At 66.7% G+C, this 113181-nt stretch carries 108 protein-coding genes and 1 pseudogene (1 of these 109 cut by a window edge); 55 read left to right on the top strand and 54 right to left on the bottom strand.

The window, feature by feature from the left end; genetic code table 11:
• The 4 genes from rfbA to CT3_RS18555 all read right to left on the bottom strand — a co-directional run.
• Positions 1–576: the 5' portion of a glucose-1-phosphate thymidylyltransferase RfbA gene (gene rfbA, locus CT3_RS18540; protein WP_066540969.1), read on the bottom strand. 312 nt of this gene lie to the left of the window's left edge; 576 of the gene's 888 nt are visible here — the first part of the coding sequence; its start codon is at positions 574–576; its stop codon lies off the left edge, out of view.
• Between the two features lie 18 nt (positions 577–594).
• Entirely contained in the window at positions 595–1488 is an 894-nt protein-coding gene (rfbD, locus tag CT3_RS18545; protein ID WP_066540970.1) for a dTDP-4-dehydrorhamnose reductase, read from the bottom strand.
• A gap of 2 nt (positions 1489–1490) precedes the next feature.
• Positions 1491–2558: a dTDP-glucose 4,6-dehydratase gene (gene rfbB / locus CT3_RS18550; protein WP_066540971.1), complete on the bottom strand. Its 1068-nt coding sequence runs from the start codon at positions 2556–2558 to the stop codon at positions 1491–1493.
• A 154-nt stretch (positions 2559–2712) separates the two neighbouring features.
• Entirely contained in the window at positions 2713–3486 is a 774-nt protein-coding gene (locus CT3_RS18555) for a type III pantothenate kinase (protein ID WP_066540972.1), read from the bottom strand.
• A gap of 176 nt (positions 3487–3662) precedes the next feature.
• Between CT3_RS18555 and lysM the strand changes: the two genes are divergently transcribed.
• Complete coding sequence (gene lysM / locus CT3_RS18560; protein WP_066540974.1) at positions 3663–4133, top strand: peptidoglycan-binding protein LysM; 471 nt, start codon at positions 3663–3665, stop codon at positions 4131–4133.
• Positions 4134–4194: 61 nt separating this feature from the next.
• Here the strand turns inward: lysM and CT3_RS18565 are convergent, their stop codons facing one another.
• The 8 genes from CT3_RS18565 to CT3_RS18600 all read right to left on the bottom strand — a co-directional run bounded on the left by CT3_RS18565 (position 4195) and on the right by CT3_RS18600 (position 12778).
• Positions 4195–4620: a rhodanese-like domain-containing protein gene (locus CT3_RS18565; protein WP_066540976.1), complete on the bottom strand. Its 426-nt coding sequence runs from the start codon at positions 4618–4620 to the stop codon at positions 4195–4197.
• 259 nt (positions 4621–4879) lie between these two features.
• On the bottom strand, positions 4880–5734 hold the full coding sequence (locus CT3_RS18570) for a M48 family metallopeptidase (RefSeq protein ID WP_066540978.1): 855 nt from the start codon (positions 5732–5734) through the stop codon (positions 4880–4882).
• 33 nt (positions 5735–5767) lie between these two features.
• Positions 5768–6541 (bottom strand): lysophospholipid acyltransferase family protein, encoded by a 774-nt coding sequence (locus CT3_RS18575; protein WP_066540982.1) that lies wholly within the window; start codon positions 6539–6541, stop codon positions 5768–5770.
• A 67-nt stretch (positions 6542–6608) separates the two neighbouring features.
• On the bottom strand, positions 6609–7178 hold the full coding sequence (locus CT3_RS18580) for a D-glycero-alpha-D-manno-heptose-1,7-bisphosphate 7-phosphatase (RefSeq protein ID WP_066541526.1): 570 nt from the start codon (positions 7176–7178) through the stop codon (positions 6609–6611).
• Between the two features lie 336 nt (positions 7179–7514).
• Positions 7515–8630 carry a TIGR03364 family FAD-dependent oxidoreductase gene (locus CT3_RS18585; protein WP_066540986.1) on the bottom strand — a complete coding sequence of 372 codons (1116 nt, stop codon included), beginning with the start codon at positions 8628–8630 and terminating at the stop codon, positions 7515–7517.
• Between the two features lie 116 nt (positions 8631–8746).
• Positions 8747–10522, bottom strand: coding sequence for a putative 2-aminoethylphosphonate ABC transporter permease subunit (locus tag CT3_RS18590; RefSeq protein WP_066540988.1), 1776 nt, complete (start codon positions 10520–10522; stop codon positions 8747–8749).
• On the bottom strand, positions 10522–11598 hold the full coding sequence (locus CT3_RS18595) for an ABC transporter ATP-binding protein (protein ID WP_066540990.1): 1077 nt from the start codon (positions 11596–11598) through the stop codon (positions 10522–10524). Before CT3_RS18595 ends, CT3_RS18590 begins: the two co-directional genes overlap by 1 nt.
• Positions 11599–11731: 133 nt before the next feature.
• Complete coding sequence (locus tag CT3_RS18600; RefSeq protein ID WP_066541529.1) at positions 11732–12778, bottom strand: putative 2-aminoethylphosphonate ABC transporter substrate-binding protein; 1047 nt, start codon at positions 12776–12778, stop codon at positions 11732–11734.
• A 232-nt stretch (positions 12779–13010) separates the two neighbouring features.
• On the opposite strand from CT3_RS18600, the gene CT3_RS18605 reads away from it, so the two are divergent.
• Positions 13011–13880: a LysR substrate-binding domain-containing protein gene (locus tag CT3_RS18605; protein ID WP_066540991.1), complete on the top strand. Its 870-nt coding sequence runs from the start codon at positions 13011–13013 to the stop codon at positions 13878–13880.
• Positions 13881–14029: 149 nt separating this feature from the next.
• Here the strand turns inward: CT3_RS18605 and fabB are convergent, their stop codons facing one another.
• The 6 genes from fabB to CT3_RS18635 all read right to left on the bottom strand — a co-directional run bounded on the left by fabB (position 14030) and on the right by CT3_RS18635 (position 20142).
• On the bottom strand, positions 14030–15253 hold the full coding sequence (gene fabB / locus CT3_RS18610) for a beta-ketoacyl-ACP synthase I (protein WP_066540994.1): 1224 nt from the start codon (positions 15251–15253) through the stop codon (positions 14030–14032).
• Entirely contained in the window at positions 15250–15774 is a 525-nt protein-coding gene (gene fabA, locus CT3_RS18615; RefSeq protein WP_066540995.1) for a bifunctional 3-hydroxydecanoyl-ACP dehydratase/trans-2-decenoyl-ACP isomerase, read from the bottom strand. The genes fabB and fabA overlap by 4 nt, the downstream gene beginning before the upstream one ends.
• 142 nt (positions 15775–15916) lie before the next feature.
• Positions 15917–17455, bottom strand: a complete 1539-nt coding sequence (gene lnt, locus CT3_RS18620; protein ID WP_225608874.1) for an apolipoprotein N-acyltransferase — start codon at positions 17453–17455, stop codon at positions 15917–15919.
• Positions 17456–17661: 206 nt separating this feature from the next.
• Positions 17662–18528 carry a CorC family transporter gene (locus CT3_RS18625; protein WP_066541001.1) on the bottom strand — a complete coding sequence of 289 codons (867 nt, stop codon included), beginning with the start codon at positions 18526–18528 and terminating at the stop codon, positions 17662–17664.
• A 213-nt stretch (positions 18529–18741) separates the two neighbouring features.
• The gene (locus CT3_RS18630; RefSeq protein WP_066541003.1) at positions 18742–19446 is read right to left on the bottom strand and encodes a GNAT family N-acetyltransferase; all 705 of its coding nucleotides are present in this window, start codon (positions 19444–19446) and stop codon (positions 18742–18744) included.
• A 213-nt stretch (positions 19447–19659) separates the two neighbouring features.
• Positions 19660–20142, bottom strand: a complete 483-nt coding sequence (locus CT3_RS18635) for an Lrp/AsnC family transcriptional regulator (protein WP_066541005.1) — start codon at positions 20140–20142, stop codon at positions 19660–19662.
• Positions 20143–20329: 187 nt separating this feature from the next.
• Here CT3_RS18635 and hppD point away from each other — a divergent pair, with 187 nt between their 5' ends.
• The 3 genes from hppD to CT3_RS18650 all read left to right on the top strand — a co-directional run bounded on the left by hppD (position 20330) and on the right by CT3_RS18650 (position 25225).
• Complete coding sequence (gene hppD, locus CT3_RS18640; protein ID WP_066541006.1) at positions 20330–21457, top strand: 4-hydroxyphenylpyruvate dioxygenase; 1128 nt, start codon at positions 20330–20332, stop codon at positions 21455–21457.
• Between the two features lie 58 nt (positions 21458–21515).
• The gene (phhA, locus tag CT3_RS18645; RefSeq protein ID WP_066541007.1) at positions 21516–22367 is read left to right on the top strand and encodes a phenylalanine 4-monooxygenase; all 852 of its coding nucleotides are present in this window, start codon (positions 21516–21518) and stop codon (positions 22365–22367) included.
• Between the two features lie 365 nt (positions 22368–22732).
• Positions 22733–25225 carry a DUF3772 domain-containing protein gene (locus tag CT3_RS18650; RefSeq protein ID WP_227657833.1) on the top strand — a complete coding sequence of 831 codons (2493 nt, stop codon included), beginning with the start codon at positions 22733–22735 and terminating at the stop codon, positions 25223–25225.
• A gap of 42 nt (positions 25226–25267) precedes the next feature.
• Here the strand turns inward: CT3_RS18650 and CT3_RS18655 are convergent, their stop codons facing one another.
• The gene (locus tag CT3_RS18655; protein WP_098065943.1) at positions 25268–26251 is read right to left on the bottom strand and encodes an esterase/lipase family protein; all 984 of its coding nucleotides are present in this window, start codon (positions 26249–26251) and stop codon (positions 25268–25270) included.
• A gap of 189 nt (positions 26252–26440) precedes the next feature.
• Between CT3_RS18655 and CT3_RS18660 the strand changes: the two genes are divergently transcribed.
• The gene (locus CT3_RS18660) at positions 26441–28138 is read left to right on the top strand and encodes an AMP-binding protein (protein WP_066541010.1); all 1698 of its coding nucleotides are present in this window, start codon (positions 26441–26443) and stop codon (positions 28136–28138) included.
• 72 nt (positions 28139–28210) lie between these two features.
• A complete protein-coding gene (locus CT3_RS18665; protein WP_066541012.1) occupies positions 28211–29143 on the top strand; it encodes an MBL fold metallo-hydrolase in 933 nt (310 codons plus the stop codon).
• Between the two features lie 159 nt (positions 29144–29302).
• Here the strand turns inward: CT3_RS18665 and CT3_RS18670 are convergent, their stop codons facing one another.
• The gene (locus tag CT3_RS18670; protein ID WP_066541013.1) at positions 29303–31291 is read right to left on the bottom strand and encodes a lytic transglycosylase domain-containing protein; all 1989 of its coding nucleotides are present in this window, start codon (positions 31289–31291) and stop codon (positions 29303–29305) included.
• A gap of 14 nt (positions 31292–31305) precedes the next feature.
• On the opposite strand from CT3_RS18670, the gene CT3_RS18675 reads away from it, so the two are divergent.
• Both CT3_RS18675 and CT3_RS18680 read left to right on the top strand, forming a co-directional pair.
• The gene (locus tag CT3_RS18675; RefSeq protein WP_066541015.1) at positions 31306–31896 is read left to right on the top strand and encodes a 5-formyltetrahydrofolate cyclo-ligase; all 591 of its coding nucleotides are present in this window, start codon (positions 31306–31308) and stop codon (positions 31894–31896) included.
• An 8-nt stretch (positions 31897–31904) separates the two neighbouring features.
• Positions 31905–32336, top strand: coding sequence for a hypothetical protein (locus CT3_RS18680; protein ID WP_098065945.1), 432 nt, complete (start codon positions 31905–31907; stop codon positions 32334–32336).
• A 109-nt stretch (positions 32337–32445) separates the two neighbouring features.
• Here CT3_RS18680 and queC read toward each other — a convergent pair whose 3' ends face one another.
• On the bottom strand, positions 32446–33150 hold the full coding sequence (queC, locus tag CT3_RS18685) for a 7-cyano-7-deazaguanine synthase QueC (protein ID WP_066541017.1): 705 nt from the start codon (positions 33148–33150) through the stop codon (positions 32446–32448).
• Positions 33151–33251: 101 nt separating this feature from the next.
• Here queC and CT3_RS18690 point away from each other — a divergent pair, with 101 nt between their 5' ends.
• The 8 genes from CT3_RS18690 to CT3_RS18720 all read left to right on the top strand — a co-directional run bounded on the left by CT3_RS18690 (position 33252) and on the right by CT3_RS18720 (position 40953).
• Positions 33252–33968, top strand: coding sequence for a glutathione S-transferase family protein (locus CT3_RS18690; RefSeq protein ID WP_066541018.1), 717 nt, complete (start codon positions 33252–33254; stop codon positions 33966–33968).
• Positions 33969–34050: 82 nt separating this feature from the next.
• Entirely contained in the window at positions 34051–35304 is a 1254-nt protein-coding gene (locus CT3_RS18695) for a multifunctional CCA addition/repair protein (protein ID WP_066541019.1), read from the top strand.
• A 169-nt stretch (positions 35305–35473) separates the two neighbouring features.
• Positions 35474–36994 (top strand): acetaldehyde dehydrogenase ExaC, encoded by a 1521-nt coding sequence (gene exaC / locus CT3_RS18700; RefSeq protein WP_066541020.1) that lies wholly within the window; start codon positions 35474–35476, stop codon positions 36992–36994.
• A gap of 280 nt (positions 36995–37274) precedes the next feature.
• Entirely contained in the window at positions 37275–38309 is a 1035-nt protein-coding gene (gene adhP, locus CT3_RS18705; RefSeq protein WP_066541022.1) for an alcohol dehydrogenase AdhP, read from the top strand.
• A gap of 76 nt (positions 38310–38385) precedes the next feature.
• On the top strand, positions 38386–38760 hold the full coding sequence (locus tag CT3_RS18710) for a DUF779 domain-containing protein (protein WP_066541024.1): 375 nt from the start codon (positions 38386–38388) through the stop codon (positions 38758–38760).
• A 63-nt stretch (positions 38761–38823) separates the two neighbouring features.
• A complete protein-coding gene (locus CT3_RS18715) occupies positions 38824–39189 on the top strand; it encodes a hypothetical protein (protein WP_127446162.1) in 366 nt (121 codons plus the stop codon).
• A gap of 268 nt (positions 39190–39457) precedes the next feature.
• A complete protein-coding gene (locus tag CT3_RS21495; RefSeq protein ID WP_172591764.1) occupies positions 39458–39658 on the top strand; it encodes a hypothetical protein in 201 nt (66 codons plus the stop codon).
• Between the two features lie 98 nt (positions 39659–39756).
• Positions 39757–40953, top strand: a complete 1197-nt coding sequence (locus tag CT3_RS18720; RefSeq protein WP_066541030.1) for an aminotransferase class V-fold PLP-dependent enzyme — start codon at positions 39757–39759, stop codon at positions 40951–40953.
• 60 nt (positions 40954–41013) lie between these two features.
• Here CT3_RS18720 and trxC read toward each other — a convergent pair whose 3' ends face one another.
• The 3 genes from trxC to CT3_RS18735 all read right to left on the bottom strand — a co-directional run bounded on the left by trxC (position 41014) and on the right by CT3_RS18735 (position 42828).
• The gene (gene trxC / locus CT3_RS18725; protein ID WP_066541032.1) at positions 41014–41454 is read right to left on the bottom strand and encodes a thioredoxin TrxC; all 441 of its coding nucleotides are present in this window, start codon (positions 41452–41454) and stop codon (positions 41014–41016) included.
• A gap of 95 nt (positions 41455–41549) precedes the next feature.
• Positions 41550–41756, bottom strand: a complete 207-nt coding sequence (locus CT3_RS18730; protein ID WP_066541035.1) for a DUF2905 domain-containing protein — start codon at positions 41754–41756, stop codon at positions 41550–41552.
• A 22-nt stretch (positions 41757–41778) separates the two neighbouring features.
• Positions 41779–42828, bottom strand: coding sequence for a class I SAM-dependent methyltransferase (locus CT3_RS18735; RefSeq protein WP_225608877.1), 1050 nt, complete (start codon positions 42826–42828; stop codon positions 41779–41781).
• A gap of 110 nt (positions 42829–42938) precedes the next feature.
• On the opposite strand from CT3_RS18735, the gene CT3_RS18740 reads away from it, so the two are divergent.
• The 9 genes from CT3_RS18740 to CT3_RS18780 all read left to right on the top strand — a co-directional run bounded on the left by CT3_RS18740 (position 42939) and on the right by CT3_RS18780 (position 49898).
• Positions 42939–43535 carry a hypothetical protein gene (locus tag CT3_RS18740; RefSeq protein WP_127446163.1) on the top strand — a complete coding sequence of 199 codons (597 nt, stop codon included), beginning with the start codon at positions 42939–42941 and terminating at the stop codon, positions 43533–43535.
• Entirely contained in the window at positions 43532–44320 is a 789-nt protein-coding gene (locus CT3_RS18745) for an SDR family oxidoreductase (protein WP_066541039.1), read from the top strand. Before CT3_RS18740 ends, CT3_RS18745 begins: the two co-directional genes overlap by 4 nt.
• A 43-nt stretch (positions 44321–44363) precedes the next feature.
• Entirely contained in the window at positions 44364–44804 is a 441-nt protein-coding gene (locus tag CT3_RS18750; RefSeq protein ID WP_066541040.1) for a dihydroneopterin aldolase, read from the top strand.
• Complete coding sequence (locus tag CT3_RS18755) at positions 44801–45175, top strand: dihydroneopterin aldolase (protein WP_066541042.1); 375 nt, start codon at positions 44801–44803, stop codon at positions 45173–45175. The genes CT3_RS18750 and CT3_RS18755 overlap by 4 nt, the downstream gene beginning before the upstream one ends.
• Positions 45169–46143, top strand: a complete 975-nt coding sequence (gene ttcA, locus CT3_RS18760; RefSeq protein WP_066541044.1) for a tRNA 2-thiocytidine(32) synthetase TtcA — start codon at positions 45169–45171, stop codon at positions 46141–46143. Before CT3_RS18755 ends, ttcA begins: the two co-directional genes overlap by 7 nt.
• A gap of 178 nt (positions 46144–46321) precedes the next feature.
• Positions 46322–47035 carry a DUF4136 domain-containing protein gene (locus CT3_RS18765; RefSeq protein ID WP_225608860.1) on the top strand — a complete coding sequence of 238 codons (714 nt, stop codon included), beginning with the start codon at positions 46322–46324 and terminating at the stop codon, positions 47033–47035.
• Positions 47032–47949: an alpha/beta hydrolase gene (locus CT3_RS18770; protein WP_066541046.1), complete on the top strand. Its 918-nt coding sequence runs from the start codon at positions 47032–47034 to the stop codon at positions 47947–47949. The genes CT3_RS18765 and CT3_RS18770 overlap by 4 nt, the downstream gene beginning before the upstream one ends.
• 84 nt (positions 47950–48033) lie before the next feature.
• Positions 48034–49173: a hypothetical protein gene (locus CT3_RS18775; protein ID WP_066541048.1), complete on the top strand. Its 1140-nt coding sequence runs from the start codon at positions 48034–48036 to the stop codon at positions 49171–49173.
• A 212-nt stretch (positions 49174–49385) separates the two neighbouring features.
• On the top strand, positions 49386–49898 hold the full coding sequence (locus CT3_RS18780; protein ID WP_066541050.1) for a YjjA family protein: 513 nt from the start codon (positions 49386–49388) through the stop codon (positions 49896–49898).
• A gap of 111 nt (positions 49899–50009) precedes the next feature.
• Here the strand turns inward: CT3_RS18780 and fabF are convergent, their stop codons facing one another.
• Together fabF and CT3_RS21500 are read right to left on the bottom strand one after the other, a co-directional pair.
• The gene (fabF, locus tag CT3_RS18785) at positions 50010–51293 is read right to left on the bottom strand and encodes a beta-ketoacyl-ACP synthase II (RefSeq protein ID WP_066541054.1); all 1284 of its coding nucleotides are present in this window, start codon (positions 51291–51293) and stop codon (positions 50010–50012) included.
• Positions 51290–51439 carry a hypothetical protein gene (locus CT3_RS21500; protein WP_172591763.1) on the bottom strand — a complete coding sequence of 50 codons (150 nt, stop codon included), beginning with the start codon at positions 51437–51439 and terminating at the stop codon, positions 51290–51292. Before CT3_RS21500 ends, fabF begins: the two co-directional genes overlap by 4 nt.
• On the opposite strand from CT3_RS21500, the gene CT3_RS18790 reads away from it, so the two are divergent.
• Positions 51438–52076, top strand: a complete 639-nt coding sequence (locus CT3_RS18790) for a TetR/AcrR family transcriptional regulator (RefSeq protein WP_066541061.1) — start codon at positions 51438–51440, stop codon at positions 52074–52076. The two genes, CT3_RS21500 and CT3_RS18790, sit on opposite strands and share 2 nt — an antisense overlap.
• A gap of 83 nt (positions 52077–52159) precedes the next feature.
• On the opposite strand, the gene CT3_RS18795 is transcribed toward CT3_RS18790, so the two are convergent.
• The 4 genes from CT3_RS18795 to CT3_RS18810 are packed head-to-tail and all read right to left on the bottom strand — an operon-like array spanning position 52160 to position 57417.
• Entirely contained in the window at positions 52160–53896 is a 1737-nt protein-coding gene (locus CT3_RS18795; protein ID WP_066541537.1) for an ABC transporter ATP-binding protein, read from the bottom strand.
• 2 nt (positions 53897–53898) lie between these two features.
• Entirely contained in the window at positions 53899–54846 is a 948-nt protein-coding gene (locus CT3_RS18800) for an ABC transporter permease (protein ID WP_066541067.1), read from the bottom strand.
• 9 nt (positions 54847–54855) lie between these two features.
• Positions 54856–55821: an ABC transporter permease gene (locus tag CT3_RS18805; RefSeq protein ID WP_066541069.1), complete on the bottom strand. Its 966-nt coding sequence runs from the start codon at positions 55819–55821 to the stop codon at positions 54856–54858.
• A 6-nt stretch (positions 55822–55827) separates the two neighbouring features.
• Complete coding sequence (locus CT3_RS18810) at positions 55828–57417, bottom strand: ABC transporter substrate-binding protein (RefSeq protein WP_066541070.1); 1590 nt, start codon at positions 57415–57417, stop codon at positions 55828–55830.
• A 490-nt stretch (positions 57418–57907) separates the two neighbouring features.
• Between CT3_RS18810 and CT3_RS18815 the strand changes: the two genes are divergently transcribed.
• Complete coding sequence (locus tag CT3_RS18815) at positions 57908–58549, top strand: histidine phosphatase family protein (protein WP_066541073.1); 642 nt, start codon at positions 57908–57910, stop codon at positions 58547–58549.
• Between the two features lie 113 nt (positions 58550–58662).
• Here CT3_RS18815 and CT3_RS18820 read toward each other — a convergent pair whose 3' ends face one another.
• Positions 58663–59163: a YbhB/YbcL family Raf kinase inhibitor-like protein gene (locus CT3_RS18820; RefSeq protein WP_066541074.1), complete on the bottom strand. Its 501-nt coding sequence runs from the start codon at positions 59161–59163 to the stop codon at positions 58663–58665.
• 271 nt (positions 59164–59434) lie between these two features.
• Here CT3_RS18820 and CT3_RS18825 point away from each other — a divergent pair, with 271 nt between their 5' ends.
• The 4 genes from CT3_RS18825 to cyoE all read left to right on the top strand — a co-directional run bounded on the left by CT3_RS18825 (position 59435) and on the right by cyoE (position 63473).
• Positions 59435–60484 carry an alpha/beta hydrolase gene (locus CT3_RS18825; RefSeq protein ID WP_066541075.1) on the top strand — a complete coding sequence of 350 codons (1050 nt, stop codon included), beginning with the start codon at positions 59435–59437 and terminating at the stop codon, positions 60482–60484.
• A 95-nt stretch (positions 60485–60579) separates the two neighbouring features.
• On the top strand, positions 60580–60771 hold the full coding sequence (locus CT3_RS18830; protein ID WP_066541081.1) for a YqaE/Pmp3 family membrane protein: 192 nt from the start codon (positions 60580–60582) through the stop codon (positions 60769–60771).
• Between the two features lie 633 nt (positions 60772–61404).
• Positions 61405–62571: a COX15/CtaA family protein gene (locus tag CT3_RS18835; protein ID WP_066541083.1), complete on the top strand. Its 1167-nt coding sequence runs from the start codon at positions 61405–61407 to the stop codon at positions 62569–62571.
• Complete coding sequence (gene cyoE, locus CT3_RS18840; protein WP_066541085.1) at positions 62568–63473, top strand: heme o synthase; 906 nt, start codon at positions 62568–62570, stop codon at positions 63471–63473. The genes CT3_RS18835 and cyoE overlap by 4 nt, the downstream gene beginning before the upstream one ends.
• Before the next feature lie 235 nt (positions 63474–63708).
• On the opposite strand, the gene CT3_RS18845 is transcribed toward cyoE, so the two are convergent.
• From CT3_RS18845 to cyoA, 7 genes and pseudogenes are all read right to left on the bottom strand, one after another.
• Positions 63709–64245, bottom strand: coding sequence for a response regulator transcription factor (locus CT3_RS18845; protein WP_066541087.1), 537 nt, complete (start codon positions 64243–64245; stop codon positions 63709–63711).
• Complete coding sequence (locus tag CT3_RS18850; protein ID WP_227657834.1) at positions 64214–65542, bottom strand: ATP-binding protein; 1329 nt, start codon at positions 65540–65542, stop codon at positions 64214–64216. The genes CT3_RS18845 and CT3_RS18850 overlap by 32 nt, the downstream gene beginning before the upstream one ends.
• 176 nt (positions 65543–65718) lie before the next feature.
• The gene (locus CT3_RS18855) at positions 65719–66516 is read right to left on the bottom strand and encodes an SURF1 family protein (RefSeq protein ID WP_066541089.1); all 798 of its coding nucleotides are present in this window, start codon (positions 66514–66516) and stop codon (positions 65719–65721) included.
• A 68-nt stretch (positions 66517–66584) separates the two neighbouring features.
• A pseudogene (cyoD, locus tag CT3_RS18860) lies at positions 66585–67007 on the bottom strand (cytochrome o ubiquinol oxidase subunit IV); the annotation flags it as partial.
• On the bottom strand, positions 67008–67640 hold the full coding sequence (gene cyoC, locus CT3_RS18865; protein WP_066541095.1) for a cytochrome o ubiquinol oxidase subunit III: 633 nt from the start codon (positions 67638–67640) through the stop codon (positions 67008–67010). It lies immediately after the preceding pseudogene.
• On the bottom strand, positions 67633–69570 hold the full coding sequence (gene cyoB / locus CT3_RS18870; protein WP_428042592.1) for a cytochrome o ubiquinol oxidase subunit I: 1938 nt from the start codon (positions 69568–69570) through the stop codon (positions 67633–67635). Before cyoB ends, cyoC begins: the two co-directional genes overlap by 8 nt.
• A gap of 127 nt (positions 69571–69697) precedes the next feature.
• Positions 69698–70744, bottom strand: coding sequence for a ubiquinol oxidase subunit II (cyoA, locus tag CT3_RS18875; RefSeq protein WP_066541099.1), 1047 nt, complete (start codon positions 70742–70744; stop codon positions 69698–69700).
• Between the two features lie 456 nt (positions 70745–71200).
• On the opposite strand from cyoA, the gene CT3_RS18880 reads away from it, so the two are divergent.
• Positions 71201–72550 (top strand): MFS transporter, encoded by a 1350-nt coding sequence (locus CT3_RS18880; protein WP_066541101.1) that lies wholly within the window; start codon positions 71201–71203, stop codon positions 72548–72550.
• 185 nt (positions 72551–72735) lie between these two features.
• A complete protein-coding gene (locus CT3_RS18885) occupies positions 72736–73425 on the top strand; it encodes a lysoplasmalogenase (protein ID WP_225608861.1) in 690 nt (229 codons plus the stop codon).
• A 62-nt stretch (positions 73426–73487) separates the two neighbouring features.
• On the opposite strand, the gene ruvB is transcribed toward CT3_RS18885, so the two are convergent.
• The gene (gene ruvB / locus CT3_RS18890) at positions 73488–74555 is read right to left on the bottom strand and encodes a Holliday junction branch migration DNA helicase RuvB (RefSeq protein WP_066541105.1); all 1068 of its coding nucleotides are present in this window, start codon (positions 74553–74555) and stop codon (positions 73488–73490) included.
• 159 nt (positions 74556–74714) lie between these two features.
• On the opposite strand from ruvB, the gene CT3_RS18895 reads away from it, so the two are divergent.
• Positions 74715–75263 carry a peroxiredoxin gene (locus CT3_RS18895; protein WP_066541107.1) on the top strand — a complete coding sequence of 183 codons (549 nt, stop codon included), beginning with the start codon at positions 74715–74717 and terminating at the stop codon, positions 75261–75263.
• A 54-nt stretch (positions 75264–75317) separates the two neighbouring features.
• Here CT3_RS18895 and ruvA read toward each other — a convergent pair whose 3' ends face one another.
• Complete coding sequence (ruvA, locus tag CT3_RS18900) at positions 75318–75899, bottom strand: Holliday junction branch migration protein RuvA (protein WP_066541109.1); 582 nt, start codon at positions 75897–75899, stop codon at positions 75318–75320.
• A gap of 74 nt (positions 75900–75973) precedes the next feature.
• Between ruvA and CT3_RS18905 the strand changes: the two genes are divergently transcribed.
• Positions 75974–76918: a PhoH family protein gene (locus tag CT3_RS18905; protein ID WP_066541111.1), complete on the top strand. Its 945-nt coding sequence runs from the start codon at positions 75974–75976 to the stop codon at positions 76916–76918.
• Positions 76919–77052: 134 nt separating this feature from the next.
• The gene (gene ybeY, locus CT3_RS18910; protein WP_066541113.1) at positions 77053–77511 is read left to right on the top strand and encodes an rRNA maturation RNase YbeY; all 459 of its coding nucleotides are present in this window, start codon (positions 77053–77055) and stop codon (positions 77509–77511) included.
• A 178-nt stretch (positions 77512–77689) separates the two neighbouring features.
• Here ybeY and CT3_RS18915 read toward each other — a convergent pair whose 3' ends face one another.
• Positions 77690–78673: a Bug family tripartite tricarboxylate transporter substrate binding protein gene (locus CT3_RS18915; RefSeq protein ID WP_066541115.1), complete on the bottom strand. Its 984-nt coding sequence runs from the start codon at positions 78671–78673 to the stop codon at positions 77690–77692.
• A 234-nt stretch (positions 78674–78907) separates the two neighbouring features.
• Between CT3_RS18915 and CT3_RS18920 the strand changes: the two genes are divergently transcribed.
• The 4 genes from CT3_RS18920 to CT3_RS18935 all read left to right on the top strand — a co-directional run bounded on the left by CT3_RS18920 (position 78908) and on the right by CT3_RS18935 (position 82578).
• Positions 78908–79687, top strand: coding sequence for a sulfite exporter TauE/SafE family protein (locus CT3_RS18920; protein ID WP_066541117.1), 780 nt, complete (start codon positions 78908–78910; stop codon positions 79685–79687).
• A 98-nt stretch (positions 79688–79785) separates the two neighbouring features.
• The gene (locus tag CT3_RS18925; protein ID WP_066541119.1) at positions 79786–81291 is read left to right on the top strand and encodes a sensor histidine kinase; all 1506 of its coding nucleotides are present in this window, start codon (positions 79786–79788) and stop codon (positions 81289–81291) included.
• 8 nt (positions 81292–81299) lie between these two features.
• Positions 81300–81929 (top strand): response regulator transcription factor, encoded by a 630-nt coding sequence (locus tag CT3_RS18930; protein WP_066541544.1) that lies wholly within the window; start codon positions 81300–81302, stop codon positions 81927–81929.
• 154 nt (positions 81930–82083) lie between these two features.
• Positions 82084–82578 carry a GlcG/HbpS family heme-binding protein gene (locus CT3_RS18935; RefSeq protein ID WP_066541121.1) on the top strand — a complete coding sequence of 165 codons (495 nt, stop codon included), beginning with the start codon at positions 82084–82086 and terminating at the stop codon, positions 82576–82578.
• A gap of 118 nt (positions 82579–82696) precedes the next feature.
• On the opposite strand, the gene dbpA is transcribed toward CT3_RS18935, so the two are convergent.
• Both dbpA and dtd read right to left on the bottom strand, forming a co-directional pair.
• Entirely contained in the window at positions 82697–84106 is a 1410-nt protein-coding gene (gene dbpA, locus CT3_RS18940; protein WP_066541123.1) for an ATP-dependent RNA helicase DbpA, read from the bottom strand.
• 96 nt (positions 84107–84202) lie between these two features.
• Positions 84203–84667 carry a D-aminoacyl-tRNA deacylase gene (gene dtd, locus CT3_RS18945; protein WP_066541546.1) on the bottom strand — a complete coding sequence of 155 codons (465 nt, stop codon included), beginning with the start codon at positions 84665–84667 and terminating at the stop codon, positions 84203–84205.
• Between the two features lie 243 nt (positions 84668–84910).
• Between dtd and CT3_RS18950 the strand changes: the two genes are divergently transcribed.
• Entirely contained in the window at positions 84911–86365 is a 1455-nt protein-coding gene (locus tag CT3_RS18950) for an AMP nucleosidase (RefSeq protein WP_098065948.1), read from the top strand.
• A gap of 74 nt (positions 86366–86439) precedes the next feature.
• On the opposite strand, the gene CT3_RS18955 is transcribed toward CT3_RS18950, so the two are convergent.
• The 6 genes from CT3_RS18955 to CT3_RS18980 all read right to left on the bottom strand — a co-directional run bounded on the left by CT3_RS18955 (position 86440) and on the right by CT3_RS18980 (position 94121).
• A complete protein-coding gene (locus CT3_RS18955) occupies positions 86440–87678 on the bottom strand; it encodes an acetate/propionate family kinase (protein ID WP_066541126.1) in 1239 nt (412 codons plus the stop codon).
• Between the two features lie 65 nt (positions 87679–87743).
• Positions 87744–89183: a bifunctional enoyl-CoA hydratase/phosphate acetyltransferase gene (locus tag CT3_RS18960; RefSeq protein WP_098065951.1), complete on the bottom strand. Its 1440-nt coding sequence runs from the start codon at positions 89181–89183 to the stop codon at positions 87744–87746.
• 69 nt (positions 89184–89252) lie between these two features.
• On the bottom strand, positions 89253–90032 hold the full coding sequence (gene fabI, locus CT3_RS18965) for an enoyl-ACP reductase FabI (protein WP_066541127.1): 780 nt from the start codon (positions 90030–90032) through the stop codon (positions 89253–89255).
• Between the two features lie 112 nt (positions 90033–90144).
• The gene (locus tag CT3_RS18970) at positions 90145–90525 is read right to left on the bottom strand and encodes a hypothetical protein (RefSeq protein ID WP_066541128.1); all 381 of its coding nucleotides are present in this window, start codon (positions 90523–90525) and stop codon (positions 90145–90147) included.
• Complete coding sequence (locus tag CT3_RS18975) at positions 90515–92305, bottom strand: PHA/PHB synthase family protein (RefSeq protein WP_066541129.1); 1791 nt, start codon at positions 92303–92305, stop codon at positions 90515–90517. Before CT3_RS18975 ends, CT3_RS18970 begins: the two co-directional genes overlap by 11 nt.
• 217 nt (positions 92306–92522) lie before the next feature.
• A complete protein-coding gene (locus tag CT3_RS18980; protein WP_066541137.1) occupies positions 92523–94121 on the bottom strand; it encodes a GMC family oxidoreductase in 1599 nt (532 codons plus the stop codon).
• A gap of 118 nt (positions 94122–94239) precedes the next feature.
• Here CT3_RS18980 and CT3_RS18985 point away from each other — a divergent pair, with 118 nt between their 5' ends.
• From CT3_RS18985 to CT3_RS19000, 4 genes are all read left to right on the top strand, one after another.
• Complete coding sequence (locus CT3_RS18985) at positions 94240–95088, top strand: 3-hydroxybutyryl-CoA dehydrogenase (protein ID WP_066541139.1); 849 nt, start codon at positions 94240–94242, stop codon at positions 95086–95088.
• A 152-nt stretch (positions 95089–95240) separates the two neighbouring features.
• Positions 95241–96062 carry a crotonase/enoyl-CoA hydratase family protein gene (locus CT3_RS18990; RefSeq protein ID WP_066541141.1) on the top strand — a complete coding sequence of 274 codons (822 nt, stop codon included), beginning with the start codon at positions 95241–95243 and terminating at the stop codon, positions 96060–96062.
• Positions 96063–96176: 114 nt separating this feature from the next.
• Positions 96177–96641, top strand: coding sequence for a MarR family winged helix-turn-helix transcriptional regulator (locus CT3_RS18995; RefSeq protein WP_066541143.1), 465 nt, complete (start codon positions 96177–96179; stop codon positions 96639–96641).
• A 62-nt stretch (positions 96642–96703) separates the two neighbouring features.
• Entirely contained in the window at positions 96704–97120 is a 417-nt protein-coding gene (locus CT3_RS19000; RefSeq protein WP_066541144.1) for an organic hydroperoxide resistance protein, read from the top strand.
• Between the two features lie 122 nt (positions 97121–97242).
• Here the strand turns inward: CT3_RS19000 and CT3_RS19005 are convergent, their stop codons facing one another.
• Positions 97243–97911, bottom strand: a complete 669-nt coding sequence (locus CT3_RS19005; protein WP_066541549.1) for a 2'-5' RNA ligase family protein — start codon at positions 97909–97911, stop codon at positions 97243–97245.
• 193 nt (positions 97912–98104) lie between these two features.
• Here CT3_RS19005 and CT3_RS19010 point away from each other — a divergent pair, with 193 nt between their 5' ends.
• The 5 genes from CT3_RS19010 (at position 98105) to CT3_RS19030 (ending at position 105000) form a co-directional block, all read left to right on the top strand.
• The gene (locus CT3_RS19010; protein WP_066541551.1) at positions 98105–98860 is read left to right on the top strand and encodes a metallophosphoesterase family protein; all 756 of its coding nucleotides are present in this window, start codon (positions 98105–98107) and stop codon (positions 98858–98860) included.
• On the top strand, positions 98857–100308 hold the full coding sequence (locus tag CT3_RS19015) for a serine/threonine protein kinase (RefSeq protein ID WP_066541146.1): 1452 nt from the start codon (positions 98857–98859) through the stop codon (positions 100306–100308). The genes CT3_RS19010 and CT3_RS19015 overlap by 4 nt, the downstream gene beginning before the upstream one ends.
• The gene (locus tag CT3_RS19020) at positions 100305–101309 is read left to right on the top strand and encodes a serine/threonine protein kinase (protein WP_066541149.1); all 1005 of its coding nucleotides are present in this window, start codon (positions 100305–100307) and stop codon (positions 101307–101309) included. Before CT3_RS19015 ends, CT3_RS19020 begins: the two co-directional genes overlap by 4 nt.
• 76 nt (positions 101310–101385) lie before the next feature.
• Entirely contained in the window at positions 101386–102084 is a 699-nt protein-coding gene (locus CT3_RS19025; protein ID WP_066541151.1) for a response regulator transcription factor, read from the top strand.
• Between the two features lie 90 nt (positions 102085–102174).
• Positions 102175–105000, top strand: a complete 2826-nt coding sequence (locus tag CT3_RS19030; RefSeq protein WP_083520610.1) for an ATP-binding protein — start codon at positions 102175–102177, stop codon at positions 104998–105000.
• 10 nt (positions 105001–105010) lie between these two features.
• Here the strand turns inward: CT3_RS19030 and CT3_RS19035 are convergent, their stop codons facing one another.
• Complete coding sequence (locus tag CT3_RS19035) at positions 105011–105517, bottom strand: hypothetical protein (RefSeq protein WP_225608862.1); 507 nt, start codon at positions 105515–105517, stop codon at positions 105011–105013.
• A complete protein-coding gene (locus CT3_RS19040) occupies positions 105514–106239 on the bottom strand; it encodes a TetR/AcrR family transcriptional regulator (RefSeq protein ID WP_227657835.1) in 726 nt (241 codons plus the stop codon). The genes CT3_RS19035 and CT3_RS19040 overlap by 4 nt, the downstream gene beginning before the upstream one ends.
• A 146-nt stretch (positions 106240–106385) precedes the next feature.
• Here CT3_RS19040 and CT3_RS19045 point away from each other — a divergent pair, with 146 nt between their 5' ends.
• Positions 106386–107591, top strand: coding sequence for an MFS transporter (locus CT3_RS19045; RefSeq protein WP_225608863.1), 1206 nt, complete (start codon positions 106386–106388; stop codon positions 107589–107591).
• A 15-nt stretch (positions 107592–107606) separates the two neighbouring features.
• On the opposite strand, the gene soxR is transcribed toward CT3_RS19045, so the two are convergent.
• A complete protein-coding gene (gene soxR, locus CT3_RS19050) occupies positions 107607–108113 on the bottom strand; it encodes a redox-sensitive transcriptional activator SoxR (RefSeq protein ID WP_083520611.1) in 507 nt (168 codons plus the stop codon).
• Between the two features lie 180 nt (positions 108114–108293).
• On the opposite strand from soxR, the gene CT3_RS19055 reads away from it, so the two are divergent.
• Positions 108294–108782: a RidA family protein gene (locus CT3_RS19055; RefSeq protein ID WP_066541156.1), complete on the top strand. Its 489-nt coding sequence runs from the start codon at positions 108294–108296 to the stop codon at positions 108780–108782.
• A 72-nt stretch (positions 108783–108854) separates the two neighbouring features.
• A complete protein-coding gene (locus tag CT3_RS19060; RefSeq protein ID WP_083520642.1) occupies positions 108855–110000 on the top strand; it encodes an MFS transporter in 1146 nt (381 codons plus the stop codon).
• A gap of 97 nt (positions 110001–110097) precedes the next feature.
• Here CT3_RS19060 and htpG read toward each other — a convergent pair whose 3' ends face one another.
• Positions 110098–112041, bottom strand: coding sequence for a molecular chaperone HtpG (gene htpG, locus CT3_RS19065; RefSeq protein WP_066541162.1), 1944 nt, complete (start codon positions 112039–112041; stop codon positions 110098–110100).
• A gap of 306 nt (positions 112042–112347) precedes the next feature.
• Between htpG and aqpZ the strand changes: the two genes are divergently transcribed.
• Positions 112348–113052: an aquaporin Z gene (aqpZ, locus tag CT3_RS19070; protein WP_066541559.1), complete on the top strand. Its 705-nt coding sequence runs from the start codon at positions 112348–112350 to the stop codon at positions 113050–113052.
• Positions 113053–113181: the final 129 nt, after the last annotated feature.

A 113181-nucleotide genomic window follows, 5' to 3' on the forward strand; every position in this document is an offset into this window, starting at 1 on the left:
CTGCAGCGACTTGGCCATGTCCACCACCTGGCTGTCGTAGAAATACAGGCCGGTGACCGCATAGTTGGATTTGGGCTGGGCCGGCTTTTCCTCCAGCGACAGCACCTGGCCCTGGGCATCGAATTCCGCCACGCCATAGCGCTCCGGATCCTGCACATGGTAGGCAAACACCGTCGCCCCGGCGGACTGGCTTTCTGCGTTCTTCAACAGCCCCTGAAAATCATGGCCGTAGAAAATGTTGTCGCCCAGCACCAAGGCACTGGGGGCGCCAGCCAGAAACTCCTCGCCAATCAGAAAGGCCTGTGCCAGGCCATCGGGGGAAGGCTGCACCGCATACTGCAGTTGCAGGCCCCATTGGCTGCCATCACCCAGCAGCTGTTCAAAACGCGGGGTGTCCTGCGGCGTGCTGATGATCAGAATTTCACGAATACCCGCCAGCATCAGCGTGCTGAGCGGGTAATAAATCATGGGCTTGTCGTAAATGGGCAGCAGCTGTTTGCTGATGGCCAGGGTGGCAGGGTGCAAACGGGTGCCGGAGCCACCCGCCAAAATAATGCCTTTGCGTGCAGATGTCATGGCGTTGAAGAAACGGAATTACAAAATTTCATGCAGCATGCGCGTCACGCCCTGCTGCCAGGAAGGGAGCTGCAAGCCGAATGTGGCTTGCAGCTTGCGGGTGTCCAGTCGTGAGTTGTGCGGCCGCTGGGCCGGTGTCGGAAAGGCGCTGCTGGGCACCGGGCGAACTTCCCTGGCCTGGATCGCCAGCGCAGGCTGCACCTGCTGGGCTTGCGCCAGCACATAGCGGGCATAAGCATTCCACGTGGTTTCACCCTGCGCTACCAGATGGTACAGGCCCGCGTCCTGCGGACAGCGGACCACCTGCCGGATGGTATGGGCCGTCACATCGGCAATCAGGTCCGCTCCGGTGGGGGCTCCCCACTGGTCATCGATCACCGTCAGCGACTCCCGCTCCTGCGCCAGGCGCAGCATGGTCTTGGCAAAATTGCCGCCACGCGCCGCATAGACCCAGCTGGTGCGAAAGATCAGGTGTCTGCAGCCCGAAGCCTGGATGTGCTGCTCCCCTTCCAGCTTGGTGCGACCGTATACCGACAGCGGAGCGACAGCGTCGGTCTCAAGCCGTGGCACGGAGCCGCTGCCATCGAACACATAGTCGGTGCTGTAGTGCACTAGCAAAGCATCCACGGCCTTGGCTTCCTGGGCCAGCACCCCTGGCGCCAAGGCATTGAGTGCGCGTGCCAGCTCCGGCTCGGACTCGGCCTTGTCCACCGCCGTGTGGGCGGCGGCATTGACGATCACATCGGGCCGCAGCTGGCGCACCGTCTGCGCCAGGCCCTCCAGATGGCCCAGATCGCCGCACAGCCCGTCCGCAGCGTGCCGCCCCAGCGCCACCAGCTCCCCCAGCGGTGCCAGGCTGCGTTGCAGTTCCCAACCCACCTGACCGTCCTTGCCCAGCAGCAAAATCTTCATGTTCACTCTGCGGTGGCGGTGTATTGCTTTTGCACCCAGTCGCGGTAAGCACCGGACTGCACGTTGGCGACCCATTGCGGGTGGTCCAGATACCACTGCACGGTCTTGCGGATGCCGGTGTCAAAGGTTTCTGCCGGCTTCCAGCCCAGTTCGCGCTCCAGCTTGCGGGCATCGATGGCGTAGCGGCGGTCATGCCCCGGGCGGTCGGCTACATAGGTGATCTGCTCGGCATAGCCCTTGCCGTCGGCGCGCGGACGCAATTCGTCCAGCAGGGCGCACACGGTTTTGACAATGTCGATATTGGCCTGTTCGTTCCAGCCCCCGACGTTGTAGGTATCGCCCAGCTTTCCCGCTTCCAGCACGCGGCGGATGGCGCTGCAGTGGTCACGCACATAGAGCCAGTCGCGCACCTGCATGCCGTCGCCGTACACCGGCAGCGGTTTGCCGGCCAACGCATTGACGATCACCAGCGGGATCAGCTTTTCAGGGAAATGCAGCGGGCCGTAATTGTTGCTGCAGTTGGTGGTCAGCACCGGCAGGCCATAGGTGTGGTGCCAGGCACGTACCAGATGGTCGCTGGCGGCCTTGCTGGCCGAATACGGGCTGTTGGGCTCGTAGTTGTTCTCTTCCGTGAAAGCGGGATCGGAAGGCGACAGCGTGCCGTAGACCTCGTCCGTCGACACATGCAGAAAGCGGAAATCCGATTTGGCATTGCCCTGCAGCCTACTCCAGTAGCCCCGCACGGCTTCCAGCAGGCGAAACGTGCCCACCACATTGGTCTGAATGAAGTCTTCCGGACCATGGATGGAACGGTCCACATGGCTTTCGGCCGCGAAGTTGATCACCGCACGCGGCTGATGACGGGCCAGCAACACATCCATGACGGCGCTGTCCCCGATATCCGCCTGCACGAACACATGCCGCGCATCGCCATGCACCGAGGCCAGGTTTTCCACATTGCCGGCATAGGTCAGCTTGTCCACATTGACCACCGGCTCCTGCTGTGTAGCCAGCCAATCCAAAACAAAATTTGCGCCAATAAAGCCGGCGCCACCGGTGACAAGAATCATGGAAGGATTTTTTCTGAGAATGTGAACCGATTATCCCACTGCACTCTTCAGCCAGGGTAAGCAGCTTTTTCTGCCTCGCACGGCCTCATGCGGGGATTGCATCGACCCCAGATATTCTCCTGCAGCGCACGTGCCCGCAGGCATTGCGCCGATGTCAGCCCCAGCGCCGTTGCGCCATCACCAGCAGGCCATCGAAAATCAGGTTGTCCAGCAACTGAAAGGGACGCGTCATGCTGGGGGCCATCTTCCAGCCAGCGCCCCCGGCCATGATGCAGGCAGGCTCCGCCCCGCAGTGCTGGGATAGATGCTGGTACATGCGCTCCACCGCTCCCGCAATGGCATAGGTCCCGCCGCTGGTCAGTGCATCGCTGGTGTTCTTGGGAAACAACCTGACTTCGCCGGTCGGCACATGCAGACCCGCCGTGCCGCCTTCCAGCGCGCGCAGCATGATGCCGTGGCCAGGGATGATCAAGCCCCCCAGAAAATTGCCTTCGGCGTCCAGCGCATCCACCGTCACCGCCGTGCCCACCATCACCACAATCAGCGGCCTGGCCGGCCCCTGCTGCAGCATCTGGTGGCGCGCACCGATCATGGCCACCCACCGGTCGGCCCCCAGGCGCGAAGGATGGTCGTAGCCATTGACCACGCCGGCTTCCTCCACCGACGGCACCACCCACTGCGGCTCCAGGGTCCAGCCCAGCATCAGCTCGATCTGGTCGTGCACCCGGCGTTTGGCGGTATCCCCCGCCACCACGCAGCCCAGCATGCGCGTGGGCGCTGGCAAGCCGGCCCAACAGCCTTCGGCCAGGCGCTCGATATGTTCCAGAAACTCCGCGCCATGGGCCAGCAGCGCAGCCCCGGGGCGGTGATCGTCGTACATGGCCCACTTCAAGCGGGTGTTGCCGATGTCAATGGCCAGAAAAGTCATGCGGCGGATTATCTGTATTTTTGTTTCCCAACCGGACAGCAACGTCTCATACAAGACACGCCACACGGGCAATTGTGAACAAATGGAACAGCCGCCGGCCCTGTCTTGCCAAGCGCGGATTTGCCGCTACAGTGGGGCGGTTTTCTTCCCTGTCCACCACTTCAAGGAGTCAATCCATGGGACTTTTCAGTTTCATCAAGGAAGCCGGCGAAAAGCTGTTCGGCGGCAAGGATGCCAACGCAGCCACCCCAGCGGACGACCTGAATGCCAAGGCCGCGCAGGCCATTGCCACGTACATCAATGCCCAGAACCTGGGCGTGAGCAATCTGCAGGTCACCTATGACGGCAGCCAGGGCAAGGTCACCGTGACCGGCGTGGCGCCCACCCAGGGAGCCAAGGAAAAAGTCACCCTGTGCTGCGGCAATGTTTCCAGCGTGACCAGTGTGGACAACCAGATGTCCGTCACCCACCCCGAACCCGAAGCCCAGTACCACGACGTGGTGCGCGGCGACACGCTGTCGGCCATCGCCAAGAAATACTATGGCGATGCCAACAAGTACCCTGCGATTTTCGAAGCCAACAAGCCCATGCTGTCGCACCCCGACAAGATCTACCCCGGCCAGAAACTGCGCATTCCGGCCCTGTAAGCCCTGTACCGCTGTCAAAAAGGCTCCCGTCGGGAGCCTTTTTTCATGGGTGCTTGGCGCTTCACTGGTGCCAGGGCAGGCCCTGCTTGCGCCAGCCGCTTTTCTGGCCACGCTGGTTGTGGGCGTCCAGATCGCCTTCAAAGCCTTCGAGGATGTTGTAGGCCTCAATGCCCAGCGCCGCCGCACGCTGGGCCGCTGCGACGGAGCGCACGCCGCTGCGGCACAGCAGCACGACCTTGCCACCGGGCGGTACCGCTGCGCGCAGCTGGGCATCAAAGTCGGGGTTGGCTTGCATGCCCGGCCATTGCTTGAGCGCCACGGGAATGGCTCCGGGCACCTGGCCCACCCAGGCGCGCTCGGCATCGGTGCGCACATCCACCAGCACAGCCTGTCCGGCCTGCACCCATTGCCAGGCCAGAGGCGCAGGAATATCGCCGGCATAGCCCGCTGCGGGAGTGACCTGAAGATCGGTGGCGGAGGCTGTCATATGTAGTCCTGAAGCAAAAAATCCGTCAAATCATGCCAAGGCCATGTGCGGCCTGGCAACGTTGGTGCGCATTGTGCGCGCTGCGGAGCTTGCTGCACAGCGGGCAGCACTGCCATCTTGCGGGTTTCAGCCAGTTGCCGGCCCCAACCCATGCAAACAATGCGCGGCTGCCGCCCCCCGCTATTTGCCGGGGACTCCACCGCTCATCGGCGCCACCCATTTGCAGGGGCGGCGCTTTCCAACCACCTGACACCGCCGCTCAGGCCCACAACGGTGAAGCGTGCTCGCGCAGCTCGGCCCGCAAGGCCGCATAGTCGGGGCTGGCCTCTGCCACCGTGGCCCAGAAGCGCGGACTGTGGTCCATCACCCGCAGGTGGGACAACTCATGCACCACCACATAGTCCAGCACCGCCATGCGACAGTGCAGCAAGCGCCAGTTCAGCATGATGCTGCCGTCGCTCTTGGCGCTGCCCCAGCGCGTGCGCGCGTTGGACAGGCGCAGGCTGCGCCACTGCACCCGCAGTTGCGGGGCATAGTGGCGCAGGCGTTCGGTGAACAGGTTGCGCGCATGGCGCAGCCACCAGGCGGCCACTGCAGCGCGCACCTGGGCGGCACCGGCGTCCGCGGCCAACGGCAGATGCAGCGCCCAGGCGCCTTCACCTACCGCCAGCAAACTTCCGCCGCGCGGTGCAGCCGGGTGCAGGTGCAAGGTGATCTGGCCGCCCAGAAAAGGCAGCACGGCGCCATCGGCCCAGGCGATGCGCTGGGCCTGTGCCTGGTCGGTGCGTTCGCGCTGTTCCTGCAGCTTTTGCACAATCCAGCGCGCTTTTTCATGGATTGCAGCGTCGAGCTGCTCCAGCGAGATCCAGCGCGGTGCGCGGATGACCAGGCCTTCTGCGCCCACCTGAAAACCGATGCTGCGACGCATGGCGCGCTCCAGCCGGTAGGCCACACGCGTGCCGTCCCGCAGCAGAATCTGGTGCGTGGCCGCGGGGTGCTGAAAGTCCTTCCCGCCCCACAGCAGCGCCTGGCCACCCGCCTGTGGCACCGGCTTCGCGACAGAAGCCAGTGCCGCTGGCGCACGCCGGGCTGGAGTGGAAAAGCGATGGGGCATGCAGCCTGCCGTGGACCGTACGCGCGCGGTGGCTCAGCCCTGCGCAGGTGCGGGCAGCGGCGCAGGGACGGCCGGGTAGGCCTCCGGGTCCAGGCGGCGCATCTCGGCTTCGATCCAGGCCTGCACCTCGGCCATCAGCTCTTCATGCTTGCGGCCGACCGTGGGAATGGGCTTGCCAATGGACACGTCCACCACGCCGGGGGTCTTGACAAATGCCTTGCGTGGCCAACATTTGGCCGACGTCACCGCCACCGGCACCACCGGCTTGCCGGCCATGATGGCCAGGCGGGTGGCGCCCGTCTTGTATTCCCCCACTTCGCCGCGCGCCACGCGGGTTCCCTCGGGGAACATGATGACCCATACCCCTTTTTCCAGCAGGCGCTTGCCTTGCTCCACCACCTTGTGGAACGCGCGCGAACCGTGCTTGCGGTCGATGTGGATCATGTCCAGGCTGCCGATGGACCAGCCGAAGAACGGAATCTGCAGCAGCTCCTTCTTGAACACATAGGCCAGCGGCCGCGGCATGATGGCCGGCAGCAGGAAGGTCTCGTAGGTCGACTGGTGCTTGGACAGCAGCACCACGCCGTCGGTATCGCTGTTCGGCAGATGCTCCATGCCCTGCACACGGTAGCGCACACCGCAGAACCAGCCCGACGCGTCCACGCACAGTGCCAACCAGGCCCGGGCCACTTTCCAGCGCACGTCGGGCGAGGCACCGCACACCCGCAGCAGCAGGATGACCAGGGTGTAGGGAATGACGGTGACGCACATGAACAGCATGTGCAACAGGGAACGGAGAAAAGGCATGGATGTCAGAAACAGTCGGTTGACACAGGCGTCAGACCCTAGAGGATAAGGCTTGCGCGGTTTTGCGTCAGACGGAAGGGGACGGTGCCGGCGCTTCGGTCGCCGCAGGGGCCAGAGCCTGGGCCAGTTCCGCCCAGTCGGCATAGTGCTGCACCGCCTGTGGCAGGGGCGGTGCCGGCATGGTGGCCACGCCACTGCCCTGCTCCACCCACACCAGGTGGGCACCGATGGCCGCTCCAGCCTGCAGATGGGCGTGGTCCTGGCCAATCACCCATATTTCATGCGGCTCGGCCCCGTAGCGGACGGCAATCTGCTGCAGCAGACCCGGCGCGGGCTTGCGGCAGGCACAACCTTCATCCGGAGCATGGGGACAGAAGAATGCGGCCTCCACCCGGGCGCCGGCAGTGGCCAGTTCGCGCTGCATGCGCTGGTGCACGGCGTTGAGCTCGTTCACATCGAAGTTGCCCCGCCCCAACCCCGGCTGGTTGGTGGCGACCACCACATGCCAGCCGGCACGGTTGAGCTGGGCAATCGCGTCCAGCACCCCGGCCTGGGGCTGCCAATCGCGCGCGCCCACCACGGCGTCCTCCCCCTCGGGGTGAAGGGTGCCAATTCGGTCCAGGATCGCGAGCTTCATGGTGGATTCGGGCAAAACCCGCAGCGGTGTCAGACAAAACCGCCAGACCCGGCTTTGCGTGCAAAAACCGGCCCAGCGCCTGCACGCATTCTAGGGCGCCATGCCCAGCGTGCAGGTGCAACCGCCCGTTAGCATCCACCAATGATGCAGCGCAGCAACTATTCGCTCGCCGCAGCAGTGCCTCCCGCAGGGAAGCCACTTCTTTTTGCGCAACATTCCAGCGCAGCCTGCGCTTTTCCGGATTGCCAACACCCGGGTTTTTGCGGTGGGTCCCGGTACCCGGTCGAATTTCAGTCCGCAGCCGCCACTGTCAGCTGCGCGGCAGCTTCCTCCGGTTTACCAGCCGCTCCACACTTCTTCGGCCAGGCCAAACGCCGTGCTGGCCCCCGAACCGCTGGTCACAGCCACCACCCGCGTCGCATCGTCAGGGGCCTTGACCAGGCAGGGCGCATCGGGCGACACCGGGTAGGTCCCCACCCAGCGCTCCACCACGTGGTCGCCTTCCAGATGCAATGCTTCGCGCAGATGGCGCAGCATCAGCCGGTCCACCGCCTCGCTGGCAAAAGGCGACGGCGCCGGGCCGTAGTGGTGGGAGTCACCCACCACCAGTGAACCATCGGCGCTTTGCACGGCGATCAGGTGGATGCCATGGGCCAGGCTTTCGGCCTCGTCCCGCTCCAGCTCGGCACGCAACGCCGCCGCCTCCGGCAGTGCGCTATAGCCTTCGTAGCGGACCAGGCTCAGATCGCCCATGACCGAACCCTGCAGCGCAAAACCGGCCTGTGGCTGCACCCGCAGCATCTGCAACTGGCACAGTTGCACCTGGTGCTCCGTCCAGGCGTCTGCAAACAGGCCTCCGGGATCGGCGTTGTTGCAGACCACCACACGCTCGGCGTGGTAGCTGCCGCGTGACGTGGTGACACGCGGCGTGGCCACTTGCGTCACGGTCTCGCTGAAGCGGAAATCCACCCCCAGCGCCTGCTGCAGCCACTGCGCCAGCATCGGAATGGCGGTGCGGGACTCCACACGCAGCTCGTGCGGGCTGTAGAGCACCGATTGCAGCCCCCCGGTGCGCAGTGCAGGGTGGCGCTCGGCGGCCTGGGCCGGCGTGAGCAGCGCACAGTCCACGGCCATGTCGGTGCGCATGAAGGCCTCCAGCACAGCCGCCGCCGCCGGGCGGCGTGCGGTCAGCCACAGGCCGGAGTGGAGCACATCGATCCCCGCCTGCGGCGCCACATCGGCCCAGATGGCGCGTGAACGCAGGGCCCGCTGCCAGTGGTCACCGGCACGCTGGCCGGTGATGGTGACAAAGCCGAAGTTGCGGATGGAGGCACCCAGACAGGCACTGTCGCGTTCAATCAGCAGCACGGACTTGCCGCGGACCGCCGCGGTATAGGCATGGGCCAGGCCGACGATACCGGCACCGACGACGATCAGATCGTAATTTTTCATAGCATGAACAGCCAAGAGAGGAAACAAAAGGCAAAGGAGCGCCCTGGCGCCCCACCAGAAGGCAGGGCACAGGGAAGTCCACGGGAGGAGAGTGGGGAACGGGCCGCGCGGCGCGGTCAGCGGTGGCGCCAGTGCTGGGTGCGTTTTTGCGTCCAGCCGTCCAGCGCGGCAATCAGCAGGCGGCCGACCGCCGCCGTGGCAAAGATCAGCGTCGCCATGGCGGCGGCGGGTGCAATGTCGCCGGCATCGTCCATGGCCAGTACCGCCGCCGAGGCCAGCGAGGTTTCGGGTGCATACAGAAAGACGACAGCCGATACCGTGGTCATGGCATTCACAAAGAAGTAGCCCGCCACCTGCATCACGGCCGGCAGGCACACCGGAAGGTGTACCCTCCACAGCACCGTCCAGAACGGCACGCCCATGGAATCGGCCACGCGCTCATATTCGGCATCCAGTTGCTGCAAGGCCGTGAGCTGGGTGATGTGCGCCACCGAAAAGAAATGCGCCACCGAGCACAGCACCAGAATGCCGAGCGAGCCATACAGAAAGTGCAGCGGATTGCTGGCGGCATTGAAGAACAGGATGTAGCCCAGCCCCAGCGCCAGCCCTGGCACCGCCATCGGCAGCGTGGCCACGGCATGCAGCCACTGGCGCGCACGCGCCCACCCCGTCGGTTTGGCCACCAGGTAGGCACTCAGGAAACTCAGGAGCGCGCCCACCACCGCAGTGGCCGCCGCCATCGCCAGCGAATTGCCATAACTGGCCCAACCGCCACCGTCCATCATGTCGAACTGGTAGTGCCTGAACCCCAGGCTCAGGTTGTAGGGCCAGAAGGTGACCAGCGAAGCCAGCACGGCCGTGCCCATCACCGCCAGCAGCCCCATGGCCACCAGGCTGCAGTACAGCAGCAACGCACGGTCCCGCAGCGCCGCAGGCTGCGGCACCAGCGGTGTGGCACGCACCGCCATGGTGGCGGCCTGGCGCGCGCGCAGATGGCGTTCGGCAGCGAACGCTAGGCCGGCAGGCACCAGCAGCAGCATGGCCACCACTGCGCCCATGGACAGGTTGTGCTGGCCAATCACCTGCTTGTAGATATCGGTGGCGAGCATGGGCGTGTTGCCCCCAATCACCTTGGGCACGCCAAAGTCCGTCACCACCAGCACAAACACCACGATCCAGGCAATCAGCAGCCCGTAGCGGCTGGACGGCAGCGTGACCTGGCAGAAGCTGCGCCAGCGGCCCGCACCCAGCGTGGCTGCGGCCTCATACAGCCGCGCATCGCCCGACGCCAGCGTGGTGCACAGAATCATCAGTGCATGCGGAAAAGTCCACAGCACCGAGCCCAGGATGATGCCGAAAGGCCCGTAAGCCGAACCACCCAACAACCAGCTTTTCAGCAGCCCCTGGGCGCCGAACAGGTAGATCAGACTGATGGCCATCAGCAGCGACGGCGCCAGCAGCGGCACCAGGGCGATGGCGCGGAACCATGCGGCCAGCGGCATGCAGCTGCGCACCACACCGTATGCATAGCCATAGGCCAGCGCCACACACAGCGTGCTGCTGGTGGCCGAGAGCCACAGGCTGTTGAACAGGGACTGCGCCACCCCCGGTGTTCGGGCATACGCCATGTACTGCGCCAGACCCGAGAACTGTCCGTCGGCCGACCAGAAACTGCGGCCCAGCAGCGCCCCCACCGGCAAGGCAATCGCGATCAGCAGCACACCCAGCAGGCCCAGCACCAGCACCCCCAGCCAGAGCCTTTCCCCATGGAAGGTGCGGGATGGCCGCGGCGCGGCAGGACCTGCATCCTGGTGGCGCCGGGCAGTGTGCGGCACTGCAGAGGGGACCACCGGATCGGCCCCCAGTGGCAGGGCCGGTGTCGCGGCCGTCATCATGCAGCCCTCCGCAAGGCCTCTGGCGCCGCCAGCACCTGCAGCGCTGCGGCGGGCAGTTCCACCAGCACCTCCCCCTGCAACCAGTCGGGCAGCCGGGCATCGTGGCGCAGCGGCCATTGCACATCGATCTGGCATTGCAGCGTGGGACTGCACACCCGCACCAGCACCATCGAACCGAGGAACGAGGACTCCATCACCCGGGCGCGGAACAGATTGGCCAGTGCAATCGGCTGGGCCGGGTGCAGCACCACGCTTTCGGGCCGGACACCCACCAGCACCGCATCACCGGGTACAAAACCCGCCGTGCTGCAATCCAGCCGTCCTTCCCCCACGCGCACCATGTGACCCACCTCCGCCGTCGCGGGCAGCAGGTTCATGCGCCCCACAAACCCGGCCGCAAAGTGACTGACCGGCTGGGCATAGAGCTGCTCGGGCGAGCCTTGCTGTTCGATACGCCCCTGGTGCATCAGCACCACCCGGTCCGCCATGGACAGCGCCTCTTCCTGGTCGTGCGTGACCATGATGCAGGTGATCTCCAGCTGACGCTGCAGCCGGCGGATCTCGCTGCGCAGCTCGGTGCGTACCTGGGCATCCAGTGCGGACAGGGGCTCATCCAGCAGCAGCAAGCGGGGGCGGGGGGCCAGCGCACGGGCCAGTGCAACACGCTGCTGCTGCCCGCCGGACAGCTGTGCCGGGTAGCGCTGCGCCTGCGCGCCCAGGCCCACCAGGGCCAGCATTTCCTGCACACGGGCCTGGACCTGGTGCGCAGGCTGCCCCCGCAGGCCGAACGCCACGTTCTGCGCCGCCGTCAGATTGGGGAACAGTGCATAGCTTTGGAACACCACCCCGAATCCCCGGCGTGCCGCCGGCCAGCGCGTGATGTCCTCGCCCTGAAACAGGACTCGGCCCTCGTCCGCCTGCTCAATGCCGCACAGAATGCGCAGCAGCGTGGTCTTGCCGCAACCAGAAGGCCCCAGCAGGCTGACGAACTCGCCGCCATCGACCGCCAGGTCGATGCCGCGCAGCACGGGCGTGTCCTTGTACTGCTTGGCAATATGGTCAATGCGCAGCATGTATCTCTTTCAACGTCAAAAACAACAGACAGCCCACCCGCCCGGCCACGGCGCCATGGCCAGGCCGTTCTGCAGAGCGTGCCCACCTCCCCTCCATGCACCATGGGCCACAGAGAGAAGGCACCAGCGGTGGTTACTTCTTTTCCGCCTTGGCTTCATAGCGGCGCGCCCATTCGGTCAGGATGCGCTCGCGGTTGGCGGCCGACCAGTTGAAGTCGTTCTTGGCCAGGCGCTTTTCCAGATCGGCCGGAATGAATTCATGCTTTTCCTGGGCCTCGGGCAAGGCCAGCACGGCAAAGTTGGCGGCATAGAGCTGGTTGGCCTCGGGCGTCACGGCCCAGTCGGCCAGGGCCTTGGCGGCCTCCTGCTTTTTGCTGGTCTTCATGATGGCCGTGGCTTCCACGTCCCAGCCCAGGCCTTCCCTGGGGAAGACGATGTCGATGGGCGCACCGTCCTTCTTGGTCTTGTTGGCCCGGTACTCGAAACTCAGGCCCACGGGGAACTCACCCGCACCGGCCTGGCGGCAGGGTTTGGAGCCGCTGTGGGTATAGACGCCTATGTTCTGGTGCAGCGCGTCCATATAGGCCCAGCCCTTGTCCTCACCCATCATCTGCAGCCATGCCGCCACCATCAGGTAGCCGGTACCGCTGGAAGCCGGGTGGGGCATGGTGATCGTGCCCTTGAATTCGGGTTTGGTCAGATCGGCCCAGCTGGTGATGGCAGGCAGCTTGCGCTTGGCTGCCTCCACGGTGTTGGCACACACGGCCGACGACCACAGATCCATGCCCACCCAGGTGGGCGTGGCTGCCGGGTCACGCATGGTGGCGCGCACCTTGCCCAGGTTCTTGGGGGCGTAGGGAGCCAGCATGCCCTGCTTGTCCAGCAGCATCAGCGACGTGGCCGCCACCCCCCAGATCACGTCGGCCTGGGGATTGGCCTTCTCGGCCAGCAGGCGGGCCGTGATGATGCCGGTGCTGTCGCGCACAAACTTCAGCTCGATCTCGGGGTGCACTTTTTCGAAACCGACCTTGTAGGCCTTGATCTGGTCGGCTTCCAGGGCCGAATAGACCAGCAGCTCGGTCTTGGCGGCCAGCGCCTGGCCGGCGACACCCAGCAGCGCACAGGCAGCAGCGGTCCACAGGGCAAGGCGGCGGGGGCGGGAAACAAGGGCATGGCGCATGGCAGATTCCTGAAAAATGGTGGGAATGGAAACCTTTGCGGAGCCGACCCACACGGCCAACTCCCTGCCCTGCACTCTAGAAATCGCATGTGAAATCTGCGTGTCACAGAGCCGAAATCTGCCGAAGCGCCTATTGGCAAATTTGGGTCCCCATCGCAGTGGGAGATGCGCCACGGTCCAGGCCGCCATGGTGAAATGCGGCAGCCGTCCCTGCCGGACGGCGCCACACACCATGTTCGTCACGCAACTGCAATCCTTTTTCTGGGTGGCCCGGCTGGGCAGCATCACGCTGGCGGCACGCCACCTCGGGCTGAGCCAGCCCACCGTCACCACGCAGATCCGCGCGCTGGAGGCGCATTACGGCGTGGAGCTGTTCCACCGCCAGGGCGGGCGGCTGACCGTGTCTGGGGAAGGCCTGCAGTTGCTGCCGCAGGTGGAGTTGCTGCTGCTGCGCGCCGTGGAGGTGGAGTCGGCGCTGCGCCACGCAGGCGATGGCAGCCAGGGCGGGCAATTGCGCATCGGGGCCACGGCACCGTATTACGTGCTGGACATCGTGCAGCGCTTTGCCCAGCAGTACCCGCGCGTGCAGGTGTCGATGGTCAGCGGCAATTCCCAGCAGATGGGCCAGGCACTGGCGGCCTACCAGGTGGATCTGGCCACCTCGTCCACCCCGGAAAGCGATCCACGCCTGCTGCGGCTGGAACTGGGCCAGGACCCGCTGGCCCTGCTGGTGCACCGCAGCCACCGTCTGGCACGCCGCCCGTCCGTGGACGTGGCGGATCTGGCCGGCGAAACCTTGATCCTGCGCGAGCCCGGCTCGGTGACCCGCCGGCTGACCGAGCAGCTGCTGGCCGACGCCGGCGTGCCTCCGGGCCGCGTGCTGGAGATTGCCAGCCGCGAGGCCATACGCGAGGCCGTGATTCGCCAGATGGGCATCAGCGTGTTTGCCCGGCATGAGGCCTCGGCACACCCCGACCTGGTGGTACTGGCCTTTGCCGGCAGCGTGCCCCACCTGCCCGAATACCTGTACTGCCTGCACAGCCGCAGCCAGGCGCCTCTGATTGCGGCCTTCCTTGCCGCCAGCCGGGAACGCCCACATTGACCACGCCCTGTGCGTCGGCAGCACCTGTCATGGGCTGATGGGCCAACCGGCCACAAGAAAAAAGCCCTGTGTGTGCACACAGGGCTTTGTCATGGAGGCCACTCCGGTCCGCAACCGGTTGGGCTGCAATCGGCGGGGCCGCAGTCGGCTTACTGGCCGTCCCAGCGCTGGAGCAGCAGGGATGCGTTGGTGCCACCGAAGCCAAAGCTGTTGGACAGCACGGTCTTCAGCTGGGCATCGCGCGTGGTCGTGACCAGAGGCATATCGCCCAGCAGCGGATCGGGCGTTTCCACATTGGCCGAACCGGCGATAAAGCCCTTGTTCAGCATGATCAGGCAGTAGATCGCTTCCTGCACGCCCGTCGCACCCAGCGAGTGGCCGGTCAGTGACTTGGTGGACGAAAACGGAGGCACCTTGTCGCCGAACAGCTCGCGCATGGCACGCACTTCCTGCATATCGCCCACCGGGGTCGATGTGCCATGCGTGTTGATGTAGTCCACGGGCGCGTCCACGTTTTCCATGGCCTGCTTCATGCAGGCAATGGCGCCGTCACCCGAAGGAGCCACCATGTCCTCACCGTCGCTGGTGGCACCGAAGCCCACCACTTCCGCCAGGATGTGGGCGCCGCGGGCCAGGGCGTGGTCCAGGCTTTCCAGCACCACCGCACCGCCGCCGCCGGCAATCACAAAACCGTCGCGGTTGGCGTCATAGGCGCGCGAGGCTTTCTCGGGCGTCTCGTTGTACTTGCTGGACATGGCACCCATGCCGTCAAACAGCAGCGACATGCCCCAGGACAACTCTTCACCGCCGCCGGCGAACATCACGTCCTGCATGCCCCAGGCGATCTGCTGGGCCGCCGCACCGATGCAGTGGGCCGAGGTCGAACAGGCCGAGGTGATGGAGTAGTTGATGCCCTTGACCTTGAAATTGGTCGCCAGGCAGGCCGACACCGTGGAGCTCATGCAGCGCGTGACCTGGTACGGTCCCACGCGGCGGATGCCCTTCTCGCGCAGCGTGTCTGCCGCCTCGATCTGGTTGGCCGGCGAGCCGCCGCCGGAGCCCATGATCAGGCCGGTGCGCGGATGGCTCACCTGCTCGGGCGTCAGCCCGGCCTGCTTGATGGCGTCTTCCAGCGCAATTTGCGAGTAGGCCGCAGCGTCGCCCATGAAGCGCAGCTGCTTGCGGTCAATGCGTGCTTCGATGTCGATTTCCGGCACACCGCCCACCTGGCTGCGCAAGCCCAGTTCGGTGAACTTGGCCACGGCCTTGATGCCCGAGCGGCTGGCACGCAGCGACGCTTCGACCGTCTCCAGGTCGTTGCCAATGCACGAGACGATGCCCGCGCCGGTGATGACTACCCGCTTCTTGCTCATGCTGCCGTTCCCTGGCCGTCCCCTTCGCGCAGAAACAGACCCACGCGCAGGTCATTGGCCACGTAGATTTCCTTGCCATCGGCCAGCAGGCGTGCATCGCCAATGGCCATGTTCAGCTTGCGCTTGATCACCCGCTTGATATCAATCTCGTATGTCACCAGTTTGACGTCGGGACCGACTTCGCCGGTGAACTTCACTTCGCCGGCACCCAGGGCGCGACCGCGGCCGGGCAAGCGCAGCCAGGTCAGGTAAAAACCGATCAGCTGCCACATGGCGTCCAGGCCCAGGCAGCCTGGCATGACAGGGTCGCCCTGGAAGTGGCACTTGAAGAACCACAGATCGGGGTTCACGTCGAGTTCGGCCACGATCTTGCCCAGGCCATGGGCACCGCCATCTTCCGAGATATGGGTGATGCGGTCGAACATCAGCATGGGAGGCAGGGGCAGGCGGCCACTGTCGGCGCCAAACAGCTTGCCTTCACCGGAAGCGATCAGTTGTTCGTAGGAAAAAGATTCGGCCATTGTCAAACTTACTCCAGCGCGGCGGATTGCCAGCGCGTTTTTATGTTGTGCTCGCCGCTGAGTGTACGGGCGCCGCAGGCGGGCATTATCGAAGCTCTTTGTTGTCCGTGCACCACAAACCCTGTGACCCAGGTCGAACTTTCTATTTGCTGCGGCGCAGCAGCCACCCCGCCAGCGCCAGCACAGCGGCGCACAGCAGGCCCAGCGGCCACAGACCGGCCGCAGCCACCCAGCGGGCATAGGGGGTCAAATGTTCCCTGCCCTGGGTGGTGGCCAGCAGCACGCCCCGCTCGAAAGCCGGCAGTTGGTGGGTGACCACCCCGCGGTGATCGATCGCCACTGTAGCGCCGGTGTTGGTGGCGCGCAGCATGGGGCGTTCGAATTCCAAGGAGCGCATGCGGCTAATGTGCAGATGCTGGTCAATGGCCGGGCTGTCACCAAACCAGCCAATATTGCTGATGTTCACGAACACCGTGGGCGCCTGGGCCGGGTCGGCAAAGCGTGCGCCCAGCTCCTCGCCGAACAAATCTTCGTAGCAGATATTCGGCGCCAGGCGCTCGCCCTGCCACAGCATGGGAGGCTGGGCGACGGCGCCCCGGGCAAAGTCGCCCAGCGGAATGTGCATCATGCGCACAAACCAGTGAAACAGCGGGGGAATGAACTCGCCAAACGGCACCAGATGGTGCTTGTCATAGCGGTAGCTGCTACCTGCACCGGGCTGCCAGCCCACCACCGCATTGGCGTAGCCCTGCTCCTCGTCGCCCAGCGGCATGCCCACCAGCGCCGCATGGGCGCCGGTTCCAGCTTCCTGGTAGCGGTAGGGCGCGGTGACGGCATCCAGATAGCCTTCGGGCAGCTGGCGCGGCAGCAGCGGAATGGCGGTTTCGGGCGCCACCACCAGCGGCGCGGCCGGCTGCAGCAACTGGCGGCCGTACCAGTTCAGCGACAGCGCGATGCCTTCGCCGGGCTCGAACTTCACATCCTGCGGAATATTGCCTTGCAGCAAGGCCACGTCCAGCACCGGGCGGCCTTCGGCCAGGGCCTGGGCATCGCCTTCGGCCAGCGCCCGTTGCTGCCAGACCCCTAAACCGGCGACGGCACCGGCCGTCAGGACCAGCGGGGCTGCCCAGCGCAGCGCACGGCGTGCCGGCGTAGCCAGCATCTGGGCCAGCAGCATGGCCAACCAGGCCGCGACAGCGCCCGTGCCGTAGACGCCCACCCAGCGTGGGAGGGCCGCCAACGGCCCGTCCACATGCGCGTAGCCGGCAGCGCCCCAGGGAAAACCGGTCCACAGCGTCCCGCGCGCCAGCTCCGCCAGCGTCCAGCAGGCGGCAAACACCAGGGCAGCCCAGGCAGGCTGCATGGGCCGCAGGCGCACAAAGCCCCAGGCGGCAATCGCGTAGTACGCGCCCAAAAAGGCCGCCAGCGCCAGCACCGCCAGCACCGCCAGCGGCGCCGGCAGGCCGCCATAGGTGTGCATGGAAATGAACAGCCACCAGAAGGTGCCTGCCAGCCAGGCCGTGGCAAAGACAAAACCGCGCCAGGCCGCGCTGCGCGCCGTGGGCGCATGCAGCAGGCCGGTCGCCAGTGCCGCCAGGCTCAGCAGCTGCAGCCACCAGAGGGCCTGACCCGAACCCGGCCAGGCCAGGGACATGGCCTGCAGCTCACCGGCCAGCAGCATGCCGGCGGACCAGCCCCAACCCAGAAAACGGTGGGTGGCAGCGGTGTGGGAAGAAGGGGCAAACACGGAAGGCATGGGCGGGTGAAGTCAGGGAACAGCTGGCACGGCGCGGGGGGGCCCCGGCGGCAGCTCCCTGGTTCCAGGATCAGGACGCTCTGCCACCGCAAAGGCTGCGCCAAAGCGGCGCGGGCCCCGCAGATTAGCAGTTAATCGCCCGAGCCCAGGCGCGTGACCTTGAACCAGTGCACCGCGCCGCCCTTGGCGTGCAGCACTTCAAAGCGCAGACCGGCACTCTCCCAGTGCTCGCCGCGGCGCGGCATATGGCCCAGCGCATGGGCCACCAGACCGCCGATGGTGTCAAACTCCTCTTCCGGGTCGCGGGCCACCAGCGCCACGCCGAAGAATTCGGCCACGCGCTCCACCGGCGTGCGGCCGGCGACACGGTAGGTGGCATCGGCCAGCGCAAAGATGTCGCCCTCTTCCTCCGGAATGTCGAATTCGTCCTCGATCTCGCCGACGATCTCTTCCAGCACATCCTCGATGGTCACCAGACCGGCCGTGGCACCGAACTCGTCGATGACCATGGCCAGGTGGTTGCGGTTGCTGCGGAAAACGCGCAACAGATCGTTGAGCGGCTTGCTCTCCGGCACAAAAATGGCCGGTCGCAGCAGCGCGCGCAGGTTCAGGCCCGGCGAGCGCTGCAGCTTGAGCAGGTCCTTGGCCAGCAGCACGCCAATGATGTTGTCCCGCTCGCCCTCGTACACCGGAAAGCGCGAGTGCGCCGTGGTGATCACCTGGTGCAGCAGGGCTTCGTAGGTTTCGTTGATGTCCAGAAAGTCGATGCGCGGCGCGGCCACCATCACATCACCGGCTGTCATGTCGGCCATGCGGATGACGCCTTCAAGCATCACGCGGGAGTCGGCGCCAATGACTTCGTTGTCTTCGGCATCCGCCAGGGTTTCGATGAGTTCACCGGGACTGTCGGGACCGGGATTGATGAACTCGACGACTTTCTGCAGAAAGCTGCGCTTGTCTTCGCGGTCGGAAGAGCGCTGCGGGTGGGGGTCTGACACAGACAGAGGTGCAGGACGTGCGGTAGTGAAACAGGCTCCTAGGATAGCGGATTCCCCCGCACAGGCCCCATGCACCCCGCAAGCCCATGCCCCAGGCACTGCTGCGGCATGGTGCACGCCGGCCCACCGCAGGCCCCCAGGGCAGGCATGGCCTGCCCATGAAAAAGGGCCGCCCAGCATGGGCAGCCCTTGGGGATGACAGAGAGTCAAACCTTACTCGCCGGCCTGGTGGCGGCCTTCCTGCACACCTTTGCGGATTTCCTGCACATCGGCCAGGATCTCCCAGAACTGCTTGGCCTGCTTCTTGAACTGGTAGTCCACGGCGGCCACATGGGTCTCCACCATCTCCGCCATGCGCGAGTCGAAATCGCCCGGCGGCAGCTGCAGATAGGCTTCCGACTCGGTGCCGTCACGCTGCACCTTGGCCCCGGCGCTGCGGGCAATCTTCAGCATGGGCGTGTTTTCGGACAGTGCATGGATGAACATCATGTCCACGCCATGGTTGCGCGCATGCAGCGCCGCACGCTCGAACAGACGGCCACCCAGGCCCTTGCCCCGGGCGCTCTTGAGCACGGACACGCCGAACTCGGCGCAGTTGCTGTGGTTGGCCAGGTCCACATACGCCAGATGGGCCATGGCCACCAGCTCCAGGCGGCGGTTAAAGATGCCGAAGATGTCGTCGCGCTCGAAATCGAGCTGTTCCACATAGCGCTTGACCTGCTCGTCATTGGCGGCGTAGCCGAAGCGCAGATAGCGGTCACCGGTGTCCAGCTTCAGCAGGTGGGCCAGGATGCGGTCGCGGTGGCGCGGTGCCAGCTCGCGGATGGGCACCAGACTGGGCAGGCGGTTCGAGGCGAACCGGGGCAAAAAGATGCTCGATCCTGCTCTCAACGAGGCAGACAGCCATTCACTGCTCATGACACTTCCCCACTCTTTCCGTTTAGGGCCCCTCGGGGCACGTTGACCAACCTGTGGCCGGAAAGTGCCGGCCCGCACGAATTGCTGCATTGCAACATAAATAAGGACGTTCCGCCGTCCGGTGGCAACATTGCCACAGGGTTTACCCGGGATCTACCCCTGCACCGCCCTTGTTTGCGCTGCCACAAGCAGCCCCTTCGGTCGGGGCCGCAGTTACAGCGGAATTGCCGTAGTGCCCTTGACACGGTCCAGCACAAAGCTGGTCTTGCAATCCGACACACTGGGGTGCTTAAGCAGCGTATCCATGATGAAGCGGCTGTAGTGCTGCATATCGGACACCACCACGCGCAGCAGATAGTCCATCTCTCCGGTCAGCGAAGCACATTCCACCACTTCAGGCCAAGTCTGCACACTGGCCTTGAACAGGTCCATGGGGTTGCGCTTGTGCGTCTCGGTGTTCTTCTCCAGGCGCACGTTCAGATAGGCCGTCAGGCCCAGGCCCACGCTTTCGGGCGGTACCAGGGCTACATAGCGGTCGATGACGCCGCACTCCTCCAGCCGCTTGACCCGGCGCAGCACGGCACTGGGCGACAGGCCCACCTGTTCGCCGATGACGTCATAGGTTTCGCGCCCGTTTTCCATCAACCGGCGCAGGATGGCGCGGTCAAGCTTGTCTATTGCGTGGAGTGAACTCATGACGCAGGATTTTATACCAAACAGCTAAGTATTAACCCTAGATGCTTGGGAAATATGCAGCAAAACCACATTCGACGCATTTTTCCTGCCACCCACCACCTGCCTTCCGCACAGGACGCAGCTTTCTTGACGCGCAGCAAATCTACATTGGTGACCATCACTGCCCCACAGCACACAGGAGACCGCCATGAACGCCCCCCTGCCCGCCGCCGCTTCCGACAGCACCTCCGCCTGGGACAACCCCATGGGCACGGACGGATTCGAGTTCATCGAATTTGCCGCCCCCGACCCCCAGGCCATGGGCAAGGTGTTCGAAAGCATGGGCTTTCGTGCCGTGGCCCGCCACCGCCACAAGAACGTGCTGCTGTACCGCCAGGGCGAGATCAACTTCATCGTCAACGCCGAGCCCGACAGCTTTGCCCAGCGCTTTGCCCGCCTGCACGGCCCCAGCGTCTGCGCGATTGCCTTCCGCGTGCACGATGCCAAGGCCGCCTATGAGCGCGCCATCGCCCTGGGCGCCTGGGGCTATGCCGGCACGGCCACCCCGGGCGAGCTGAACATCCCCGCCATCAAGGGCGTGGGGGACAGCCTGATCTACCTGGTGGACCGCTGGCGCGGCAAAGGCGACGCACAACCCGGCGACATCGGCAACATCGGCTTCTTTGACGTGGACTTTGTGCCCCTGCCGGGCATCAGCAGCCAGGACATGCTGCACGTACCCGGCCATGGCCTGACCTATATCGACCACCTGACGCACAACGTGCACCGCGGCCGCATGGTGGAATGGGCCAGCTTCTACGAGCGCCTGTTCAACTTCCGCGAGATCAAGTACTTCGACATCGAAGGCCAGGTCACCGGCGTCAAGAGCAAGGCCATGACCAGCCCCTGCGGCAAGATCCGCATCCCCATCAACGAGGAAGGCAAAGAAAAAGCCGGCCAGATCCAGGAGTACCTGGACATGTACCAGGGCGAAGGCATCCAGCACATCGCCATGGGCTCGGACGACCTGTACACCACCGTGGACCACCTGCGTGCCAGCGGCGTGCGCCTGCTCGACACCATCGACACCTACTATGAACTGATCGACAAGCGCCTGCCCGAGCATGGCGAGCCGCTGGCCGAGCTGAAGCGACGCAAGATCCTGATCGACGGCACGGGCCAGAAGCTGCTGCTGCAGATCTTCAGCGAGAACCAGCTCGGGCCGATCTTCTTCGAGTTCATCCAGCGCAAGGGCGACGACGGCTTTGGCAACGGCAACTTCAAGGCGCTGTTCGAGAGCATCGAACTCGACCAGATGCGCCGGGGTGTGCTCTGAGCGGGGACACCAGAACTTCCAGCCACGTTGCGATATCCAATCTGTCAGGAGAGCCACCATGGAAGTCCGCCCTGTCGTCTACGGCCAGTCCAGCCGCCCGCCGCGCGGAGACTACAGCCGTGCGGCCAGCGACTACACCTGCACGCAGAACTATGCGGCCTACACCGAGGTGGAGCACGCCACCTGGCGCCAGCTCTACGCCCGCCAGCGGGCGCTGCTGCCCGGGCGGGCCAGCAGCGACTTCATCGCCTGCCTGCCCCTGCTCGGGGCATCCGAGCGCATTCCACACTTCGAGGACATCAACACCCGCCTGCAGGCTGCCACCGGCTGGCAGCTCGTCGGCGTGCCCGGTCTGATTCCGGAAGTGGATTTCTTCCGCCTGCTCAGCCAGCGCCGGTTTCCGGTGACTGACTGGATCCGCACCCGGGACGAGCTGGACTACATCGTCGAGCCGGACATCTTTCACGACCTGTTCGGCCATGTGCCGCTGCTCTTTCATCCGGTGCTGGCCGACTACATGCAGGCCTACGGCGCGGGGGGGCTCAAGGCGGCCGACCTGGGCGCCACCGAGCTGCTGGCGCGCCTGTACTGGTACACCATCGAATTCGGCCTGGTGCGTGAAGCCGACGGCATCAAGGCCTATGGCGCGGGCATCCTCAGCTCCGCCGGCGAGCTGGCCTACAGCGTGACCAGCCCCATTCCCCAGCGCCTGCCACTGCAGCTGGAGCGCACCATGCGCACGCGCTACCGCATCGACGACTACCAGCACACCTATTTCGTCATCGACGACCTGCAGCAGCTGCTGGACTTTGCCAGCAGCGACTTTGCACCGCTGTATGACCGCCTGCGTCAGCTGCCGGAGATCGCGGCCGATGAACGGCTGCCAGGCGAAGCCAGCATTCCGGTCTGAACCGCGCTCAGCGGCACATGCCGCTGGGAGCAGTCTGTTTTTCATAGCAGCTGCTGTGCGATCGTGCTTCATTTGGTGTGCATTTGCATCACCAACCGCCCGCACAACCCCACCGGCAGCTCCCCTTTTGCAAGCAGCAGGCCTGCGCGCCGCTCCCGCCCGTACGCCGCACAAGGCCGGCATCTGCGACCCAGGAACCTGCCGCAGCGGCGCCGTCCCGTCCAGGCGTCACACGCCGAAACCGCTATGCACGTACAGTGCCTATAGTCACGACCATCGGATTTTCTGCGCAGGCCGGCACGGCTGTGCCGCGCGCAGCGCCTGTGTCCCATCCACCGCACCCCTTGTTTTTCACCGCTTTGACTGTGCCGACTTCCATCCTGTCCTTTTGCCCCACCCGCCTGCTGCGCTGGCTGCTGGCCCTGCATCTGGCCCTGCTGGGCTGCATGGGTGTGGCCCATGCAGCCGACGCGCTGCTCCCTCCCGAACCCCAGGTCACGCCACAGGCACAGATCCAGGCCGCCGCGGCCTCGCTCGACAAGGTGCGCAAATCGCTGGACGACGCCGAGACCTCGGACACGCTGCAGGTCCTGGCCGATCAGGCGCTGAAATCCAAGCGCGACGCCGATGCCGCCGTCACCGCCCTGGAGCCGCTGCTCAAGCAGCTGGACCAGCGGGTGGAGCAGCTCGGCACCAAGGTCGAAGGGGTGGAGGAAAGCACCGACCTCACCCGCCAGCGCAAGGAGCTGGCCCAGGAACACGGCGACCTGGACTCCGCCATCAAGCGCGGGAAACTGCTGTCGGTGGAAGCTGCGCAGACGGCCGAATCCATCGAGAAGCTGCGCACCCAGCAGTTCAACGCCCAGATCGCCAGCAAGGCCTTGTCGCCGCTGTCGCCCGCGCTGTGGAAACAGTTCTCCGAACAGCTGCCGCTGGACCTGCAGCGCATCAGCGGGCTCACCCGCCTGGGCCAGGCCAGCTTCCGCGCGGCGATTGCCGAACATGGCTGGGCCATGCCGCTGCGCGGCATCGTGCTGGCCTTGCTGCTGTTGTTCCCGCTGCGCATGGGCCTGCGCCACCTGGGCTACCGCTATGCCGCGTCGGAGCGCGCCCCGGACGGCCGCCTGCGGCGCACCGGCCTGGCCGTGTGGCTGCTGCTGGTGGGCACGGTGCTGCCCGGCCTGGCCAGCCTGGTGTTCATCGAACACCTGCGTGCCATCGATGCCATCACGCCGCGCCTGCAAAGTGTGGCCGACGCCTGGATCCAGGCGGCCTTTGTGGCGGCCTTCTTCCTGTCCATCAGTGCCAGCACGCTGGTGCCCAAGCGCCCCAGCTGGCGCCTGCTGGCGATCGACGACATTGCCGCCCCCACCCTCACCCGCTATGCCTGGGGTGCCGCCTTCCTGACCTGGTTCGCCATGATGCTCAATGCCGTGGACATTGCCGCACGCACCAGCGCGGTGAGCACAGTGGCGCTGGACGGGCTGATCGCGCTGACCTATGTGGGCCTGATCCTGTCGGTGCTGGTCACCATCACCCAGCAGCGCCAGCGCCTGGCCGCGCCCGCCATCAAGGGCGAACATGGGGACGCCGGCCGTCCCGTGCAGCGCAGCAGCTGGCTGATGTTCGCCTGGCTGGGCGGGCATCTGACGGTGCTGGCCGCCCTGGTGGCGGCCCTGCTGGGCTATCTGAACTTCTCGGTGTTCGTGGCCACGCAGATGGTGTGGATCACCGTGGTGGTGCTGGCCACGTCGCTGCTGATGAAGTTTGCCGACGACCTGTGCACCTGGTTCTTCTCACCGGACAGCCGCCCCGGCCGCGGTCTGGCCCAGGGCATGGGGCTGCGCCCCACCCGGGTGGAACAGGTGGGCGTGCTGCTGTCGGCCCTGCTGCGCGTCAGCCTGCTGCTGCTGGGCCTGGCCGCACTGACTGCGCCTTTTGGCAATGCCAGCAGCCTGCTGGGCTGGACGGCCAGCGCCGCCCAGGGTGGGCTGCCGGTGGGAGACACCGTGCTCAAGCCCATGGCCATCGGCCGCGCACTGGTGGTGCTGGTGATCGGCCTGACCGTCTTCCGCGTGCTGCAGCACTGGCTGGTGGAAACCTATCTGCCCAAGACCGATCTGGACATCGGCGCGCGCAACTCCATCAGCACGGTGGCCCGCTATGTGGGCATCATCCTTTCGGGCCTGTGGACGCTGGCCGCACTGGGCATCGGCTTTGAGAAAGTGGCGCTGCTGGCCAGTGCGCTGTCCGTGGGTATCGGTTTCGGTCTGCAAGCCATCACGCAGAACTTTGTCTCCGGCCTGATCCTGCTGGCCGAGCGCCCGGTAAAGCTGGGCGACCGCGTGCGCATCGGCGACCAGGTGGGCGATATCCGCCGCATCAGCGTGCGGGCCACCGAGATCCAGACCGACGACAAGTCCACCCTGATCGTTCCCAACTCCGAGCTGATCACCAAGTCCGTGCAGAACCTGACGATGGACGGCGCCTTGGGCCGCATTTCCATCGCTTTTGCGGTGCCGCTGAGCACCGATGTGGTCCGCCTCAAGGAACTGCTGCTGGGCATTTACCGCAGCCACGAAGCCGTGCTGGAGGCCCCGGCTCCGTCGATGTACGTGGATTCGCTCAGTGGCAGCGTGATCAACATCACCAGCTTCGGCCATGTCTCCAGCCCGCGCCAGGTCTACAGCACGCGCAGCGACCTGCTGTTCGAGCTGCTGCGCCAGACCGCCGAGCAAGGCATTGCGCTGTCCTCGGCCACGGACATCCACCTGGTGCGCAACCGGGCCGATGCGGCGCCGGTGCCCCCGACCACGCCCGCTGCGCCTGAGCCCGCCAGCCATACGCCAACCGCCTGACCCCGCACCGCCTTGCGCACAGGCAGCGCCGGGTACAGCCGTCTACATGATGGACCGGGCCTCGGCCTGCGCAGTCCCGGTCTCTATCCCACCCATCGGGCGCCCCGCTGGCCGGGCCTGTGGCTCCTGCGCCACCAGTTGGCGCACCAGCGTCCACAGCGCCGGGGCCTGCAGCATCTCCACATGGGCCATGCCGTTGAGCCACAGCGGCGTGGCGCCTTCCAGCAAGGCCGTGGTGCCGGGGAAGACCATATTGTCCGTATCGGACAGCGCACAATGCCATTGCACCCGGCTGGCCGTGCTGCCGGGCCGTGCCTCGTCCCGCTGCAGTTGCTGCAGCCAGGCGTTGCCGGGGCGCATCTGCGCCACATTCGGCCCCAGTGCCCAGTAAGCCATCCAGGTGCCGTGGTGGGGGCTGCCCGCCGTCACCACCTGCTGCGGGCGGTGGGGGGCATCGGCATCCGTCAGGCTGCGCAACCAGTCCCGTACCACCAGCCCGCCCATGCTGTGCGCCACCACCACCGGCGCCCGGCCCGTGGCCGCCTGCATGCGCCGGACCGCACCGTCCAGCACCGCCCGGCCCGTGCCCACACGGTGCAGCAGCAACGGCATGCTGACCGCAATGCAGGGCACCCCTGCGGCACGCAGCTGGTGCAGCGCATCGGCCCAGATAGCACGGTTGCAGAGCCAGCCATGCACCAGCACCACGCCAGCGCTGCCCACGGGCCGGCCCGGCGGACGATCGGGCACATAGTCCGCCTGGGCGTGCTCGGCCCAGGGCATGTCCCAGCCAAAGGCGCGCAGCGACACGCGGCATTCCGCATTCCAGGCCCGCAACAGCGTCGCCAGCGGCAGCGGCGGCTCGCCCCGGCTGCGCCGCACCAGGGCCAGGCAGACAAACTGCTGCCCCAGCCACCAGCGCCCCGCCAGCGCCCACAGCAACGCCCCGCCCAGCGCCCATGGCACCGATTGCGGCCAGGCCCAGGCCAGCCAGACCACCAGCACTGCCAGATTCAGCAACGTCATTCCCCGCAACCACCAGGCCACCATGGGTCAGTTCCTCCTGCCTGCATTGTGACCATGCAGGCCTGTGCCGCCCCGCGCGCACTTTGCGGACCTTCCCTAATCCCTAGGACAAGCCCGATGGCGCAGCCCAGGCAGCCACACAGAATGGACACACTTTTTGTCACCCATTTCCCCGCAACAGGAGAAAGCATGGACCGCATTTGGCTGCAGCACTACCCCGAAGGCGTGCCCGCTGACATAGACACCACCCAGTACCGCTCGGTGGCCGATTTGCTGGAGGAGTCCTTCAAGCGCCATGCCAGCCATCCGTTTTCGGTCTGCATGGATGTGTGGATGGACTATGCCGAACTGGACCGGCTCTCCGCCCGCCTGGGCGCCTGGCTGCAAACCCTGGGACTGGAGCCCGGTGCTCGCGTGGCCATCATGCTGCCCAATGTGCCGCAGTTCGCGGTGACCATGGCCGCCGTGCTGCGTGCCGGCTACACCTGTGTGAATGTGAACCCGCTCTACACCCCGCGCGAACTGGAACACCAGCTCAAGGATTCCGGCGCCACGGCCATCGTGATTCTGGAGAACTTTGCCCACACGCTGGCCCAGGTGCTGGAGCGCACCCAGGTCCGGCATGTCTGCCTGACCTCCATGGGAGATCTGCTGGGCCCGGTGTTCGGCCGCTGGATCACTTTTGCCGTGCGCCACCTGGCCAAGATGGTGCCGCCCTTCGATCTGCCGCTGCAAGGGCGCACGCTCACCCACTTCCGCGATGCGCTGTCCCAGGGCGCCAACCGCACGCTGCAGCCCAGCCAGGCCACGCACGACTCCATCGCCTTCCTGCAGTACACCGGCGGCACCACCGGCCTGTCCAAGGGCGCAGTGCTGACCCATCGCAACATCATCGCCGCCACGCTGCAGGCCGAAGCCTGGTTTGCCCCCGCGCTCAAGGGCCTGCCCGACCTGTCGAAAGTCCACAGCATCGCCGCACTGCCGCTGTACCACATCTTCGCGCTCACGCTGTGCCTGCTCGCCATTCGCCAGGGCTCCAGCCTGAGCCTGATTCCCAACCCGCGCGACATCCCCAAATTTGTCGATGTGCTGGCCAAGCGGCCATTCCACCTCCTGCCGGCGGTGAACACGCTGTTCAACGCCCTGCTGCAAAACCCCAAGTTCCGCACGCTGGACTTTTCACAGTTGCGCGCCTCGCAGGCCGGTGGCATGGCCGCCAGCGAAGGCACGGCCAAGCAGTGGCAGCAGGTGACGGGCTGCCCCATGATCGAAGGCTGGGGCATGAGCGAGACCTGCGCCATCGGCACCAACAACCCGGTGACATCCCAGCATTTCACCGGCAGCATCGGCCTGCCGCTGCCGGGCATCGACATCACCATCAAGGACGACGAAGGCAACGACCGCCCGCTGGGCGAATCCGGCGAAATCTGCATCCGCGGCCCCAACGTGATGGCCGGCTACTACAACCAGCCCGAGGAAACTGCCAAGACCTTCACCGCCGACGGCTTCATGCGCACCGGCGACATCGGCGTCATGGACGAGCAAGGCTATACCCGCATCATCGACCGCAAGAAGGACATGATCCTGGTCAGTGGCTTCAACGTCTTCCCCAACGAGATCGAGAACGTCATCTCCCTGTGCCCCGGCGTGGTGGAATGTGCGGCCATCGGAGTGCCGGACGAACATTCGGGCGAAGCCGTGAAGGTGTTCGTGGTGCGCAATGACCCATCGCTGACCGAAGAAGCGGTGATTCGCCACTGCCACGCCCACCTCACGGGCTACAAATGCCCGCGCTTCGTGGAGTTCCGCGACGAGCTGCCCAAGACCAATGTGGGCAAGATCCTGCGGCGCGAACTGCGCAGTCCGGCTGCGCCAGCGCCGCATTGATCCTGCCCGCTGTGCCTCCTCTATGCCCCCCACCCCGCTCCGGTGGCGCGGGGTTTGCTTTGCTGAGACTGCATGACTGCTGCCCCCCTGCTCTGGCCTGAAATCACTGTCCTCGAACGCGGCTGGCTGTCCGCCAACAACTACCTGTTCCAGGCGAGCGGGCCTGACAGCGCCGCCGCGCTGGTGGACACCGGCTACTGCCTCCATGCCGAGCAGACCGTGGCCCTGGTGCAGGACAGCCTGGGGGCCCTGCCGCTGGCGCGCATCCTCAACACCCACCTGCACAGCGACCACTGCGGCGGCAATGCGGCGCTGCAGGCCGCCTACCCGGACGTGCAGACCTGGATCCCCCCAGGCGAAGCCGCCGCGGTCCGCGTCTGGGACGAAGAGAGGCTGAGCTACCGCCCCACCGGCCAGGACTGTCCGCGCTTTCGTGTGGAGGGACTGCTGCAGGCCGGTACCGAGGTCATGCTGGGCAGCCGCCCCTGGCAGGTGCATGCGGCACCGGGCCACGACCCGCATTCCGTCATCCTGTTCGAGCCCGAGCGGCGCCTGCTGATCTCGGCCGATGCATTGTGGGAGCACGGCTTTGGCGTGGTCTTCCCCGAGATCGAAGGCATCCACGCCTTTGCCGAGGTCGGTGCCACGCTGGACATCATCGAGGCACTGCAGCCCGCCGTGGTGCTGCCCGGCCACGGCGCGCTGTTCACCGATGTGGCTGCAGCCCTGACCGAGGCACGACGCAAGCTGACCGGCTTTGTGGCCGATCCGCGCAAACACGCGCGCTACGCCGCCAAGGTGCTGCTGAAATACAAGCTGCTGGAATGGCAGCAGATTGCCGCGGCCGACGCCCTCCGGTGGATGCTGGCCACCCCCTACTTCCGCACGCTGCACACCCGCTACTTTGCCGCCGACACGCCCACCGCCTGGGCACAGAGCCTGGTGCACGAGCTGGAGCGCTCCGGCGCCGCCGCCGTGCAGGGCGGGGTGCTGCACAACCGCTGACGGCTTGGCACCCCATGAAAAAAGCCGCCTCCCCCGTCTCACGGCATGGAAAGCGGCTTGCGGTCCACCACAGGTGTGCTTAGCTCAGGGCTTTCTGGCGCGCCAGCCCAGCACCAGCGTTGCGGCCAGCGCCAGCAGCGTGCCGGTGGACACGAGGAGTCACGGCAGCTCGGCGTTGTCGGCCGGTGCCTCCACCGGCTTGGGACCGACGGTGCCCAGGCGTGCGCGCAGGCTCTGGGGCTGGCCGGTGATCAGTGCGGCGTAGTTGGTGGTGTTGGCCAGTACCTTCTTCACATAGTCACGCGTTTCGGTGAACGGTACGTTCTCGGCCCAGATGGCACCATCCAGCACCGGACCGTTGCGCCAGTTGCGCGGGCGGCCGGGGCCGGCGTTGTAGCCGGCAGCGGCCATGGCCATGGAGCCCTGGAAATCGTCCAGCGCCAGCTTCAGGTAGGCGGTGCCGATCTGGATGTTGACGTCCCGGTCATTGATCATGCCGGGCGTGAAGTCGTTCATGCCGATCTTGCGCGCCGTCCATTTGGCGGTGGCAGGCATCACCTGCATCAGGCCGGAGGCGCCCACACCGGAGCGCGCATCCATGATGAAACGGCTCTCCTGGCGGATCAGGCCATAGACATAGGCAGGATCCAGCCCGATGTTGCCCGAGCGCGCCAGCACCGTCTCCTGGAAAGGCATGGGGTAGCGCTGCTTCCAGTCCATGAAGCCGCGGGTGCGTTCGCTGGTGTTGATGCAGCGGTCCCACACCTGGGCGCGGCAGGCGCGGTCGGCGGCGGCGTACAGCGCACGGTCGCCCATGCCACCGCTGTCGTGCAGGTTGGTGGCGTAGTTCCATTCGCGCACGCCTTCGCTGCGCAGCCCCATGCGGATGGCGTACAGCGCGCGGCTCAGGCTGGGGTTTTTCTCGGCCGCCTCTTTTTCCGCCGGCGTCAGCGGCTGCGGGGCAGGCGGCACGGTCACGCGCTGGCCCAGCTCTTCCAGTGCCAGCTGTTCGTAAAAGCCGTCCACGCCGGCAATGCGCTCGAACAGGGCGCGCGATTCGTTCTTTTCGTGCTCGGTCACCACGCGGCCGGAGGCGATTGCCTTGGCCTTCCAGTAGACCCAGCTCGGGTCGGCCTGGGCAGTGCTGCTCATGCCGTCGATGGCCTTGCGGGCCAGGCTCCAGTTGCCGGCGCGCAGCGCGGCACGGGTCTTCCAGGCAAGGGCGTCATCGTCCAGATCGCTGCTGCGCGTGACCTTGTCAAAGTAGGTCACGGCCGTGGGGTCCAGCTTGCGTGCGGCCATCTTGCCGATCACGCCCCAGGCCCAGTTGCGTTCCTCGGTGCGCAGCTGGTTGGCCCAGCGCGCGTTCATCTGGTCGGCGGCCTGGGACGGGTCGTTGGCGGCCATGCGGATGATGGCCAGCAGGGCCAGTTCGCGCCGCACATTGCCGCGCGCGTTCTTGCTGGTACCGCTGAGGTATTTGATGGGCGAGGCAAACACATCGCCCACCTGGGATTGCATCTCCGGCGCGACGATGCCCACGGCACGGCTGGTCTGGCCCTGGCGGTTGAGTTCTGCGCCCAGGCGCGCACGCTGCCAGATGACCTCTTCCTTGAGCTGCTTGTTGGCGTACAGCGTGGCGGCCAGGTTGGCGCAGCCGTCGTCGTTCGCGCCCTGCGTGTGCCACAGCCGCACGGCCTCTTGCGCGATGTTCTGCGGTGCCTTGCCCTGCAGCAGATCCGCTGTCAGCGCGTAGCAGCGCACCTCGCGGTCGTCCTGCATGCGGAAATCCGCGTGCTGCTGCGCGAAGGTGGTCCAGTCGCGGTTCTTGCCCAGCTGCAGCAGCCAGTCGTTGCGCAAGCGGTCTTCCTGGTAGGTACCGCGCCAGCGCTGCAAAAAGGCCTGGACCTCCTGCGGTGTGGCGGAATCCAGACGCACGCGCAGCTCCCAGTACGCGGCCCAGGGCTCCAGCGCATGGCCTTGGGCGGCCGGCAACAGCCGCGCCAGCGCGGCTTTGTCGCCCTTGCGGAAGGCTTGCTGCATTTGCAGTAGCACATCATCCCCGGTCGTCTGGGTAAAACCCAAAGAGGGAACGACGGAAAGCAGGGAGGCCGCGCAAAGCGGTGTCAGAATCTTCAGCCAATGCATGGGGGAATTATGTGATGGACAAAACAGCCCTACGCCGCCGATTGGTGGAACAGCGCCGGAATATGGAAGATCGCCTACACCGCAGCGACCTGCTGCAGCAGGTGATGCGCATCTGGTTGGTGGATCGCCCGGACACCGTGATCGGCGCCTACTGGCCCATCAAGGGCGAATTCGATCCGCTGCCCATTCTGCACCGCTGGAAAGAGGATGGGGAATTGCTGGACAAACCCCTGCGCCGCCGCATCGGCCTACCGGTGATCAACAAGGAACACAAGACGCTGACCTTCCACGTCTGGTATCCGGGCTGCCCCATGGAGGAAGACGCCTACGGCATTCCCAAGCCCAAGGACACCGAGGTGATCCAGCCCACGCTGCTGTTCGTCCCCTGTGTGGGCTACGGCACCGGCGGCTACCGCCTGGGCTATGGCGGTGGCTTTTACGACCGCACCCTGGCCACGCTGCGGCCCAAGCCCTTCACCGTGGGACTGGGCTTTCGCGAAGCCTATGTGGACGACTTCGAGCCCGAGGCCCACGACCAGCCGCTGGACGCCTTGCTGAACGACAACGGTGTGGTCTGGCCCCTGCCGGATCTGCCCACCCGCTGAGGCCCACCATGGCCCGGCCCACCCGTCCCGCTGCCAACGACGCCCGCGCCGCCAGCGGGCCGGGCATGGACCCCACGCGCGACCTGTTTGCCGACCTGGATGCGGAGCCTGCGGCTCCGCCTGCTCCCGTCTGCGCTGCGGAACCCTTCCCCTCCGGCGCTGCCACCCCTCCCCTGGAGGAAGGCCGTCTTGTAGAGGATGCCCCTGCGCCCCCCGTCTCCGAGTCACGCATCTCCTACGCCGAAGCACAGCGGCTGATGGCCATTGGCCGCAGCCAGGGCCCGCAGGCGCTGACACCGGACCAGCACCATGCCCTCTGGGACTGCCTGCGGGACCTTCCCGAAAGCCAGGCCTGGCTGGCCGCCCAGCTCACCGCCTTGCAGGGCGAGCTGCAGGAACGTGGTCTGCGTCCCCGGCCAGGCACCCACACGGCGCGTTGAGCCGCATGCCCAAGCAGGCCTGCAGGCAGACCGCAAGGAAGTACCCACTCTGAGCTGAAGACAACTGGCGAGCGGGCCATGGGCTGCGGGCTTGCCGCGCGGCAGTCGCTCAGTCTGTTGCCGCCGCCCGCCAGCGCTGCCAGCCCTTGGCGCGCAGCTCGCAGGCCGGGCAGCTGCCACAGCCGTAGCCCCAGTCGTGCAACGCATCGCGCGTGCCCTGGTAGCAGGTGTGGGTGTCGCGCACGACCAGCTCCACCAGCGCGTCTCCTCCCAGGTCCTGTGCCATCTGCCAGGTCTGGGCCTTGTCGATCCACATCAGCGGCGTCTCGATGCGCAGCCGCCGCTCCAGGCCAAGGTTCAGCGCCAGCTGCATGGCCTTCATGGTGTCGTCGCGGCAATCGGGGTAGCCGGAGAAATCGGTCTCGCACACGCCGGTGACGATGACCTGCAGCCCGCGCCGGTAGGCCAGTGCACCGGCCAGGGTCAGAAACAGCAGATTGCGCCCGGGTACAAAGGTGTTGGGCAGGCCGTCGGCCTGCATCGCAAAGGCCACATCCTCGGTGAGCGACGAGCCGCCGATCTGCTGCAGCACATCCAGCGTCAGCACATGGTCTTCGCCCAGCCGGGGGGCCCACTGCGGAAACTGGGCGCGCAGCCGGTCGCGCACGGTGTGGCGCGCCTGCAACTCCACCCGGTGGCGCTGGCCGTAGTCGAACCCCAGGGTTTCGACGCGGTCGTACTTGGAAAGGGCGTGGGCCAGGCAGGTGGTGGAGTCCTGACCGCCCGAGAACATGACAAGGGCCGAGGTATGCATAGCGCCCGATTACACACCGCAAATGTAGCGCTGCGGCTACAGTAGGACATCATGCGCTCCCCCGCCCCCTGCACGCATTCTCGGCACAGAAAGGTCGGCCCATGCTTCAGCTGTACATAGGCAACAAGAACTACTCATCTTGGTCGTTGCGGCCCTGGCTGGTGCTGCGCCAGTTGGGCATTCCATTTGAAGAGATGAAGGTGCGCTTCGACAGCTTTGCCCCGGATTCGCACTTCAAGCAGACGATGCTGGGGCTGACCCCCACCGGCAAGGTGCCGCTGCTGGTGGACGACGGGCTGGCCATCTGGGATACCCTGGCCATCACCGAGTACCTGGCCGAACGCTTTCCGCAGGCGGGCGTCTGGCCCACCCCGGTGGCCGACCGGGCCCGCGCCCGCAGCCTGTGCGCCGAAATGCACAGCGGCTTCACCGCGCTGCGCAGCCACTGCCCCATGAATGTGGAAGCCCATCTGCCCGAAGTGGGCGCCCGGATCTGGGCCGAGCAGGCTGGCGTGCGCGACGATGTCTACCGCCTGATCGACATGTGGGGCCAGCAGCTGTCCACCCACGGCGGACCGCTGCTGTTTGGCAACTTCTGTGCAGCCGACGCCTTCTTCGCCCCGGTCTGCCTGCGGCTGGACCGCTACGCCTTGCCGCTGCCCCAGCACATCCAGCCCTATGTGCAGCGCGTGCTGGCCCTGCCGTCCGTGCGCGAATGGACCCGTGCCGCACTGGAGGAAAAAGACTTCCGCGAGTTCGAGGAGCCCTACCGCACCGCCAGCGGGATGCTGGCCGAGCGCAGCCTGCCCCAGCCCTGATACCCGGCACGCCATCCCGGGGTCCAGCAGCGGCGCCCGGGTACCGGCTGCAGGGCATGGCGCCCCCGCCTACACTTCGGCCATGAAGATCTATATGGTTGGCGGCGCAGTGCGCGACCGCCTGTTGGGGCGGCCTTTTCACGACACCGACTGGGTGGTGGTGGGCGCCACGCCCGAGGACATGGCGGCCCGGGGCTACACCCCGGTGGGGCGGGACTTCCCCGTATTCCTGCACCCCGATACGCACGAGGAGTATGCGCTGGCCCGCACCGAGCGCAAGAACGGCCACGGCTACCGCGGCTTTGTGGTCCACACCGCCCCGGATGTGACGCTGGAGGAAGACCTGGCGCGGCGCGATCTGACGATCAATGCCATCGCCGCACCCGCGGATTGGGACAGCGCAGACGCCCTGTGCGACCCCTATGGCGGCCAGGCCGATCTGGCGGCCCGGGTGCTGCGCCATGTGACCGATGCCTTCCGCGAAGACCCCGTGCGCATCCTGCGCGTGGCACGCTTTGCGGCGCGTTTCACCGATTTCACACTGGCCCCCGAAACCCTGCAGCTGATGCGCGAGATGGTGGACGCCGGCGAGGCCGACCACCTGGTGCCCGAGCGCGTCTGGCAGGAGATCAGCCGCGGGCTGATGGAAGCACAGCCCTCGCGCATGTTCGGCCTGCTGCGCGACTGCGGCGCGCTGCAGCGCCTGCTGCCCGAGCTGGACCGCCTGTGGGGCGTGCCCCAGCGCGCCGAATACCACCCGGAGGTCGACACCGGCGTGCACGCCATGCTGGTGCTGGACATGGCAGCCCGGCTGGACGCCCCGCTGACGGTGCGCTTTGCCTGCCTGTGCCACGATTTCGGCAAGGGCACCACGCCGGCCGATGTGCTGCCGCGCCACATCGGCCACGAGCAGCGCAGCGCCCGGCTGCTGCAGGCCGTGTGCGAGCGCTGGCGCGTGCCCAATGACTGCCGGGAACTGGCCGATGTGGTGGCGCGCGAGCACGGCAACATCCATCGCAGCAGCGAGCTGAATGCCGCCGCCGTGCTGCGCCTGCTGGAACGCTGCGATGCCATCCGCAAGCCGGCGCGCTTTGCCGAAGCCCTGCTGGCCTGCGAATGCGATGCCCGCGGGCGCACCGGCTTTGAGAACGCGGCCTACCCCCAGCGCCCGCGCCTGCAGGCCGCGCTGGATGCGGCCCTGGCCGTGGAGACAGCCCCCGTGGCCCAGGCCGCCGCCCAGCGGGGGCTGAAAGGCAAGGCCATTGGCGACGCCGTGGCCCAGGCCCGGGAACAGGCCGTGGCCGCCGCGCTGCACGCCCTGCACCCGGCGCACTGAACCCGGCACACCGGAGCCTGTGCTGCGCTGCGGGAACACCCGTAAGGGAAAACCGCCTCTCCCGGGGGCAGGACGACGGAGGAATATGGAGGGGTTGGGTCCCACAGCCTCGTGGAAACACGCCCACACCCATCCACCCCCTGTGTCCTTTTGTTGCTGGAGATTTGCCATGGCCTACGCCCTTCCCGGTCAGTCCGGTGCGCTGCACAAATACCAAGACCGCTACGACAACTACATCGGCGGCCAGTGGGTGCCTCCCAGCAATGGCGAGTATTTCGACGTGGTCACGCCCATCAACGGCAGGGTCTACACCAAGGTGGCCCGCAGCACGGCCGCCGACATCGACAAGGCGCTGGATGCCGCCCATGCGGCTGCCGATGCCTGGGGCAAGACCTCGGCCACCGAGCGCAGCAACATCCTGCTGCAGATTGCCGACCGCATCGATGCCAACCGCGAGTTGCTGGCCTATGTGGAAACCATCGACAACGGCAAGGCCATCCGCGAGACGCTGAATGCCGACATCCCGCTGTCGGCCGACCATTTCCGCTACTTTGCCGGCGCCATCCGCACCCAGGAAGGCGGCATCAGCCAGATCGACAACGACACCGTGGCCTACCACTTCCACGAGCCGCTGGGCGTGGTCGGGCAGATCATTCCCTGGAACTTCCCCATCCTGATGGCCGCCTGGAAACTGGCGCCTGCGCTGGCCGCCGGCAACTGCGTGGTGCTGAAACCCGCGGAATCCACGCCCATCTCCATCCTGGTGCTGGCCGGCCTGATCGGCGACCTGCTGCCGCCGGGGGTGCTGAACATCGTCAACGGCTTTGGCCGCGAAGCCGGCATGCCGCTGGCCACCAGCAAGCGCATTGCCAAGATCGCCTTCACCGGCTCCACCAGCACCGGCCGGGTGATTGCCCAGGCAGCGGCCAACAGCCTGATTCCGGCCACCCTGGAGCTGGGCGGCAAGTCGCCCAACATCTTCTTTGCCGACGTGATGGACCAGGACGACAGCTTTCTGGACAAGGCCATCGAAGGCCTGGTGCTGTTTGCCTTCAACCAGGGCGAGGTCTGCACCTGCCCCAGCCGTGCGCTGATCCAGGAATCCATCTATGAAAAATTCATGGAACGGGTGCTCAAACGCGTGGCCGCCATCCAGCATGGCGACCCGCTGAACCCCAGCTCCATGATGGGCGCACAGGCCAGCAAGGAGCAACTGACCAAGATCCTGTCTTATCTGGACCTGGGCAAGCAAGAAGGCGCCGAGGTGCTGATCGGCGGCGCCCAGGCCCAGCTGGGCCCGGAGCTGGAAGGCGGCTACTACGTGCAGCCCACGATCTTCAAGGGCCACAACAAGATGCGGATCTTCCAGGAAGAAATCTTCGGCCCCGTGCTGGCCGTGACCACCTTCAAGACCGAGGAAGAAGCCCTGGCCCTGGCCAATGACACCCTCTACGGCCTGGGGGCGGGCGTGTGGAGCCGCAACGGCAATGTGGCGTACCGCATGGGCCGCGCCATCAAGGCCGGCCGCGTGTGGACCAACTGCTACCACCACTACCCGGCACACGCTGCGTTCGGCGGCTACAAGGAATCGGGTGTGGGACGGGAGAACCACAAGATGATGCTGTCCCACTATCAGCAGACCAAGAACCTGCTGGTTTCCTACTCCGAGCAGAAACTCGGCTTCTTCTGAAGCCCTGTTTCCTGCTGTTTCCTGCTGCAGGTCAGACAAGGCCTGCAGCAGGCACCTCCCCAGCCTCCCCGCTCTTGACACCCATGCCGATGGTGCGCAAGCTGCACCATGGCAACCTACCTTTTATCGGTTTCCACGATGGATGCCGCACCGGGCAGCCTGGCCCGGGGGCCCTATGCCCTGCCATACCAGCAGACACAGACCTGGAATGTGCAGGCTCTTGCCCTGGGCGTATCCGGCCTCATGGCGGCTGCGCCCCTTGCTTCAAGGAGATGTTCGGATGACGCTTCCCCTGACCATGCAAGCTGCCGTGGTGCGCGCTTTTGGCAAACCGCTGACCATCGAAGAAATGCCGGTCCCCCGCCCGGCCGATGACCAGATCCTGGTGAAGATCGCCGCCTCGGGGGTCTGCCACACCGACCTGCACGCCGCCGAAGGCGACTGGCCAGTCAAACCCCACCCGCCCTTCATTCCCGGCCACGAAGGCGTGGGCCATGTGGCAGCGGTGGGAAAGAACGTCAAGCACGTCAAGGAAGGCGACCGCGTGGGCGTGCCCTGGCTGCACAGTGCCTGCGGCTTCTGCCGGCATTGCATCGGCGGCTGGGAAACGCTGTGCGAATCGCAGACCAACACTGGCTACTCGGTCAACGGCGGCTTTGCCGACTATGCGCTGGCCGACCCCAACTATGTGGGCCACCTGCCGTCGAATGTGAACTTCATCGAGATCGCGCCCGTGCTGTGCGCCGGCGTCACGGTCTACAAGGGCCTGAAGATGACGGAAGCCAAACCCGGCGACTGGGTGGTGATCTCCGGCGTGGGCGGGCTGGGTCACATGGCCGTGCAATACGCCAAGGCCATGGGCTTCAATGTGGCGGCCGTGGACATCGATGACAGCAAGCTGGCACTGGCCCGCAAGCTGGGCGCCACGGTGACGGTCAACGCCAAGAACACCGATCCGGCGGCCTATCTGCAAAAGGAAATCGAGGGGGCGCACGGCGTGCTGGTCACGGCCGTGTCACCCAAGGCCTTCGAGCAGGCGCTGGGCATGGTGCGCCGCGGCGGCACCATTGCGCTCAATGGCCTGCCTCCGGGCGACTTCCCGCTGCCCATCTTCAGCATGGTGCTCAAGGGCATCACGGTGCGCGGCTCCATTGTCGGCACCCGGCTGGACCTGCAGGAGTCGCTGGACTTTGCCGCCCAGGGCAAGGTGAAAGCCACGGTCTCCACCGACAAGCTGGAAAACATCAACGACATCTTTGCCCGCATGCACCAGGGCCAGATCGAAGGCCGGGTGGTGCTGGACATCGCCACCTGAGGCCCGGCTGCAGCGTCAGCAGCGCCTGCACCGCCAGCAGCACCCGCTGGTGGCGGTGCATTCACAGGAGACAACCATGGTCGAGCGTGTCATTGCCACCCCGGCGACGCTGGAGCTGATCGAACTGCTCCGGGCCAAGCACGGGCCGCACCTGTTCTTTCACCAGTCTGGCGGCTGCTGCGACAACAGCGCGGCCAACTGCTATATCGAAGGGGAGCTGACCATCGGCCCCGGCGACGTGCAGTTGGGCACGATCGGCGGCCTGCCGTTCTACATGAGCGTCTCGCAGTTCGCCTACTGGAAACACACCCAGCTCATCATCGACGTGATCGAGACCCACGGCGGCGGCACCTTCTCGCTGGAAGGGCCCGAGGGCAAGGCCTTTCTCACCCGGTCGCGCGTGTTCACCGACGCGGAACTGGCCACGCTGCGGACGTCCGAACCCGGCTGACGCCTGCGCCATGCCACGGTACCGCGCGCACCATGGAGGGTCTTGTTCCACCTCCACACCACCATGCCCTCTCTGCACGCTGTGATCCTTGGCATTGCGCTGGCCCTGGGCCTCGGCGGCAGCCTTGCGGGCAGCCTGGCGGTGGAAGACGCACGCCTGCAGCTGCTGTACCGCCCGGAATCCGCCCCTGCCGCCCAGCCCTTGCGGCCCGTGGCGCTGTCGCCCAACCTCAACCTCACCCCTGAACAGCTGGCCATCGCGGCACGGCGCAGCCAGCTGTCCTTTGCGGCCAAGCTGGAATGCAGCGCCCTCGATACCCGCCTGCCGGTGCTGGAGCGCGCCGTCCGACGCGCCAAACCCGACGTCAAGGCCGAAGCCGAGCACACCCTGTCCCTGGCCCGCCTGCGCTACACGGTGCTGCGCTGCTGAACGCCCCTCCGCATCTGTTCCGCGATTCATCCAATATTCATGTGTGCGACGCACCATACGCGCAGTCTTGGCAGCCGCGCCCCCATTCTGGAGGCGTGCTGCCCCCGCAATCACGTCCGCAGACCATCGCTGCGGGCAGGAGAAAACGATGTATCCCGTAGGCTTTCCGCTGTGGCGCTGGTGCGGCCGCCAAGGTGCAGTCCTGTTGTTGCGTGTGCAGGTTCAGCGGAATTCCGATACCGGCTGTTACAGCGCCACCAGCAGCTGCTTGCCCGGCCTGCTGGTGCGCGCCCGCACGCGCGAAGGCCTGATCTCCCGCGTCTACGCCTGCGCCGAACTGCTGCTGGCCGACGAACTGGGCCAGCCGCTGCGCCAGCAAGCGCTGATTGCCTGGGATGGAGTGTTCCAGCACGGCGTACCGGCGCCGGCAGGCTGGCAGCAGCGGGGCTCCCGCAGCTCCTGGAACTGAATTCCGCACGGGCACGTCCCCTGGGGCTGTCCGGCCATCCAGGGCGGCGATGCGCACCCTGCCCAGAAAAAGCGGTCAGCGCACCGCCACGCGGTAGCATGGAGGCACAACCTGCCACCTGGGCAGGCCAGCCCACCACCGACTCCATGCACTACCTGAACCAAGCCGCCGGCGGTCTGATGCCGGACAGCGTGCTCCACGCCGTCTCCCACTACATGCAACGCGAGCAGGCGCTGGGCGCCTACATTGCCTCCCAGCAGGTGCAGCCCCAGCTCCAGCAGCTCTATGCCCGGCTGGCCGAACTGCTGCACTGCCAGCCCGCCGACATCGCACTGACCACCGGCAACACCCACGGCTGGTGCGCCGTCGTGGGTGCGCTGCCGCTGGAGGCCGGTGACCGCGTGCTGGTCACCCCCGGGGAATGGGGCGGCAACTACGCCATGCTGCGCCAGCTGCAGGCGCGCACCGGCTGCGTGGTCGAGGAAATGCCTTGCACGCCCGGCGGTGCACTGGACATGGCGGCGCTGCAGGCCTCGGTGGATGCGCGCGTCAAGCTGGTCGCCCTCACCTGGGTTCCCGCCAACGGCTGCACGGTGTATGACGCCGTTGCCCTGGGCCAGCTCTGCGCCCGCCACGGCATTCCCTACATCGTGGACGCGGCCCAGGCACTGGGCCATATCCCCGTGGATGTCCAGGCGCTGCAGTGCGATGCGCTGACGGCCCCCGGCCGCAAATGGCTGTGCGGCCCACGCGGCACGGGGCTGGTGTACCTGAAACCCGGTTTTGCTGCCCGGCTGCAGCCCATGACGGTGGACCATGTGTCCTGCCCCATCACGCCCACCGGCCCGGTGCTGCGCCAGGATGCGCGGGTGCTGGAGCAGTCGGAAGCCTCCATGGCCCTGCGGCTCGGCCTGCTGGCCGCACTGGATACCGCACAGGCCCAGGGCTGGCCGCAGCGCTTTGCCGCCATTGCCCAACGCGCCACCCAGTTGCGTGCTGCCCTGGCGCAGGTACCGGGATTAAGCGTGCACAGCCTGCCGGATGCGCCTGCGGGCTGCGGCATCGTGCCTTTCACGCTGGAGGGCTGCACCCCGGCCCAGGTACAGCAGGCCCTGCTGGCCCAGGACATCCAGGTGGCCGCCAGCGGCATGGGCTACACCCCGCTGGACATGCAGGCCCGGGGCCTGACCGCCGTGGTGCGCGCCTCGGTGGCCTGGCACACCAGCGAAGCAGACATCGCCGCGCTGGTGTCGGCCTTGCAGCGACTGGCGGCCTCGCACACCGTACCGGCCTGAGCGGCTGCGTGGTCTGGCGCCCGCCGGGCTGCAATCCCTGGACGGCCCCCCTCCAGGGGCCTACACCACCGACTGCACCCAGCGCATGATCTCGCCCGGCGGCATGGCGCCGGAGACGCGGGCGACTTCCTGGCCGCCCTTGAAGACGATCATGGTGGGAATGCTGCGCACGTTGAACGGTGCGGCCACATGGGGGAAGGCCTCCGTGTCCAGCTTGGCAAAGCGCACGGCCGGCTCCATCTGCTGGGCAGCCTGGGCATAGCCCGGGGCCATCATGCGGCAGGGACCGCACCAGGGTGCCCAGAAGTCCACCACCACCGGAATCTGGTTGCGCCCCACCTGCCGGGCAAAGCTGTCGGCGTCCAGTTCAACCGGAGCGCCGGTGAACAGCGGCTGGTGGCAGCTGCCGCAATCGGGCGCGCTGGTCAGTTGTTCCGCCGCCACCCGGTTGGTCTTGTGGCAATGGGGGCAGACGATGTGCAGGGTCTCGGGCGTGGTCATGCGGTTCCTTGTTCCGTGGTCGAAAGCAATGTCTGTAGGTGACGCCGGATGCCGGTTTTGCAAGCCGGGTGGGGCCCAAGCTGCCTTGGACCTCCTCACATCAGCCAGGCCACCAGCTTGACCAGGCTGAACAGCCCCACCGTCAGCAGCACCGAACTGGCGCAGGGCAGAAAAATCTCACGTCCCAGCAGACGCAGGGTGACATCCCCCGGCAGCCGGCCCAGGCCGATCTTGCGCACCCAGCCGGTGGCGCTGTTGACCAGCACCAGCACCATGAACATCAGCAGCATCCAGCGGATCATGGGAGGGGGCTCTCTCTCGCCGTCACAGGCGGTGGGTGCGGTCACCCTGGGCAAAACCGCAGGCCTCCCAGGCCTGCACACCCTTGACCAGTCCGATCACCTTGAACAACTCGCCCATTTCGTGCTCCAGCATCAATTTGAGCGCCGGAGCGCGCTGCGCCAGCGTGAGCTGCTCCAGTTTCTGCTGCAGGCCGCAGTTGATGAGGAAATGCGCCTGGGTGGTGTAGCCCAGCACGTCAAAACCGGCGTCCTGCGCCGCCACGGCGGTGCCGGTGAAGTTGACGTGGGCGGTGATGTCCTTCAGGCCCACCTTGTCCAGCGGATCGCTGTCCACCTGGTGCAGGTGGTGGCAGACCAGCGTGCCCATGTGGCGCTGCGGGTGGTAGTACTCGCTCTCGCCGAAGCCGTAGTCGATGAAAAAGGCCGCACCACGCTGCAACCGCTCGCCCAGCGTGCGGACAAAGGCATCGCCCTGGAGGTGGATCTCGGTCAGGTAGTCGTGCGCGCCCTCGATCTCCAGGGGTGGGCGCAGCTCGGTCAGCCGGTCCTGCCAGGCAAAGCCGGCGCCATCCGCCACCACGCCGCGCTCATGCCAGCGCCCCTGGGTGCGCTGCAGCAGCTGCACCGGCATGGCGTCCAGCACCTCGTTGCCCAGCACCACGCCGCTGAACTGTGCGGGCAAGGCATCCGCCCAATGCACCAGACCGGCAAATTCGGCCAGCGTCTCCTGCTGGCGCGCCCGCAGCGTGCCGGACAGATCGACAATGGTGTAGCGGCGCACGGGCACGCCCTGCGCCCGCAAGGCCAGCAGCACCTGCAACGCCAGCGCGCCGGTGCCGGCACCGAATTCCCACAGTTCGTCGGTACCGGTCCTGGCCAGCGCCTCGGCCAGCTGTACGGCCAGCAACTGGCCGAAAATGGGGGACAGTTCGGGCGCGGTCACGAAATCGCTGCCCGACTGGGGCATCTGGCCGAACTTGGCGCGGTCGTTGGCGTAATAGCCCAGGCCCGGCTGGTACAGCGCCAGCGCCATGAACCGGTCGAACGGCAGCCAGCCGCCCTGCTGGGCCATGGCGTTTTGGATGTGCGACGCCAGGGCGCCCGGTAAACTTTCGGAGCTTTCCATCATGCAGGTCTCTTCCCGACGGAAGACCTGGGTCTTCCACCTTCAATGTATGCCTTGTGAGCGACGCTGCCTCTACCAACCAACTGGGTCTTTCGAGTGAATTGCTGCGCTGGCTGCGCCTGCTGGTGCTGCCGTTGTGGGCGCGCGTCGTCATCTTCGGGTTGATGATTGTCGTCGTTGTCGGCGGCCTGACCATGCTGGCCTACGGGCTTTGGGCACAAAAAGACGATATGGCCTCGCGCGCCATGCAGCTCATCACCCTGTCACTGCCGGTGCTGGTGGTCGTGCTGGCCCTGGTTTTCGGCCAGAACAGCGACGCCAAGCTGCTGGGCCTGACCCACCAGCTGCTGGGCAAGGATTTTCCTCGCACCCTGGGCCAGCAGTTGCATGAGCGCGTGCAGCTGGGCGACCCTGTCCTGGGCCCGCTGTCCCACACCCTGCAGGGCGCCGAAGCCGAGGGCTACCTGCTCAACCCCAGCCCCGGCAAGCTGCAGTGCGCCGACGGCAGCGACTGCCAGGCGCTGATCCTCTACCGCAGCCTGCCCAAGGATTTCCTGCTGGAGCCGGCACAGCGCCTGTATTTCATCCAGGATCTGTCCTTCTTCATGGCCGGCGTCTGGCACGCGCTGCACACGAAAGCCCCCCGCACATGACACCCTGGGTTCTGATCACCGGCGGCGGCCTGCGCCTGGGCCGCGAATTCTGTCTGGCCTTTGCCCGCGCCGGCTGGAACGTGGCCTGCCACTACCTGCGCAGCAGCGAGGCGGCCGAGGCCACCTGCACCGAGCTGCGCGCCCTGGGCGTGCAGGCCGTGGCCCTGCAGGCGGATCTGGCCGACCGCGCCGCCCTGCCCGCTCTGCTGGATGCCTTCACCGCTTCCACCGGCACCCTGCCCACGGCCCTGGTCAACAGTGCCTCCACCTTCGAGCCCGACAGCGCCCAGGACTTTCACCTGGACTGGGGCCGGGTTGACCGCCAGCTGCACACCAACACGCTGGCACCGCTGTCCCTGGCCGGCGAATGGGCGGTGCGCCTGGGCCAGACACCGCTGGCCGGCACCCACAGCCCGGTCGCCATCCATGTGCTGGACCAGAAGGTGCACAACCTCAACCCCGACTACTTCTCCTACACCCTGAGCAAGCTGGCGCTGGAGCGGGCCGTGGTGCTGCAGGCCCAGGCGCTGGCGCCCGCCGTGCGGGTGGTGGGCCTGTCACCGGGACTGATGTACCCCAGCGGCCCGCAGAGCGAAGCCAATTACCAGCGCGCTGCCCGCGTCAACCTGCTGCGCCGCCCGCTGGCGGCAGCCGATGTGGCGCGCACGGCGGTATTCCTGGCCGAAAACCCGGCCATCACGGGCGTATCCCTCAGCGTGGACAATGGTCAGCATCTGGTGCCGCTGGAGCGCGACGTGATGTTCATGGTCCACAACGGCGCCTGAGCACCGCCAGAGGCACCCACGCCCACTTTTTCACTATTTCCCCATGACCTCGCCATTTCCCAGCCCGCACGCTGTTTCCGCCTTGCTGGCACAATGCCGCCGGCTGTTTCTGCGCGGCCTGCAGGTGCAGGCGTCCATCGGCATCCATGGTTTCGAACGCGAAGCGCCCCAGCGCATGCGCTTTGACATCGATCTGTACGTGCCGCTGCACACCAGCACGCCGCAGCGCGATGCCATCGAGGAAGTGGTGGACTACGACTTTGTGCGCCAAGTGGTGCACCGGGCCGTGGGCCAGGGACACATCGGGCTGCAGGAAACCCTGGGCGATGCCATCCTGGACGCGCTGCTGGCCCACCCCGGTGTGGTGGCCGCCCGCGTGGCCACCAGCAAACCCGATGTATACCCCGACTGCGAGGCCGTGGGCGTGGAGACCTTCCGTCTGCGCCCGGACGCTGCAGCGCTTTTAACCGAAGCACAACCATGACCCACGCTGCGACAGGCAGCCAGACGCTGACCCTCACCGGCCTGCGTTTCAACGCCAATCTGGGCATTCTGGCCCACGAGAAAACCGCGCCCCAGCCGATTCAGGTGGACGCGGAGCTGAACCTGGGCCCCCAGCCGCTGCGCCCGCAGGACGATGACATCACCCATGTGCTGGACTACCGCAAGGTGCGCCAGATCATCATCGACGAGTGCACCGCCGAGCATGTGAACCTGCTCGAGAGCCTGATCGGCAAGCTGGCCCAGCGCCTGATGCTGCTGCCCGGCGTGTACGGCGTGCGCGTGAAGATTGCAAAACTGGAAATTTTTGACGACTGCGAAGTGGCCATTCGCATCGAAACCGGACAATGGTGACCCCCATGAATGCTGTGACTGACAACCCCTGGATTGCCGAAGAACCCGCGGCAGACGAAACCACCGCCGCCGACGCCAAGCCCGGCAAGATCAAGATCGAACGCGAACAGATCAAGCTGGAAAAGCGCCTGTGCCGCGAAGTGGGCAAGGCCATCACCGACTTCAACATGATTGAAGAAGGCGACAAGATCATGGTCTGCATGTCCGGCGGCAAGGACAGCTACACGCTGCTGGACATCCTGCGCAAGCTGCAAAAGCGCGCGCCGGTGAAGTTCGACCTGGTGGCCGTGAACCTGGACCAGAAGCAGCCCGGCTTCCCCGACCACATCCTGCCCGAGTACTTCAAGTCCATCGGCGTGGACTACCACATCGAAACCCAGGACACCTACAGCGTGGTCAAGCGCGTGGTGCCCGAGGGCAAGACCACCTGCGGCCTGTGCTCGCGCCTGCGCCGCGCCATCCTGTACAAGGTGGCCGACGAGCTGGGCTGCACCAAGGTGGCGCTGGGCCACCACCGCGACGACATCGTGCAGACGCTGATGCTGAACATGTTCTACGGCGGCCGCATGAAGGGCATGCCCCCGAAGCTGGTCAGTGACGACGGCAAGCATGTGGTGATCCGCCCCATGGCCTATGCGCCCGAGAAGGACACCACCCGCTGGGCGCAGTACCAGAACTTCCCCATCATTCCCTGCAATCTCTGCGGCAGCCAGGACGGCCTGCAGCGTGTGGCCATTGGCGAGATGCTGCGTGAGTGGGACAAGAAGTTCCCCGGTCGCATCGAGAGCATGTTCCGCGCCATGGGCAATATCGTGACCACGCACATGATGGATCCCCAGCTGCACAACTTCAAGGACGCCAAGGCCACTGGCATTGCCGACCCGAATGGCGACATGGCTTTCGACCACGAAGAGCTGCCGACCGCGTCCGCCCTGCCCGGCGGCCTGCAGGTGGTGCAGCTGGGCTGACCGCCCTGTCCCTCTGGGCATGGCCCCGCCTGCCCCGGCATCCAGCCCCGCCCTGCGGGGCTTTTTTGTGCCCGCTGACCTGTACCTGTGCAGCGGCCCGGAACTTGCCAGGCCACAAACGGGTCACAATCTGCATGAAGGCGGCCTGCATGGCCGCCGCACCGACCGGGAGCTTTCTATGTCGCACCACCTTTTGACATCCCGCCGCCTGGCACTGGCCGTCGCAGCAGCCGCCGCGCTGGCACTGGCCGGTTGCGCCTCCGGCCCGCGCGAGATCACCAGCAGCGTCAGCAGCTACTCCACGCTGGCCCAGTTGCCCGTGCCCCCCACCTACCGCATGGAGCTGCTGCCTTCCATGGCCCAGCAACAAAGCTTTGCGCTGATCGAGCGCCAGGCGGAACAGTCGCTGCAGCGTGTGGGCCTGACCCGCGACGAAACCCCGGGCAAGGCCAAGCTGGTGGTCCAGGTGATGGCCGCAGCCAGCTACGGCCGGGCCAACAACTGGCCGTACTACGGCCCGCCCGGCCCGATGTTTGGCTGGGGCCTGGGCTATGGCGGCCGCTGGGGCGGCGGCATGGGCATGAGCTGGATGATGGACGCGCCCCCCATGGTGTACTACCGCTCCGTCAAGCTGGTGATGCGCGACCAGCAGACCCAGAAAATCGTCTACGAGACCTCGGCCGCCTATGACGAGGTCTGGACCGACGACCGCGTGATCTACAGCGTGCTGTTCGACGCCGCGCTGACCGGCTTCCCCCATCCGCCCCAGGGCGACCGCGCGGTGCGCTCCACCATCCAGCAGCTGCCAGCCAACCAGGCCCCGGAGGCAACCGGGGCTGCCGCCACACCGGCAAGTGCTACACCCGCCACCGCGCCGCGCAGCACACCGTGAACGCGCGCGGCGCACAGGGAGCCGATGAGGCCCCGGACGTACTGGCTGCCGACGCCGCCACCGCAGCCTGTTCCGAAGCATTTGCGGGCTACCGCCTGCCGGGTCAGCTGCGCCCCGCCGGGGCGGCAGCCGACTGCCCGCTGCTGGCCCTGCACGGTGCGCGCTCCAATCTCCAGCGCCTGAACGGCCTGCTGGCACCGCTGCAGCAGCTGGGCGTGGGCAGCCTGGCCCCCAGCCTGTCCGGCCACGGGCCGGATTCGCCGATGCCGGTAGAGCAGACATCGCTGGCCCACAACCTGCAGGAAGCGCTGCGCTTTGCCGCGCGCTTGGGACCGCAACTGCGCATGGTCTACGGCTCCAGCATGGGCGGCGCACTGGCCATGCGCGTGGCCGAACACCATGCCGACCAGATCCAGGTGCTGGCCCTGTGCGGCCCGGCGCTGTACCCGGAAGCCGCCTGGAGCGCCCCCCACTTTGGCGCCCCGTTCCGGGAGGCGATCTCCACCCCCTTCGGCTTTCTGCAGTCGCGCTCGCTGGACTTTGTGCGCCGGTTTGCCGGCCGGCTGCTGCTGATCCAGGGCGAATGGGATGGCCTGCAGGCCACGGCCCACGGTGCCCCGGCCGGCCGCGCCGCCGGAGAAACCACGCTGCAGCGGCCCGATGGCAGCCACCACACCGTGTGGAGTCCCATCCCCGCCGAGGTGTTCAGCGCCCTGGCCGATGCCGCCGGCGCCCGCCTGCAGCACATCGTGCTGGAAGGGGCCGACCACCGCGTGGCCGCCCACCTGCAGCAGCACCCGGCCGTGGCCCGCACCCTGGCGGGCCTGATGCAGCAGGCGCTGCACGCCCCGCAGCCCGACCAGGGGCCGCGCAGACTGCGCATCGACCTGCGCGGCCAGTTGCGGCCTGCGTGATCGCTGCCGGCGGCGCCGGCAGGAGGCGCTACCAGCCGCACGGTTGCGCGGTGCACGCCACGCACTCGGCTACCATCCACCGCCATGCCTCTGGACACCGCCGACTTCCCCGCCGATCTGCTGGCCCTGCTGCGCCATCCCCTGTCCTGCGCCGATGCACAGGAAACCATCGCCACCTTCTTCGCCCGCCCCGCGCTGGCCACGCTCTACCAGCGGGCCCGCGATCCCTTGCACACCGCATCCATCCTGCAAGGCTGCGCCACCCTGCTGCCCGAGCTGCCGCCCCAGCGCGCGGCCATGCTGGCCCTGATGTGCGGCACTCTGGTGGAGGACGATGCCGACCCGCGCGTGCTGTTCCCGGTGGCCCTGGACCTGCTGTACCGCTGGCTGCAGCAGTTGCAACCCTACTGCGCCGAAGCGGTGGAAGAGGACGACACGGAGCCCCCCGACCCCGCGGCGCTGCAGGCCTGGGAAGATGCCCAGGCACAGATGGCCGCCGTCCCCCGCGACCAGCGCTGGGAAGTAGAGCTGCTGCACCAGGCGGCCGACCTGCTGGTGCTGCCGCTGATGACCATGGTTCTGCGCGATCGGCGCAACCATGCCGATTTTCTGGCCCACAGCGCACTGCAAGCACTGCTGGCCACCCTGCACCGCAGCGACAGCCTGCCGTTCGAGCAGCTGTACTACCTGGTGCTGGCCGCCGACATCAGCTACGAGGACGCGCTGGCCGTGGTGCTGCCAGCATCGGGCACGGGCTTCATCGCCCGCGTGCATGCCGCCAACAACGGCTTTCATGCGTTTTCGATGCTGCAACGGCTGATCCGCCACCACGGCCAGGCACTGCGCGTGCGCCCGGAGATCTGGGACGCCGCAGACGCTGCATCCGACGCATCCGATGGCGCCCCGACTGCCGATATGGACAGCGATGTAGACGGCGATGTGGACGACGACGCCGACTCGGACACCGCGGCCTTCCAGTGGCTGCAGGCCACGGCCTATGCCGGGGGCCAATTGGTCAATCCCATGGCCTGGGCCTGGGGCGAAGCCCCGTTGCGCAGCTTTGCCTCCCGCCAGGGCCTGCGCGTGCTGATCGCGCTGGACGGCGAAGGCGGCTGCAGCCGCCGCTGGTCCGGTTTCACCAGCGCCTGCCACGCCGCGCAGGATCCGCATGTGGAGTTCCAGCGCTACCTCACCCCCCAGGAAGTGGCAGCCCTGCTCGACTGAGCGGCGGCCGTCCGGGGCCAAGCACCGCTGCGCCCGGCCCTGGCGTGCCCGGACACCCGCGCGCGCGGGAACTCACAAACTGTGACAACGGCGTTGCAATCTTCCACATTTGCGGCATGACGTCGCCCTGGCCGCGTGCTACCTTGCAGTCCTCGCCCGCGCCGAGCCTCCGCTCCCACCACCTTGCCGGGCGCTGCTGCAAAGGACACACCATGAGAACCGCATTTGCCACCGCCTTGCTGACCGCCACCCTCGCCGCCGCCACCCTGCCCGCCCAGGCCGCAGGCTGGGGCGATGCACTGCGCGACGGTGCCTCCAAGCTGGGCAGTGGCTCGGGTAGCGCAGCCAGCGAAGGCAGCAGCTCCGGTCTGGGCGGGCTGCTGGGCGGCAACAGCGGCAGCACTGGCAGTGCGGCCGGACTGTCGGCCCTGGGGCTGGGCGGCCTGACCGGATCGGGCACGGCCAGCAATGCCGCCGGCGTGATCACCTACTGCATGAAGAACAACTACCTGAACGCCGACAAGGCCAGCCAGGTGAAAGACCAGCTGCTGGGCAAGCTGGGCCTGGGCCAGAAGGAAGAGCCCAAGGACCAGGGCTACCAGAACGGCCTGATGGGCATGGTCACCGGTTCGGACGGCAAGAGCTTCAGCCTGGACAAGGTCAAGAGCAACGTGAAGGAAAAAGCCTGCGACTTTGTGCTGAACAATGCCCAGTCACTGCTCTGAATCTCGCAGCGCTGGCGCAGACCACAGCGCCAGCGCTGCCGGATGGCGCCAGAGGAACCAAAGGCTTGCCTACGGCAAGCCTTTTTTCATGGCCGCGTACCGCCCCGGGGCTCAGCCCGGGTAGCGCCCCAGCACCAGCGAGGCATTGACACCGCCAAAGCCAAAACCGTTGAGCAGCGCATGCGCCATGGCCACCGGCCGTGCCTGGCCACGCACCAGGTCCATGCCCTCAGCCCAGGCATCGGGCTGCGCCAGATTCAGCAGCGGTGGCACGGTCTGGTCGCGCAGCGCGAGCACGGTGAACACACTGGCCACGCCCCCAGCCGCCCCCAGCAAATGCCCGATGGCGGATTTGGTGGCGGTGATGGCCGGCCCCTGGCCTTGCACCATGGCGGCGCCAAACAGGGTCCGGATGGCCGCCAGCTCGCCCCGGTCCCCCACCGGGGTGGACGTGGCATGGGCGTTCAGGTGCTGGATCTGCCCAGGCTGCAGACCGGCCTGGGCCAGCGCCGCCTGCATGGCCCGCAACGCACCTTCCCCGCTCTCGGGGCCGGCGGTGATGTGGTAGGCGTCGGCCGAGGTGCCGTAGCCCAGCACTTCGGCCAGCGGCTGGGCACCACGGGCCAGTGCATGCTCCAGCGACTCCAGCACCAGCATGCCGGCACCCTCGCCCATCACAAAGCCGTCCCGTGCTGCATCGAAGGGGCGCGAGGCCTTTTCAGGCTGGTCGTTGAAGCCGCTGGACAGCGCCTTGGCCGCCGCAAAGCCGCCCAGGCTGACCCGGTCGATACAGGCTTCGCTGCCGCCGCACAAGGCCACATCGGCCTCGCCCGCCCGGATCAGCCGCGCCGCATCGCCCACGGCCTGAATGCTGGCCGCACAGGCGGTGACGGGCGCGCCAATCGGTCCCTTGAAACCATGGCGTATCGACACCTGACCGGCCGCCAGGTTCACCAGAAACGACGGCACCGTGAAGGGCGACAACCGCCCCGGTCCCCGGGTGTCGGTGGTGCGCACAGCGTCGGCAATCGCCCCGAAGCCGCCAATGCCGGATGCAATCACCGTGGCCGTGCGCTGCCGCGCCACCTCGTCCTGCGGGTGCCAGCCGGCCTGGGCCAGCGCCTGGTCCGCCGCCCCGAGTGCGAACGTGATGAAGCGGTCCATGCGCCGCTGGTCCTTGGCCGACACCACGGCATCGGCGTTCCAGCCCCCTTCGGGGTCTTCTTCCAGACCCGGGACGCGTCCGCCGATGCGGGTGTCGATGCCGTCGCACACGGCCGCATCCAGCGCACGGATGCCGGACTGCCCGGCCTGCAGACGCTGCCAGGCCAGCTCCACGCCACAGCCCAGGGGCGAGACCAGCCCCAGGCCGGTAATCACGACGCGGCGGCTCATGCCCGGCCTCCGGCCAGCATCGGCGCCACAAGCGGCAGGGCAATGGAGAGGGAAAACTGCTTCATGGTAGGCAGCCGGGAAGCCCGGCACTTATGATGAGAGGCATCATCATAATTGTTTTGATGATTAGCATCATCTAAAACCATGAAAGTATCCAAGGCACAAGCTGCAGAGAACCGCGCCGGCATCGTCGATGCCGCCGCCCGCCTGTACCGGGAGCACGGGTTGGCCGGCGTCGGCGTGGCCGACATCACCCGCGACGCCGGCCTGACCCACGGCGGGCTGTACCGCCATTTCGAGTCCAAGGATGCCTTGGCGCGCGAGGCCTGCCTGCGGGCCTTCGACTGGACCATCACGCCGTTGGAGGCGCTGGACACACCGCGCGCTGACGCCGGGCCCGAGCAGTTGCTGCAGTCCCTGGTGGACAGCTACCTGTCCACCACCCACCGCGACCACCCTGGCAACGGCTGCCCTGCTGCGGCGCTGGCCGTGGATGCGGCCCGCGCCGGGCCGGAGATGTCAGCGGTGTTTGCCCAGGGCGTGGAGCAGAACATCCAGCGCTTTGCCCGCGCCCTGATGCCTGCCAGCGCACGCGACCAACGCCCTGCCACGCCCGAGGAACGCGCACGCACCATCACCATGCTGTCCAGCATGGTGGGCGCATTGGTGCTGGCACGCGCCACGGCGGCCGGCAACCCGGCGCTGTCCGAAGAAATCCTGACCACGCTGCGCACGCAGCTCGTCAACCCCGAGGCCGCCACACAGGACAGAGCACAGGACTGACCCCGCGCGGCGCTGCAGCCGCAGGCCGGTGCCTCGTTGGAGGGGGCGCTGGCAGCGGTGCCCGTCCATGACGGGCACCGGGTTCAGGCATGCACGTGGGCAATGTCCGGAATCGCCGCCATCAGCTCGCGGGTGTAGGCATGCTGCGGGGCGTCGAGCACGGCAGCGGCCTCACCGGCTTCCACCAGCTTGCCGCGCTGCATCACGCCGATGTCGTCGCACATGTGGCGGATCACCGCCAGGTTGTGGCTGATGAGCAGATAGGTCAGGCCGAACTCGTCCTGCAGATCGCGCATCAGGTTCAGCACCTGGGCCTGCACCGACACGTCCAGCGCGGACGTGGGCTCATCGCAGATGATGAATTCCGGCTGGCTGGCCAGGGCACGCGCCACAGCGATGCGCTGGCGTTGCCCGCCGGAGAACTGGTGCGGGTACTTCTTGGCGTCGTCCGGCTTCATGCGCACGCGGCGCAGCGCCTCCTGCACGCGTGCAGCGGTTTCGTCCTTGTTGCGGGTGATGCCCAGCACCTGCAGTGGCTCGGCAATCAGCTCCTCCACCGTCCAACGGGGGTTCAGGCTGGCATACGGGTCCTGGAAGATCATCTGGAAACGCCGGCGCATGGCCACGGTCTGGGCCGCAGGGCTCCACTTGTCCACGCCGTCGAACAGGATGGTGCCGCGCGTGGGCGGCGTCAGTCCCGCCACCATGCGCGCCACGGTGGATTTGCCCGAGCCGGACTCCCCCACCAGGCCAAACGTCGTGCCCTTGCGGATGCTGAAGGACACACCGTCTACGGCCTTGAGGATCTTCTTCTCCTCGCGCGCCAGCAGCCGGGCCAGCCAGCCGCTGGACAGGTCGTAGTCCTTGCCCAGGTTCTGCACCTCCAGCAGCGGCTTCGCGCCCACGGTATCGGCAGCGCTCGCCTTGGGCGTCCACGGCACGGCGGCCGGCACCGGACCACCGCCCACTTCGGGCACCGGCAGGCGCACCACGCGCTGGTGCACGCTGGGAATGGCCGCCATCAGCACCTGGGTGTAGGGCTCGTGCGGCGCATCCAGCACCTGGCGCACGGGGCCGGTCTCCAGCACACGGCCCTGGTACATCACCATCACACGGTCGGCCGTCTCGGCGATCACGCCCATATCGTGGGTGATCAGCATGGCTGCGGCACCGCGCTCCTTGCAGACCTTGCGCAGCAAGGCAATGATCTGTGCCTGCACGGACACGTCGAGCGCCGTGGTGGGCTCGTCGGCAATGATCAGCTCGGGCTCGGCGCACAGCGCCAGCGCAATCGCCACCCGCTGGCGCATGCCGCCAGAAAACTGGTGCGGGTACTGCGCCAGGCGTTCCTTGGCATGGGGAATCTCCACTTCCTCCAGCAGCGCCAGCGCGCGGGCCTCGGCCTCTTTCTCGCTGACGGGCAAATGGGTGCGGATGGTTTCCACCAGGTGCCGGCCCACGGTGTAGACCGGGTTCAGGCTGGTCAGCGGGTCCTGGAAGATGGTGCCGATGCGCTTGCCGCGGATGCGCCGCAGGTCTTCGCCGGTGAGCTGGTCGATGCGCTGACCGAACAGCTCGACCGTGCCGCCGGAGATGCGGCCCGGCGGTTCGATCAAGCCGGTGACGGCCGAGCCGGTCATGGACTTGCCTGCGCCCGATTCGCCCACCACGCCCAGGATTTCGCCGCGCGCAATGTCGAAGGACACGTCGTGCAGCACATGCACCGGGCCCTTGTAGGTATCGAAGGTGACGCTGAGGTGGCGCACCCGCAGCACGGGCACATCACCGTCAGCCACGGTAGGGATGGTGTCAGTGGTCATGGTCATTGCAGCTTGGGGTTCAGGGCGTCACGCAGCCAGTCGCCGACCAGGTTGACGGACAGCGCCAGCGCCAGCAGCACCAGCGAGGGGAACAGCAGGATCCACCACTCCCCCGAGAACAGAAAGCCCTGGCCGATGCGGATCAAGGTCCCCAGCGAAGGCGAAGTGGGCGGCAGGCCCACGCCCAGATAGGACAGCGTGGATTCCGCCACGATGGCGTGGGCAAAGCTGATGGTCGCAATCACCAGGATCGGCGCCAGCAGGTTGGGCAGGATGTGCTTGGTCAGGATGGCGGTCTGCGAACGACCGATCAGCTGGGCGGCCAGCACATAATCCTTCTGCTTTTCCACCATTACCGCACCGCGCACGGTACGGGCGTACTGCACCCAGTCCGACAGGCCGATGGCCACGATGATCACGAACACCGCCATGTCGTCGCGGTAGCCCTCGGGCAGCAGGCCGCGGGCAATGCCGAAGATCAGCAGGGCCACCAGGATCACCGGGAAGGTGAGCTGGATGTCCGCAATGCGCATCAGCAGCGTGTCGAACCAGCCACCGGCGTAGCCGGCGATCAGCCCCAGCGGCACGCCGATGATCAGCGACAGCGCCACGGCGGACACGCCCACAAAGACCGACATGCGCAGGCCATACAGAATGGCGCTGAACACATCGCGGCCCTGGTCGTCCGCCCCCAGCGGGTAGAAGGCCTCGCCCATGCCCTGGCTCCAGGGAGCGGTGAAGGCATCCATCAAATCCAGGTTGGCCGGATCGAACGGGTTCTGCCAGGCCAGCAAAGGCGCAAAGATGGTGGCCAGCACGATCAGCAGCAGCGTGCCGCAGGCCACCTGCACCAGGCGCGACTTGGCAAAGGCACGCTTGACCGGCGAATCGCTGGCCTTCCAGCCGCGCGGCAGCGGCTGCGCCACTTCTTGTTTCACGGTGTCAGTCATGCTGCCCCCTTATTTCTTTCGCAGGCGGGGGTCCACCAGCACGTACAAAAAGTCCACCAGCAGATTGATCACCACGTACAGCAGCGCAATGAACATCAGGTAGGCAGCGATCAAGGGCACGTCCACGCCCTGGATGGAGGAAATGAACAGCAGGCCCACACCCGGCCACTGGAACACCGTTTCGGTGACGATGGCAAAGGCGATCAGCGAGCCGATCTGCAGACCGGCAATGGTGATGACGGGAATCAGCGTGTTGCGCAGCGCATGGCCGAAATACAGATCCCGTTCCTTCAGGCCGCGGGCACGGCCGAAGCGGATGTAGTCGGAGCGCAGCACCTCCAGCATCTCGGCCCGCACCAGCCGCATGATCAAGGTCATGTTGTAGAAGCCCAGCGTGATGGCGGGCATGATGATGGCCGCCAGGCCGGAGGCGGTCAGCAGCCCGGTTTCCCAGCCGCCGATCCTCACCGTCTCGCCCCGTCCGAACGAGGGCAGCCAGCGCAGCTCCACCGCGAACAGGTAGATCAGGCCGATGCCGATCAGGAAGGTGGGCAGCGACACCCCCACCAGCGACACCGTCATGATGGCGCGGCTGAAAAAGCCTTCACGCCGCAGCGCGGTGTACACCCCCAGCACCACACCGATGAGCAACGCAAAGACCGCGGCGGTCAGCGCCAGCTCCAGCGTGGCGGGCAGGCGCTCGGCAATGATGTCGGCCACCGGCCGCTTGAGCCGGTAGGAAATGCCCAGATCGCCCTGCAGCACCTTGCCCACATAGTGCAGGTACTGCAGGGGAACGGACTTGTTGAAACCCAGCTCTTCGGTGAGCGCTTCGCGCTCTTCGAGCGTTGCGTCCTCGCCCAGCAGGCTGATGGTGGGATCGCCGATGTGGCGGAACACCATGAAGGAAATAAAGGAGACGGCCAGCAGTACCAAGACTGACTGGCCCAGCCTGCGCAGCAGATGGACCAGCATAGACTTTTACTTCACGAACTTGACGTCTTTGAAGTGCAGCACGTTGTCAGGGTGCACCGGCACGTTGATCTTCTTGACCGACGCGAAGTGGATCACCTGGTCATGCAGCGGAATGTAGAAACGCTCCTTCTGCACCACGTCCCAGATCTGCTTGATCGTGGCATCGCGCTTGGCCTTGTCGCTTTCGGACGAGAGCGAGATGATCTTGTTGTCCAGCTCGGCATTGCTGTAGTGCGTGGCATTCTGGGCGCCACGGCCTTCCTTGCCGCGGGTGGCGACCAGGAAGTCGAAGATGTAGGCCGAGTCGTAGGTGGGAACGCCCCAGCCGTACAGGTAGAAGTCGCTTTCCGCCTTCACGATGCCCACACTGTGCATGGCGATGGGACGGGCCGAGACTTCGGTCTTGATGCCGATGCGGCCCAGGAAGCCGGCCACGGCCGTGCTGATGGCTTCATCGTTCACATAGCGGTCGTTGGGGGTGTGCAGCGTGACGGTAAAGCCGTTGGGGTAGCCGGCTTCGGCCAGCAGGGCCTTGGCCTTGGCCACATCCGCCTTGGGATAGGCGGCCATGGCCTTTTCATAGCCATTCACGAACGACGGCGCCATCACGCCCGAAGGGATGGACAGGCCGCGCATCACCGAGCGCTTGATGGCGTCGCGGTCGATGGCCAGCTCCACCGCCTGGCGCACCTTGGGGTCGGCAAACGGGTTCTTGCCCTTCACATTGCTGCTCTTGAGCTCGGGCGCACCCACATTCAGGCCCAGGAAGATGGAACGGTTTTCCGGACCTTCGTTGATGCGCAGCTTGCTGTCCTGCTTCAGGCGTGCCACGTCCTGCGCAGGAATGTCCTGGGCAAAGTCGACTTCACCCGACAGCAGCGCGGCCACACGGGTGGCGGGCGACTTGATGGGCAGATAGACCAGCTCGGTCACCTGCAGCGGGGCCTTGCCCTTGCCCCAGTAGTTGGGGTTGAGCTTCATCACCGTCTTGGAATCGACTTCGCGGCTGGCCAGTACATAGGGGCCGGTGCCGTTGACGGCGCGCGTGGCACCGTTTTCGGTCTTGCTGGTGGCGTCCTGCGTATCCACGGCGCCGTTGTCCTTGGACCACTTCTCGCTCATGATGAACAGATTGGTCAGGTTGTTCGGGAAGATCAGGTTCGGGCCCTTGGTCTTCACGTGCACCGTCAGGTCGTCCACGGCCTTGATGTCTTCGACCGAAGCCAGCAGCGACTTCACCTGCGCATTCGGGCCCCGGGCACGGTTCAGCGAGAACACCACATCCTTGGCGGTGAACGGCGTCCCGTCATGGAACTTCACGTTCGGGCGCAGCTTGAACTCCCACACGCTGGGGTCGCTGGTCATCTTCCACGACAGCGCCAGCGTGGGCTCCAGCTTGCCGTCGGCGCTGCGGTTCACCAGGGTTTCATACATCTGGTGCATCAGCACGAAGTTGGTGCCGGTGTTGAACACATGGGGGTCCAGCGTGGTCACGTCGGCCGAACGTGCCCAGCGCACGGTGTCCGCTTGGGCCAGGCCCACCGAAGTCAACAGGCCAGCGGCCAGCAGGGCAGTGCCCAGGGTCTTCAAGGTCATGAAAGTCTCCGAGAAAGGTCAGTGCCCGCAACGGGCAGTCGAGAGGGAATGCAGCCGGCAGCAAGATGCGTACCCGGCCAGTGCAACATATAACCAGAATGATATTATATCTTGTTTTTTTATTCGAATTAGTAGTTAGCTTTTGGGAGTTTCCCTAGGCCGCTGCACGCTTTTTTATTTGTAGCAGGCTTGGCTACCGTACCGTCCGTGCAAGCTGACCACCGGCTGACGGCATCGCAGGCCACGAAGGCTGGCAGCGCCGCCAAAGATGTCAAACAAGGCTAGCGGAAAGGTCTGCATGCGGGCTATTTCCCTACACGGCGCTCGCTCATGCAGTGCAGCAAAACCGCGACCGCAGCCCCCCTGCCGCTTTTGCGTGACAATGGTTTGACAGGCCCATGGGCCGAACGCCGGGCCACCCTTGCGGGTGCGCACCGATCCTTGGTTTCCCCGCCTCGGCGCAGCCTGCTGTGTGCCAGGGCTTTTCCGCATGCAAGCCACCCGCATCATTGCCATCCGCCACGGCGAAACCGCCTGGAACGTGGACGCCCGCATCCAGGGCCACCTGGACATTCCGCTCAACGACATCGGCCTGTGGCAGGCGGCACGCGCCGGCGAGGCACTGGCGGGCGAACGGCTGGACGCCATCTACAGCAGCGACCTGGCCCGCGCCCAGACCACCGCCCAGGCCGTGGCCGGCACCACCGGCGCGCCCCTGGTGCTGGACAGCGGTCTGCGCGAACGCTGCTTCGGCAGCTTCGAAGGCCGCACCTTCAAGGAAATCGAGGCCGAGCAGCCCGAGCAGGCGCTGCGCTGGCGCAAGCGCGACCCGGACTTCGTGCCCGATGGCGGGGGCGAATCGCTGGCCATGCTGAAAAGCCGCATCCAGCACACGGTGGAGCGGCTGGCCGCCCAGCACACCGGCGGCCAGATTGCGCTGGTGGCGCACGGCGGCGTGATGGACGTGCTCTACCGCCTGGCCACCCACCAGGACCTGCAGGCCCCGCGCACCTGGGAGCTCGGCAACGCCGCCATCAACCGCCTGCTGTGGACACCGGGCGGCCTGAGCCTGGTCGGCTGGGGCGATGTCTCCCACCTGGCCGACAGCGCCCGCGACGAAGTCTTCAGCTGAACGCGGGCGGCCGCCACCCGGCGTGCACTAAGCACAAAAAAACAGCCGGACTGGATCCTCCAGCCCGGCTGTCTGCCATGGGCCGCCCGGTGCAGGGCGGCTGAACCGATCCCTTACGCCGGACGGGCGTAGGTCGAGGTGAACGACGCCTTGGCGATGGTGGTGGCGTTGACCATGAAACCGGTCAGCGCGGCCGTGGCGTCGTCCGGGATGTCCAGCTTGGGCACCGACAGCGCGTGCACGGTGAAGATGTAGCGGTGCGGCTTGTCACCGGGCGGGGGGCACATGCCGCCCCAGGCAAAGGCACCGTAGTCGTTGCGCATCTGGCGCGCGCCAGCGGGCAAGGTCCGGCTGCCCTTGGCGCCGGCATTGGCCGACAGTTCGCTGGTGCCTGCGGGCAGGTCCACCACCAGCCAGTGCCACCAGCCGCTGCCGGTGGGTGCGTCCGGGTCGTACACGGTCACGGCAAAGCTCTGGGCGTCGGCCGGGGCACCGGTCCACTGCAGCACGGGCGATTCGTTGCGACCGCCGCAGCCAAACACATCGGCCTCGAAGTGGGCGGGCACGCTGCCGCCAGCGGGAATGTCGGGACTGCTCAGGGTGAAAGTGGTCATGCTTGGAAACTCCTCATCACAAGCGCCTGAGTATGCCCGCCCGGCCTGCGGCGGCCAACCGCCTGGGCGACGGGTCCGGGCAGCGCCGCCATGGTCGCTGGCGCACACGGCATGCCCGCTGCAGAGGCGTACCGCCGCGCTGTCGTCCCAGCTGCAGCGCCATCGCCGGCCGCTCACGCTCTTATTGCGAATGAATATCAACTACACTCCGGCGGATGCACGGCATCTGCTGCCGTGCGCCCGTATTTCGCTCTTGCCGTGATTGCTCTCCATGTCTGAACTGCCTGCCTCCAGCCCGTATACCCCTTCCCGCCGTGACTGGCTCACCGGCGCCCTCGCCGCCCCGGCTCTGGCATTGGCGGGCTGTGCCACCCAGGCGGAATCGACAGCATCCATGACGCCTTCGTCCAACGCGCAACACTGGCAGCCCTGGTCCATGCCGGGGGTGCGCAGCTTCGACCTGCCGGCCGCCCCGCTGCCGGGCAGCAACGCGGCACGCCAGCACCGCGTGCTGGTGTATGTCCCGGAGGGCACGGCACCGGCTGGCGGCTGGCCGGTGATCTATGTGCTGGACGGGAATCTGATGTTCCCCTTCATCGCCCAGCTGGTACACAACCGCAGCGCCCGCGGACCGGAAATGCGCAGCGGCAGCGCCGTCGTCGTGGGCCTGGGCCATGCACTGCCGGAGCACAGCGGCGAGGTGCACGACCGCACCGCCCGCACCTATGACTACACCCTGCCGTACAACGGCGTGGGCCCCGACAGCCAGGGCCGCGCCCAGGGCGGGGCCGATGTGTTCCTGGACTTCATCGCCCAGCAGCTGCAACCGCTGCTGCGCACCGCCCTGCCCCTCCATCCCCAGCGGCAAACCCTGGTCGGCCATTCCTATGGCGGACTGTACACGCTACACGCCCTGTTCATGCGCCCCGGCATGTTCCAGCGCCACGTGGCAGCCAGCCCTTCGCTGTGGTGGGGCGATGGGGTGGTGGTACAGGAATGCCAGCGCTTCATTGCGCGCTACGGCCAGCAGGGCCAGGCGCTGCCCGGCGCTCTGAGCCTGCACCTGAGCCAGGGCAGCGAAGAGCTGGCCGGCCGCCGCCCTGCCAACCGCCCGGCCAATCCCGAGCGCGAAGCCGCCGCCCAGGCAGCGCGTGCGCTGGGCCTGGGCAACACAGCCGATCTGCCCGCGGCCCTGGCGGCCGTGCGCGGTCTGGACTGCAGCTACCAGGTCTGGCCCGGCGCCAACCATGGCGGCACCCAGCTCTACGCCTGCATGCAGGCCGCGCAGGTGGGCACCGCCTGGGACACCGCCCAGGGATGACCTTGCGCCGGCGGCGCACCCCGCCGCTGCCGATAATGCGCAGCGGTGGCCGCACCCTGCGGCCCCTTTGCCCCTTCGACCCGACTGAATACGCCATGCGACTGCTTCTGGCCCTGCTGCTGCCTTTCTCAGTGTTCTTCACCATCGGCCGTCCGTTTTCCGGCCTGCTGTGCCTGATCCTGCAGATCACGGTGATCGGCTGGATTCCTGCGGCCATCTGGGCCGTCTACGCGCTGAGCCAGTACAAGACCGACCAGAAGATCAAGGACGCGCTGGGCAAGCGCTGACCCTGGCGCTGCGGGCACGCGCAACCGCGACGAAGCCGGCGGTGAGTGGAGCACCAGACCATCGCCCGGTATGCGGCGTTCCTGCAGACTGCAAAGATTTTTTCAATCCGCGCATGCCGTGCGACGCTGCTCGCATCGCCCCAAGGATGGACGTACCGCCGGGTTGAAAAGATTTTTTCAACCCCTCTTCGACAACCTGTCACAGGAACCGCCGCCGCACCGCCACGGCATGGGCCGTTGCGGCCAGGGTGCATGCGCCGGACCGCGCCGTGGAGTCCCTTTTCGAGGGCGCCGGTGTGGACAGATTGTCCACGCCCACACCAAGCACCAATGCAGCCCGGTAAAATTGCGGCACATCAAACAACGCGCAGTTTTTTGGTGCCGCCGTGCCGTGGATGGTGCGGCTTTGCCGTGTCCGGGTTGCCACCACCTTCGTCCCAGAAGGTGCGGCCGTGGCGGGGTTGCCCCCAGCACACAGCCTGTCGGGCCCACGCCATGATGGGTGCATGCCACCTTTCTCTGCGACACCCCCCCGGCCCTCACCGGCCACCCCGGACCGCTGGCCGGTCGGGGCGAATTTCGTGCTGCAGGTCTGAACCACCTGCAGTTGTAGCTATCAGGCAAGGAGCATTGATGACCGAGCAGGCACTCTACGATCTGGCACCCGTGCTGGAGTTGATGCTGCTCGGCACCCTCATCGCCCTGGTGCCCCTGCTGTGGGTCTGGCGCCGCAACCGGCATGCCGGGGCCCAGCGCCGCTGGCAGGCGCTGGCGGTGCTCACGCTGTTCCTCACCTTCGATCTGGTGCTGTTCGGCGCCTTCACCCGGCTGACCGACTCCGGCCTGGGCTGCCCCGACTGGCCCGGCTGCTACGGCAACGCCAGCCCGTTGGGCGCACACGCGGAAATCACCGCCGCCCAGACCGCCATGCCCACCGGCCCGGTCACCCATGGCAAGGCCTGGGTGGAAATGATCCACCGCTACCTGGCCACCGGCGTGGGCGTGCTGATCATCGCCCTCACCGTGCTGGCCTGGCGCCAGCACCTGCGCAGCCCGCTGCGCGGCGCCATGCACCCGGCCTGGGCCTCGTTCACGCTGTTCTGGGTCTGCCTGCAGGGCGCATTTGGCGCGCTGACGGTGACCATGAAGCTCTTCCCCGCCATCGTCACCCTGCACCTGCTGGGTGGCACGGTGCTGCTGATGCTGCTGTGCGTGCAGGCCGTGGCCCACCAGCAGTTCGGCAACGCCACCCCACCCGCCCCGCTGCCAGCCGCCCTGCGCCACGGCGCCATGGCCTGCCTGGCCCTGGTGTTTCTGCAAGCGGCCCTGGGCGGCTGGGTGAGCACCAACTACGCCGTGCTGGCCTGCACCACCTTCCCGCAGTGCCAGGGCAGCTGGTGGCCAGCCATGGACTTCAGCCAGGCGTTCGAGCTGTGGCGCCCGCTGGGCCTGCAGGCCAATGGCAACCCCATCCACTTCGAGGCGTTGACCGCCATCCACTACGTCCACCGCCTGCTGGCCTACGCCGTGGTGGTGGCCCTGCTGACCCTGGCCTGGAAGCTGCGCCAGCAGCCCGTGCTGGCCGTGCAGCGCAAATGGCTGCTGGGCCTGCTGGCCCTGCAGGTGGCCACCGGCCTGTCGAACGTGGTGCTGGACTGGCCCCTGGTGGCCGCCGTGCTGCACACCGGCGGCGCCGCCGCCCTGGTGCTGGTGCTGACCTGGTCGCTGGCCACCACCCGCACCGCCCCTTCTGTTTCTGTTTTGCATGCGCCCCAAGGCGCCCGGAGAGCTCGCGCATGAATGCCGAAGTCCTTACCTCCCCGTCGCGGTGGACCCAGTTCTACGCCCTGACCAAGCCCCGCGTGGTGCAGCTGATCGTGTTCTGCGCCTTCATCGGCATGGTGCTGGCCGTCCCCGGCCTGCCCACCGCCGCCCAGTGGGTGCACATGGCCGTGGCCTGCATCGGCATCTGGCTGGTGGCCGGCGCGGCCGCCGCCTTCAACTGCCTGGTGGAACGCCATATCGATGCGCGGATGAAGCGCACCAGCTGGCGCCCCACAGCCAAGGGCGAGCTCTCGCCGCAGCAGGCACTGGCCTTCTCGGCCCTGCTGTGCACCGTGGGTGCTGCCATCCTGCTGGCCTTCACCAACACGCTGACCATGTGGCTGACATTGGCCACCTTCATTGGCTACGCGGTGATCTACACCGTGGTGCTCAAGCCCGCCACCCCCCAGAACATCGTGATCGGCGGCGCGTCCGGTGCCATGCCTCCCGTGCTGGGCTGGGCCGCCATGACCGGCGATGTGGGCCCCGAAGCGCTGATCCTGTTCCTGATCATCTTCCTGTGGACCCCGCCCCACTTCTGGGCCCTGGCGCTGTACCGCGTGGAAGACTACAAGAAGTCCGGCCTGCCCATGCTGCCAGTGACCCACGGCCCGCGCTACACCCAGCTGCAGATCCTGCTGTACACGCTGGTGCTGTTTGCCGGTTGCCTGCTGCCGGTCATCTTCGGCATGAGCGGCTGGCTCTACCTGGCCGTGGCCAGCGTGCTGTGCCTGGGCTTCAGCTGGTATGCGCTGCGCCTGTGGATGAACTATTCCGACGCGCTGGCACGCAAGACCTTCCGCTTCTCGCTGATCCACCTCAGCGGCGTGTTTGCCGCCCTGCTGATCGACCACTATCTGGTGGGCACGGTGTACTGACACGCCGAAAAAAGGTCTCCGCCCGACAGACACCCCAGCCCGCTGTACCCGCAGCGGGCTTTTTTGTGGGTCGCCAGCTTCAGCCTCGGTCCCGGGGTGGCCAACGCGCAGGCAGGGGGCTGTGCGGCAGATCGCCAACGCCTCCCGGCGGGCCGATCCACCGGGGCAGACCGGCATCGCCCCAGCGGCGACCTGTGCTGTTGTGCTGTGCGCCGCGAAGCGCAGGCCAGCAGCCTCAGCTCACCCTGCGTTTTTCCAGCTTGCGGGCGAGGGTGCGGCGGTGCATGCCCAGCCGGCGTGCGGCTTCGGAGATGTTGAAATCCACCTCGGCCAGGGTCTCGTGGATATGTTCCCACTCCAGCGTCTTGATGCTGGTGGCCCGCGCCGTCAGCTCCACCTCGGCATCGCCTTCCAGGCGGCCGAACGCGGCTTCGATGTCGTCGGTATTGGACGGCTTGGCCAGGTAGTGGCAGGCGCCCAGCTTCACGGCTTCGACGGCGGTGGCAATGCTGGCAAAGCCCGTCAGCACCACGATCAGCGCCTCGGGGTTGTGCTGGTGCAGCATCTGCACGCAGCTCAGGCCCGAGGCATTGCCCGCCAGCTTCAGGTCCATCACCGCATACTGCGGGCGGTGCACCTGCAGCAGCTCGGCCACCTCGTCCGCGCTGGAGGCCTGGATCACCTGGTAGCCACGCCGCTCGAACGAGCGCGCCAGCGTACGGGCGAAGGCGGCATCGTCTTCAACCAGCAGCAATTGGCGTGGGGTGTCCATGGTCGTTCTCCAGAGTGATGGATGCCAGCGGCAGGCGGATGCGCACCTCGGCACCGCCGTGCATGCGGTTGCCGGCCTGCACGCTGCCGCCCAGGGAGCGCACCACGTTCACAACCAGGAACAGCCCCACGCCCCGGCCCGGACGGCCTTGCTTGGTGGACTGGTAGGGCTTGCCCAGGTTGGCCAGGATGGCCTCGGTGAAGCCGGGGCCCAGGTCGCGCACCACCAGTTCCAGCTGGTCGTCGCTGCGTTCCAGGTGCAGGTGCACCTCCTGCGGCGATGCCTCGAAAGCATTGTCCAGCACATTGCAAATCACCTGCTCCAGCGCGGTATCCGAGAGGATGGGCACATCGCGTTCGAGCTGGTGGGTGAAGAAGAATTTCTCGGGCTCGTGGTGCTGGCGCCAGCGCGCCACCAGCTGCTCCAGGAACTGCAGCAGCGTGGTCGATTCCAGCCCGGCCGCCCGCGTCTCGCCCGCCGACAGCAGCACGCCGTTGACGATGGCCTTGCAGCGCAGCAGCTGTTCCTGCATTTCGGCCAGATCGGCCATCATGTCGGCATCCTCGCGCACCTGGCGCATGTGCTGCCAGTCTCCCAGGATCACCGACATGGTGGCCAGCGGCGTGCCCAGTTCATGGGCAGCGCCGGTGGCCAGCAGGCCCATGCGCACAATGTGCTCTTCCTCGCTGGCGCGCTGGCGCATGTCGGCCAGGCGGCTGTCGCGCTGGCGCAGGTTGGACACCACCTGGGTGATGAACACCACCATCAGGATGGTGGTCAGCGCAAAGCAGATCAGCAGGCCCAGGGTGTACAGATTGGGCAGCCCCCCGCCCAGCACCACCGGCAGCGGCTGGTAGCAGAACGCCAGCGCCACCACACAGACGGCGGTGATGCCCACCATGGCCCAGGCGTACTGCGGGCGCAGCAACACCGTGCCCAGAATGACCTGCAGCAGGAACAGATAGATGAAGGGGTTGTTCACCCCCCCGCTCAGATACAGCTGCAGCGCCAGGGCCACCACATCGGCCAGCAAGGCCCCGAACAGCACCCGGGGCGTGACGGTGGCCGGGCGCCACTGCAGCCACAGCATATAGCCCAGATTGGTCAGCGCCAGGGCCGAGACCACGGCCATCATCGGCAGCAGCGGCAGGGCAATGCCCATGCCCGAATGCACCAGCGAGATGGTGATGACCTGCCCCACCACGGCCAGCCAGCGCAGCTGGATCAGCAGGCGCAGGTTCTTGCGTTCCGTGTTGCGTTCAACGCGGGAGGAGGAAGGTTCGGCAGCAAACAGCACCCGATGATTGTGCCCAGGTGCGCCGCGCCCCGTTGTCCCTGCGCCGGGTGGGGGCGCTGTGCATACGGCTATTGCGCCAGTACCTCAAAAGAAGCGCTGCCTGTGCCCTTGGCACCACCCCTGCCGTTGGGAATCCCCTCGGCAGGACGGTAGAAGGCCGCAGGCAGCCCACATTCTTACGCAGCGGCGTCTTCACGCGCGCGGCGCTCATGGCGCACCACCAGCCAGGCGGCCAGCAGCACCATCAGCGCCAGGCCGTACCAGGTCAGCGCGTACACCGCGTGGGTGTTGCTGAACTGGATCACCGTCATGCCGGGGCGGGGCCACTGGTTCTCGGCCACGGCTTGGCCGGGCAGGCCCTGGTCGATGAAGAACGGCGCGGCCTGCGCCAGCCCCTTGGCAGCGGCAATGGCCGCCACATCGCGCGAATGCCAGCGGTCTTCGGCCGCAGCGTTCTCGCGCATGAAGCCGCCCTTGGGCTCGCTCAGGCGCAGCAGGCCGGTCACGGCCACCGTCTCGGCGGCGGCACCGGCGGTACCGGGGGCAGCGGCCGCAATGCGGTCGGCAAACGCCTTGCGCTCTGCGGTCGGCACGAAACCGCGGTTCACCAGCACCTGGGAGCCATCGGCCTGCTGCAGCGGCGTCAGCAGCCAGAAGCCAGCACCGAGCTCGCTCACGGCCTGGGTCAGCACGCTGCGCCCTTCCAGCCACCGGCCTTGCGCGGACACCGGCAGGTATTCGTGGGTTTCCTTGCTGATCCGGGGCCAGTCGGCCGGTGCCGGCACGGCCACCGGCTGGGCATGTACGCGCTGGTCGATGCGCTCGATGAGATCGAGCTTCCATGCGCGCCGCTGCACCTGCCACGTCCCCAGACTGAGGAAGGAAATAAAAAGGGCGATGCCCGCTAACGCGAGCACCGCCTTCGTGAAGGTGGAACGGGTGCGCTTGCGCGCCCCCGAAGTTTCAACCGTCATTAGTTGCTGCCATGGGCACCATGGGCAGACTGCTCGGCAGGTGCCGGTGCAGCCGCTTCGCTTGCGGCAGGCGCTTGCACCGCAGGCGCAGCCGTGTCCGCCGCGGCGGGCTGGCTGACCGCCGGAGCGCTCTCGTGCGTCGGCATCATGTGGGCGTTCATCTGGTACATCACCCACAGCGTACCGGCCACGGCAATGGCCAGGAAGACCGCCGTGAAGACGGTGGACAGCATGGTCCAGCCACCCTGGATCTTGCCGTTCATGTGCAGGAAGTACACCATGTGCACCACCACCTGAACGATGGCAAAGGCACCCAGCACCACCAGACCGGTAGCGCGGTCCTCGATGGCACCGCTCATCACCAGGTAGAACGGAATCACCGTCAGGATCACCGCCAGGATGAAGCCCTTGACGTAGTCACCCATGGTGACGTGCAGATCATCGTGGTCATGATGGTCGCCATGACCGGCGTGAAGGTCGTGTGCGCTCATTTACAGCACCCCCATCAGATACACAAAGGTGAACACACCGATCCAGACCACGTCCAAGAAGTGCCAGAACATCGACAGGCAGTTGATGCGACGCACATTGGCTTCGATCAGGCCGTGCTTGCTGATCTGGATCATCAGCGTGACCAGCCAGATCAGGCCGAAGGTCACGTGCAGGCCGTGGGTGCCCACCAGCGTGAAGAACGACGACAGGAAGGCGCTGCGCTGGGGCGTGGCACCTTGGTGGATCAGGTGGTGGAACTCATAGAGTTCCACGCCCAGGAAGCACAGACCCAGCACGCCGGTGATGGCCAGCCAGGTCAGCGTGCCGCCGACGTTCTTCTTTTGCTTTTGCAGCATGGCAAAGCCGAAGGTGATGGACGACAGCAGCAGGAAGGCCGTGTTGATGGCCACCAGCGACAGGTCGAACAGTTCCTTGCCCGTGGGGCCGGCGGCATAGTTGCGACCCAGCACGCCAAAGGTGGCGAACAGGGCAGCGAAGATGAGACAGTCGCTCATCAGGTAGAGCCAGAAGCCCAGCGAGGTGCCGTTCTCTGGATGGGGCTCGTGCGCGAGGTGGTATTCCCGCGGAGCCAGGGCGCCTGCGGCGCCTGCGTTATGACGGATATCAGACATGGCGAGCGAGCTGCAGAGTGCGGGCTTCTTCCGTGGCGACCACTTCGGCGGCCGGGATGTAGAAGTCACGCTTGTAGTTGAAGGTATGGATGATCGAAGCCACGATCACGGCTGCGAACGACACGCCTGCCAGCCACCAGATGTGCCAGATCAGCGCAAAGCCCAATACCAGCGACAGGCCCGAGATCACCACGCCGGCGCCGGTGTTGGCGGGCATGTGGATGGGCTGGAAGCCCGCCAGCGGACGTTGGTAGCTGTGCTTCTTCATGTCCCACCAGGCATCGATGTCGTGCACCACGGGGGTGAAGGCAAAGTTGTACTGGGGAGGAGGCGAGGAAGTGGCCCACTCCAGCGTACGGCCACCCCAGGGGTCGCCGGACTCGTCACGCAGCTGGTCGCGCTTGAAGAAGCTGACGACGAGCTGGATCAGGAAGCAGCCGATACCGGCGGCGATCATGGCGGCGCCCAGCGCAGCGATGATGAACCAGATTTGCAGCGAAGGATCTTCGAAGTGGTTGGCACGGCGGGTCACACCCATCAGGCCCAGGATGTACAGGGGCGTGAAGGCCACCCAGAAGCCCACCAGCCACAGCCAGAACGAGCACTTGCCCCAGAACACATCCAGCTTGTAGCCGAAGGCCTTGGGATACCAGTAGTTGATGGCGGCGAACACGGCAAACACCACGCCGCCGATGATCACGTTGTGGAAGTGCGCGATCAGGAACAGCGAGTTGTGCAGCACGAAGTCGGCCGGAGGCACTGCCAGCAGCACGCCGGTCATGCCGCCGATGGCGAAGGTGCACATGAAGGCCACGGTCCACATCATGGGCAGATCAAACTTGATGCGGCCCTTGTACATGGTGAACAGCCAGTTGAAGATCTTGGCGCCCGTCGGGATCGAGATGATCATCGTCGTGATGCCGAAGAACGTGTTCACGCTGGCGCCCGAACCCATGGTGAAGAAGTGGTGCAGCCACACCAGGTAGGACAGGATGGTGATACACACCGTCGCGTACACCATGGAGGTGTAACCGAACAGACGCTTCTTGCTGAAGGTGGCCACGATTTCCGAGAACACGCCGAAAGCCGGCAGCACCAGGATGTACACCTCAGGGTGACCCCAGATCCAGATCAGGTTCACGTACAACATGGCGTTGCCACCGAAGTCGTTCGAGAAGAAATGGGTACCCAGGTAACGGTCCAGCGACATCAGCACCAGGGCTGCGGTCAGCATGGGGAAGGACGCCACGATCAGGGCGTTGGTGCACAGCGAGGTCCAGACGAAGACGGGCATCTTCATCAGGTTCATGCCGGGCGCGCGCATCTTGATGATGGTGACGATCAGGTTGATACCCGACAGCGTCGTGCCCACACCGGCAATCTGCAATGCCCAGATGTAGTAATCCAGACCGGTGCTTCCGCTCTGGTTGCCCAGATTGGACAGTGCCAGCCAGCCCGAGGTGGAGAACTCGCCCAGGAACAGGGAGATCATCACCAGCACGGCACCGGCCGTGGTCATCCAGAAGCTGAAGTTGTTCAGGAACGGGAAGGACACGTCACGCGCACCGATTTGCAGCGGCACCAGATAGTTCATCAGGCCGGTCACAAAAGGCATGGCCACAAAGAAGATCATGATCACGCCGTGGGCAGTGAAGATCTGGTCGTAGTGGTGCGGAGGCAGGTAGCCCAGGTTGTCGCCGAAGGCCATGGCCTGCTGCAGACGCATCATGGCCGCGTCGGCAAAGCCGCGCAGGAACATGACCAGACCCAGGATCATGTACATGATGCCGATCTTCTTGTGGTCGATCGAGCAGATCCAGTCGCGCCACAGAGGGCCCCAGAGGCGGAACTTGGTCAGTGCCGCCATCATCACCAGGCCACCCAGGACCACGGCGATGAAAGTCCATAACACGATGGGCTCATGCGCCATCGGTACGGCGTCCCAGCTGATCCGCCCGATGAGCGGATCGTTGGGCAAGGTTGTATTTCCAGACATATCGAGTCTCTTGCTAAGTGGCGGCCCCGCTCGCAGGCGCAGGCCAGACCGCCGTCAATGCTTACTGCTGTGCCACAGCACCCGGTTGATCGCGTTGGTCCAGGAGGGCCACCACGCGGTCAGCGTTCTGGACCGTGCACACGTCCTGGGGCAGGTTCAGACCTGCGGCCTTCATGTAGGCTTCGCCGCCGGCAGCGTCGATGGCCATCATGTGGTGCATGCACATCTTTCCGTCTTCCACGCAACGGTTCAGCACCTTGCTGTAGAGGCCGTCTTCCACGCTGGAGAAGCGCTTCACGGGATCCCGCTCGCTGGGCTTGGCTAGGTCGAGGTAGGCGTCACGGGTCAGGGGCTGGCCTTCGGCCTTGGCCTTGGCAACCCAGGCGTCGAAGCCTTCGTTGCTCAGACCGTGGAACTTGAAGGTCATGCCGGCAAAACCGGCACCGCTGTAGTGCGATGCCAGGCCGTGGAACACGCCTTCCTTGTTGATCACCGCATTCAGCTGGGTTTCCATGCCGGGCATGGCATAGATCATGCCGGCCAGGTCAGGCACATAGAACGCATTCATGGTGGAGGTGGCGGTCAGCTTGAAGCGGATCGGGCGATCCACCGGTGCAGCCAGCTCGTTCACCGTGGCGATGCCTTGCTCGGGCAGGAAGAACAGCCACTTCCAGTCCATGGCCACCACTTCCACTTCCAGGGGCTTGATTTCGGGCGCCAAGGCCTTAGTTTCAGACACACGGTCCAGCGGACGGTAGGGGTCGAGCTTGTGGGTGCTGATCCAGGTCAGGGCGCCCAGGGCGATGATGATGATGAGCGGAACGCTCCAGATCACCAGCTCCAGGGCCGTGGAATGGTGCCATTCGGGATCGTATTCGGCTTCGGTGTTCGACTGGCGATACTTCCAGGCGAACAACAGCGTCAACAGAATCACCGGCACGATGATGATCAACATCAGCAGGGTGGCAGTCACCACCAGCTGGCCCTGCTGGGCTGCGATGTCACCTGCGGGATTGAGTACGACGGCCTTGCTGCAACCAGTCAGACTGGCTATCAAGGCGGCCGCCGCGAGCCACGCGGGCCCACGGATTTCCTTGGATTGAAACATGCTATAGACGCAAAAAGACACGCACAGACGGATGTCGGCGCGGATTACAAGACGTTGCGAATTTACTTCGATCAAGGTTTTTTGCGATTGGACATTTTGTCCACCGCAGCCCTGCGCTGGGTCATTGCAAGGCCGAAGCACATCAGTTAGGCGTTTTATGCCCCTCGCGGCAAAAAGTCCTTAACTCTTTGTTTCCACGGCATTTTTTTCTGCTTGAACGGCACGGGTTAACGCTTACACACTAACCCCAGGACGCGCCTTACCCTCCGCCGGGGCAGCGCACTTTGGCCACTAACCCTGCTGACAGCCGGGTCTTGACCGCCCTCCAGCTGCCGCCCGTCGCCACTTGATGGCCGTCAAGATCGGGAACTTCCCCTAAAAAGCCGTTTATCCGATTGCGAGCCCCTGCCCAAGGGCGTAGAAGGGAGGCACACCAACCTCATAGGAGTGTGTTTCATGAGTGGCCTCGCTTATCCGAACATCGCACCTGCTGGCGGTTTCCATGGCTCGGAAGACCTGTCCGACGCCGACACGCACGAAGAGGCTTCTCCCGGCGAAATCGCTGCCGGCGTCATCATCGGCCGATCGTCCGAGTATTTCGACTTCTTCGTCTTCGGCATTGCCTGCGTGCTGGTGTTCCCGCACGTGTTCTTCCCCCACTACACCCTGCTCAACGGCATGCTGGCGTCGTTTGCCGTGTTCTCGCTGGCCTTCATCGCCCGCCCCATCGGCACCGCCATCTCCATGGTCATCCAGCAGCGCTGGGGCCGTGCCACCAAGCTGACCATCTCGCTGTTCCTGCTGGGCACCGCCACGGTGGGCATGGCACTGCTGCCCGGCTATGTTGACCTGGGCCGCTATGCCATCGCCTTGCTGGTGCTGTTCCGCATCCTGCAGGGGCTGGCCCTGGGCGGCTCCTGGGATGGCCTGCCGTCGCTGCTGGCACTGAGCGCCCCACCCGAAAAGCGCGGCTGGTATTCCATGATCGGCCAGCTGGGCGCCCCGTTGGGCTTTGTGGTGGCAGCGGCACTGTTTGCCTACCTCTACAAGGCGCTGAGCCACGAAGAGTTTGTGGAATGGGGCTGGCGCTACCCCTTCTGCGTGGCCTTCGCGATCAACGTGGTCGCCCTGTTCGCACGCCTGCGGCTGGTGGTGGGCCAGTCCTACACCCGCCTGCTGGAAAAGCTGGAACTGGAGCCCGTACCCACCTTCGAGCTGACGCGCAGCGGTGAAGGCCGCAACGTGCTGATCGGCGCCCTGGCGGCCCTGGCCAGCTTTGCCCTGTTCCACCTGGTCACGGTGTTCCCGCTGTCCTGGATGACCATGTTCGGCGAAGACAGCGTCACCAGCATCCTCTGGACCCAGGTGCTGGGCGGCCTGCTGGCCGGCCTGGGGATTCTGGTGTCGGGCAAGCTGGCCGACCGCTTTGGCCGCCGCAACACCCTGGGCACCATGGCGGTGCTGATCGGTCTGTTCAGCTTTGCTGCCCCCTTCCTGCTGGATGGCGGCAGCGCCGGACAGAACACCTTCATCCTGGTGGGCTTTGTGCTGCTGGGCCTGTCCTACGGCCAGTCCTCCGGCACCGTGACGGCCAATTTCTCCCGCCGCCTGCGCTATGTGGGCGCAGCCTACTCGTCCGATCTGGCCTGGCTGCTGGGCGCCGCCTTTGCGCCGCTGGTGGCGCTGGGCCTGTCCTCGCGCTTCGGCCCGGTGGCCGTGGGCCTGTACCTGCTGTCCGGCGCCATCTGCACACTGGCGGCCCTGGGCATCAACCGCGCCATCGAAGCGCGGGGCAGCGACAGCTGAAGGCGACCGCGCCACACACAGGCTGCTTCGGCAGCCTTTTTCATGCCCGCGCCCACCGAGAGCGGACCGAGCGAGCTGTGCGGACTGCCGGCACGCGTTGCAGCGGCGCACCACGGGGAAAGTACCCCATGCCGCCCCCGCCGTTGCGCGGCACACTGCGGCCATTGCCACTTGCCTTGCCCACCATGCGCACCATCTTCATGCCCCCTGGCCGCATCCATGTCTGGCAATGGGTTCTGCTGACCTTGGGGGCCGGCGCCATGCTCACGGCCCAGGCCGGCTGGGTGGAGCTGCACCGGTTGTTCAAGCCGCTGGCCATGGTGGCGGCGCTGCTGGCGGTCTGTGCCCCGCGTTTTGCCCCGCGCAGCGCCCGGCGGCTGCGGGCGCGCCACTGGCTGCTGGCGGCCCTGGCCTTCAGCCTGGCGGGGGATGTCTGCCTGATGCTGGACGGGCTGTTCATCCCCGGTCTGGTGGCGTTCCTATGCGCCCATGTCTGCTACATCCGGCTGTTTGCGCTGGATGCCCCCTGGCTGCCGCGGCGCACCCCGCTGGTGGCCTGCCTGCTGCTGGGCGCCGGGGTCTACAGCATGCTGTGGGGCCATCTGCCGGTGGAACTGCGCCTGCCCGTGGCCGCCTATGTGCTGGTGATCGCGCTGATGGCCGCGCAGGCCGTGGGCCGAGCCCTGGTGCGCGCCAGCCGCGCGGCGCGCTGCGTGGCCTATGGGGCGCTGCTGTTCATGCTCAGCGACACGCTGCTGGCCGTCGACCGCTTTGTGCACCCGCTGGCCTGGGCGGGGCTGGGGGTGCTGGGCACCTACTACGCCGCCCAGTGGCTGATCGTGCACGGCATGCTGCAAACCAGCCAGCAGGCCTGAGGCACCGGCCGGCACCGCCGCCGAGGGCGCCCAGTGCAGCCCCCTCGAGCGCCCGCCAGCACTCAGTCGCCGAACAAGCCGCCCGCCACCGACGGCGGCTGCACCAGGCCCAGATGGGCGTAGGCCGCCTTGGTGGCAATGCGCCCGCGTGGCGTGCGCTGCAGATAGCCTTGCTGGATCAGATAGGGCTCGATCACGTCCTCGATGGTGCCGGCATCCTCGCCGATGCTGGCGGCAATGTTGTCCACCCCTACCGGGCCACCATCAAAGCGGTGCACCACGGCTTCCAGCAGCTTGCGGTCCATCACGTCAAAGCCGCGTGGGTCCACATCCAGCATGGACAGCGCCTTGCGCGCCATGTCCTGGGTGATGCTGCCGTCGCCCTTGACCTCGGCATAGTCACGCACCCGGCGCAGCAGGCGGTTGGCGATACGCGGCGTGCCGCGTGAGCGGTTGGCGATCTCCTGTGCCCCCGGCACATCAATGGGCGCGCCCAGCAGACCGGCGCTGCGGGTGACGATGCGCGCCAGCTCCTCCGGCGTATAGAACTCCAGCCGCGCCACGATGCCGAAGCGGTCCCGCAGCGGGTTGGTCAGCATGCCGGCCCGCGTGGTCGCGCCCACCAGCGTGAAGGGCTGCAGGTCCAGCTTGATGCTGCGCGCCGCCGGGCCTTCACCGATCATGATGTCGATCTGGTAGTCCTCCAGTGCCGGGTAGAGAATTTCTTCCACCACGGGGCTGAGCCGGTGGATTTCGTCGATGAACAGCACATCGTTGGCTTCAAGGTTGGTCAGCAGGGCCGCCAGGTCCTTGGGCTTTTCCAGCACCGGACCGCTGGTCTGGCGCAGGTTCACCCCCAGCTCCGCCGCAATGATGTGGGACAGCGTGGTCTTGCCCAGGCCGGGCGGGCCGAACAACAGCACGTGGTCGAGTGCCTCGCCGCGCTTGCGGGCCGCGCCGATGAAGATTTCCAGCTGCTCGCGCGCCTTTTGCTGGCCCACGTACTCCTCGAGCATCTTGGGGCGCAGGGCGCGCTCCAGCTGCTCCTCGCTCTTGGAAACAGCACCCGCCGACACCATGCGCGGCGCAGGCTCCGATGCCGGGCCCAGATCTTCAACAACAATGGTCATGGCAGGGATTGTGCCGTGTCTGCACCACCCTGCGCCGCCGTGGCGGGATTGGGTCACTGCATGGCCCTGCCGCCCTGCAGGGCGTGCGGTCTGCGCTATGCCAGCGTGGCCGGCCGTGGCATGCTGGCAGCCCCTTTGCACTCTTTTTCAGGAACTGCCATGACCTTTCCCCGCGTGCTGAAGACGGCGGCCGCACTGGCCTTGCTGTGCGCCGCCCAGGCCCAGGCGGCCCTCCAGGTGGGCGACGCCGCGCCCGCATTCACCACGCCCGCAGCCGTGGCAGGCAAGCCTTTTACGTTCGACCTGGCTGCCACGCTGAAAAAAGGCCCGGTGGTGCTGTACTTCTTCCCCAAGGCCTTCACCCAGGGCTGCACGCTGGAGGCCCATGCCTTTGCCGAGGCCACGCCCCGGTTCGCCGCGCTGGGAGCCACCGTGGTGGGCATGTCGCACGACGACATCGCCACGCTGCAGCGCTTCTCCACCGAAGCCTGCCGCGACCAGTTTGCCGTGGCCTCCGATCCCCAGGCCCAGACCATCCGGGCCTACGACGCCGCAGCCGCCGCGAACCCGGCGCGTGCCGACCGCATCTCCTACGTGATCGGCCAGGACGGCAAGGTGAAGTTCGTGCACATCGGCTCCGACCCCGAGGCCCATGTGGCGCAGACCCGGGCCGCAGTCGAAAAGCTGCAGGCCGCAGCCCGCAAATAAGCCCAGCCGCCCCTCGGCGCTCCCGCCACGGCGGGCATGGCCGGGCAGCCGTGCCTACTTGGTCAGGCCCTTGAGCGCCAGCTTGATGCCTTCGGAGACACCGACATCGGCCGGCAGCGCCTTGAGGCTGGCGGTGGCCTCCTTGTCGGAATAGCCCAGCGCCACCAGGGCCTGCAGGATGTCCCCCTGGGCATCGCTCTTGATCTGGGCCGCCGCACCGCTGCCGCCGATCGCGTCGCCCAGCTTGCCCTTGAGCTCCAGCAGCAAGCGCTCTGCCGTCTTCTTGCCGATGCCAGGCACCTTGACCAGGCGACCGGCTTCCTGCAGCGTCACGGCCTGGGCCAGATCGTCGGCCCCCATACCCGACAGCACCGACAGCGCGGTGCGCGGCCCCACGCCGCTGACCTTGATCAGCTCGCGAAAAGTCTGACGCTCCTGCGGGGTGGCAAACCCATACAGCAGCTGCGCATCCTCGCGCACGATAAAGTGCGTCAACAGGCTGACTTTCTCGCCCAGCCCGGGCAGGTTGTAGAACGTGCTCATGGGCACCTGGACCTCATAGCCCACGCCATGCACGTCCAGCAGGACCTCGGGAGGGTTCTTCTCGATCAGGGTGCCCGTCAGTTTGCCTATCATTGGTTTCCTTAAGCCGCTGCTTTTACCGCTACTTTCGCCGCTGTGGTAGCGGCACATTGGATGGAATTATCCGCGTGATACTGCGCCACACCTTCACACCCCACAACAACCTGCGCCTGGCCAATCTCTGCGGCCCGGCCGATGCCCACCTGCGCACCATCGAAGTGGGGCTGCAGGTCAAGATCGCCCACCGCCATGAGCAATTCAAGGTGGACGGCCCCAAGGCCAAGGCCCAGCAGGCCATGGAGCTGCTGCAGGCCCTGTATGAAATGGCCGACGCCCCCATCTCCGACGACACGCTGCAGCTGATGCTGGCCGGCGACGCCGAGATGCTGGAGCCCGACGCCACGGCCGTGCAGCTGACCACCCGCCGCGCCGACCTGCGCGCACGCACGCCCAACCAGGCCATGTACCTGGAAAACATCGGCAAGCACGACATCACCTTCGGCATTGGCCCGGCCGGCACCGGCAAGACCTACCTGGCCGTGGCCTGCGCCGTGGACGCGCTGGAGCGCAGCGCCGTGCAGCGCATTGTGCTGACCCGCCCGGCCGTGGAAGCCGGCGAGCGCCTGGGCTTTCTGCCCGGCGACCTGACACAGAAGGTCGACCCCTATCTGCGCCCGCTGTACGACGCGCTGTACGACCTGATGGGCTATGACAAGGTGCAGAAGGCCTTCGAGCGCAATGCGCTGGAGATCGCACCGCTGGCCTTCATGCGCGGGCGCACGCTGAACAACGCCTTCGTGATCCTGGACGAGGCGCAGAACACCACGCCCGAGCAGATGAAGATGTTCCTCACCCGCATCGGCTTTGGCGCCAAGGCCGTGGTGACGGGTGACGTGAGCCAGATCGACCTGCCCAAGGGGGCGATGAGCGGCCTGATCGACGCCGAGCGCGTGCTCAAGCGGGTCAAGGGCATCTCCATCAACCGCTTCACCAGCGCCGACGTGGTGCGCCACCCGCTGGTGGCGCGCATTGTGGACGCCTACGACGCCAACGGGACCGGCCGCGCCCGCTGACCTCCCGCACCGCTTCGCGCCCTGGCCTCAATCGACCCGGCCGCCCCGGCGGCGGACCGGCGCTGCCGAACGTCTGCTCCACGGCATGGGCGGCGCCAGGCGCCCGGGCGGAGCGCGCACACTGGACATTTGATATGGCTCTCAACCAACTAGAACTCTCCTTGCAGTTTGGCAAGTTCGACAACCTGGCCGCCCACCGCGCCCTGCTGACCCGCAGCCTGGTCACCCGGTGGATCCGCCATGCGCTGGCAGTGGACGCCGAAATGACGGTGCGCATCGTCGGCACCGAAGAAGGCCAGCAGCTCAACCGCGAGTACCGCCACAAGGACTACGCCACCAATGTGCTGACCTTCGACTACCAGCAGGAACCCACCGTGATGGCCGACCTGGTGATCTGCGGCCCGGTGGTGGAGCGCGAAGCGCAGGAACAGAACAAGACCCTGGAAGAGCATTACGCCCACCTGCTGGTGCACGGCACGCTACACGCCCAGGGCTGGGACCACGAAACCAGCGAGGCCGATGCCGACGAGATGGAGGCCTACGAGACCGACATCATGGCCGAGCTCGGCTACGCCGACCCGTACGCCAAATAAGAGCGGCTACTACGACCCTTGATACGTCGTTGCTTCGCCTTGCCGTACGACTGTACTGTCTGCGGCTTCGTGCCTCGTCTCCACCGCAAACCTTTGGTTTGCTGGGTCATGCCAGCCGCTCTCAGCCCGGCGCTGCACGCACAGCCCGGGCCAGGACGGCGCCTTCGGGCGCCGCCGCTCACTCCAGCTTCAGGCCAATCGCCTGCACCAGCTGTGCGTAGCGCACATAGTCGCCCTGCACCTGCCGGGCAAATGCCTGCTGCGTCTCGCCGGTGGTCTGAATGCCCTGCTGGGCCAGCTGGCTGCGCAGCTGGGGATCGGCCAGGGTCTGGTCGGCATCGCGTGCCAGCTGTTGCAGCACCGGCTGGGGCGTGCCCTTGGGGGCGAACAGGCCGAACCAGGTGGCCGACTGGTAGCCCGCATAGGTCTCGCCCACGGTGGGCACCTGGGGCAGCAGCGGATTGCGCTGCGCACCCGACACGGCCAGCGCCACCAGCTTGCCGCTCTGGATATGCGCCAGCGCCGGTGCCACGGCAATGAACATGGCATCCACCTGCCCGGCCAGCACATCCTGCAGCCCCTGCGGACCGCCCCGGTAGGGAATGTGGGTGGCAAAAAATCCCGCACGCTGCTTGAGCAGCTCCATCGACAGGTGCAGGGCACTGCCTGTACCGGCCGACGCGTAGTTCAACCCGCCCGGCCTGGCTTTCGCAGCCTTCACCAGGTCCTGCACGGTCTTGAAACCATGGCGCGGGTGGGCCACCAGCACAAAATCGACCTGGCCCAGCTTGATGACGGGCACCAGATCCTGCTTGACGTCATACGGCAGGTGCTGCTGCAGGTGGGGCATGATGGTGATGGCACCGTCTCCGCCCACCAGCAAGGTGTGGCCGTCCGGGGTGGACTTGACCACGGCATCGACCGCCGAGACACCGCCGGCCGAGCCCTTGTTCTCCACCAGCACCGGCTGGCTCCAGCCTTTGGACAGTTGCTGACCCACCTGGCGGGCCAGGATGTCCGGGGCACTGCCCGGACCGTTCGCCACCAGCAGCTTCACCGCGCGAGCGGGGTAGTCCGGCACCTGCGCCAGGGCAGTCAGCGGCACGGCCACCATGGCCCAAGCGGCCCAGGCGGTGCGGAAAAGATGGCGGTGCAGGTTCACGGGACACTCCTTGAAGGCAGGAGCCGCATTCTGCGAAGCCTTTCTTATTCCTCAAAAGAATATTTAACAACTTCTTTATTTCCAAATAAGCTTTAGAGTCGTTCGCGCAAAACTGCTTTGCTGCAGCCGAGCCAAACCGCGCCACACCACCCCCTAAGATCGCGCCACAGGGTGGTGGCTGCAGACCGCCCCGGCCCCGCAACCACACAACAACACCGACAGGGAGACAACTGCATGGAAGCTCTGGGCCTGGGCCCTGCGAGCCATATCGCACTTTTGCTGGCCGCCGCTTTTGTGGCCGGCGCACTGAACGCCGTGGCAGGCGGCGGCAGCTTTCTGACCTTGCCCGCCCTGGTCTTCACCGGCGTGCCGCCCGTGGTGGCCAATGCCACCGGGACCGTGGCCCTGTTGCCCGGCTACGCCGCCGGGGCCTGGGGCTTCAAGGACGACATGGCACCGCCCCCCGGTCTGTCCATGCGGCAGGTGGTGGTGCTGTCGCTGCTGGGCGGATCGGCCGGGGCCGCGCTGCTGCTGTTCACGCCCGACGCGACCTTCCGCAAGGTGGTGCCCTGGCTGCTGCTGGCCGCCACCGCCCTGTTCGCCTTCGGTCCGCAGCTGCGCGCCTGGGCCGCCGGCAAAAACGCCGCGCACGCCGCCCCGTCCGCTGGCAAAGCCGCCCTGGGCATGCTGGCCGTGGCCATCTACGGCGGCTACTTCAACGGCGGCCTGGGCATCTTGCTGCTGGCCCTGTTCGGCCTGCTGGGCCAGACCCAGCTGAACGCCATGAATGGCATGAAGAACGTGGTCTCCGCCCTGCTGACGGCCATTGCCGTGGCCATCTACGCCGTCGGCGGCATCGTGGAATGGCCGCAGGCCCTGCTGATGATGGTGGCCGCCACCGCCGGCGGCTATGGCGGCGCCCGCGTGGCGCGCCGTATCCCTGCGCCCGTGCTGCGCTGGGGCATTGTGGCCACCGGCCTGGTGATGGCCGGCCTGTTCTTCGCCAAGGGCTGACCCGGCCGCATCCGTGCCCCCCGGGAGCACGGCGGCGCGGCGGGCATGGACGGCCCCACCCGTGCCGGAGGATCCCTGCGGATGCCACAATCCGCGCCATGAACTGGAAGCGCCCATGGCTTGGATGGCTGCTGGCCTGGGCACTCGCCGCAGGCGGCGGCGCCGCGTGGCTGGCCCAGCAACGCCTGCAGGAACTGCACGAAACCTTCACCACCAATGCCCGCGTGGCCCACCGGCTGCTGAGCCAGCAGCTGGCGCAGCACGATGCCATTCTGGCCACGCTGTCGCTGCTGCAGCCGGCCCTGTCCGGCGATGCCGCGGCCAATGCCGGCAGCAGCGGGCTCTCCACGCTGTACCCCCAGGTGCTGGGCGTGGCCCAGCGGCGCGACGACCAGCCCTGGCCTGCCCATTGGCCGGCGGACCTGCAGGCGCTGGAGCAGCAATCCGCCGCCAGCGGCCATGCGCAGATGGACGCCAGCCGCTTGGCCCAGGGCAAGCTGTTTGTGGTCCAGGCCGGCCAGCCCGCCAGCTATGCGCTGAAACTGGACTTGCACGCCACCGTGCCCGCCGATGAATGGCCCTATCCCGCCAGCCACAGCCCGGTGCGCATCTGGCTGGCGCAAGGCACCCAAAGCCTGGTGCTGCAGCACGGCGCGGACGACGCCCAGGCACCCGGCTGGGCCCTGTCCGTCAGCAAGACCCTGTCCTCCCCCAGCCAGGTGCTGGAACTGCACGAACGCTACAAGCTGCACCCACGCCTGCTGCCGTGGCCCAGCATGCTGGTCTGGGCCCTGGCCTGGGCACTGGCAGTGGCGGCCTTGCGGGCCGCCTGGCAGCAACGCGCCGCCCGCCAGCGGGCCGAACAGCTGCTGCAATACGGCCAGATTGCGCGCCTCAACACCCTGGGCGAACTGGCCGCCGGCATGGCCCATGAGCTGAACCAGCCGCTGACCGCCATCCTCTCCAACAGCCAGGCCGCACGCCGCCTGCTGGACGACGCCGAACCGGATGTGGACGCCGCGCGCCAGGCCATGCAGCAGGCCGCCGAGCAGGCCAAGCGCGCCTCGGCCGTGATCGGTCGCCTGCGCCGTCTGGTGGAGCGGCCCGATACCGCCACGCAGTCCCAGGCCGTGCCGCTGCCACAGGCCGTGGCCGATGCCCTGCACCTGCTGGAGCCCGAACTGCGACAGCGCCAGGTGCAATGCCAGGCGCCGCTGCCCACGCCGCCGCTGCCGCCCGCCCAGGCCGACCCGATTGCCCTGCAGCAAATCCTGCACAACCTGCTGCTGAACGCCCTGCAGGCCATGGAACAGGTACCCGCGGCCGAGCGGCAGCTGCTGATTCAACACCGCCCGCAGGGCCGGCACCTGCTGCTGACTGTGCAGGACAACGGACCCGGCATTGCCCCGGAGCTGCGCGAGCGCCTGTTCACCCCTTTTGCCACCACGCGTGCCCAGGGTCTGGGCCTGGGGCTGACGCTGAGCCAGGGGCTGGCCGAATCCATGGGCGGCCAGCTGCGGCTGGTGGACGGCGGCCCCTTGCGCGGCGCCTGCTTCGAGCTGCAGCTGCCTGCCATGCCCACCCGCGCTGCGGATACCCCTTGATGTTTTCCATGCCCGAATCCGGTGACCACCAACACTCCCCTTTGATCCACCTGGTGGACGACGACCAGGCCGTGCGCGACAGCCTGGCCCTGCTGATCAGCACCGTGGGCCTGCGGGTGCAAAGCTGGGCCGACCCGGTGCTGTTCGCCGCGCAGTTCGACCGCCAGTCCATCGGCGCCATCGTGCTGGATGTGCGCATGCCCGGCGTCAGCGGCCTGGCCTTGCTGGCGCAGCTGATGGAGCAAGGGGTGGACCAGCCCGTCATCCTGCTCACCGGCCATGGCACGGTCGATATGTGCCGGCGTGCGTTCAAGGGTGGTGCGGCCGAATTCCTGGAAAAGCCCGTCGATGACGAAGTGCTGCTGGAAGCCCTGCAGACGGCGGTACGCCAGCACGTGCGCCTGCGCGCCCGGACCCAGGCCGACCGCGCGGCCCAGGAGCACTACGCCCAGCTGTCGCCCCGGGAGCGCGAGGTGCTGGCCCTGATCGTGCAGGGACTGACCAACAAGGAAATCGGCCGTGCGCTGGATGTGTCGCCCCGCACCGTGGAAACCCACCGGGCCAATCTGTTCGCCAAGCTGCAGGCACCCTCGCTGGCCTGGCTGATTCGCCGCTATGCCCCGCTGACGGAGCTGTAGCGTGCGCGGCCTGCAGCCGCCGACGCCGCCCGCTCCGTAGTTCTACGCAGGCCCGGGCGTAGCCGCACGAATGGCGCCTGGCTGCTGCAATTTTTACAGTGACAACCGAGCGCTGCACTGTCTGCGCGCCACTTTTCACTGAGGAAAAATTGCTATGCGCCGCACCTTCTCTTCCGCACTCGTTCTGGGCCTGGGCCTGATCGCCAGCGCCTCCCATGCACAGGCTGTGCGCGTGGAAAAAAACATGTCGCTGGAACTGGCCAACCAGATCGCGGCCCAGAGCGTTGCCGCCTGCGCGGCCGATGGCTATGCCGTCACCGCCACCGTGGTCGACCGCGCCGGCACCGTGCGTGCCGTACAGCGTGCCGACAACGCCGGCCCCCACACGCTGGAAGGCAGCCGTCTCAAGGCCTTCACCTCGGCATCCGCCAAGAACAACACCCTGGCGATGATGGAAGGCGCGCAAAAGAACCCCGGCGCCGCCAATCTGGTGCATATCCCGGGCTACCTGCTGCTGGGCGGTGGTCTGCCCGTCAAGGCCGGTGACGAAGTCATCGGCGCCGTGGGCATTGCCGGCGCCCCCGGCGGCCACCTGGACGACAAGTGCGGCCAGGCCGCGCTGGCCAAGGTGCAAGGCCTGCTGAAATAAGCGACCCGGCAGCACCTGCCGCGTCCCCCAGGCCTGGCCGTGCTGCCAGGCCTTTTTTGCGCCCGGCCTGCGCGCACCACCCGCCTCCAGGCGGCCCAGGGCCCATGGGGCCAGGGGATCAGAGCAGGCGCGCCTTCACCGTCTTGCCCTTGACCTTGCCCGCATTCAGCTTGGCGCAGGCCGCCGAGGCGATGTGGCGGTCCACTGCCACATAGGTGGAAAAGTCGTTCACGCTGATCTTGCCGATCTGCTCGCGGGTGTAACCGAAGTCGGCGCACATGGCGCCCATCACGTCGCCAGCGCGGATCTTCTCCTTGCGTCCGCCGATGATCTGGATGGTCACCATCGGCGGCAGCAGCTCACCGCCGGCGGCCGGCGTGAGCCCCTCCAGCGGGAAGAACTCCGAAGCGCGGCCTTGCAGCTGCTCGATCTTGCCCACGCTGCCCATTTCGTCCATGGACACCAGATTCAGTGCCAGGCCTTCCGCGTCGCCCCGGCCGGTGCGGCCGATGCGGTGGATGTGCACCTCGGGATCCGGGGTCACATCCACATTGATGACAGCAGACAGATCGGCAATGTCCAGGCCCCGTGCCGCCACGTCGGTCGCAACCAGCACGCTGCAGCTCTTGTTGGCGAACTGCACCAGCACCTCGTCGCGCTCGCGCTGCTCCAGCTCCCCGAACAGCGCCAGTGCGCTGAAGCCCTGGGCCTGCAGCTCGGCCACCACCTCGCGGCATTGCTGCTTGGTGTTGCAGAAGGCAATGCTCGACTCGGGGCGGAAATGCGCCAGCAGCTTGGGCACGGTGTAGATCTTGTCGTTGGCATCCACCTCGTACCAGCGCTGGACGATCTTGTTGGCACTGTGCTGGGTGGCGACCTTCACGGTCTGCGGGTCGCGCATGAAGCGGGTGGCCAGGCTGGCAATGCCGTCCGGGTAGGTGGCCGAGAACAGCAGCGTCTGGCGATCGGCCGGGCACTGGCGCACCACGGTCTCGATATCGCCAAGGAAGCCCATGTCCAGCATGCGGTCGGCCTCGTCCAGCACCAGGGTCTTGAGGTTGCTGATGTCGAGCTTGCCGCGCTCCATCAGATCCATCACCCGGCCCGGCGTGCCGACGACGATGTGGGCCCCGTTTTCCAGCGAGGCGATCTGGTTGCGCGACGGCACGCCACCATAGACGGTGACGATCTTGATGTTGTCCTGGGCGCGGGCCAGGCGGCGCACCTCGGTGGCCACCTGGTCGGCCAGTTCGCGCGTGGGGCACAGCACCAGCGCCTGCACGGCAAACCAGCGCGGATTGAGGCGGTCCACCATGGGCAGACCGAAGGCGGCGGTCTTGCCGCTGCCGGTGCTGGCCTGGGCAATCAGGTCCTTGCCCTGCAATGTCAGCGGCAGGCTGGCCGCTTGGATGGGTGTCATCTGCGCATAGCCCAGCTGCTGCAGATTGGCGAGCATCTCGGGGGACAGGGGCAGCGCCGAGAAAGCGGTGGGAGCGGTGGCCTGGGCGGCGCTGGTGGAAGTGTTCATACCCACGATTATCCCGGGCACCCGGGCTTTGTGCAGGGTCGCCATGCAGTGAACCGGCACCCCGCCCGGGTACGCCACCGCCAGCAGCGGTCCGGCTCAGTGGCCGTTTGCGGCCACGGCCGGCGCAATGCGCAGCGGAATGGTCACCGGCCCGTCGTTGACCAGGTGCACCTGCATGTCGGCGGCAAAAATGCCGGTCTGGACCACCGGGTGGCTGCCTTGCGCCTGTGCCACGAAATAGTCGTACAGGCGCTGACCCTCGGCCGGAGCGGCCGCGCCGGTGAAGCTGGGGCGGTTGCCGCCCCTGGTGTCGGCCGCCAAGGTGAACTGGCTGACCACCAGCAGGCCGCCTCCCACATCCTGCAAGCTTTTGTTCATCTTGCCGGCATCGTCCTGGAAGATGCGCAGCTTGAGCATCTTGGACAGCAGCTTGTCGGCCTCGGCCTCGGTATCGCCCTGTTCGGCGCACACCAGGGCCAGCAGGCCCTGTTCAATCTGGCCGGTGATCCGGCCGTCCACTTCCACCCGCGCCGTCTTGACGCGCTGTACCACGCTCAGCATTTCCGTATCTTCCTTGCTCCATCCGGCCTGCACCCGTCCCCTGACCGGCCATGGCCTGGCCTGCGTGCGCAGGTCGGCGGCTGCATTGTGCCGCGCCGCCGGCCCTGCCGTGGACCATGCGGACAGCGGACACGGCCGTTGTCAGCACGCACCGCTGCGCCAGCCCAGCCACGCAGCTGTCACACGAATGTCGCACAATAAGGTATGCCCTACCCTGCCCCAGACACTTCTTCTGCGGCGCGCATGCGCCGTTTTGACGACCCGCTCGCTGCACTGGCCTGCGTCCAGGCGCTCTACCAGGAGCAGGTCGATACCCTGCGCGATGCCATGCGCCGCTTTGTCGCGGGAGAGCAGCTCTCCGCACCGGTGCACGCCTACTACCCGCTGGTGCGCATCGAAACCCATACCGTGGCGCGCGCCGACACCAAGCTGGCCTACGGCTTTGTCGAGGGCCCGGGCCGCTACGACGCCACCATCACCCGCCCCGACCTGTTTGCGCGCTACCTGCAGGAGCAGTTCCGCCTGCTGCGCAAGAACCATGGGGTGGACATCCAGGTGGGGCTGAGCCAGCAGCCCATTCCCATCCATTTCTCGTTCGCCGACAACGACCATGTGGAAGGCAGCCTGTCCCCCGAACGCCGCATCCTGATGCGCGATGTGTTCGACCTGCCCGACCTGGAAGCCATGGACGACGGCATTGCCAACGGCACCTGGCGCTCCCAGCCCGGCCAGGCGTTCCCGCTGTCGCTGTTCACCGCGCCGCGCGTGGATTATTCGCTGCACCGCCTGCGCCACTACACCGGCACCGCTCCGGAGTGGTTCCAGAACTTTGTGCTGTTCACCAACTACCAGTTCTACATCGACGAATTCATCCGCCTGGGCCATGCCGAAATGGCCAAGGAAGACAGCGAATACATCGCCTTCATCGAGCCCGGCAACGTGGTCACCCGCCGCACCGGTCTGCCGGCCCAGGCCATCGACGAACTGGGTGCCGCGCCGCCCCGCCTGCCGCAGATGCCGGCCTACCACCTGGTGCGCGAGGACTACAGCGGCATCACCATGGTCAACATCGGCGTGGGCCCGGCCAATGCCAAGACCATCACCGACCACATTGCCGTGCTGCGCCCCCATGCCTGGATGATGCTCGGCCACTGTGCCGGCCTGCGCAACAGCCAGGAGCTGGGCGACTATGTGCTGGCCCACGCCTATGTGCGCGAGGACCATGTGCTGGACGAAGAACTGCCGCTGTGGGTGCCGATTCCGGCCCTGGCCGAGATCCAGCAGGCGCTGCAGCAGGCTGTGGCCGACGTGACGGCCATGGAAGGGCCCGACCTCAAGCGCATCATGCGCACCGGCACCGTGGCCAGCACCGACAACCGCAACTGGGAACTGCTGCCCGACAACCTGCCCCAGCGCCGCTTCAGCCAGAGCCGCGCCGTGGCGCTGGACATGGAAAGCGCCACCATCGCCGCCAACGGGTTCCGCTTCCGCGTGCCCTATGGCACCTTGCTGTGCGTCAGCGACAAGCCGCTGCACGGCGAGATCAAGCTGCCGGGCATGGCCAACCACTTCTACCGCGAGCGGGTGGACCAGCATCTGCGCATCGGCATGCGCGCGGTGGAACTGCTGCGCCAGGGCGGTTCGCAACGCCTGCACAGCCGCAAGCTGCGCAGCTTCGACGAAGTGGCGTTCCAGTAAGCAAGAACCTGCCGGACTGGGCGCTGGCGCGCATGGGGTACCCGCTGCCCCACCGCACGGTGGGGCATGCCGCTTCAGGCCACGGAAGCCGGTGCCAGCGACGGCGTGGCCTGGCCACCCGCCTTCAGTGTCTGCAGCAGCTGCGCCGCTTCGCGCGCCGCCACACGGCCTTCATCGGTGGGGATGACCCAGATTTCCACGCGGCTGTCGGGCGCGTGGATGGCGTAGGCCGCCTTGCCATCGGCATTGCGGTTGCGTTCTTCGTCGATGCGCAGCCCCGTCCAGGCCAGGCGGTTGCAGACCTGCTCGCGCAGCACTGCATCGTTCTCGCCGATGCCGCCGCTGAAGGCCAGCACATCCAGACCGCCCAGGCAGGCCATCAGCGCACCGCTTTCGCGGATCACGCGGTGGGTGAACTGCAGGATGGCACGTTCCGCATCCGGGCTGTCGCTGGCGCGCAGCGTGCGCATATCGGCCGAGATGCCGGACACCCCCAGCAGACCGCTTTGCTTGTAGAGCAGCTTTTCCATCTGGGCATGGGTCCAGCCCTGCTCCATCAGGTACAGCAGCACCCCGGCATCCAGCGAACCGCTGCGCGTGCCCATCATCAAGCCGTCCAGGGCCGAAAAGCCCATGGTGGTGGCTACGCTGGAGCCGGCCAGCGCCGCGCACAGGCTGGCGCCGTTACCCAGGTGGGCCATCACCACGCGGCCACGGCCGCGCAGCGTGTGCTCCAGCAGCATGCCCATGATGTACTGGTAGGACAGACCGTGAAAGCCATAGCGGCGCACGCCTTCTTCCTGCAGCGCCTTGGGCAGGGCAAAGGCGTAGTCCACCTCGGGCATGGTGGCATGGAAGGCGGTGTCGAAACAGGCGATCTGCGGCAGCTGCGGGAAGGCGGCCTGAAAGCGGCGTATGCCTTCCAGATTGTGCGGCTGGTGCAGCGGCGCCAGCGAGTTGAAGCAGGCCAGGCGTTCCAGCACCTCCTCGGTGACCAGCACGCTTTCGGTGAACACGCCGCCGCCATGCACCACGCGGTGGGCCACCGCTTCGATGTCGGGTGCGGCTTCGAGCTTCTGCACCAGGGCACGCAGGCTGTCCAGCGCGGCAACAAAAGGGGCGGTGCCGGCGGGCACCGCCAGTGCTTCCTGGTGCCTTTTGCCCAGATAGGTCCACCCCATGGCCGGCGCGCCACCGGGCTCCAGCCCCTGGATGTTGCCCGAGAGCACATGGGGCTGCACCTGTCCGCCCTGCAGCGGGTGCAGCGAGAACTTCAGCGAGGACGATCCGGCATTGACGGCAAGAATGGCCATTGTTTTCTCCTTGGATGGCGGTCGGGCGGCGGCTCAGCGGCCGCTTGGCCACATCAGTCAGCGGTTCAGTGCCCGCTCTTCCACGCGTCGGCTTCCTGCTTCTTGCGGCTGTCGTGCGCGGCCAGCACGGCCAGCACGGCAGACGCCACACGGGCCGTGGGACCGTCGGCACGGCTGGTCAATGCAATGGGCACGCGTGCGCCCAGCACCAGGCCCGAGCCGGATGCGCCGGCCAGGTACTCCAGCTGCTTGGCCACCATGTTGCCGCTTTCCAGGTCCGGCACGGCCAGGATATCGGCCTGCCCGGCCACGGCCGAGTCAATGCCCTTGATGCGCACGGCCTCGGGTGAAATGGCGTTGTCGAAGGCCAGCGGGCCGTCCAGCAGCCCGCCCTTGATCTGGCCCCGGTCGGCCATCTTGCACAGCGCCGCAGCGTCGATGGTGGACGGAATGGTCGGCGTGACGGTTTCCACGGCCGACAGCACCGCCACCTTGGGCGCTTCCGTGCCCATGATGCGGGCAAAGTCGATAGCGTTCTGGATGATGTCCGCCTTCTCCGGCAGCGTGGGGCGGATGTTGATCGCCGCGTCGGTGATCAGCAGCGGCTTGGCATACAGCGGCACGTCGAAGCGGAAGACATGCGACAGGCGGCGTCCGGTGCGCAGCGCAGGCTGACCCAGAACGGCCTTGAGCAGCTCGTCGGTGTGCAGACTGCCCTTCATCAGCACTTCCACGTCCTTGTTGGCGGCCATCTCGGCCGCCAGCTGGGCCGCCGCATGGCTGTGCTCCACATGCAGGATCTCCACCCCTTCCAGGCTCAGGCCGGCTTCTTCTGCCACGCGGCGGATACGGCCTTCGGGGCCGATCAGCACCGGCACGATCAGGCCGTGCTGTGCCGCGTCCAATGCGCCGCTGAGCGAGCCTTCGTCACAGGGATGCACCACGGCGCAACGCACGGCGTCCAGCCCTTCGGTAAGGGCCAGCAGCGCCTTCTGACGCGCTTCAGGGTCGAACAGCTGGATCTGGGGCGCATTGACCCGGGGCACACGCACCTTCTGCGTGGGCGGCATCAGACGGGCCACGCCCTTGAGCACCACCTCGCCCTTCTGGTTGCTGACCTGGCAGTCCACGGCGATGCGCTTTTTCTCGTCGTCCTTTTCCGTCACCGTGGCCAGCACGGTCAGCGTATCGCCAATGCGCACCGGCTTGGTGAACTTCAGCTCCTGGCCCAGGTAGATGGTGCCGGGGCCGGGGAACTGCGTGCCGAACAGGGCCGAGATCAGTGCCGCACCCAGCATGCCGTGGGCGATGACGCCGTGGAACATGGTGGCATCGGCGTATTCGGCGTTCAGGTGGGCGGGGTTGATGTCGCCCGAGACGGCTGCGAAGGCCTGGATGTCCTCCAGCGTCACGGTGCGCACCAGGCGGGCGCTCTGGCCCACGCTCAGCTCGTCATAGGTGACGTTTTCCATCCATTCGTCGATGTGCGGGGTCTGCATGTTCATGGGATACCTCGGTCAAACTGTACGAAAAAGGCGGCGCGGCACCCGCGCTGCTGGCGGTGGGGGACGCGCTCAGTCCATGGCGTGGACACCGGCGTCCACATAGATGGTCTGGCCGGTCATGCCCGACGCGGCATCGGTGCACAGAAAGGCCGACAGGCTGGCGATTTCTTCCAGCGTGACCAGGCGCTGCAGCGGCGCCTTGTCGATGGCGGTCTGCATCAGCTTGTCGAACTCGGCAATGCCCGAGGCCGCACGGGTCAGGATGGGACCGGGCGACACCGCATGCACGCGGATGTTCCTGGGTCCCAGCTCCATGGCCATGTAGCGCACCATCGATTCCAGCGCGGCCTTGACCGGCCCCATCAGGCCGTAGTTGGGCACGGCTTCACCGGAGCCCAGGTAGGTCATGGACAGCATGCTGCCGCCGTTGGGCATGTGCGGCGCGCACAGCTTGGCCACTTCGGCGAACGAGTGGCAAGACACGCTGACGGCGCGGGCAAAGCCTTCGCGCGAGCTGTCCACCACATCGCCATGCAGGTCTTCGATGGGTGCCCAGGCGATGGAGTGGATGACGAAGTCGATTTGCCCCATGGTCTTGACCGCGTGGTCCACCAGGGCCTGCAGCTCGCCTTCGGTTTCCACATTGCAGTTGACCAGATCAATCCCCAGCGGCTGGGTCAGCGGCTCCACATACTTGCGGGCCTTGTCGTTCAGGCAGGAAGCCACCACCTGGGCGCCCTGCTGCACGGCCATCTTGGCGCACCCCCAGGCGATGCTGTGGTCGTTGGCAATGCCCAGAATCAGGCCTTTTTTGCCTTGCAGGCTGAAGGAAGAAGACGCTTGTGTCATGGTCAGAGAATCTTTCGGGGTAAAGCCAGGCCGCAGCGCTCGCTGGCGCTTTGGTGATTTTTCGCCTTGCACGCCGCTTGAGCGCGCGCAGGCCGCTATCAAAAATGGGGAATCAGGCCGCTTCTGCTTCGAGCGCGCGCAGATCGATGCCGTCGGCGCCGGGGCGGAAGCCCTCGCGCAGCAGCTTTTCTTCGGCGCAGATGAAGAGATCGCGCGTCACTTCCGCACCCAGCTTCTGGGTGAAGCGCGTGGTCACGCCGTAGCGCAGCACCAGCAGGCCGCGCAGCTCTTCCCGCATGCGGTGCTGGCGGGTATCGCCGGGCGCATTGGTGTCGCGCTGCAGCACCCGTTCCACTTCGCTGTCCTTGTCCAGCGACACATCCAGCGCAGTGGCCAGGCGTGCAATGCGGGCGTTCAGCCGCTCGATGGAAGCACTCAGGCGCTCCACATGTTCCTGCAGGGCCAGTTCGGTTGTCGTGTTTTCAGTCTGCATAGCGCACCATCACATAGTCACCGGGTGCATCACACACCACGTTTTCCGCCGCAATGGCGGGAGGTTGGATCGCCGCGCCGGAGCGGGCACTGATCCAGGCGTGCATGGCTTCCCACCAGGAACCCTGGATCACCGGCGCCTGGGCCACCCAGTCGTCGGGATCGATCCAGCCCTGGCCGTCTTCCACGCTGGCGATCTGGTAGCTGCGACGCGGGCGGCCGGGCTCCGACACAATGCCCGCGTTGTGCCCGCCGGCGGCCAGAACAAAGGTCACGTGCGTATCGGTCTGCAGATGGATCTTGTAGACCGACTTCCAGGGTGAGACATGGTCGCGCGTGGTTCCCACCACCATCATCGGCGCGCTGATGTCCATCAGCGCCACAGTGGCCCCGGCAAAGCGGTACTGGCCGTTGGCCAGCGCGTTGTTCAGGAACAGCGAGGTCAGGTACTCCGTGTGCATGCGTGCCGGCAGACGGGTCTGGTCGGCATTCCAGCTCATGAGATCGAAGCTGCTGTCTTCCTCGCCCAGCAGGTAGCGGCTGGTGTTGCGCGACCAGACCAGGTCCTTGGAGGCCAGGAACTGGAAGGAGCCCCCCATCTGCCGGCCCGACAGATAGCCTTTTTCCGCCATGGCGCGGCGCAGGCTCTCCAGCTGGTCGTCGTCGATGAATACCCCGAGCTCGCCGGGTTCGGAGAAATCGGTCTGCGCCGCCAGCAGCATGACGGAGGCCAGCTCCGGCAGGTCGGCAGGCACCAGGGCTTTTTCCTTGGCACTCCAAGCGCCGGGCTTCTTGCGCGCCAGGCGGCCCAGGGTGGCCGCGACGATGGCCAGGAAGGTGCCGCCCAGGCAATAGCCCATGGTGTGCACGCGTGCCGCACCAGTGCGGGCCTTGGTGGCTTCCAGCGCCGCCAGCACGCCGCTGGAGAGGTAGTCCTGCATCTTCAGGTCGCGGTCCGAGGCATCTGGGTTGCGCCAGGAGACGATGAGCACCGTGTGGCCCTGGTCCACCAGGTACTTCACCATGGAGTTGCCGGGCGACAGGTCCAGGATGTAGTACTTCATGATGCACGACGGCACGATGAGCACCGGCTCGGCCTGCACCTTGGCCGTGGTGGGCAGGTACTGGATCAGCTCGATCAGGTGGTTGCGGAACACCACCTTGCCCGGCGTGCAGGCCACATCCTTGCCCACGGCAAATTCCAGCGGCTCCAGCGCTTCGGCGGGCGTATCGGCCTTGGCCTTGCGCAGGGCCTTCAGGTCCTGGGTGAAATGCTGGAAGCCCTTGCGCAGGCTTTCGCCCTGGGTCTCGCGGGCCTTGGCCAGCACCTCGGGATTGGTCGCCGCCCAGTTGGACGGGGACATCGCATCCAGGCCCTGGCGGGCAAAGAAATCCACCATGTGGCGGTGGTGGCGGGTCATGCCGTCGACCTTGGTGGCCTCGCGCCACCAGGCATCGCTGGCCTTGAAGCCTTCCTTCAGCGCGCTGTAGGGCCACTGCGCCCAGGCAGGGTCTTTGAAACGGGTGTCTTTTTCCGGGGTCTCGGGATGGGCGGGCGTCAGGCTGCGCTGCACCGCTTCGCGCGACAGTTCCACCGCCTTGTGTGCCAGCGCCATCTGCTTGCCGGGCGACGCCGCCAGGTGCATGGCCCAGTCGGCCGCTGCCAGCCCCAGGGCAATGGGCGACAAGCCCATGCACAGGCGGCTCAGTTGCGCCTGCACCTGGTCATCAAGCTGTTTGCTGGGATCGATCGCCGGCACGGCGAAGGGGGTGTTCTCCATGAAATGGCCTCAGTGTCTCGGGTTTACAAATGGATGCACAAGCACCAATTCTCGGCAATAAGCCCCGGAAAACCAAAAGCAACTCCGCCCTGCTTGACACAAGTCAAAGCTGCGCAAAACGGCTATGACGCTTTATACCCCGGTAAATTATTGCGCTGCAACAATTTCGGACACCCCCGCCAGCCCTGCACCCCAAGCAGGCGCTCACCTCGGCGCTTCACGCTGCGGCGAAATGGCGCAATAGCGCAGCGGCACGCTCGGCAATCATCACCGTCGGGGCCTGGGTGTTGCCGCTGGTGATGCGCGGCATCACCGAGGCGTCGACCACCCGCAGCCCCTGCACGCCATGCACGCGCAGCTGGCTGTCCACCACGTCCTGCGGCCCCACCCCCATGCGGCAGGTACCCACCGGATGGTAGATGGTATCGGCCCGCTTGCGTACCCAGTCTGCGATGGCGCGCTCGTCCTGCACCGCGTCCAGCTCCGCCATCTCCCGTCCGCCCAGCTGCGCCAGCGCCGGCTGGCGCAGTATCTCCCGCACCCGCTGCACCCCGCGCACCAGGCGCGCCATGTCGTCGGGATGGGACAGGAACTGCGGGTCGATCAACGGCGCCGCCAGCGGGTCAGGGCTGGCCAGCCGCAGCTGGCCCCGGCTGGCGGGTTGCAGCACACAGACATGGCAGCTGAAACCATGCCCCCAGGTGTGACCCCGGCCATGGTCGGCCTGCTTGCCGGGCAGGAAATGCAGCTGCAGGTCCACTTCCGGCTCTGCAGACCGGCTGCGGATGAAGCCACCCGCTTCCGCCAGATTGCTGGTCAGCATGCCGGTGCGGTGCTGGCGCCACTCCCATGCGCCCCGGGCAATGCGCTGCAGGCCGGGCAGCGACACCCCCACGCCCAGCGCCGTGCCCGGCAGGCTGTGCACCACCGTCACATCCGGGTGGTCGTGCAGGTGCGCCCCCACGCCGGGCAGGTCCACCTGCACCGGCACGCCCAGTGCGTGCAGATGCGCCCCCGGCCCGATGCCGGAGAGCATCAGCAGCTGCGGCGACTGCAGCGCGCCGGCGCACAACAGCACCTCGCGCTGGCAGTGCAGGGTTTCGCGCCGGCCGCCGCACAGCAATTCCACCCCGCAGGCGCGGCGGTCTCCGTCCAGCAGAATGCGCAGCACCTGGGCGCCGGTGCGCACTTCCAGATTCGGGCGGCTGCGGTGCGGCGCCAGATAGGCCTGGTAGGCACTGCAGCGTGCGCCCTGGCGCTGGAACACCTGGTAGAGGCCCACGCCCTCCATGCTGTGGCCATTGAAGTCCGTGTTGCGCGGGTAGCCCGCCTGCATGCCGGCCTGCACAAACGCCTGGCTCAGCGCGTCGGGCGACTGCAGATCGCTCACCTGCAGCGGCCCCTCTGCGCCATGCCAGCAGTCCGCGCCCCGGCTGTTGCCTTCGGCCTGCAGAAAATACGGCAGCACATCGTCCCAGCCCCAGCCCGGGTTGCCTGCGGACTCCCAGAAGTCGAAATCGGACGGCAGCCCCCGGATATAGATCATGGCGTTGATCGCGCTGGAGCCGCCCAGCACCTTGCCCCGGGGCTGGTAGCCGCGCCGCCCGTTCAGACCGGGCTGCGGGGTGGTGGCGAACCCCCAGTTGTACTGCCCCGTCTTGGGCAGCAGCGCCAGGCCCGCCGGGCAGTGCAGCAGCGGGCTGGCGTCTTCCGGCCCCGCTTCCAGCAGGCAGACCTGGGAGCCAGGCTCCTCGCTCAGCCGCGCGGCCAGCACCGAGCCCGCAGCCCCTCCCCCGATCACGATGTAGTCTCGCATTGGATATGTCCCATCCGTGCCTTGTCGAGCAGCACAGTGGGCTACACATTAACGGGGATGCCACGGAATTTCGATACCATCTCGCCCGAGCTTTTTTCTTTCTCAGGAGACTTTTCATATGGCAATCCAGACAGTGGGCATCGTGGGTGCAGGCACCATGGGCAACGGCATCGCACAGGCATGCGCCGTGTCGGGCATCAACGTGGTGATGGTGGACATTTCCGAAGCCGCCGTGCAAAAAGGCGTGGCCACCGTGTCCGGCAGCCTGGACCGCCTGATCAAGAAGGAAAAGATCACCGCCGCCGACAAGGAAAAGGCCCTGTCGCTGATCAAGACCTCCACCAGCTATGACGACCTCAAGGGCGCCCAGCTGGTGATCGAAGCCGCGACCGAAAACTACGAGCTGAAGGTCAAGATCCTCAAGCAGCTGGACGCGCTGCTGGATGCCGACGTGCTGGTGGCCACCAACACCTCGTCGATCTCCATCACCAAGCTGGGCGCCGTCACCCAGCGCGCCGACAAGTTCATCGGCATGCACTTCTTCAACCCCGTGCCCATGATGGCGCTGGTGGAAATCATCCGCGGCCTGCAGACCAGCGACGCCACGCACGACGCCGTCAAGGCCCTGTCGGAAAAGCTGGGCAAGTCGCCCATCACCGTCAAGAACGCCCCCGGCTTTGTGGTCAACCGCATCCTGGTGCCCATGATCAACGAAGCCTTCCAGGTGCTGAGCGAAGGCACGGCCTCCGCCGAAGACATCGACGCCGGCATGAAGCTGGGCTGCAACCAGCCCATCGGCCCGCTGGCCCTGGCCGACATGATCGGTCTGGACGTGTGCCTGGCCGTGATGGAGGTCTACCTGGAAGAGTTCGGCGACAGCAAGTACCGCCCCAGCTATCTGCTGCGCGAAATGGTGGCCGCCGGCCGCCTGGGCCGCAAGACCGGCCAGGGTGTGTACACCTACTAAAGCGGCCCCGGCTGGTGCGCGCTGACGCAGCGCCACCTCCGGTTTTCGCTGCCAAGCCCGCGACACCTGCGAGACAGGTCGCGGGCTTTTCGTCTTCTGGGCGACTGCGCCCGGCCGCGGGGGACCCTAAGGTGCGGCGCAGGAGACCCGTCATGCCCCTTGCCATCGAAACCCCGACGCCCCCACCCGAGGGCAGCATCCACTGCGAAGTGCGCGGCCATGTGCTGCTGATCGGCATCAACCGCCCGGCCAAACGCAATGGCTGGACGCCCGCCATGTTCCAGCAACTGGCCGAGGCCTACACCCGGCTGGACGACGAGCCGGCGCTGCGCGTGGGCGTGCTGCACGCCTTTGGCGAGCACTTCACCGCCGGTCTGGATCTGCCCATCATGTCGGCCTATCTGAAGGGCGGCAAGAAAGCCATCCCGCCCGGGCTGGTGGAGCCGCACGACTACGGTCTGGTGGGCTACCGCCGCCGCGCCAAGCCCATGGTGGCCGCCGTCAAGGGCATCTGCTTCACCGTGGGCATCGAGCTGATGCTGGGCGCCGACATCGTGGTGGCGGCCGACAACTGCCGCTTTGCCCAGCTGGAAGTGCAGCGCTGCATCATGCCCACGGGCGGAGCCACCTTGCGCATGGCCGAACGTGCCGGGGTGGGCAACGCCATGCTGCACCTGCTGACCGGGGACGAGTTCGACAGTGCCGAAGCGCTGCGCTGCAACTTTGTGCAGAAAGTGCTGCCCGCCGGCCAGGAACTGGCCGAGGCCCTGCGCATTGCCGAACGCATTGCCCAGCAGGCCCCGCAGGCTGTGGTGGCCACGCGCCAGAACGTGCTCAAGGCCATCGAGCTGGGCCAGGCCGCGGCCGTGGCGGACTTCATCCCCGTGCAGCAGCGCCTGGCCCACAGCGACGATGCGGCCGAAGGCGTGCGCTCCTTCATCGAAAAGCGTCCGGCACGGTTCACCGGAACCTAGCCGCAGCCATGCCGGCCGCAGCGTGATGTGGCGTGGCCGGCATTCCGCCCTTCTGGCAGCATGGGCATTGCAATTAAATTGCGCGCAATTTAATTGCAAGCAATAATTCACCCCATGCGTTCCGACTCCGACCTCCTCCCCGACAGTGCCCGACTGCTGCAGCTGGACAACCAGGTCTGCTTTGCGCTGTACTCGGCATCGCTGGCCATGACCAAGCTCTACAAGCCCTTGCTGGAAGACATCGGCCTGACCTACCCGCAGTACCTCGTCATGCTGGTGCTCTGGGAAGGCGACCAGCTCATGGTGTCGGAACTGGGCGAACGCCTGTACCTGGACTCCGGCACGCTGACCCCGCTGCTCAAGCGGCTGGAGTCGGCGGGCCTGCTGACACGCCTGCGCGATGCGCAGGACGAGCGCCGCGTGCGCATCGCGCTGACCGACGCCGGCCGCGCGCTGCGCAGTGCGGCAGAAAAAATCCCCGCCTGCGTGCTGCAGAGCACGCAGTGCACCTTGCCCGAATTGCAGGCGCTCACCGGCCAGCTCCACGCCCTGCGTGCACAGCTGGTGCCGCGCCGGTAATGAAGAGAGACGATTTCCTCCACCCGTCCGCATTGCCGGACACTCTTGCATAGGAAGACACCATGGCACAGCTCGACAAAGTTCTCTACACCGCCCACGCCCACACCACGGGCGGACGTGACGGCGCTTCGCGCACCGACGATGGCCGCCTGGACATTGCCCTGTCCTCCCCCGGCGGTGCCGGCCAAGGCACCAACCCCGAGCAGCTGTTTGCCGCCGGCTATTCCGCCTGCTTCATCGGCGCGATGAAGGCCGTGGCGGCACGCCAGAAACTGACACTGCCCCAGGATCTGGCCGTGGACGCCGAAGTGGACCTGGGCCCGGTGGGCCAGGCCTATGGCATTGCCGTGCGCATGACCATCCACCTGCCGGGCATGGACCCGGCCCAGGCCCAGCAACTGGTGGACACGGCCCACCAGGTCTGCCCCTACTCCAACGCCACGCGCGGCAACATCGACGTGACACTGAAGATCGCCTGAAGATCGTCTGCAGCCGCCCCTCTGTGGTCCTGCGCCGCAGAGGCTATGCGCAGCAAAGGGCGCGGAGTGTCTGCCACTCCACAACCCGACCGGGCCTGGCGCCCGGTTTTTTCATGGCGGCTTCAGCCGGTGGTGCCCCACAGTGCACCGGGCTGCGGCAGGTAGCGCTGCTGCTGCAGATCCCACAGCCCCTCCAGTACCAGCGGACCGGCAATGTCATGGCTGGCATAGCGCACCAGCGCCAGCTGCTGCACCTCCAGTGGAAGCAAAGGCTGGCCCACGCCTACGGCGTGCAATTGATCGACGGCCCACAGCAACGGCAGTGACCGTGCGTAGTGTCCCAGCGTCACATGCGGCACGTAGTGCCAGCCCGGCGCCGGCGGCCAGGGCACCAGCGCATCGTGCAGACGCGCCAGGGTGTCCGCCCCCTGCCCCACACCCAGATAGGGCACGGTGGTGAAACTGCCCACGCCCTGCAGCTGCACGGCAAACGGCGGCTGGGCCAGGGCCTGCAAGGCCGCCAGATCGGCCTGCAGCTGGGCGGGGCCGAACTCGGCCGCCACATGGGCCATTTCGTCGCACAGCCCACGATAGGCCACGGTCAGGTGCGGCTGGCGGGCGTAGCGCGACAGCAACGCATCGCCCAGCGCGTGGCGGGCCGCCTGGATGGTGGCATCCACGGCATCGGAGGCAATCCACACCACCCACACGGCGCACCAGGGGCAGTTCTGGTGCCAGTCCGCAAAGTCGCGGTCTTCGCAGGGCTGGGACAAAGGGAAAGCGTCGGACATGCCCGCAGTGTGCCAGTGCTGGCCGCGCCACACACAGCAGCCCCCGGTATCCGTTGCGCCCGATGCTCCAAGCTATTCATGGTGTGCGTATTGGAAGCACGGAACCCCGCCGCTCAATTTTTCGCCTCCCCTAGGTCAAACCCGTAGACCGCTTGCAAGCCCACCGCCAGCTTGGGCGCCCAAGATGGGCGGTATGAAGCTCGCACTGATCTCCGATGTCCATGCCAACCGCCAGGCCCTGGCGGCCTGCCTCGCACACGCGCGGGCCCAGGGCGCCACGCGCGTCGCCTTTCTGGGTGACCTGGTGGGCTATGGCGGCGAACCCACGGCCGTGCTGGAACAGGTGATGCAGGAAGTGGCGCAAGGCGCCTGGGCCGTGCAGGGCAACCACGACGCCATTGCCGTGGCTCCGCCCGAACAGGTGACCCATGTAGGGGCCCAGGGCGCGCAGTGGACCCACGACCAGCTCAGCCCCGCGCAGCGCCAGTTTCTGGGCGCACTACCGCTGACCTTCCAGGCCGGCCAGGTGCTGCTGGTGCATGCCAGTGCCGATGGTCCGCAGCGCTGGCATTACGTGGACAACAGCGCAGCGGCCGAGCGCAGCATGAGTGCCGCCACCCAGCTGGATCCCAACATCCGCTATGTCTTCAGCGGCCATGTGCACGAGCAGGCGCTGTACTTTCTGACCCCGACGGCCAAGCTGATGCGCTTCACGCCCCAGCCTGGCGTGCCCGTGCCGGTGCCGCCCTACCGCCAGTGGCTGGCCATCGTCGGCTCCTGCGGCCAGCCCCGCGATGGCGACACCCGTGCCATGTATGCGCTGTTTGACGAAATGGCCTTCACCCTGACGTTCCACCGCGTGGCCTACGACCACGAGGCCGCCGCCCGCGCGGTGCGTGCCACCCCCCTGCCCGAAGCATTTGCCCAGCGCCTGCAGGAGGGACGATGAAAAAGCTCGCACCCGGCACCGAAGTCGACGGCTTCCGCATCCTCGACTGCATCCACGCAGGCGGCATGGCCCACATCTATGCCGTGGAATACGCCCATGCGCGCCAGGCCGCCAGCGGCCCCGGCTTTCCGCTGGTGATGAAGATCCCGCGCATGACGGAGGGAGACGGTGCCGAGAACATCGTCAGCTTCGAGGTCGAGCTGCAGATCCACCCGGTGCTGACCGGCCCGCATGTGCCCCGCTTTGTGGCCGCCGGCGATCTGCTGCGCCTGCCCTACATCGTGATGGAGCAGGTGCACGGCCACACGCTGCAGCACTGGCTGGACCAGGCCGAGCGCCCTAGCCTGCACCAGGTGGCCCAGCTCGGAACAGCCATGGCCCAGGCCGCCCACAGCCTGCACCAGCAGAATTGCTGCCACCTGGACCTGAAGCCCGGCAACGTACTGATCAAGGAAGACGGCAGCGCCGTGCTGCTGGACTTTGGCCTGTCCTGCCACGCCCACTACCCCGACCTGCTGGCCGAAGAGCTGCGCAAGGCCGTGGGCTCGCCCGCCTGGATGGCCCCCGAACAGATCGTGGGCGTGCGCGGGGATCTGCGCAGCGACATCTTTGCCATCGGCGTGATGCTGTACGAGCTGGTCACTGGCGAGCTGCCCTTTGGCAACCCGGCCACCAGCGGCGGCCTGCGCCAGCGCATGTGGATGGCGCCCGAGCCGCCGCGCGCACTGCGCCCCGACCTGCCGGAATGGATGCAGGAAATCATCCTGCGCTGCCTGGAACCCGAGGCCGCCCAGCGCTACCCCACGGCCGCCCAGCTGGCTTTTGACCTGCAGCACCCCGAACAGGTGCCACTGACCGAACGCAGCCAGCGGCTGCACGGCCTGTCCCTGGCCGCCAAGCTGCGGCGCTGGGTGCGCGCGGCGGGCATGGAATACCGCCCCAGCCCCCTGCCCAGCGAGCAGATCGGTGAGCGCCCCATCCTGATGGTGGCCGTCCCCCACCAGGACGTGACGGATGCCACGCTGTACTCGCTGCGCCAGGCCGTGGCCCGTTCGCTGGGCATACGCCCCGGCGCCCGGCTGGCCGTGGTGACGGTGATTTCCCCCTCGGCCAGCAGCAGCACCGATGCCCAGCGCAGCGAAACCACGCTGCACCGGCAGCACCGCTCACGCCTCAAGCAGTGGGCACAGCCACTGGACCTGCACGGCCATGGTGTCAGCTACCACGTGCTGGAAGCCACCGACGTGGCCCAGGCCCTGGTGCGCTATGCCGAAGGCAACAACGTGGGGCTGATGATCCTGGGGGCCGCCACGCATGGCCTGCAGATGCAGCGCTTGGTGGCCACCGTGCCGATGCGCGTGGCCCGCGATGCCCCGTGCACCGTCATCCTGGTGAAACAACATCTGCCATTTGCGGCACTGAACGCACACGACAATGTGGTCGCATGAGCACCTCCGAATCCCCCCATCCGTACGCGCACTTGACACCCGATTGCGTGCTGGACGCCCTGTCCAGCACCGGGTTGTGGCCCGACGGCCGCCTGCAGGCCCTGGGCTCCTACGAAAACCGCGTCTACCAGGCCTGTCTGGACGATGGCAGCAAAGTGGTGGCCAAGTTCTACCGCCCCGGCCGCTGGAGTGCCGCGCAGATCGCCGAGGAGCATGACTTCTCGCGCCAGCTGGTGCAGGCGGAAGTCCCCGTGGTCGCCCCGCTGGAACTGCAGGGCAGCACCGTGCACCAGCATGCGGGCTTTGCCTTCAGCGTCAGCCCCTGGCGCGGCGGGCGCACGCCGGAGCTGGACGACTGGGACACGCTGGAATGGATTGGCCGCTTTCTGGCCCGCCTGCACAGCGTCGGGGCGCAGCAGGACTTTGTCCACCGCCCGACGCTGGATGCCCAGCAGATGGGCGCCGCCCCGCTGCAATGGCTGCTGGCCCATGGCGACATCCCGCCCCATGTGCGGCCGCGCTGGCAGGCGGCCTGCGAGGCGGCTCTGGCCATGGCCCGCGACGCACTGGCGCAGACCCCGCTGCGCGCCATCCGCCTGCATGGCGACTGCCACCCCGGCAACATCCTGTGGACGCCGGTGGACGACAACGGCCAGGGCGGCCCCCATTTCGTGGACCTGGACGATGCCCGCATGGGCCCGGCCGTGCAGGATCTGTGGATGCTGCTGTCCGGCGACCGGCGCCAACGCAGCCAACAGCTGTCCACCCTGGTGGAAGGCTATGAGCAGCTGCGCGACTTTGACCGGCGCGAGCTGCGCCTGATCGAGCCGCTGCGCACGCTGCGCCTGATCCACTACAGCGCCTGGCTGGCCCAGCGCTGGCAGGACCCGGCATTTCCCCGCGCCTTCCCCTGGTTTGGAACCGAAGCCTACTGGCTGGAACAAACTTCTATCCTGCTGTCCCAGGTCCTGACCATGGAAGAAGAACCATTGGCGATCTGAACGGCGGATATTGAAACATTTTGTTTCAACGTTCACCAGACAGCGGTACGCTCTGGGCTTTCGATCCGAGGACACCATGCTGATAGCCATAGTGGATGACGACAGCAGCATGCAATGTCTGCTGCAGGCAGCACTGGAACACGCCGGCCACCAGGTGCGCCTTTTCCCCGATGCCCATTCCTTTCTGGACCCCGGCTGCAACCCGGATCTGGGCATGCTGGTGGTGGACTGGCTGCTGCCCGACATGCAGGGGCCGGAGCTGGTCCGGGCGGCGCGGCAGCACTATGGCGCCCAGCTGCCCATCCTGTTTGCCACCCAGCGCCAGCAGGAGCGCGACCTGGTACAGGCCCTGGAAGCCGGTGCCGACGACTTCATGTCCAAGCCCCTGCAGCTGCCGGTCTTCATGGCCCGGGTCCAGGCCTTGCTGCGCCGGTCGTACCGCGCGGGCCGCGCGCACACACCGCAGTTCGGCCCCTACCGTTTTGACCCGGATGGCCGCCACGTCGAATTCGGCGCCCAGCGCGTAGCCCTCAAGGGGCGGGAATACGCCATCGCCCAGCACCTGTTCAGCCACTCCGGCCAGTTGGTCACCCGCCAGCAACTGCACCAGTTGTTCTGGCAAGGCAAGCCGGCGGTGGAAACCCGCTCGCTGGACACCCACATCTCCCAGCTGCGCAACAAGCTGCAGCTGGGCCTCAGCCATGACCCCCAACACCCCTGCCGGTTCGCCCTGCAAATGGTCTATGGCACCGGCTACCGCCTGGAACGGCTGTAAGCACGGCAGAATCGGCCGACACACTGGCACCGCACCGCGACCAGGCTGCCCTGGCCGCCGCACCCCACCCTTCCACCCCCTCCGCACGGCATGAAAGCACCGGATCCCACGACCTTGCCGGAGCGCACCGCGCGAATGCCGTGGCCGTCAGGCCAGCGCCTGGGCCGGTGGCTGGCCAATCTGCCCCTGGCCACCAAGACGGCGGCCCTGGTCGGCCTGACCGGCACGCTGTCTGCCGTGATTGCCATCAGCGCCATGCTGCTCTGGCAGAAGGTGGACGCACGCTACTACACACGGCTGAACCAGGAGACCCAGAACACCCTGCAGCTGGCCACCATTGCGGTCTACCTCAGCGATGCCACCCGCGAGATTCTGAGCGCCCCTGCCGCGCAGGAGCTGTTCGATCTGTCGCAGATCCGCCAGCAGCTGCTGCAGATCCAGATGGACCTGCGCCACGAGCTCAGCAGCATTGCCCGCCGCTCTCCCGAGCTGACTCTGGAAATCGAGTTTCTGGACCAGCGCTCCCAGCGCCTGTTCCTGCTGGGCCATGCCGTGGTGGATGCCGCATCGGCCGACGACCATGATCTGACCCAGGGACTGATCGAGTACAACTTCACGCCCGCCATGCGCATCCTGCGCCAGGACATCGAGCGGCTGCAGTACCTGACCCAGAAGCTTTACACCGACTTGGGCAAAGCCCAGCGCGTGGCCCGCCAGGAAGCCATCGTGCTGATCATTCTGGCCGTGGTGTCCGCCATCTGCCTGGTCAGCGCCTTGTCCGCGGCCTCCGCCGTGCGCTGGATTTCCCAGCCGATTGCCCAGATGACGCGCAGCATGCAGCGCCTGCTGCGGCGGGACTACCACCTCCCCCCCCTGCCCCAGCAGCGCCAGGATGAAGTGGGCACCATGGCCATGACGCTGCAGGGCTTTCGCGACAGCATGCTCCACAACGAGATGCTGTCGGCACAGGTGCTGCAGGCCCAGGCCTCGCAGCTGCTCTCGGAGCAGCTGCTGGAGCTGACCGGCGCGGTTCCGGTGGCCATCTTCCAGCTGCACCTCACGCGGGAAGGACACAGCGACCTGCGCTTTGTCACCCCCCGCTGGGAAGCGGTAGTGCGCCACGCACTCACCCCCCACCAGGAGCCAGCGCTGTGGGAGCAGTTCATGCGCAGCGTGCACACGCTGGAATCGGTCACGCACGACCTGCTGGTGACCCCGCCACGGCTGCCCGGCGCCACCTGGTTCAAGATCCTGGCCAGCACCCGGCGGCTGCCCGACGGCAGCGTCCTGTTCAACGGCGGCTGGCTGGACATCACCCAGGAAAAGCACCAGTCCCTGGCGCTGGCCCAGGCCAAGCAGGCCGCGGAAACCGCCGCGCTAGAACAGTCCCGCTTTCTGGCCACCATCAGCCATGAGATCCGCACCCCCCTGAATGCCATGCTGGGCATGACCCAGTTGCTGCAGCGCGCGTCCCTGCCGCAGGCACAGCAGCAGCAGCTGGACAACCTGGACCGCGCCGGCCGGCTGCTGCGCAGCCTGGCCAACGACGTGCTGGACTTCTCCAAGCTCGACGCCCACCGGGTCACGCTGGAGCACACGGTGTTCGCGCTGGACCAGGTGATCGATGATGTGCGCCGCATGTGCCAGGAAGACCTGCATGCCAAAGGCCTGCAGCTGGACTGCAAGGTCGCCCCCCAGGTCCCGCCCTGGCTCTGCGGCGATCCCTACCGCCTCACCCAGGCCCTGCTCAACCTGGTGCACAACGCCATCAAGTTCACGGCCCGGGGGCGCATCCGCATCCGGGTGACCGCCCTGCCGACAACGTCTACCGCCAAGGTGCTGCTGCGCTGGAGCGTGTCCGACACCGGCCCCGGCCTGACCCGTGCCGATGCGGCGCACCTGTTCCGCCCGTTCTTTCAGGTGGATGCGTCCATCTCCCGCCGCTTTGGCGGCACCGGCCTGGGCCTGGCCATCGTGCACCGGCTGGCACAGCTGATGCACGGCAAGACCGGCCTGCACAGCCGCCCCGGCCAGGGCAGCTGCTTCTGGTTCACCACGGTCCTGGCGGTGGCCACGGCCCCGGGCACAGCCGCGGCAACCTCGGCCTTGCCGTCCATTCCGGCACTGCAGGGGCGGCGCATGCTGCTGGTGGATGACCACGCCCTGAACCTCGAGGTCTTGCAGGGCTTTCTGCGCCCCAGCGGCGCGCAGCTGGACTGCAGCAGCGATGGCGAATTCGCCTGGGAGCAGCTGCTGCAGCACGCCCCGGGCCACTACGATGTGATCCTGATCGACTTGCAGATGCCGCGGCTGGATGGCTGGAGTTTCTGCCGCCGCCTGCGTGCCCACCCGCTCTACCGCCATATGCCCGTGCTGGCCATGACGGCGCACACCCGCCCGGAAGACCTGCGCCACTGCCAGGACGTCGGCATGAACGGGCTGGTGGCCAAACCCATTGTGGAAGCCACGCTGTGGGAGACCCTGGCACGCACGCTGGGGGAAAGCGCCACGCCCTTGCAGCAGGGCCTTGGTGCCTCCGCGCTGGCGCCGCAAGCGCTGCAGCCCTGCGGCGTTGCGCCCGCCCCCGACTTTGCTGCGGCGGCCGTCGAGGTGCTGCGCCGCCATGTGCCGGACGCGCGCCTGGCACCCCTGGTGCAACAGTTCAGGGCAGACCTCGAACACCGCCTGGACACCCTGGAGCAGGCCCGGGGCGATCTTGCCCTGCTGCGCCAGCAGGGCCACCTGGTGGCCGGCAGCGTCGCCACCTTCGGGCTGGAGCGCCTGGGCCAACTGGCCGCTCAACTGGCCGATGCGACCGATCTGCCATCGGCCATCGCGCTGCTGCCGGCGCTGCAATCCAGTGCCCGCAGCGGCCTGGCCCAGCTGCACGCCCAGCTGCAGACCGACACCCGCTGACCCGAGCGGCTCAGCAGCGCCCTTCGACGCGGCAGGTGGGCACCACCTGCCCGCTGGCATCGCGCCACTGCATCGGGGCCTGTGCCGGGGCTGGGTTCGGGTGCTCTGCCGTGGCCGCCCCGGCAGGTGTGGAAGCCGCCGGTGCCGGCGCGCGGGCGGGGTCATGCAGCACGGTCGATGTGCCGACCCCGGCCCCCACGCGGGCTCCGCCCACACCTGTGGACAGCCCCACGCCGGCATTGCCAGTGACCTGACCGCGCTGGTTCACCCCCACCCCCACGCCCAACGGGCCCCATCCGGTGCCGACCCCGGCACTCACGCCGCCGCTGCCCATGCCAACCCCCACCGACACCGGCCCCACCGGGATGCCCACACCCACCCCGGCCCCCACCGAGCCGCAGCCCGCCAGCAGCGCAGCCGCCACCAGCCCCAGCACAGCCACCAGGGAACGGCCCGCATGCGGCCGGGCCTTGGCCGTCTGTGCGTCCCGAATGGCAAAGGTGGTGTGGGGTGTCATGGCAGGCTCCGGACAGGCTGGGAGGAAGAAGGCAGGGGTGAGGCAAACAGTAACGCAATCAGCTGTTCCATCAAGGGCGCGATAGCCACGTGCTGCTGCGGGTCGTCCGTCAGCAGGCCGTTGTGCACCATCCCCATCCAGAACGGACTGGCCAGCAGGCGGGCATAGTCTTCCGGTGCCTGGCTCTGCAGCTCGCCTTCTTCACAGGCCAGCTGCAAGATGCCCAGCACATGCTGCTGCCAGGGGTCGAATGCCAGTTCCTTGTACAGCCGCGCCAGTTCGGGGTGCTGCTTGGCTTCGGTCAGTATCAGGCGTGCCAGGCTCCCACGGTCGCTGCGCTCGATGGCCTCCATGGTCGGCAGCAGACTGCGGCGCAGCAAGGCCTGGGCGGTTTCGCCCGGCCGTCGGCACAGCGGCTGGTAGGCCGCCGACTGCGCCAGGGCCTGCAGCACCACGCCGCGCAGCAAGGCTTCCTTGGAGGGGTAGTAGGTGTAGATCGTGCCCTTGGCCACGCCGGCCCGCGCCGCGATCTGCGCCATGGTGGCGCGGGTGATGCCCTGCTCCAGAAAAATGGCCAGCGCGGCTTCGGTGATCTGGCGCTGCGTCTGTGCCGTCTTGTCCAAGCTGGGCCCGCGCCGGCGGCACACCGCCTCGGCCACGGGCGCACCGTCCTTTTCCGGGACGGCATCAGGGCTGCAGACAGCAGTGCGCGGCACAGACACGGGTTTTCTCCTTAGAATTCACAAAATTGACCGAAAAGTCATTTTTAATTGTATGCAGGCAGCGGTCTTCCACCGACCGACCGCCTCCATACCCGGCGCAGGGCCATGGAAATGCACCTGCCGCCTCCCTTACTCACTGTCCGATCATGCAAATCAAATGGGCCCCCTATCCCTGGGTGTGCTTCTCCATGTGCGTGGGCGTCATGGGCACCGCCCTGGCCAGCCCGCTCTACCCGCTCTACCAAACCCTGTGGCAGCTGCAGACCAGTGACATCACCCTGGTCTATGCCATGTACATGGCCGGCGCCATGCTCAGCCTGCTGACCCTGGGCAGCCTGTCGGACCGGCACGGCTTTGTCCGCGTGCTGCGCTGGGGGCTGGTCATCGTCACGGCCGGCTCGCTGCTCAGTGCGCTGGCCTGGAACTACGCCAGCTTTGCCGTGGCGCGGGTGCTGGTCGGGCTGGCCTCCGGCATGATCACCACCTCGGCCTCGCTGGGGCTCACCCAGCTCAACAACAAGGGCGATCTGCAGCGCGCCGCCGCCATGGCCAGCCTGACCATTGCCTTCGGCTTTGGCCTGGGCCCGGTGCTGGGCGGCGTGGTGGCGCAATGGCTGCCGCAGCCTTTGCTGACGGCCTATGTGCCTTCGCTGCTGCTGGGGGTGCTGGCCGTGGTGGCGCTGGGCCGCATCCGCCACCAGGTGCCTGTGCCCGCTCCCAACCCCGCCCTGGTGGCCCCCAGCTGGATGCCGCAGATCACGCTGCCCGCACCGGAGCACCGCCGCCGCTACCTGCTGGCCAGCATGTGCGTGTTTCTGGCCTTTGGCGCCTTCAGCCTGTTTGCCTCGCTGGCCCCCAGCTTCATGGCCCGCATGGTCCCCTGGCATGGACCGGCCGTGTCCGGGCTGGCATTGGGCATGATTCTGTTTCTGTCCGCCGGGTTTCAGTTCCTGTCCCGCGCCCGCAGCAGCCGCTGGTGCGCGCAGGCCGGGTTGGGTGCACTGGCCGCCAGCATGCTGATCCTGCTGGTCAACAACTACCTGGGCTCCAGCCTGCTGTTTGTGCTGTGCGTGCTCACCGTGGCGCTGGGCCACGGGTTGTGCAACATCGGCGGCATGTCGCTGGTCAACCGCGTGGCACAGGCCCACAACCGCTCCGGCCTGATTTCCACCTACCTGGTGATTGGCTACATCGGCTCCATGCTGCCCATCATGGTACTGGGCAGCATGGCCGACCACATGGGGCTGGAAACCGCGCTGCCGCTGTACTGCGCCGCCATGGGCACACTCACGCTGTGGGTGCTGTGGCGCATCTACCGCCTGCCGCCCATGGCCGTGGCAGCTGCCGCCTGATCCCCCTGCGGGGACTCAGCGGAAATGTGGCCCCGGCCCGGCATGGGCCAGCTGGTCGCTGTCATTGCGCAGCGGGCAGTCCTGCAGCGACAGGCAGCCGCAGCCGATGCAGCCGTCGAGCTGGTCGCGCAGCTGCGTCAGCTGGCGGATGCGGTCATCCAGATCGCCGCGCCAGCGTTCCGACAAGGCCCGCCAGTCCTGGGCGGTGGGCGTGCAACGCGGCAGCGCGTCCAGTGCCGCCGCAATCTCGGCCAGCGGCACGCCCATGCGCTGCGCCACCTTGACCACCGCCACCCGCCGCAGCACCACCCGCGCATAACGGCGCTGGTTGCCGGCAGTGCGCACGCTGTGGATCAGGCCCTTGGATTCGTAGAAATGCAGCGTGGACACCGGCACGCCGCTGCGCCGGGCCACCTCGCCCACGGCCAGCAGCGTGCCGTCAGTGCCGCTGTCATCCGCCTTCTCGCCAGGCACGGCCTGCTGCACGCAGCGGTGGCGCGGCGCGCCGGTAGATTCCCACATCGCTAACAGCCTTTCGCATGTGTCGATTTCGGTACGTAAAAGCCTTGCAAAGCATGGGTCCAGGCTATTGACCTCAAGTGAACTTGAGGTTGAAGAATATAACCTGTTTGGGTGCTGCTTTGGTGTGGCACCACGGCACCCTCTCTCCCATCCCGCGCTTCTTGATTCGGAATCTCCTCCATGGCCCAGGCCCTTGCCGCTGTTGCTCCGTCCTCCTCCTCTCCCACCGCACTGCCCGCCTCCCAGAGCGGCCACCTGCAGCACCTGCAGCCCCCCGGGCTGTATGACGCCGCCCCCAACGGCTACACCCATGTGGTACGGGTGGAATCGCCGCTGCGCTGGGTCTTTGTCTCCGGCCAGGGGGGCGAAAACATGGCCGCCGAACTGCCGGACGACTTTGCGGCCCAGGCCCACCAGGCCCTGGCCAATGTGCAGACCGCCCTGCATGCCGCCCATGCGGACATGGCCGATGTCGCCAAGCTCACGGTGCTGATCGTGGACCATTCGCTGGAGCGCTTTCACCTGTGGCAACAGGCGCTGCGCCGGTACTGGGGCGAGGCCCACCAGCCGCCGCTGCCGTTTCCGGCCTGCACGCTGATTCCCGTGCCCAAGCTGGCCCTGCCGGGCATGCTGATCGAGGTGGAAGCCACGGCCGTGCGCCCTTTGTGAGTGGTTGTGAGCGCCGCCCCCGTGTCTGCCGCCACGACCCCCACGCCCCTGTCCACCCGCACCCTGGTGCTGATGGCCGCCACCTGCGGCCTGTGTGCGGGGGCCAATTACTTCAACCAGCCGCTGCTGCACTCCATCGCCCAGGAGCTGGGCGTGCATGACGGCCAGGCCGCCAGCATCGTCACGCTGGCCCAGGTGTCGTATGCCTTCGGCCTGCTGCTGCTCGTTCCCCTGGGCGACATGCTGGAGCGCCGGCGCCTGGTGCTCAGCCTGATGGTGCTGGCCGCCACCGGCATGGCGCTGTCCGGGCTCAGCGGCCCCAGCCACAGCTTTGCGCTGCTGGCCCTGGGCACGGGGATGACAGGGTTGTTCTCCGTGGCCGCCCAGGTGCTGGTGCCCATGGCGGCCAGCTTGGCCGCGCCGGGCACCAGCGGCCGCGCCGTGGGGCTGGTCATGAGCGGCCTGCTGATCGGCATTCTGGCCGCGCGCAGTGTGGCCGGTGTGCTGTCGGGCCTGGGCGGCTGGAACGCGGTGTACGGCGTAGGCGCTGTGGCCACGCTGGCCATGGCCGTGCTGCTGGCCCGCGCCCTGCCCAGGGCCCCGGTGGTGGTGCGGCTGGGCTATGGCGCCGTGCTGCGCTCACTGGGCCAACTCTGGCGCCAGCACCCGCGCCTGCGCAGCCGGGCGCTGATTGGTGGACTGGGCTTTGCCACGGTGAGCGTGCTGTTTTCCACCATGGCCCTGCTGCTGGCCGGCCCGGCCTATGGGCTGAACGACACACAGATCGGCCTGATCGGCATCGTCGGCATTGCCGGCGCCCTGATGGCGAATGTGGCCGGCCGCATGGCCGACCGGGGCCGGGAGCAGGCCACCACCCTGACTGGCGGCCTGCTGATGCTGCTGGGCTGGGCGCTGCTGTGGCAGGGCGGTCACAGCCTGTGGGCCTTTCTGCTGGGTTTTCTGGTGGTGGATGGCGCGCTGCAGGCGCTGCACATCAGCAACCAGAACGTGGTCTATGCCCTGGAGCCGCAGGCACGCTCGCGCATCAATGCGGTCTACATGACCACCTACTTCGTGGGGGCGGCCAGCGGCTCGGCCGTGGGCGCCTGGGCCTGGCTGCAGGCCGGCTGGGGCGGCGCCAGCCTGGCCGGCGCCACGCTGGGTCTGCTCACCCTGGCCGTGGTGCTGTGGGACCGGCGGCTGGCGCGGGTGGGCTAGGACAGCCCGCCAAAAAATAAAACCCCGGCACCCAAGGGGCCGGGGTCGGGGATCCACGGGGCAGACCGGACGGCCTGCCCGCAGGCTCAGCGCTGGCTCAGACCAGCAGCGCGTTCACACGCTTCACATAGGCGGCCGGGTCTTCCGGCATGCCGCCGTCGGCCAGCACGGCCTGGTCAAACACGATCTGCGCCAGATCGTGGAAATGCACCGATCCGTCCAGCTTCTTGATCAGCGGGTGTTCGGGGTTCACTTCCAGCACCGGCTTGCTCTCCGGCATGGCCTGACCGGCCTGCTTGAACAAACGGGCCATCTGCAGGCTCATGCCGCCGTCCTGCACCACCAGGCAGGCGGGCGAGTCCACCAGACGGCTGGTGGCGCGCACGTCTTCAGCCTTGTCCTTGAGCGCTTCCTTCAGCTTGGCCAGCAGCGGCTTGAAGGCTTCAGCGGCTTCCTCTGCCGCCTTCTTCTCTTCTTCGTTCTGCAGCTTGCCCAGGTCCACGGCGCCCTTGGCCACGGACTGCAGCGGCGTGCCGTCAAAGTCCTGCACGTAGTTCAGTGCCCATTCGTCCACGCGGTCGGTCATCAGGAGCACTTCGATGCCCTTCTTCTTGAAGACTTCCAGCTGCGGGCTGTTCTTGGCGGCGGCCAGGGTGTCGGCGGTGATGTAGTAGATGGCCTCCTGGCCTTCCTTCATGCGCGCCTTGTAGTCGGCCAGCGAAGTGGACAGACCGTCGTGCGTGGTGGAGGCAAAGCGCAGCAGCTTGGCAATGCGGTCCTTGTTGGCATGGTCCTCACCCAGGCCTTCCTTCAGCACGGCGCCGAACTCGGCATAGAACTGGCTGTACTTGCCTTCCTTGGCCTTGTCTTCGTCGCTGACCACATCGGTTACCTCGGCATCGGCCGCGGCTTCGTGCTTGTCGTGGCGGGCCAGGTCTTCCAGCATGGACAGCACGCGCTTGACCGAGCCGTCGCGGATCAGCTTCACGTCGCGGCTTTCCTGCAGCAGCTCGCGGCTCACGTTCAGGGGTAGGTCGGCCGAATCGATCACGCCCTTCACAAAGCGCAGGTACTGGGGCATCAGCGCTTCGGCGTCGTCCATGATGAAGACCCGCTTCACATACAGCTTGATGCCGGCGTGCTTGTCGCGCTGGTACAGGTCGAACGGGGCCTTGGCCGGGATGTACAGCAGCTGCGTGTACTCGGTATTGCCTTCGACGCGGTTGTGGCTCCAGGTCAGCGGGGCTTCGTAGTCGTGGCTGATGGCCTTGTAGAACTCGACGTACTGCTCGTCCGTGATGTCCTTCTTGGGACGGGTCCACAGCGCGCTGGCCTTGTTCACGGCTTCCCATTCGCCGGTCTTGACCATGGCGCCGGGTTGGTCGTTCTCGCCGTCCTTCCACTCTTCCTTTTCCATCAGGATGGGCAGGCTGATGTGGTCGGAGTACTTGGTGATCAGTTGCTTGAGCTTCCAGCCGTTCAGGAATTCCCGTGCGTCTTCGCGCAGGTGCAGGATCACGCTGGTGCCGCGCTGCTCGCGGGTGATCTGCTCCACCTCGAAGTCGCCGGTACCGGTGCTGGTCCAGCGCACGCCTTCGCTGGCGGGCAGGCCGGCACGGCGCGATTCCACGCTGATCTTGTCGGCCACGATGAAGCCGGAGTAAAAGCCCACGCCGAACTGACCGATCAGCTGAGAATCGGTCTTCTGGTCGCCCGAGAGCTTGTCCATGAAGGCCTTGGTACCGCTCTTGGCGATGGTGCCCAGGTGCTCGATGGCTTCCTGTGCGCTCATGCCGATGCCGGTATCGGTGATGGTCAGCGTCTTGGCCTTGTCGTCGAAGGCGATGCGCACTTCCAGGTTGGGCTGGTCGCCGTACAGGCTGCTGTCGTTCAGCGCTTCGAAGCGCAGCTTGTCGCAGGCATCCGAGGCGTTGGAGACCAGCTCGCGCACGAAGATCTCGGGGTTGGAATACAGCGAATGCGTGACCAGGTGCAGCAGCTGGGCCACTTCAGCCTGGAAGGAATGGGTTTGCTTGCTCATAGGATTCTGCTGGTGAATGCGAAATCGGGGTGGGGGTCCACCAAACCCTCAAGTGTGGCATGACCGCCACGCCCTGGTGTCGATAGACCACGACGCAACCACATTTAGGGTCTGCCGCCACAGTTTCAAGACGCTGCCCGCTACACGCTGACACCAACATGCGCTAGCCTGGGCTTCCACGATGGGGACGTTTCTTGACAGTTGGCCCCTCCCACGAAGAGCGGCCACTTCCTATGATCCGCGCCAGTACCGGCAACCATCTGCATGGACCGGCATTTTTGTGGCAACTGCAAATGGAGGATGCGCATGCACAGCAATCTGAAGAAATGGTCGGCCGAGTTCATCGGCACCCTGTGGCTCACGCTGGGTGGCTGCGGCAGTGCCGTACTGGCCGCCGCATTTCCGGAGGTGGGCATCGGCCTGGCCGGCGTGGCGCTGGCCTTCGGTCTGACGGTGGTCACCGGGGCCTATGCGCTGGGCCCCATTTCGGGCGGGCACTTCAACCCGGCCGTCTCCGTGGGTCTGGCCGTGGGCGGGCGCTTCTCCTGGGGTGAACTGCCGGGCTATGTGATTTCGCAGGTGCTGGGCGCCATCGTGGGCGGCGGCATTCTGTATGTGATTGCCACCGGCAAGGCCGGTGCGGCCATTGGCGGCTTTGCCACCAACGGCTATGGCGAACATTCCCCCGGCGGCTACAACCTCACCGCCGCCATCGTGACCGAGGTGGTGATGACCGCCATCTTCCTGATCGTCATCCTGGGCGCTACCGCCAAACGCGCTGCCGCCGGCTTTGCCGGCCTGGCCATCGGCCTGTGCCTGACGCTGATCCACCTGATCTCCATCCCCGTGACCAACACCTCGGTCAACCCCGCCCGCTCCACCGGCGTGGCCGTGTTCGGCCCCGACATCGCCGTCAGCCAGCTGTGGCTGTTCTGGGTGGCCCCCATCGGGGGTGCCATCGTCGGCGCGGTCATCTACAAGGCCCTGCTGAGCAACGGCAAGGACGATTGAACGTCCACCTCCGCGCGGCCTGGCCGCTGCGAGAAAAAAAGGAGCGCACCGCGCTCCTTTTTTGATGGGAGGGCCGGCCGCCAGCTCCCGCCGGCTTGGCCGAGGCACCCGACGCGCTGCAGCCGGCCG

It is taken from the genome of Comamonas terrigena NBRC 13299 (assembly GCF_006740045.1).
GTDB lineage: Bacteria > Pseudomonadota > Gammaproteobacteria > Burkholderiales > Burkholderiaceae_C > Comamonas > Comamonas terrigena.

Coding starts and splice junctions, on each gene's coding strand:
- aqpZ (WP_066541559.1), top strand. CDS start 112,348: ATGCACAGCAATCTGAAGAAATGGTCGGCCGAGTTCATCGGCACCCTG.
- CT3_RS18665 (WP_066541012.1), top strand. CDS start 28,211: ATGACTGCTGCCCCCCTGCTCTGGCCTGAAATCACTGTCCTCGAACGC.
- CT3_RS18655 (WP_098065943.1), bottom strand. CDS start 26,251: ATGACGTTGCTGAATCTGGCAGTGCTGGTGGTCTGGCTGGCCTGGGCC.
- CT3_RS18960 (WP_098065951.1), bottom strand. CDS start 89,183: ATGAACATGCAGACCCCGCACATCGACGAATGGATGGAAAACGTCACC.
- CT3_RS18695 (WP_066541019.1), top strand. CDS start 34,051: ATGAAGATCTATATGGTTGGCGGCGCAGTGCGCGACCGCCTGTTGGGG.
- ttcA (WP_066541044.1), top strand. CDS start 45,169: ATGGTGACCCCCATGAATGCTGTGACTGACAACCCCTGGATTGCCGAA.
- phhA (WP_066541007.1), top strand. CDS start 21,516: ATGGAAGTCCGCCCTGTCGTCTACGGCCAGTCCAGCCGCCCGCCGCGC.
- CT3_RS18635 (WP_066541005.1), bottom strand. CDS start 20,142: ATGAGTTCACTCCACGCAATAGACAAGCTTGACCGCGCCATCCTGCGC.
- CT3_RS19030 (WP_083520610.1), top strand. CDS start 102,175: ATGAAAGCACCGGATCCCACGACCTTGCCGGAGCGCACCGCGCGAATG.
- CT3_RS18955 (WP_066541126.1), bottom strand. CDS start 87,678: ATGGCCATTCTTGCCGTCAATGCCGGATCGTCCTCGCTGAAGTTCTCG.
- ruvB (WP_066541105.1), bottom strand. CDS start 74,555: ATGACCATTGTTGTTGAAGATCTGGGCCCGGCATCGGAGCCTGCGCCG.
- CT3_RS18930 (WP_066541544.1), top strand. CDS start 81,300: ATGCCCGAATCCGGTGACCACCAACACTCCCCTTTGATCCACCTGGTG.
- CT3_RS18715 (WP_127446162.1), top strand. CDS start 38,824: ATGCCCTCTCTGCACGCTGTGATCCTTGGCATTGCGCTGGCCCTGGGC.
- fabI (WP_066541127.1), bottom strand. CDS start 90,032: ATGACACAAGCGTCTTCTTCCTTCAGCCTGCAAGGCAAAAAAGGCCTG.
- CT3_RS18925 (WP_066541119.1), top strand. CDS start 79,786: ATGAACTGGAAGCGCCCATGGCTTGGATGGCTGCTGGCCTGGGCACTC.
- CT3_RS19005 (WP_066541549.1), bottom strand. CDS start 97,911: ATGTCCGACGCTTTCCCTTTGTCCCAGCCCTGCGAAGACCGCGACTTT.
- exaC (WP_066541020.1), top strand. CDS start 35,474: ATGGCCTACGCCCTTCCCGGTCAGTCCGGTGCGCTGCACAAATACCAA.
- dtd (WP_066541546.1), bottom strand. CDS start 84,667: ATGCTGAGCGTGGTACAGCGCGTCAAGACGGCGCGGGTGGAAGTGGAC.
- CT3_RS19035 (WP_225608862.1), bottom strand. CDS start 105,517: ATGACACCCCACACCACCTTTGCCATTCGGGACGCACAGACGGCCAAG.
- CT3_RS18585 (WP_066540986.1), bottom strand. CDS start 8,630: ATGAAAAATTACGATCTGATCGTCGTCGGTGCCGGTATCGTCGGCCTG.
- cyoE (WP_066541085.1), top strand. CDS start 62,568: ATGAATGCCGAAGTCCTTACCTCCCCGTCGCGGTGGACCCAGTTCTAC.
- ybeY (WP_066541113.1), top strand. CDS start 77,053: ATGGCTCTCAACCAACTAGAACTCTCCTTGCAGTTTGGCAAGTTCGAC.
- CT3_RS18690 (WP_066541018.1), top strand. CDS start 33,252: ATGCTTCAGCTGTACATAGGCAACAAGAACTACTCATCTTGGTCGTTG.
- CT3_RS18980 (WP_066541137.1), bottom strand. CDS start 94,121: ATGCGAGACTACATCGTGATCGGGGGAGGGGCTGCGGGCTCGGTGCTG.
- CT3_RS18780 (WP_066541050.1), top strand. CDS start 49,386: ATGAGAACCGCATTTGCCACCGCCTTGCTGACCGCCACCCTCGCCGCC.
- rfbB (WP_066540971.1), bottom strand. CDS start 2,558: ATGATTCTTGTCACCGGTGGCGCCGGCTTTATTGGCGCAAATTTTGTT.
- CT3_RS18950 (WP_098065948.1), top strand. CDS start 84,911: ATGCGCCGTTTTGACGACCCGCTCGCTGCACTGGCCTGCGTCCAGGCG.
- CT3_RS18710 (WP_066541024.1), top strand. CDS start 38,386: ATGGTCGAGCGTGTCATTGCCACCCCGGCGACGCTGGAGCTGATCGAA.
- CT3_RS18825 (WP_066541075.1), top strand. CDS start 59,435: ATGTCTGAACTGCCTGCCTCCAGCCCGTATACCCCTTCCCGCCGTGAC.
- CT3_RS18565 (WP_066540976.1), bottom strand. CDS start 4,620: ATGACAGCCTCCGCCACCGATCTTCAGGTCACTCCCGCAGCGGGCTAT.
- dbpA (WP_066541123.1), bottom strand. CDS start 84,106: ATGAACACTTCCACCAGCGCCGCCCAGGCCACCGCTCCCACCGCTTTC.
- CT3_RS18595 (WP_066540990.1), bottom strand. CDS start 11,598: ATGCTGCGCATTGACCATATTGCCAAGCAGTACAAGGACACGCCCGTG.
- CT3_RS18630 (WP_066541003.1), bottom strand. CDS start 19,446: ATGAGCAGTGAATGGCTGTCTGCCTCGTTGAGAGCAGGATCGAGCATC.
- CT3_RS18885 (WP_225608861.1), top strand. CDS start 72,736: ATGCGCACCATCTTCATGCCCCCTGGCCGCATCCATGTCTGGCAATGG.
- CT3_RS18790 (WP_066541061.1), top strand. CDS start 51,438: ATGAAAGTATCCAAGGCACAAGCTGCAGAGAACCGCGCCGGCATCGTC.
- CT3_RS18750 (WP_066541040.1), top strand. CDS start 44,364: ATGACCTCGCCATTTCCCAGCCCGCACGCTGTTTCCGCCTTGCTGGCA.
- CT3_RS18600 (WP_066541529.1), bottom strand. CDS start 12,778: ATGCGCCATGCCCTTGTTTCCCGCCCCCGCCGCCTTGCCCTGTGGACC.
- CT3_RS18820 (WP_066541074.1), bottom strand. CDS start 59,163: ATGACCACTTTCACCCTGAGCAGTCCCGACATTCCCGCTGGCGGCAGC.
- CT3_RS18570 (WP_066540978.1), bottom strand. CDS start 5,734: ATGCCCCATCGCTTTTCCACTCCAGCCCGGCGTGCGCCAGCGGCACTG.
- CT3_RS19000 (WP_066541144.1), top strand. CDS start 96,704: ATGGCACAGCTCGACAAAGTTCTCTACACCGCCCACGCCCACACCACG.
- CT3_RS18660 (WP_066541010.1), top strand. CDS start 26,441: ATGGACCGCATTTGGCTGCAGCACTACCCCGAAGGCGTGCCCGCTGAC.
- CT3_RS18975 (WP_066541129.1), bottom strand. CDS start 92,305: ATGGAGAACACCCCCTTCGCCGTGCCGGCGATCGATCCCAGCAAACAG.
- fabF (WP_066541054.1), bottom strand. CDS start 51,293: ATGAGCCGCCGCGTCGTGATTACCGGCCTGGGGCTGGTCTCGCCCCTG.
- CT3_RS18605 (WP_066540991.1), top strand. CDS start 13,011: ATGTTCGTCACGCAACTGCAATCCTTTTTCTGGGTGGCCCGGCTGGGC.
- rfbD (WP_066540970.1), bottom strand. CDS start 1,488: ATGAAGATTTTGCTGCTGGGCAAGGACGGTCAGGTGGGTTGGGAACTG.
- CT3_RS18745 (WP_066541039.1), top strand. CDS start 43,532: ATGACACCCTGGGTTCTGATCACCGGCGGCGGCCTGCGCCTGGGCCGC.
- CT3_RS18800 (WP_066541067.1), bottom strand. CDS start 54,846: ATGACTGACACCGTGAAACAAGAAGTGGCGCAGCCGCTGCCGCGCGGC.
- CT3_RS18985 (WP_066541139.1), top strand. CDS start 94,240: ATGGCAATCCAGACAGTGGGCATCGTGGGTGCAGGCACCATGGGCAAC.
- CT3_RS18675 (WP_066541015.1), top strand. CDS start 31,306: ATGGACAAAACAGCCCTACGCCGCCGATTGGTGGAACAGCGCCGGAAT.
- CT3_RS18730 (WP_066541035.1), bottom strand. CDS start 41,756: ATGATCCGCTGGATGCTGCTGATGTTCATGGTGCTGGTGCTGGTCAAC.
- CT3_RS19010 (WP_066541551.1), top strand. CDS start 98,105: ATGAAGCTCGCACTGATCTCCGATGTCCATGCCAACCGCCAGGCCCTG.
- fabA (WP_066540995.1), bottom strand. CDS start 15,774: ATGGCCGAATCTTTTTCCTACGAACAACTGATCGCTTCCGGTGAAGGC.
- CT3_RS19045 (WP_225608863.1), top strand. CDS start 106,386: ATGCAAATCAAATGGGCCCCCTATCCCTGGGTGTGCTTCTCCATGTGC.
- CT3_RS18990 (WP_066541141.1), top strand. CDS start 95,241: ATGCCCCTTGCCATCGAAACCCCGACGCCCCCACCCGAGGGCAGCATC.
- CT3_RS18855 (WP_066541089.1), bottom strand. CDS start 66,516: ATGACGGTTGAAACTTCGGGGGCGCGCAAGCGCACCCGTTCCACCTTC.
- CT3_RS18845 (WP_066541087.1), bottom strand. CDS start 64,245: ATGGACACCCCACGCCAATTGCTGCTGGTTGAAGACGATGCCGCCTTC.
- CT3_RS18755 (WP_066541042.1), top strand. CDS start 44,801: ATGACCCACGCTGCGACAGGCAGCCAGACGCTGACCCTCACCGGCCTG.
- CT3_RS18935 (WP_066541121.1), top strand. CDS start 82,084: ATGCGCCGCACCTTCTCTTCCGCACTCGTTCTGGGCCTGGGCCTGATC.
- CT3_RS18590 (WP_066540988.1), bottom strand. CDS start 10,522: ATGACGGCCGCGACACCGGCCCTGCCACTGGGGGCCGATCCGGTGGTC.
- CT3_RS18970 (WP_066541128.1), bottom strand. CDS start 90,525: ATGCAGACTGAAAACACGACAACCGAACTGGCCCTGCAGGAACATGTG.
- CT3_RS18680 (WP_098065945.1), top strand. CDS start 31,905: ATGGCCCGGCCCACCCGTCCCGCTGCCAACGACGCCCGCGCCGCCAGC.
- CT3_RS18765 (WP_225608860.1), top strand. CDS start 46,322: ATGTCGCACCACCTTTTGACATCCCGCCGCCTGGCACTGGCCGTCGCA.
- CT3_RS18670 (WP_066541013.1), bottom strand. CDS start 31,291: ATGCATTGGCTGAAGATTCTGACACCGCTTTGCGCGGCCTCCCTGCTT.
- soxR (WP_083520611.1), bottom strand. CDS start 108,113: ATGTGGGAATCTACCGGCGCGCCGCGCCACCGCTGCGTGCAGCAGGCC.
- CT3_RS18835 (WP_066541083.1), top strand. CDS start 61,405: ATGACCGAGCAGGCACTCTACGATCTGGCACCCGTGCTGGAGTTGATG.
- CT3_RS19025 (WP_066541151.1), top strand. CDS start 101,386: ATGCTGATAGCCATAGTGGATGACGACAGCAGCATGCAATGTCTGCTG.
- CT3_RS18895 (WP_066541107.1), top strand. CDS start 74,715: ATGACCTTTCCCCGCGTGCTGAAGACGGCGGCCGCACTGGCCTTGCTG.
- CT3_RS19060 (WP_083520642.1), top strand. CDS start 108,855: ATGGCCGCCACCTGCGGCCTGTGTGCGGGGGCCAATTACTTCAACCAG.
- ruvA (WP_066541109.1), bottom strand. CDS start 75,899: ATGATAGGCAAACTGACGGGCACCCTGATCGAGAAGAACCCTCCCGAG.
- CT3_RS19020 (WP_066541149.1), top strand. CDS start 100,305: ATGAGCACCTCCGAATCCCCCCATCCGTACGCGCACTTGACACCCGAT.
- htpG (WP_066541162.1), bottom strand. CDS start 112,041: ATGAGCAAGCAAACCCATTCCTTCCAGGCTGAAGTGGCCCAGCTGCTG.
- trxC (WP_066541032.1), bottom strand. CDS start 41,454: ATGACCACGCCCGAGACCCTGCACATCGTCTGCCCCCATTGCCACAAG.
- CT3_RS18995 (WP_066541143.1), top strand. CDS start 96,177: ATGCGTTCCGACTCCGACCTCCTCCCCGACAGTGCCCGACTGCTGCAG.
- CT3_RS18830 (WP_066541081.1), top strand. CDS start 60,580: ATGCGACTGCTTCTGGCCCTGCTGCTGCCTTTCTCAGTGTTCTTCACC.
- queC (WP_066541017.1), bottom strand. CDS start 33,150: ATGCATACCTCGGCCCTTGTCATGTTCTCGGGCGGTCAGGACTCCACC.
- CT3_RS19015 (WP_066541146.1), top strand. CDS start 98,857: ATGAAAAAGCTCGCACCCGGCACCGAAGTCGACGGCTTCCGCATCCTC.
- CT3_RS18805 (WP_066541069.1), bottom strand. CDS start 55,821: ATGCTGGTCCATCTGCTGCGCAGGCTGGGCCAGTCAGTCTTGGTACTG.
- CT3_RS18735 (WP_225608877.1), bottom strand. CDS start 42,828: ATGGCCCAGCAGGGCGGCTGGCTGCCGTTCGACCGGTTCATGGCGCTG.
- CT3_RS18815 (WP_066541073.1), top strand. CDS start 57,908: ATGCAAGCCACCCGCATCATTGCCATCCGCCACGGCGAAACCGCCTGG.
- lysM (WP_066540974.1), top strand. CDS start 3,663: ATGGGACTTTTCAGTTTCATCAAGGAAGCCGGCGAAAAGCTGTTCGGC.
- cyoC (WP_066541095.1), bottom strand. CDS start 67,640: ATGTCTGATATCCGTCATAACGCAGGCGCCGCAGGCGCCCTGGCTCCG.
- adhP (WP_066541022.1), top strand. CDS start 37,275: ATGACGCTTCCCCTGACCATGCAAGCTGCCGTGGTGCGCGCTTTTGGC.
- cyoA (WP_066541099.1), bottom strand. CDS start 70,744: ATGTTTCAATCCAAGGAAATCCGTGGGCCCGCGTGGCTCGCGGCGGCC.
- CT3_RS18720 (WP_066541030.1), top strand. CDS start 39,757: ATGGAGGCACAACCTGCCACCTGGGCAGGCCAGCCCACCACCGACTCC.
- fabB (WP_066540994.1), bottom strand. CDS start 15,253: ATGAGCAAGAAGCGGGTAGTCATCACCGGCGCGGGCATCGTCTCGTGC.
- lnt (WP_225608874.1), bottom strand. CDS start 17,455: ATGCTGCTGGCCGGTGAGCTGCAGGCCATGTCCCTGGCCTGGCCGGGT.
- CT3_RS18555 (WP_066540972.1), bottom strand. CDS start 3,486: ATGACTTTTCTGGCCATTGACATCGGCAACACCCGCTTGAAGTGGGCC.
- hppD (WP_066541006.1), top strand. CDS start 20,330: ATGAACGCCCCCCTGCCCGCCGCCGCTTCCGACAGCACCTCCGCCTGG.
- CT3_RS18795 (WP_066541537.1), bottom strand. CDS start 53,896: ATGACCACTGACACCATCCCTACCGTGGCTGACGGTGATGTGCCCGTG.
- CT3_RS18810 (WP_066541070.1), bottom strand. CDS start 57,417: ATGACCTTGAAGACCCTGGGCACTGCCCTGCTGGCCGCTGGCCTGTTG.
- CT3_RS18580 (WP_066541526.1), bottom strand. CDS start 7,178: ATGAAGCTCGCGATCCTGGACCGAATTGGCACCCTTCACCCCGAGGGG.
- CT3_RS21500 (WP_172591763.1), bottom strand. CDS start 51,439: ATGGTTTTAGATGATGCTAATCATCAAAACAATTATGATGATGCCTCT.
- CT3_RS18775 (WP_066541048.1), top strand. CDS start 48,034: ATGCCTCTGGACACCGCCGACTTCCCCGCCGATCTGCTGGCCCTGCTG.
- CT3_RS18920 (WP_066541117.1), top strand. CDS start 78,908: ATGGAAGCTCTGGGCCTGGGCCCTGCGAGCCATATCGCACTTTTGCTG.
- CT3_RS18575 (WP_066540982.1), bottom strand. CDS start 6,541: ATGCCTTTTCTCCGTTCCCTGTTGCACATGCTGTTCATGTGCGTCACC.
- CT3_RS19055 (WP_066541156.1), top strand. CDS start 108,294: ATGGCCCAGGCCCTTGCCGCTGTTGCTCCGTCCTCCTCCTCTCCCACC.
- CT3_RS18880 (WP_066541101.1), top strand. CDS start 71,201: ATGAGTGGCCTCGCTTATCCGAACATCGCACCTGCTGGCGGTTTCCAT.
- cyoB (WP_428042592.1), bottom strand. CDS start 69,570: ATGGCGCATGAGCCCATCGTGTTATGGACTTTCATCGCCGTGGTCCTG.